Source organism: Scytonema hofmannii PCC 7110 (assembly GCF_000346485.2).
Taxonomy (GTDB): domain Bacteria; phylum Cyanobacteriota; class Cyanobacteriia; order Cyanobacteriales; family Nostocaceae; genus Scytonema; species Scytonema hofmannii.
On record NZ_KQ976354.1, the window covers coordinates 4,270,807 to 4,386,149 of the forward strand.

At 42.0% G+C, this 115,343-nt stretch carries 94 protein-coding genes, 1 tRNA gene and 3 pseudogenes (1 of these 98 running past the window's edge); 57 read left to right on the forward strand and 41 right to left on the reverse strand.

Translation table 11 applies throughout. The annotated features are described in order from the left end of the window. The first annotated feature begins 110 nt into the window (after positions 1-110). The 5 genes from WA1_RS17520 (at position 111) to WA1_RS17540 (ending at position 4,087) form a co-directional block, all read left to right on the forward strand. The gene (locus tag WA1_RS17520; RefSeq protein WP_017746230.1) at positions 111-857 is read left to right on the forward strand and encodes a Uma2 family endonuclease; all 747 of its coding nucleotides are present in this window, start codon (positions 111-113) and stop codon (positions 855-857) included. Positions 858-938: 81 nt separating this feature from the next. Further along, the gene (locus tag WA1_RS59890) at positions 939-1,181 is read left to right on the forward strand and encodes a hypothetical protein (RefSeq protein ID WP_017746231.1); all 243 of its coding nucleotides are present in this window, start codon (positions 939-941) and stop codon (positions 1,179-1,181) included. Between the two features lie 75 nt (positions 1,182-1,256). Then, a complete protein-coding gene (locus WA1_RS17530; protein WP_026134973.1) occupies positions 1,257-1,838 on the forward strand; it encodes a Uma2 family endonuclease in 582 nt (193 codons plus the stop codon). 632 nt (positions 1,839-2,470) lie between these two features. Further along, entirely contained in the window at positions 2,471-3,079 is a 609-nt protein-coding gene (locus WA1_RS17535; protein WP_017746234.1) for a molybdopterin-dependent oxidoreductase, read from the forward strand. A 642-nt stretch (positions 3,080-3,721) separates the two neighbouring features. Continuing rightward, on the forward strand, positions 3,722-4,087 hold the full coding sequence (locus WA1_RS17540) for a hypothetical protein (RefSeq protein WP_026134974.1): 366 nt from the start codon (positions 3,722-3,724) through the stop codon (positions 4,085-4,087). Between the two features lie 71 nt (positions 4,088-4,158). Here WA1_RS17540 and WA1_RS17545 read toward each other — a convergent pair whose 3' ends face one another. Together WA1_RS17545 and WA1_RS17550 are read right to left on the reverse strand one after the other, a co-directional pair. Further along, entirely contained in the window at positions 4,159-4,539 is a 381-nt protein-coding gene (locus WA1_RS17545; RefSeq protein ID WP_017746236.1) for a hypothetical protein, read from the reverse strand. A gap of 51 nt (positions 4,540-4,590) precedes the next feature. Beyond that, complete coding sequence (locus WA1_RS17550; protein ID WP_017746237.1) at positions 4,591-5,499, reverse strand: type I restriction endonuclease; 909 nt, start codon at positions 5,497-5,499, stop codon at positions 4,591-4,593. 497 nt (positions 5,500-5,996) lie between these two features. On the opposite strand from WA1_RS17550, the gene WA1_RS17560 reads away from it, so the two are divergent. Beyond that, positions 5,997-6,503: a thiol-disulfide oxidoreductase DCC family protein gene (locus tag WA1_RS17560; RefSeq protein WP_017746239.1), complete on the forward strand. Its 507-nt coding sequence runs from the start codon at positions 5,997-5,999 to the stop codon at positions 6,501-6,503. A gap of 77 nt (positions 6,504-6,580) precedes the next feature. Here the strand turns inward: WA1_RS17560 and WA1_RS17565 are convergent, their stop codons facing one another. Beyond that, positions 6,581-7,324 (reverse strand): class I SAM-dependent methyltransferase, encoded by a 744-nt coding sequence (locus WA1_RS17565; protein WP_017746240.1) that lies wholly within the window; start codon positions 7,322-7,324, stop codon positions 6,581-6,583. 265 nt (positions 7,325-7,589) lie between these two features. On the opposite strand from WA1_RS17565, the gene WA1_RS17570 reads away from it, so the two are divergent. After that, entirely contained in the window at positions 7,590-8,006 is a 417-nt protein-coding gene (locus WA1_RS17570; protein ID WP_026134976.1) for a GNAT family N-acetyltransferase, read from the forward strand. 205 nt (positions 8,007-8,211) lie between these two features. Then, complete coding sequence (gene rnhA, locus WA1_RS17575) at positions 8,212-9,120, forward strand: ribonuclease HI (protein ID WP_017746242.1); 909 nt, start codon at positions 8,212-8,214, stop codon at positions 9,118-9,120. 60 nt (positions 9,121-9,180) lie between these two features. On the opposite strand, the gene cruG is transcribed toward rnhA, so the two are convergent. Then, entirely contained in the window at positions 9,181-10,365 is a 1,185-nt protein-coding gene (cruG, locus tag WA1_RS17580) for a 2'-O-glycosyltransferase CruG (RefSeq protein WP_051077089.1), read from the reverse strand. 27 nt (positions 10,366-10,392) lie between these two features. After that, positions 10,393-11,307 carry a gamma-carotene 1'-hydroxylase CruF gene (gene cruF / locus WA1_RS17585; protein WP_017746244.1) on the reverse strand — a complete coding sequence of 305 codons (915 nt, stop codon included), beginning with the start codon at positions 11,305-11,307 and terminating at the stop codon, positions 10,393-10,395. 311 nt (positions 11,308-11,618) lie between these two features. On the opposite strand from cruF, the gene WA1_RS17590 reads away from it, so the two are divergent. Beyond that, positions 11,619-12,065, forward strand: coding sequence for a hypothetical protein (locus WA1_RS17590; RefSeq protein WP_017746245.1), 447 nt, complete (start codon positions 11,619-11,621; stop codon positions 12,063-12,065). A gap of 73 nt (positions 12,066-12,138) precedes the next feature. Here the strand turns inward: WA1_RS17590 and WA1_RS17595 are convergent, their stop codons facing one another. Next, a complete protein-coding gene (locus WA1_RS17595; RefSeq protein WP_017746246.1) occupies positions 12,139-13,113 on the reverse strand; it encodes a protochlorophyllide reductase in 975 nt (324 codons plus the stop codon). 463 nt (positions 13,114-13,576) lie between these two features. Here WA1_RS17595 and WA1_RS17605 point away from each other — a divergent pair, with 463 nt between their 5' ends. Further along, entirely contained in the window at positions 13,577-14,581 is a 1,005-nt protein-coding gene (locus WA1_RS17605; RefSeq protein ID WP_017746248.1) for a GGDEF domain-containing response regulator, read from the forward strand. Between the two features lie 713 nt (positions 14,582-15,294). On the opposite strand, the gene WA1_RS17610 is transcribed toward WA1_RS17605, so the two are convergent. After that, on the reverse strand, positions 15,295-17,664 hold the full coding sequence (locus WA1_RS17610) for a response regulator (RefSeq protein WP_017746249.1): 2,370 nt from the start codon (positions 17,662-17,664) through the stop codon (positions 15,295-15,297). A 795-nt stretch (positions 17,665-18,459) separates the two neighbouring features. On the opposite strand from WA1_RS17610, the gene WA1_RS17615 reads away from it, so the two are divergent. From WA1_RS17615 to WA1_RS17635, 5 genes are all read left to right on the forward strand, one after another. After that, entirely contained in the window at positions 18,460-25,101 is a 6,642-nt protein-coding gene (locus WA1_RS17615) for a HAMP domain-containing protein (protein WP_017746250.1), read from the forward strand. A gap of 94 nt (positions 25,102-25,195) precedes the next feature. Beyond that, positions 25,196-27,145, forward strand: a complete 1,950-nt coding sequence (locus WA1_RS17620) for a PAS domain S-box protein (RefSeq protein WP_017746251.1) — start codon at positions 25,196-25,198, stop codon at positions 27,143-27,145. Continuing rightward, complete coding sequence (locus WA1_RS17625) at positions 27,135-27,512, forward strand: response regulator (RefSeq protein ID WP_017746252.1); 378 nt, start codon at positions 27,135-27,137, stop codon at positions 27,510-27,512. Before WA1_RS17620 ends, WA1_RS17625 begins: the two co-directional genes overlap by 11 nt. A gap of 249 nt (positions 27,513-27,761) precedes the next feature. Then, positions 27,762-28,307, forward strand: a complete 546-nt coding sequence (locus WA1_RS17630; RefSeq protein WP_272819164.1) for a hypothetical protein — start codon at positions 27,762-27,764, stop codon at positions 28,305-28,307. Continuing rightward, positions 28,308-28,772 carry a type II toxin-antitoxin system VapC family toxin gene (locus tag WA1_RS17635; RefSeq protein ID WP_017746254.1) on the forward strand — a complete coding sequence of 155 codons (465 nt, stop codon included), beginning with the start codon at positions 28,308-28,310 and terminating at the stop codon, positions 28,770-28,772. Between the two features lie 159 nt (positions 28,773-28,931). Here the strand turns inward: WA1_RS17635 and ychF are convergent, their stop codons facing one another. Both ychF and WA1_RS17645 read right to left on the reverse strand, forming a co-directional pair. Continuing rightward, positions 28,932-30,023, reverse strand: a complete 1,092-nt coding sequence (gene ychF / locus WA1_RS17640; protein WP_017746255.1) for a redox-regulated ATPase YchF — start codon at positions 30,021-30,023, stop codon at positions 28,932-28,934. Positions 30,024-30,075: 52 nt separating this feature from the next. Further along, complete coding sequence (locus WA1_RS17645; RefSeq protein ID WP_017746256.1) at positions 30,076-30,279, reverse strand: hypothetical protein; 204 nt, start codon at positions 30,277-30,279, stop codon at positions 30,076-30,078. Positions 30,280-30,369: 90 nt separating this feature from the next. Here WA1_RS17645 and WA1_RS17650 point away from each other — a divergent pair, with 90 nt between their 5' ends. Continuing rightward, positions 30,370-31,872: an aminotransferase class I/II-fold pyridoxal phosphate-dependent enzyme gene (locus WA1_RS17650; RefSeq protein ID WP_017746257.1), complete on the forward strand. Its 1,503-nt coding sequence runs from the start codon at positions 30,370-30,372 to the stop codon at positions 31,870-31,872. Between the two features lie 402 nt (positions 31,873-32,274). On the opposite strand, the gene WA1_RS17655 is transcribed toward WA1_RS17650, so the two are convergent. The 4 genes and pseudogenes from WA1_RS17655 to WA1_RS17665 form a co-directional block, all read right to left on the reverse strand. Then, positions 32,275-32,484, reverse strand: a complete 210-nt coding sequence (locus WA1_RS17655) for a response regulator (RefSeq protein WP_017746259.1) — start codon at positions 32,482-32,484, stop codon at positions 32,275-32,277. Between the two features lie 67 nt (positions 32,485-32,551). Further along, positions 32,552-33,529 carry a DUF4351 domain-containing protein gene (locus WA1_RS17660; protein ID WP_017746260.1) on the reverse strand — a complete coding sequence of 326 codons (978 nt, stop codon included), beginning with the start codon at positions 33,527-33,529 and terminating at the stop codon, positions 32,552-32,554. Positions 33,530-33,556: 27 nt separating this feature from the next. Then, positions 33,557-33,673: pseudogene (locus WA1_RS59895) on the reverse strand (GNAT family N-acetyltransferase); the annotation flags it as partial. Between the two features lie 537 nt (positions 33,674-34,210). Beyond that, a complete protein-coding gene (locus WA1_RS17665) occupies positions 34,211-35,023 on the reverse strand; it encodes an SDR family NAD(P)-dependent oxidoreductase (RefSeq protein ID WP_017746261.1) in 813 nt (270 codons plus the stop codon). A gap of 1,120 nt (positions 35,024-36,143) precedes the next feature. Here WA1_RS17665 and dhaK point away from each other — a divergent pair. From dhaK to WA1_RS17705, 9 genes are all read left to right on the forward strand, one after another. Continuing rightward, the gene (gene dhaK / locus WA1_RS17670) at positions 36,144-37,217 is read left to right on the forward strand and encodes a dihydroxyacetone kinase subunit DhaK (protein ID WP_017746262.1); all 1,074 of its coding nucleotides are present in this window, start codon (positions 36,144-36,146) and stop codon (positions 37,215-37,217) included. Between the two features lie 1,133 nt (positions 37,218-38,350). Continuing rightward, positions 38,351-38,989 (forward strand): dihydroxyacetone kinase subunit DhaL, encoded by a 639-nt coding sequence (gene dhaL, locus WA1_RS17675; RefSeq protein WP_017746264.1) that lies wholly within the window; start codon positions 38,351-38,353, stop codon positions 38,987-38,989. A gap of 50 nt (positions 38,990-39,039) precedes the next feature. Continuing rightward, the gene (locus WA1_RS17680; protein ID WP_017746265.1) at positions 39,040-40,161 is read left to right on the forward strand and encodes a phosphotransferase enzyme family protein; all 1,122 of its coding nucleotides are present in this window, start codon (positions 39,040-39,042) and stop codon (positions 40,159-40,161) included. Continuing rightward, positions 40,145-42,895 (forward strand): PAS domain S-box protein, encoded by a 2,751-nt coding sequence (locus WA1_RS17685; RefSeq protein WP_017746266.1) that lies wholly within the window; start codon positions 40,145-40,147, stop codon positions 42,893-42,895. The genes WA1_RS17680 and WA1_RS17685 overlap by 17 nt, the downstream gene beginning before the upstream one ends. Before the next feature lie 66 nt (positions 42,896-42,961). Next, a complete protein-coding gene (locus tag WA1_RS17690) occupies positions 42,962-43,501 on the forward strand; it encodes a DOMON-like domain-containing protein (RefSeq protein WP_017746267.1) in 540 nt (179 codons plus the stop codon). Between the two features lie 76 nt (positions 43,502-43,577). Further along, a complete protein-coding gene (locus tag WA1_RS52855; protein ID WP_272819435.1) occupies positions 43,578-43,808 on the forward strand; it encodes an extracellular solute-binding protein in 231 nt (76 codons plus the stop codon). A gap of 374 nt (positions 43,809-44,182) precedes the next feature. Continuing rightward, the gene (clpB, locus tag WA1_RS17695; RefSeq protein ID WP_017746269.1) at positions 44,183-46,801 is read left to right on the forward strand and encodes an ATP-dependent chaperone ClpB; all 2,619 of its coding nucleotides are present in this window, start codon (positions 44,183-44,185) and stop codon (positions 46,799-46,801) included. Between the two features lie 272 nt (positions 46,802-47,073). Next, positions 47,074-47,415 carry a DUF433 domain-containing protein gene (locus WA1_RS17700; protein WP_017746271.1) on the forward strand — a complete coding sequence of 114 codons (342 nt, stop codon included), beginning with the start codon at positions 47,074-47,076 and terminating at the stop codon, positions 47,413-47,415. Between the two features lie 3 nt (positions 47,416-47,418). Continuing rightward, complete coding sequence (locus WA1_RS17705) at positions 47,419-47,757, forward strand: DUF5615 family PIN-like protein (RefSeq protein ID WP_017746272.1); 339 nt, start codon at positions 47,419-47,421, stop codon at positions 47,755-47,757. Positions 47,758-47,942: 185 nt separating this feature from the next. On the opposite strand, the gene WA1_RS17710 is transcribed toward WA1_RS17705, so the two are convergent. Next, complete coding sequence (locus tag WA1_RS17710) at positions 47,943-48,809, reverse strand: TOMM precursor leader peptide-binding protein (RefSeq protein WP_158516647.1); 867 nt, start codon at positions 48,807-48,809, stop codon at positions 47,943-47,945. Positions 48,810-49,346: 537 nt separating this feature from the next. On the opposite strand from WA1_RS17710, the gene WA1_RS17715 reads away from it, so the two are divergent. The 5 genes from WA1_RS17715 (at position 49,347) to WA1_RS17735 (ending at position 54,972) form a co-directional block, all read left to right on the forward strand. Then, positions 49,347-50,135 (forward strand): ADP-ribosylglycohydrolase family protein, encoded by a 789-nt coding sequence (locus tag WA1_RS17715; protein WP_017746274.1) that lies wholly within the window; start codon positions 49,347-49,349, stop codon positions 50,133-50,135. Positions 50,136-50,138: 3 nt separating this feature from the next. Next, positions 50,139-50,966 (forward strand): formate dehydrogenase accessory sulfurtransferase FdhD, encoded by an 828-nt coding sequence (fdhD, locus tag WA1_RS17720; protein ID WP_017746275.1) that lies wholly within the window; start codon positions 50,139-50,141, stop codon positions 50,964-50,966. Then, a complete protein-coding gene (locus WA1_RS17725) occupies positions 50,963-51,337 on the forward strand; it encodes a VOC family protein (protein ID WP_017746276.1) in 375 nt (124 codons plus the stop codon). The genes fdhD and WA1_RS17725 overlap by 4 nt, the downstream gene beginning before the upstream one ends. 240 nt (positions 51,338-51,577) lie before the next feature. Then, complete coding sequence (locus WA1_RS17730; protein ID WP_066612912.1) at positions 51,578-53,683, forward strand: M3 family metallopeptidase; 2,106 nt, start codon at positions 51,578-51,580, stop codon at positions 53,681-53,683. A gap of 437 nt (positions 53,684-54,120) precedes the next feature. Further along, positions 54,121-54,972 carry a universal stress protein gene (locus WA1_RS17735; protein WP_017746278.1) on the forward strand — a complete coding sequence of 284 codons (852 nt, stop codon included), beginning with the start codon at positions 54,121-54,123 and terminating at the stop codon, positions 54,970-54,972. A gap of 186 nt (positions 54,973-55,158) precedes the next feature. Here WA1_RS17735 and psbM read toward each other — a convergent pair whose 3' ends face one another. The 5 genes from psbM to WA1_RS17760 form a co-directional block, all read right to left on the reverse strand. After that, on the reverse strand, positions 55,159-55,272 hold the full coding sequence (gene psbM, locus WA1_RS17740) for a photosystem II reaction center protein PsbM (RefSeq protein ID WP_017746279.1): 114 nt from the start codon (positions 55,270-55,272) through the stop codon (positions 55,159-55,161). A gap of 147 nt (positions 55,273-55,419) precedes the next feature. Further along, positions 55,420-55,716 (reverse strand): 2Fe-2S iron-sulfur cluster-binding protein, encoded by a 297-nt coding sequence (locus tag WA1_RS17745; protein ID WP_017746280.1) that lies wholly within the window; start codon positions 55,714-55,716, stop codon positions 55,420-55,422. 164 nt (positions 55,717-55,880) lie between these two features. Beyond that, positions 55,881-56,018 carry a photosystem II reaction center protein K gene (locus WA1_RS17750; RefSeq protein ID WP_017746281.1) on the reverse strand — a complete coding sequence of 46 codons (138 nt, stop codon included), beginning with the start codon at positions 56,016-56,018 and terminating at the stop codon, positions 55,881-55,883. A 115-nt stretch (positions 56,019-56,133) separates the two neighbouring features. Continuing rightward, the gene (gene tgt / locus WA1_RS17755; protein WP_017746282.1) at positions 56,134-57,255 is read right to left on the reverse strand and encodes a tRNA guanosine(34) transglycosylase Tgt; all 1,122 of its coding nucleotides are present in this window, start codon (positions 57,253-57,255) and stop codon (positions 56,134-56,136) included. Between the two features lie 91 nt (positions 57,256-57,346). Beyond that, on the reverse strand, positions 57,347-57,799 hold the full coding sequence (locus tag WA1_RS17760; protein WP_017746283.1) for a hypothetical protein: 453 nt from the start codon (positions 57,797-57,799) through the stop codon (positions 57,347-57,349). Between the two features lie 422 nt (positions 57,800-58,221). Here WA1_RS17760 and cobS point away from each other — a divergent pair, with 422 nt between their 5' ends. Next, on the forward strand, positions 58,222-58,998 hold the full coding sequence (gene cobS / locus WA1_RS17765; protein WP_026134977.1) for an adenosylcobinamide-GDP ribazoletransferase: 777 nt from the start codon (positions 58,222-58,224) through the stop codon (positions 58,996-58,998). Positions 58,999-59,078: 80 nt separating this feature from the next. On the opposite strand, the gene WA1_RS17770 is transcribed toward cobS, so the two are convergent. The 4 genes from WA1_RS17770 to WA1_RS17785 all read right to left on the reverse strand — a co-directional run bounded on the left by WA1_RS17770 (position 59,079) and on the right by WA1_RS17785 (position 62,086). Further along, positions 59,079-59,549 carry a PPC domain-containing protein gene (locus tag WA1_RS17770; RefSeq protein WP_017746285.1) on the reverse strand — a complete coding sequence of 157 codons (471 nt, stop codon included), beginning with the start codon at positions 59,547-59,549 and terminating at the stop codon, positions 59,079-59,081. 77 nt (positions 59,550-59,626) lie between these two features. Then, a complete protein-coding gene (locus WA1_RS17775) occupies positions 59,627-60,322 on the reverse strand; it encodes a ComF family protein (RefSeq protein WP_017746286.1) in 696 nt (231 codons plus the stop codon). A gap of 94 nt (positions 60,323-60,416) precedes the next feature. Next, on the reverse strand, positions 60,417-61,328 hold the full coding sequence (locus tag WA1_RS17780; protein ID WP_033336041.1) for a sterol desaturase family protein: 912 nt from the start codon (positions 61,326-61,328) through the stop codon (positions 60,417-60,419). A gap of 89 nt (positions 61,329-61,417) precedes the next feature. Then, positions 61,418-62,086, reverse strand: coding sequence for a dienelactone hydrolase family protein (locus WA1_RS17785; protein ID WP_017746288.1), 669 nt, complete (start codon positions 62,084-62,086; stop codon positions 61,418-61,420). A gap of 535 nt (positions 62,087-62,621) precedes the next feature. Between WA1_RS17785 and WA1_RS17790 the strand changes: the two genes are divergently transcribed. From WA1_RS17790 to WA1_RS17800, 3 genes are all read left to right on the forward strand, one after another. Continuing rightward, positions 62,622-64,346: a tetratricopeptide repeat protein gene (locus WA1_RS17790; RefSeq protein WP_017746289.1), complete on the forward strand. Its 1,725-nt coding sequence runs from the start codon at positions 62,622-62,624 to the stop codon at positions 64,344-64,346. A 203-nt stretch (positions 64,347-64,549) separates the two neighbouring features. Then, entirely contained in the window at positions 64,550-64,843 is a 294-nt protein-coding gene (locus WA1_RS17795; protein ID WP_017746290.1) for a ribbon-helix-helix domain-containing protein, read from the forward strand. Then, complete coding sequence (locus tag WA1_RS17800) at positions 64,812-65,159, forward strand: type II toxin-antitoxin system RelE/ParE family toxin (protein ID WP_017746291.1); 348 nt, start codon at positions 64,812-64,814, stop codon at positions 65,157-65,159. The genes WA1_RS17795 and WA1_RS17800 overlap by 32 nt, the downstream gene beginning before the upstream one ends. Positions 65,160-65,215: 56 nt before the next feature. Here the strand turns inward: WA1_RS17800 and WA1_RS61705 are convergent. After that, a pseudogene (locus WA1_RS61705) lies at positions 65,216-65,497 on the reverse strand (ISH3 family transposase); the annotation flags it as partial. A 232-nt stretch (positions 65,498-65,729) separates the two neighbouring features. Between WA1_RS61705 and WA1_RS17805 the strand changes: the two are divergent. Then, complete coding sequence (locus tag WA1_RS17805; protein ID WP_017746294.1) at positions 65,730-66,425, forward strand: Mo-dependent nitrogenase C-terminal domain-containing protein; 696 nt, start codon at positions 65,730-65,732, stop codon at positions 66,423-66,425. Between the two features lie 139 nt (positions 66,426-66,564). Continuing rightward, a complete protein-coding gene (obgE, locus tag WA1_RS17810; protein ID WP_017746295.1) occupies positions 66,565-67,593 on the forward strand; it encodes a GTPase ObgE in 1,029 nt (342 codons plus the stop codon). A gap of 180 nt (positions 67,594-67,773) precedes the next feature. On the opposite strand, the gene WA1_RS17815 is transcribed toward obgE, so the two are convergent. Continuing rightward, entirely contained in the window at positions 67,774-73,860 is a 6,087-nt protein-coding gene (locus WA1_RS17815; RefSeq protein ID WP_017746296.1) for a hybrid sensor histidine kinase/response regulator, read from the reverse strand. A gap of 583 nt (positions 73,861-74,443) precedes the next feature. On the opposite strand from WA1_RS17815, the gene WA1_RS17820 reads away from it, so the two are divergent. Next, on the forward strand, positions 74,444-75,370 hold the full coding sequence (locus WA1_RS17820; RefSeq protein WP_017746297.1) for a pentapeptide repeat-containing protein: 927 nt from the start codon (positions 74,444-74,446) through the stop codon (positions 75,368-75,370). A 53-nt stretch (positions 75,371-75,423) separates the two neighbouring features. Here WA1_RS17820 and WA1_RS17825 read toward each other — a convergent pair whose 3' ends face one another. The 3 genes from WA1_RS17825 to WA1_RS17835 all read right to left on the reverse strand — a co-directional run bounded on the left by WA1_RS17825 (position 75,424) and on the right by WA1_RS17835 (position 79,176). Continuing rightward, complete coding sequence (locus tag WA1_RS17825; RefSeq protein ID WP_017746298.1) at positions 75,424-76,734, reverse strand: lysozyme; 1,311 nt, start codon at positions 76,732-76,734, stop codon at positions 75,424-75,426. A gap of 167 nt (positions 76,735-76,901) precedes the next feature. Further along, a complete protein-coding gene (locus tag WA1_RS17830) occupies positions 76,902-78,080 on the reverse strand; it encodes an AbrB family transcriptional regulator (protein WP_017746299.1) in 1,179 nt (392 codons plus the stop codon). 187 nt (positions 78,081-78,267) lie between these two features. Continuing rightward, the gene (locus WA1_RS17835; RefSeq protein ID WP_017746300.1) at positions 78,268-79,176 is read right to left on the reverse strand and encodes an isocitrate lyase/PEP mutase family protein; all 909 of its coding nucleotides are present in this window, start codon (positions 79,174-79,176) and stop codon (positions 78,268-78,270) included. Between the two features lie 164 nt (positions 79,177-79,340). On the opposite strand from WA1_RS17835, the gene WA1_RS17840 reads away from it, so the two are divergent. From WA1_RS17840 to WA1_RS17850, 3 genes are read left to right on the forward strand one after another with little or no spacing between them, the layout of a single operon-like run. Beyond that, on the forward strand, positions 79,341-80,954 hold the full coding sequence (locus tag WA1_RS17840) for a serine hydrolase (RefSeq protein ID WP_017746301.1): 1,614 nt from the start codon (positions 79,341-79,343) through the stop codon (positions 80,952-80,954). Positions 80,955-81,009: 55 nt separating this feature from the next. Next, entirely contained in the window at positions 81,010-81,387 is a 378-nt protein-coding gene (locus tag WA1_RS17845; protein ID WP_017746302.1) for a GIY-YIG nuclease family protein, read from the forward strand. 4 nt (positions 81,388-81,391) lie between these two features. Continuing rightward, positions 81,392-81,598 (forward strand): hypothetical protein, encoded by a 207-nt coding sequence (locus tag WA1_RS17850; RefSeq protein ID WP_017746303.1) that lies wholly within the window; start codon positions 81,392-81,394, stop codon positions 81,596-81,598. Between the two features lie 476 nt (positions 81,599-82,074). Here WA1_RS17850 and WA1_RS17855 read toward each other — a convergent pair. Then, a tRNA-Ser gene (locus tag WA1_RS17855) sits at positions 82,075-82,159 on the reverse strand. Between the two features lie 93 nt (positions 82,160-82,252). Between WA1_RS17855 and WA1_RS17860 the strand changes: the two genes are divergently transcribed. The 6 genes from WA1_RS17860 (at position 82,253) to WA1_RS17885 (ending at position 86,746) form a co-directional block, all read left to right on the forward strand. Further along, positions 82,253-82,621: a 2Fe-2S iron-sulfur cluster-binding protein gene (locus tag WA1_RS17860; RefSeq protein WP_017746304.1), complete on the forward strand. Its 369-nt coding sequence runs from the start codon at positions 82,253-82,255 to the stop codon at positions 82,619-82,621. After that, positions 82,611-83,177 (forward strand): thermonuclease family protein, encoded by a 567-nt coding sequence (locus WA1_RS17865; RefSeq protein ID WP_017746305.1) that lies wholly within the window; start codon positions 82,611-82,613, stop codon positions 83,175-83,177. Before WA1_RS17860 ends, WA1_RS17865 begins: the two co-directional genes overlap by 11 nt. A 155-nt stretch (positions 83,178-83,332) precedes the next feature. Further along, positions 83,333-84,148, forward strand: coding sequence for an inositol monophosphatase family protein (locus tag WA1_RS17870; RefSeq protein WP_017746306.1), 816 nt, complete (start codon positions 83,333-83,335; stop codon positions 84,146-84,148). Between the two features lie 86 nt (positions 84,149-84,234). After that, on the forward strand, positions 84,235-85,191 hold the full coding sequence (locus tag WA1_RS17875) for a J domain-containing protein (protein WP_017746307.1): 957 nt from the start codon (positions 84,235-84,237) through the stop codon (positions 85,189-85,191). After that, on the forward strand, positions 85,191-86,441 hold the full coding sequence (locus WA1_RS17880; protein WP_017746308.1) for an ATP phosphoribosyltransferase regulatory subunit: 1,251 nt from the start codon (positions 85,191-85,193) through the stop codon (positions 86,439-86,441). Before WA1_RS17875 ends, WA1_RS17880 begins: the two co-directional genes overlap by 1 nt. Positions 86,442-86,518: 77 nt before the next feature. Continuing rightward, on the forward strand, positions 86,519-86,746 hold the full coding sequence (locus tag WA1_RS17885) for an indolepyruvate ferredoxin oxidoreductase subunit alpha (RefSeq protein WP_017746309.1): 228 nt from the start codon (positions 86,519-86,521) through the stop codon (positions 86,744-86,746). Positions 86,747-86,829: 83 nt separating this feature from the next. On the opposite strand, the gene WA1_RS17890 is transcribed toward WA1_RS17885, so the two are convergent. The 6 genes from WA1_RS17890 to WA1_RS59910 all read right to left on the reverse strand — a co-directional run bounded on the left by WA1_RS17890 (position 86,830) and on the right by WA1_RS59910 (position 94,775). Next, entirely contained in the window at positions 86,830-88,083 is a 1,254-nt protein-coding gene (locus tag WA1_RS17890; RefSeq protein WP_017746310.1) for a cysteine desulfurase-like protein, read from the reverse strand. Between the two features lie 108 nt (positions 88,084-88,191). Beyond that, positions 88,192-88,875, reverse strand: a complete 684-nt coding sequence (locus WA1_RS17895) for a 2OG-Fe dioxygenase family protein (RefSeq protein ID WP_017746311.1) — start codon at positions 88,873-88,875, stop codon at positions 88,192-88,194. A 535-nt stretch (positions 88,876-89,410) separates the two neighbouring features. Beyond that, complete coding sequence (locus tag WA1_RS17900; RefSeq protein ID WP_017746312.1) at positions 89,411-90,160, reverse strand: DNA-methyltransferase; 750 nt, start codon at positions 90,158-90,160, stop codon at positions 89,411-89,413. Between the two features lie 63 nt (positions 90,161-90,223). Beyond that, positions 90,224-93,067 carry a tetratricopeptide repeat protein gene (locus WA1_RS17905; RefSeq protein WP_017746313.1) on the reverse strand — a complete coding sequence of 948 codons (2,844 nt, stop codon included), beginning with the start codon at positions 93,065-93,067 and terminating at the stop codon, positions 90,224-90,226. Between the two features lie 151 nt (positions 93,068-93,218). Then, entirely contained in the window at positions 93,219-94,271 is a 1,053-nt protein-coding gene (locus WA1_RS17910) for an Acg family FMN-binding oxidoreductase (RefSeq protein ID WP_017746314.1), read from the reverse strand. A 240-nt stretch (positions 94,272-94,511) separates the two neighbouring features. Then, positions 94,512-94,775, reverse strand: coding sequence for a glycine radical domain-containing protein (locus WA1_RS59910; protein WP_272819166.1), 264 nt, complete (start codon positions 94,773-94,775; stop codon positions 94,512-94,514). Positions 94,776-95,230: 455 nt separating this feature from the next. Between WA1_RS59910 and WA1_RS61710 the strand changes: the two genes are divergently transcribed. Both WA1_RS61710 and WA1_RS17925 read left to right on the forward strand, forming a co-directional pair. Beyond that, the gene (locus WA1_RS61710) at positions 95,231-95,590 is read left to right on the forward strand and encodes a hypothetical protein (RefSeq protein ID WP_419183619.1); all 360 of its coding nucleotides are present in this window, start codon (positions 95,231-95,233) and stop codon (positions 95,588-95,590) included. Between the two features lie 80 nt (positions 95,591-95,670). Continuing rightward, positions 95,671-97,698, forward strand: coding sequence for an FAD-dependent oxidoreductase (locus WA1_RS17925; RefSeq protein WP_026134984.1), 2,028 nt, complete (start codon positions 95,671-95,673; stop codon positions 97,696-97,698). A 77-nt stretch (positions 97,699-97,775) separates the two neighbouring features. Here the strand turns inward: WA1_RS17925 and WA1_RS17930 are convergent, their stop codons facing one another. Next, positions 97,776-98,540, reverse strand: coding sequence for a slipin family protein (locus WA1_RS17930; protein WP_017746317.1), 765 nt, complete (start codon positions 98,538-98,540; stop codon positions 97,776-97,778). A gap of 44 nt (positions 98,541-98,584) precedes the next feature. Beyond that, positions 98,585-99,319 carry a protein kinase family protein gene (locus WA1_RS17935; RefSeq protein ID WP_017746318.1) on the reverse strand — a complete coding sequence of 245 codons (735 nt, stop codon included), beginning with the start codon at positions 99,317-99,319 and terminating at the stop codon, positions 98,585-98,587. A 474-nt stretch (positions 99,320-99,793) separates the two neighbouring features. On the opposite strand from WA1_RS17935, the pseudogene WA1_RS55075 reads away from it, so the two are divergent. From WA1_RS55075 to WA1_RS17945, 3 genes and pseudogenes are all read left to right on the forward strand, one after another. Further along, positions 99,794-99,960: pseudogene (locus WA1_RS55075) on the forward strand (IS607 family transposase); the annotation flags it as partial. A gap of 365 nt (positions 99,961-100,325) precedes the next feature. Continuing rightward, positions 100,326-102,356, forward strand: coding sequence for a hybrid sensor histidine kinase/response regulator (locus tag WA1_RS17940; RefSeq protein ID WP_017746319.1), 2,031 nt, complete (start codon positions 100,326-100,328; stop codon positions 102,354-102,356). Between the two features lie 442 nt (positions 102,357-102,798). After that, positions 102,799-103,452, forward strand: a complete 654-nt coding sequence (locus WA1_RS17945; protein ID WP_066612914.1) for a PEP-CTERM sorting domain-containing protein — start codon at positions 102,799-102,801, stop codon at positions 103,450-103,452. A gap of 131 nt (positions 103,453-103,583) precedes the next feature. Here WA1_RS17945 and WA1_RS17950 read toward each other — a convergent pair whose 3' ends face one another. After that, positions 103,584-104,948, reverse strand: coding sequence for a glycoside hydrolase 100 family protein (locus tag WA1_RS17950; RefSeq protein ID WP_017746321.1), 1,365 nt, complete (start codon positions 104,946-104,948; stop codon positions 103,584-103,586). A 310-nt stretch (positions 104,949-105,258) separates the two neighbouring features. Further along, the gene (locus WA1_RS17955; RefSeq protein WP_017746322.1) at positions 105,259-106,461 is read right to left on the reverse strand and encodes a PQQ-dependent sugar dehydrogenase; all 1,203 of its coding nucleotides are present in this window, start codon (positions 106,459-106,461) and stop codon (positions 105,259-105,261) included. A 1,021-nt stretch (positions 106,462-107,482) separates the two neighbouring features. Between WA1_RS17955 and WA1_RS17960 the strand changes: the two genes are divergently transcribed. The 6 genes from WA1_RS17960 (at position 107,483) to WA1_RS17985 (ending at position 112,990) form a co-directional block, all read left to right on the forward strand. After that, positions 107,483-108,400 carry a hypothetical protein gene (locus tag WA1_RS17960; protein WP_017746324.1) on the forward strand — a complete coding sequence of 306 codons (918 nt, stop codon included), beginning with the start codon at positions 107,483-107,485 and terminating at the stop codon, positions 108,398-108,400. Continuing rightward, positions 108,397-108,687, forward strand: coding sequence for a hypothetical protein (locus WA1_RS59915; RefSeq protein WP_017746325.1), 291 nt, complete (start codon positions 108,397-108,399; stop codon positions 108,685-108,687). Before WA1_RS17960 ends, WA1_RS59915 begins: the two co-directional genes overlap by 4 nt. A gap of 11 nt (positions 108,688-108,698) precedes the next feature. Continuing rightward, positions 108,699-109,739, forward strand: a complete 1,041-nt coding sequence (locus WA1_RS17970) for a hypothetical protein (protein WP_026134987.1) — start codon at positions 108,699-108,701, stop codon at positions 109,737-109,739. A gap of 183 nt (positions 109,740-109,922) precedes the next feature. Then, a complete protein-coding gene (locus tag WA1_RS17975; protein WP_017746327.1) occupies positions 109,923-110,297 on the forward strand; it encodes a response regulator transcription factor in 375 nt (124 codons plus the stop codon). A gap of 39 nt (positions 110,298-110,336) precedes the next feature. Further along, positions 110,337-111,749: an ATP-binding protein gene (locus WA1_RS17980; RefSeq protein ID WP_017746328.1), complete on the forward strand. Its 1,413-nt coding sequence runs from the start codon at positions 110,337-110,339 to the stop codon at positions 111,747-111,749. Positions 111,750-111,868: 119 nt separating this feature from the next. Next, on the forward strand, positions 111,869-112,990 hold the full coding sequence (locus WA1_RS17985) for an AI-2E family transporter (protein WP_017746329.1): 1,122 nt from the start codon (positions 111,869-111,871) through the stop codon (positions 112,988-112,990). A 56-nt stretch (positions 112,991-113,046) separates the two neighbouring features. On the opposite strand, the gene WA1_RS17990 is transcribed toward WA1_RS17985, so the two are convergent. Both WA1_RS17990 and WA1_RS17995 read right to left on the reverse strand, forming a co-directional pair. After that, on the reverse strand, positions 113,047-114,276 hold the full coding sequence (locus tag WA1_RS17990) for an HhoA/HhoB/HtrA family serine endopeptidase (RefSeq protein WP_017746330.1): 1,230 nt from the start codon (positions 114,274-114,276) through the stop codon (positions 113,047-113,049). Positions 114,277-114,383: 107 nt separating this feature from the next. Next, positions 114,384-115,343, reverse strand: the 3' portion of a protein-coding gene (locus tag WA1_RS17995) for a serine/threonine-protein kinase (RefSeq protein ID WP_017746331.1). Its footprint extends 531 nt past the window's final position; only the last 960 of its 1,491 coding nucleotides appear in the window; its start codon lies beyond the right edge, outside the window; it ends in the stop codon at positions 114,384-114,386.

Consider the following 115,343-nt stretch of genomic DNA (forward strand, 5'->3'; position numbering starts at 1 on the left):
ACTCCCGTTTGGGAATGTTACAAACTGCCTGAAATTTCAAAGCATAAAATGCCACTCTCGCTGCTGAGTCCCTTATAATTGAGAAACTAAACGCCAGCGAGACAAAGACTATGTTGTCAAAGGATCTCAAAAATGCGTTACCAAGCACTGACGAATTGCCTTGTAGTGACGATACACCTGTGGATAACGAAGACCAGAACTTTTTGCCCAACGTTTTACTATTTTTACTCAACTCAATCTGGGCAAATCGCACAGATTGGTATTTTGGGGTAGATATGGCAGTTTATCACACTACAGGAGTCAGTCCCAAAGTACCCGTAGTGCCAGATGCGTTTTTAAGCGTGGGCGTAGAACGCAAAAAAGGTGGTAAGTCTCGCCGCTCTTACGCAGTTTGGGAAGAAAATTGGGTAGTTCCCATACTGACATTGGAAATGGTATCACACACACCAGGGGGCAAGTATGATGAAAAAATGGATATCTACACCAAATTGGGTGTGTTGTACTACGTGATTTATAATCCCGAATTTTGGCGACGCGACCGACAGCAACCTTTTGAAGTCTACAAGTTAGTAGATGGTGAGTATAAATTGCAGATAGGTGAACCCTACTGGATGAGTGAAATCGGTTTAGGGATTGGCAGATATCAGGGGATAGTTGCTGGCATTCCCCAAGAGTTATTGTTATGGTATAACGAAATGGGCAATCGCTATTTGACAGGTGAAGAACAAGCCCAGCAAGAACGACTGCGGGCTGAACAAGAACGACTACGGGCTGAACAAGAGCAACTACGGGCTGAACAATTAGCGCAGTATTTGCGCTCGCTCGGCTTTGACCCGGATAATTTACCTAGTGAGTGATGTGATGGTGGCAAGTCCGGTTGGCTGACTACCGTATTGAGGAGTGTAGTCATTTATTCAATTGATAAAAATGTGATTTAAATGACTATGAGCTTATCTACCATTAATGAAATGCACGATAGGCAAATTGCTGCAACTGCTCTAGTTTTGGTAAGTAAAGGTGAGATAGTGCAGTTAGTGACGTGTGACATCAAGCCAACCAAGACTTGCGATAGCGAATCCCCACTGCACATTCAAAGGGCGATAAGCTGGGTACAGCTTGCGCTTCGCGATCGCAACAAAGAAAACCAGGGCATTATGAGGGGATGCCGAAATACCTGGTAAAACAGAAATTTACTTTTGCCTTGTTCGGTAAATTAAGCTAAACTTGTATTAAAACTCATCATGGAACCAACCTTGATGGTACAAATTAAACATAGATTTCAAAGCTTTGAAGAATACCTATCTTATGATGATGGCTCAGATAAACTCTATGAGTTATTTAATGGAGAGTTAATCGAGATGCCTCCAGAATCAGGAACTAATGTTCAGATTGCAAATCGTCTTTTCCTCATTTTTGCGATGATTGTAGGGAGCGATCAAGTTCGAGGACATGGTTTAGAACTGGAAGTTAGAGGAGAACCCAGAAACCGTTATCCCGATTTGACAATTCTTCGTCAAGAGCATATTCAGCAGTTAGCAAAACGCAATACTATTCGCTTATCAATGCTACCTCCTCTACTGGTGATTGAAGTGGTTAGTCCAGGAGAATTGCAACGAGATAGAGATTTCATCGCCAAGCGATCGCAGTATCAAGATTGTGGTATTCCTGAATATTGGATTATCGACCCCGAAACTAAAACTATGTTAATCTTAGAACTTACTGACAAAACTTACATTGAGATAGGTAACTTTGCTGGTAGTAATTTAGTTGTATCTCCACAATTCAATCAACTAAATTTCAAAGTATCACAAATATTTGATACAGAAAATCAAGCTTAGAAATAATTAGTCTACCGAAGCGATCGCATAGATGAGGATTGCGGGCAAACGTCTTCACTTCTCCACTTCAGTTATTTTGATTGAGTGTAATAGCGTTACTTCTTGGTAACTAACTCTTAAACGGTCATTGCGCTAAGCATTTAAATTTTATATATTATTTATCAATGTTTATTACGTGTATTTTAATACATACTTATATTTTTCCATCAACTAGAATACCAACTTAGTTGGATAAAATCAATTTAACTACGTAATCAAACGCTGACTTTATCAAAACTTTCGTCACTACAATTCTCTCAAGAAACAGGGGAATGGGGAATAGGGAGTAGGTAGTAGGGGAAAGATGTTTCTTTCATTCGTAGCGGGTGGTGTGCCGCCCGTGGGGCTGCTCCTAACTATCTCCGATTCAAAATGGGCGTAGTCTGAGTCTGGTTGCGTTGCATACAGTAACTATTTACAAACAAGCCTGTGCAATGCTGCACAACTGATTGCGGATTGTGGTATAAACAAAGTTGGTAACAGTATAGAATCGGTAATAACTCCAACAGTGACTTCCTCTGTACTTGTTTCCAACTCAAAATTAACGGCAGCCAAACTGCCTCCTGCTTAAATTAATAGCTGAAACATATTTTATGCGTTTGACTCGCCGCATCGCAATTGTGTCCTTAACGCTGTCGATACTGGGGTTAGGACAGCCAACTTTCGCTGACTCTGTGTCAGAGGATTACTCAACTTCTGGACAACAAACAGAGTGTTCCGGTGGTCCCTCAGATCATTTCCGCTTGGGTGGTCAGGTTGTAAATCGGAGAACCTTCACCTTATCTGATATTCAGTCATTGCCATCAAAAGAAGTCACTGTCAGCTTTCTAACAGGGCAAGGTGAGGAAACCCATACCTATGTTGGAGTGCCTCTATGGCAACTGATTGAGAGTGCAGGGGGACTTAAACCAAATCCAGACCAAAGTGTAAAAAACAACTTCCTGCGGCAGTACATTGTTCTTGAAGCGACTGACTGTTACCAAGTGACCTTGGCAGTAGGCGAAATTCAACCAAACTTTGAAGCCAAAGACGTACTAATTGCATATGCAACAAACGACGATTCATCATTGGGTCCACAATTGCTAACAAATGAAGGATTTGTCCGTCTAGTAGTGCCTGGTGACTCAAGAGGGGGACGTTACATTACTAACATTAGACGTATTTATGTGCTCTCTGCTCCAGATTTTCGTTTTAAACCCTAATCGAGCGTTCAGAATGGCTACTCGTCAAGTTTCGGTGTAATTAATGAACAGTAATATCAATTCCTAACTCTCTACTAGATTCTAAGCTCTTGCAATATTCAGAAGTTTCTTTGGAGAAACCCTGATATACATTTGAATTTTTGTAAGTTTTTATAAATTACCAACAAAGTTGGAAAAAATCAAGTCAGTTATATTAAAGACTTACTGAGAATAAAGTTGGTTCAAAATCCTTTCCCAAATCAAGAACAAAGAGAAGGAGGCTGAACAAGCCAATGTTTGGCATACATTCAGTGCATAATGTCACTAAGCTTTACCAATAATTTTGGTAAAGTGCCGCGATTGATACAATTTTGGTCACTTATTTCAGCTTTTATGGTTACGGGGCAATTGTTATCTTCTGAATAAGGAGATATCAACCAATTTTGTAAAATAAAGGTGTGAATCACTATAAAATGACTATTTCAGGCTAAAAATTAAGAAAATAGTTTTTGGCGATTCTCCTTCTCTTGTCGGAGACGCTGCGCGAACGCACTCGTATTCTGAGTCCAAATGCGATCGCGAATGCAGCATACACATTCTGGGTCTTCCGTCAAATACTTCTACTGGACTGGCTCTCTAGTGACTCTAAAAAAGGCTTTTATTATGAATCCATCCTTCCTTTCTCCAGATGATATGCCTCCAGCCAAAGCAACCCTATTTGATCAAATGCTCTACAGACAGCTAGAAGAAACGACTAGCAAACGATTTTACCAAACCTGCGGTCCCATTACACGAGCTTTATTATCTAGTTGTCATTGGTATTTCCAGACGAATGCCGATACTTTAACATTACTGATTATTTGCTACGACGTAGAAAGCTACTGGCATATCTCCAATGCTATCCCTTCTCTCCTTAAAAGGTTAAAGTTGTTTTCTAACAAAGCCAAAATGCGTCTTTGTCCCCCAACCGAATTAGGGATACCTTGGGAAATCGAAGTCAATGAAATTTCAAATGATGGAAATAGTTAAGCCTATTCATAGACTTAACCACTCACCAACATTGTTACATTATATATAGTGCAAGATATGAACGATGTTACCTATTGAATGTTCGCTGATTCAGCTATAATCCATTGCAACTCCAACCACAACTGGGGATTATCCTGCTTGAGCCTTGATTTAGGATCTTGCAGCAAGCGTGATGCATTTAAACAGATAACCTCAGCAAGCCCAATATATTTTACGACTTGTCGAAATACAGAGATTTGCGCCCGAACAGATAAAAACACGTGATTTGGACAATAAATTACAATGTAAGGGACAAAATGTACGTGAGATTGTTCCCTGAAAGATTGTACGAGTTGCACAGAACAGTATTTGAGTAATCTCCCTACTTCTGGAAAAGATTGATTGACAATTGTGGTGAATTCTTCAATGAGTTCTTGCTCATACCAACCTGAGTTCGTAAGTGTAAATGCCATACTAAATATTTGGGTAAAGAATTGAAAGATCGTTAACTCGACTAATAACCACTAACCACTAACTTTTAGATGTGGCACTGTACAAAAAGGATAACGGAGCAATTGTTTATCGATGACAGCCCCATTTCTCTTAAACAGAATGAAGTGTTTGAGCAGTTCTGTAAATCTCCGCTTGTCAAAAATTCCTTGAATCAATATCTCTAATTCTGTTTCTCCTTGATGAGGAAAACTTTCTCCATCAATGGTTCGCCAAGGTTGAAACTCTTCCCAATGAGAAGTTAAAGTTCCAACTCTTGCTCGTTCTCCGCAAGCGATCGCCAGAATTTCATTGTAGACAAACAATCTATGATTTTGTTGTTTGTAAGATTGAAGTTCTTGATAAACTTGTTTGAACGTAGTATTTCTACTGCTGATGTCAGTACAAACAATGACTGCTAATGGCAATCCGTTGATGAAAACAATAACATCCCAACAGCGAGTCAAGCCCCTTTCAATTAGGTTAACAGAATAAGTCACTAACCAGTCATTGTTGAGTAAATTAAATGGATCGATGAGCCAAACTTTTTCAGAAACTGTTCGATTGTTGTTCTGATACGCAACGTCTATTCCCCCTGTCAAGTATTGATGAAAAATCTGGTTGCTTTCAAATAAGTCGCCACTCTGGATGCAAATGATTTGAGACATAGCTTCCTTAATTGCATCTGCTGAAACTGTGGGGTTAATCTGTTTTAGGGCTTTGTAGAGGCGATCGCGTAAAACTGTCTTAAAATGATTGCTTTGTTCTGCCCGATATCCTCCTACACTAATCTCCAAGTCTGGTTGGATAGTATATCCAATCACTTCAAACCATGTCAGCCAGTCTTGTAAGGCGACATGGGATTTTTTGTCGAAGCGTCGGCGCAATCTGCCAGAAAAATGCTTGGCTTTTACAGTTGCTACTTGTAACAATTTAAGATTCATCGGAAGGAGAAACTCAGTTTTTAGTTAATGCAGAGTGTCTACTTAAAGTTGAAGTCAACAGAAGAAAATTTTGGTTGGTATATCTCAACAGAAGATATAACCAGCCCCCTAACTATTATCAAAACTGAAGTAGCTTCACAAAACTGTATCAATCGTATCTTTTTACCAACTTTCCTGGTAAAACGATCTGGTTTGATTTTTAACCTTTATTTCCGCGCCCCCTGTACTAGCCTTATCCAAGAAACTTCCAAATAAAAAAATATCCAACTTTTTCTTGTGGTGCGGGCTTCTAGCCCGCCATTGATATAGAACGGGCGAGGACGCCCGTCCCACAAGATGGATAATTTATTTCTTGGACATCCCCAACTCATAAATCAATTGGTGTGGCGAACCTGGACAAGATGCGATCTTTTTGCTTCATAAATTTTTGCAATATAGTCTTAACTTTTCTTAAAATATTTATACGTGTTTTATAAAAATATCGATCAAAACTACCTATGTCACCGTCAAAAATCCAGTTTCCCGAATCTACTGAAGTCGTTTCAGCAACCTCTTCACCGTCATGGCAAATCAAGTTGTTGTACGACGGTGAGTGTCCGTTATGTCTGCGAGAGGTAAACTTTTTGAAAAAACGGGATGCAGGTCGAGGTTTAGTAGCGTTTGTGGATATTGCAGACGAGAACTATACTCCCGAAGCTCATGGTGGTATTGACTTTGAAACGGCGATGGGACGAATTCATGCTGTGCTTTCTGACGGTACAGTTATTAAAAATGTGGAAGTTTTTCGTCGGGTCTATGAGACTTTGGGAATGGGCTGGGTTTATTCTGCCACCAAATGGCCCATTATCGGACCTATTGTCGATGTACTTTATGGAATTTGGGCTGATTTGCGGCTTGCTCTTACCGGACGCCCAAATATAGCAACTATTGTTGCCGAACGTCAAAAGCGCATTGAAGGTAAGAGTCAGGGACGTTGTCGGTTAACTCAAGATAGTGATTGTTGATGCAAAAAAGTTATTTATTATGTTATGTAGGTTGGGGAACCACAAAAAGTGCGTAGGTTCCCCTTGGTGTTTCTCACTTATGCAGGTTTTCTCAAAACAAATAAATTACTATGCGCTAATGCAGGATTCTTTGTCAAAAAGTTATCCAAAATATTTATTGGTTTCCGCAATAAGCTTGGATAGTTATAGCCTATGACCGAGACGCACTCAAATCCGTGCTGTTCAAATAAATACACCCATTCATCGTTTACACTGACACGGAGATGCTTTATATCTACTGCCACATCTTTAGCATATTGAGAGGAAACAGAACCCATACCAGCAGGAACCTTACCAAAAAGCAAGCGAACTCGGCTCCACCACCAAGCCAAGTTAGGAATTGTAATTAATAAATATCCTCCAGGACATACGACACGCTTCAATTCTTCTAGGAACACATCGGTATCCATTAAGTGTTCAATCAAATCCCCTGCAACAACGGCATCGAAAAAGTTGTCTTCAACCGGACAAGGCGACACACCACTAATCCAAACATGAGCCACAATTCCTTTTTCACGTGCTTCTGTCAGTGGTTCTTCTGAAATATCAAAGCCGTGCATCTCTCTGATACCTGCTTGCTGTTGATAATACAAAGCTTGACCGCCTGTACGACAGCCAATATCAGCAACACGTTCTCGACTGGGTAGTTGACGAAGAGTTGAAATTATCAAACTCATTTTCTCCGATGCCCACTCGCACTGTCTCTGTTCCTCGTCTTCAGGCATTACTTGACTGTAGGCGATCGCATTAGCACCTAGTGCTAAGTTTTCATTTAGTTTCATGGCCAGAACCCCTCACTATTTTTTCCACAAAATATAAATATAAGATTGGGTGTTTTCTCTAAAAGTGCCTAAGCATTTTAATACAATCGAAAAAAAATATCGTTGATACGACTCCGATTGCCTTGGCATTGCTTCAAGGCTCTCTTTTTACCTTCAGATCGATCTTTTGGCGATTGCTAGAAATCATCTCATACCACTTTCTCCGCTAGTATTGAGTGTATAATAGCAAACAACAAAACAAATTTAAATGAACACAGATTCAGTGATGGCGTACCGAGTTGTTCCTCATTTAACTGAACATCAGATTTCAGAATTACTGGATTTGTACAAGCAAGAATTTTGGAGTCAGAAACGCGAGCGAGACGATGTTGTGAAAATGCTTGCAGCAACAGATATTGCGATCGCTTTAGTTGATGACAGTGACCAATTAATTGGGTTTACACGAGTTTTAACAGACTTCGTGTATAGAGCAATTATTTATGATGTTATTATCAAGTCAAATTACCGAAAAATGGGGCTTGGTTCTCAATTGCTCAATGCTGTTGTCAACCATCCCAAATTAGCCTCAGTCGAGCAAATTGCTCTTTACTGTCTCCCAGAAATCATTCCTTTCTACGAAAAGTGGGGTTTTACAGCTAATACAGGTGGTATTCAACTGATGTATCGTACCAGTAATCAGTGACCAGTGACCAGTGACCAGTGACCAGTAGCTACTAACCACTAACCACTAACCACTAACAACTAACCACTAACAACTAACAACTAACCACTAACCACTAACAGATAAACAGAGTTAGTGATTATGCTAACCTTAATTATCCTTTATATTTTCAGAAAATCTCTTTCTTGGCGTTCTTGGCGTCTTGGCGGTTATATAATTATTACTTATGTCTTCACTTGTTAAAATCGAAAGCATATACACAGATGGTGCTTGTACGGGTAATCCCGGACCTGGAGGTTGGGGCGTCGTCGTTTATTTCAGTGATGGTTCTATTCACGAAATGGGTGACGCGTACCCTCAAACCACAAACAACAGGATGGAAATGCAAGCAGCAATAGCCGCCCTTGAATTTCTGAAAGAATCAGAACAAACTCAGCCAATCACCCTTTACACTGATAGCGAATATCTCATTAATAGCGTTACGAAATGGATTAAAGGCTGGAAAAACAAGGGCTGGAAGAAGTCAGACGGCAAACCCGTTCTCAACCAAGATCTTTTGGAAACTCTAGATCAACTCAATAACTCGAAGGTTAAATGGGAGTACGTTCGGGGTCATGCAGGTAATATTGGTAACGAACGCTGTGATGCGATCGCCCGTGCTTATGCAAACGGTAGAACCCCCTCCTTAAAACACATGACCTTCTCTCACAAATACGAAAAAAGTGAGGTTGCAACCACAGCATCTGATTTTGAGTCAAACTCTACAATAATTAACAAAAAGAAACAAGAAATCAGGACGCTTGAAACCAATATAACCAATCCTATGGAACCACAAACCTCCCATACTAGCTCTGTATCTGAAGAAGTACCGCGAGAAATGAGGGTTACGCAACTCCGTAACTTAGTGGAAACTCTTCGCATTGCAGACGAAATAGCAGAAAAAGGCTACTTAATCACGAGTTCCGAACTTGCAGACCTGATGGATGTGCATGCAAGTGCAGTCACCAGCCGTGGCGATGAATGGCGCTGGCGGAATTGGATTGTCTCGCGGGTACGGCGTGAAGGTAATCAGATTCTTTGGGAACTAGAACGGGGCGATAAGGTGGAGAGTGAAGAGGAAGGGAGTAGGGAGTAGGGAGTAGGGAGTAGGGAAATTTGGAATTTTCACCACTCACCACTCACCACTCACCACTCCCTACCCATACTTCCTTCCCCTCCATTCTCTGGGGGTGCGAAGTGCAGATAAAAAGATTCGCAGCACTGCTATTGGATCGGCAAAGGGGGAAAGCCAAAATAACCAACCGCCTTTTGCTTGTGCTCGGTCATAGGAAGGTGCGATCGCAAAAAGCAGTGCAAAGCGAATCACCAGTAGGAAGAGATTGAGTCCTAGGAGGAGGGGAGAGGGGGAGGGGGAGAGGGGGAGAGGGGGGGAGAAGGAGAAAAGGATAAGGTAAGTGAGTAAGACCATCAGGGGTAGAGCTTGGACTGAGGTGAGTAGCCATAAATCTCCCCAAAGTTGAGCGCGAGAGGAAGCATCTTTAAGATCGAGGCTTCGCCCCCACTCTTTCCACGTTTCTAGTGCTCCCTCATACATCCGAACCTTTAAAACCTTTGCTCCATCCAAAAAACCTACCTTGTATCCAGAGGCGGCTATATTCCTTGCCAAAGTGACATCATCGCAAAATGAATGACCTGCACTGGTATAGCCTCCCACAGCAGCTAAAACAGAGCGACGGCATAAAAAGCATTGCCCATTTGCCATCACGCGTTCTGGTTGTTCTGAGTTAACGCCAGCTGGGTTAAATCTATAAAGCAGAGTCATCAAGAGCGCTGGTTGCAGCCAACACTCCCCTGGGTACTTAAGAATAAACTGAGGCGATAGAGAAACCAAGTCATATCCTTGAGAGTCTGCTGTCTTGACTAAGGAAGCCACTAAACCAGGTGAGGGCTGAGTATCAGCATCCATACCAAGAAACCACTCACTTGCTTCTGAGCTTTGCAAAAATCCGTTGTGTAGCGCCCAGGGACGCCCCACCCAACCGGGGGGGAGGGGATCGTCTGTCATGAGGCGAAAGCGGGGGTCTTTTTGCTGTGCTGCTTTTACTAAGTCGGGAGTGCCATCACTCGATCTGCTATCGACAACAATCGTTTCCCGAACTTCATAACTTTGCCGACTTAAGCCAGTTAGTAGAGGACTAATACGACTGACTTCGTTTAATGTGGGAATTACGATGCTCACACACCCCAAAATTTCCGGCGTGGGATTTTGGGGTGTAATTGGGGGTTGACGGCTTGGTCCTCTAAGGAGGCGCGACAGCAATATGGCTGTCGCTGGTAGTTGGATGACCAACAAAAAAAGTGAGATAGCATTCGCTATCATCCCAGTATCAATCACAGTTTGTAAAATTTACTTGACAGCAACCTTAACATTTGCTGTTGAAACTTCAGCCGTGGCTGTGGGAGATGTAACTGTGAGATTGTGAATCGCAGTTGCAGACAACCAAAGTACAACAGCAGGAGCAACCCCAAGTCCAAATCCCAAGGAAACTGGTATAAAATACCCAGCACCCAAACTGAGTCCGGCAGCAAAGATAAAGTTGCTCAAGTATACAATAATTGGCACAGTGAGTTGTGATCGCTCTAATTTAACGGGTGTGTTTCTCCACAACAGCGCCGCTACACTCATAAACAAGGCACTTGTGCCGAACCAACCAGCATAGTTTTGATAAGGTGTCCCAAAGAACGCGCCTGGTTGTTCCCAATACCAGAAAGGAAAGGCGGTTTGGCTCATAGCAGGTTCCAAGGCAAAATCCCAACTGGTAAACAGTAAAGCCCCAAGAAGTACTGCAGCAATTTGACGACCTAAAGAGGGTTTTTCGGCTACTTTCAAACCTGTACGAGCGAGAAGGTAGGCTGACAAACCCACATAGAACCAAGATAAAGGAATTGTAAACGGCACAAGCCCCGCAATTTTATATCCCAATCCGCTTAGGTAACTATAGTATCCAAAAGGAAACCCTGTACTGGTTCCCAATAATTCACTCCCTACTGATATCAGGAGAGATGGAACCATAAATAACAGCCAAGTGCGCCATCCCAGGACTCGTGAGGCAAAAATTGAGACAGCTATTGTCCCAAAAATAATGTCTACCACACCACCATCAGCCATACTTAACTGCATAGCTGTCTGTCCAACTCCCCCTCCCAAGTTCAGAATAACTTCAGCATGAGGTATGACTAGTAGAATACCAATCAATCCAAAAACTTTCGCTAAAATATGACCGATCAGGCATATACGCTCAGTGATAACCAGTTGTTTCATGATAATTCCCTTACAAGATGTGATGTGCAGCTACGCATTCTGCTAATAGTTTACAAATGTTTAATAAAATATTTAATACTTTATATAGCACTTCTGGGTAACCTTGCTTTGCTTTCTTTTAGAGAGCATAATCTCCTATTGATTGAAGGAAGAATAAATTATGACGATAAACCTATAGTTTAACTGAATCGGCGTAAGTCCCCCAAATCGGTGGTGGGATATCAGCCAAATGACCACAATGACATCCCTAACCCTTCGTTACCGATGCGATCGGTTATTTTGAGAGAATGCTCGCGCTAAAAATCTAACCCATGTCATTTTTGAAAAGACTTCCTTGGGTTTCCCTCTCTCTTCTGTTGCTAACCTATGCCACCTATGGCTGGTTGATCTCCAAAGCAAAAGCACCCTTGCTTGTATGGCTGCTTGCTGTTACAGCTTCTCTTCTTCTTGTGGGAGGTTTAACCAGTCCCTTAAATAGAGTTGCGGGCTACTCCTTTGTTCTATTCAAGTCCAATCTCAGGTCTTTTACCATGACCGTTTTGGCATCTCTCTTATTCTTTGTCATGGTTGCCTGGTTTCGGGTATTTTTAGATACTTTGGTGATTTTTGCTGCTTCTATCTTGGCAAGAATAGACTTTCAAACATCTAGTTTCAGTCGGAGACAAACCTTTTGGATTTTATCTACTATATCTCTCATAGGTTTGGGCTTGGGTGCGATCGCTCAAAGATTGTTGGTGTCAACCGTACACTTACATTAGGGCTAGGGGCTAAGTTGGTCGAGATCCCCGACAACTCAGGCGAAGTCGGGGATCTCGCAAGTCCTGAGTCCCGTTAAACCTTTACGCCCAATCCAACCAACTTTTCACTCAGTTCCCACAAGCGCTGCGCTTTGTCTTCATCGCTTGCTTCCGAAGAAACCTCTTGAACAAAGGACTTGCCATCTTTCTTTTGTCGATTTCCCCAACTCCAATAAGCGCCCGATTGGTTGTATGCAGGGGAGGTTACTACTTCCGCAACCCTCTTACCAGCTTCCTCTTCAGATACAAAACCGCCAGTGATATTCTTCTGGAAAACTGGGAAAAGTTTCTGAAATAAGGGATAGTGGTCTCGGAACAGCGCTGATGTTGCAACGCATCCAGGATAGAGAGAACTGAAGGTGATGCCGTGTGACTTATGATAGCGCCGATGCAATTCTCTCATGGTCAAGATGTTGCAAACCTTGCTGTCTTTGTAAGCCTTGACAGAGTTAAACTTTTTACCGTCAATCATTGAAATTGGCTCTTTAAATCCCTCTGCAAAACCCTTGAGATCCCCTAAGTCCGGACGTGGGGGAATCTTTCCTCCCAACTCTTTGGGATTGTGTGTTACAGTTCCCAAAATCACCAACCTTGGTTCCGAAACTGGAGAATTTTTTAAATCTTCTAAGAAAAGGTTACACAAGAGGAAATGCCCCAGGTGATTTGTCGCAACGCTCAATTCATAACCTTCTGGGCTTCGCTTTGGTTCCTTTAACAAAGGCATATATATTGCCGCGTTGCATACCAATGCATCTAAAGACCTCCCCGTGTTCCGAAAGTTCTTCACAAACTGCCGAACACTTTCTAAAGAGGCTAAATCCAAATGCGCGATCGCATAGCTATCTTGAGACATACCTACAGATTGGGCAGCTTTTTCCGCCTTGGAGCAATCCCGGCAAGCCATCACCACATGCCATTGCCCGGATTGGGAAAGAACTTTTGCAGCTTGCAAACCGATTCCGGAGGAGGCACCCGTAATTATGACCGTTGACTTCCGATGTTGTTCCATTTTCTTCCGACTTCTTTAAACGATCTCCATGATTTCACATAAATTTATGGTGACGCGAAGTGAGTATCATTTATGAACGAATGTAATGATTCTTTACCGAAGAAAGACAGAGGGCAGAAGGAAAGATTGTAAATAGGAATCATAAATGATTTCTGACAAAATCAAATAGGATAGCTATATTTAAAAATGTTACTACATAACAAAACTTCAAAATTTCTTCAAAAATTTAGACTAAGCTTTCATGACATAGATTATGGTTTATCTCTGTATTTGGCTCGTAGTTGCGCTTTAGCGCTAAAGCACAACTACAAACTCATTATTTTTATAGTTTTTCAGGTTATGATAATGAACTATCTATCTAAAATCCCTCAATTTATACTTTCTTACTTATTAAAAAAAGTGAAAAAAGGGTAACGTAAATTCAGCTATTGACAGTCATTATAAAAACACAAAAGGTAACACAATGAGAACAAATTCTTTAAAAGACCCATTTCTTATTCTTATCGTTGATGATGATTCTTTTATTCGGACGCAACTTCGATTGTGCTTGGAAAAAGAAGGGTATTGGGTAACCGAAGCCAAAAATGGAGAAGATGCGATCGCACTCTGTCAAACTCTGCGTCCTGATGCGGTGCTTCTTGATGCCATGATGACTGGAATTGACGGTTTTGAGTGTTGTTCTCAGTTACGAACAATTCCTCATTGGCAGCACGTTCCTATTTTAATGATTACAGGGCTTGAAGATCAAGCGTCAGTTGACCGTGCTTTTGAAGCAGGTGCTACTGATTATGTCAACAAACCTATTCATTGGGCTGTTTTGCGCCAACGGGTGAAAAAAGCCCTCGAGCAATCTCAGCTTCATCAAAAGCTAGAAATGGCTAACCAAGAATTGCAACGATCTGCGACTACTGACGAATTAACACAAGTCGCTAATCGTCGTCACTTTGAAGAGCATTTGAAACTGGTGTGGCGGAGTATGATGCGAGAACGGTTACCCATATCTCTCATTCTGTGCGATATTGATTTTTTCAAGTTCTATAATGATACTTACGGTCATCAAACAGGCGATAAGTGCCTTTACAAAGTTGCTCAAGCTATTAGAAATGAAGCAAAGCGTTCTACCGATCTAGTCGCCCGTTATGGGGGGGAAGAATTTGCTGTCATACTACCTAATACAAGTGCTGCTGGTTCTGCTTGTGTTGCGGCAACAATTTGTTCTGCTATCCGAACATTAAATATTCCCCATATCAATTCAAAAGTGAGCGATTGTGTTACCATTAGTGCCGGAGTTTCTACAGAAATTCCCAGCGCCCACTCCAGTTATGAAGAACTGATTGCTATGGCTGATAAGTCACTCTATCAGGCGAAAGCAGATGGACGAAACTGCTTTAGACATTATAATCAGCAATTTTTAGTCATCAAACGTTCCCATTATTTTTCAAACAATCAACATTCTTCTGCTAAATGATCGAACTTATTGCAGGAAACATATTTAGACCTTCGATATGGTACGATGGAGAGCGATCTCATTTAGGAAATTAGAACCCCGATTTCTTAAAGAAACCGGGGTTCTGACACCTCAATTATTGTAATCCCTTGCAGTATTGCTAAGTTTTAAAAGTTTTGGGCGAATATAATTCGCGACGATACAAACGCTCGTCCGCCTGCGCGGACTAACGAGAAATTCAGGTTTTGAAACCCACGTAGGTGGGTTTCGCTTGTATAGTCGCGATTACGAACATCGCTAGAACTAGTAGAAATTTCGCGACGATACAAACGCTCGTCCGCCTGCGCGGACTAACGAGAAATTCAGGTTTTGAAACCCACGTAGGTGGGTTTCGCTTGTATAGCCGCGATTACGAACATCGCCAAGGCTGTATCAATTTCGCGACGATACAAACGCTCGTCCGCCTGCGCGGACTAACGAGAAATTCAGGTTTTGAAACCCACGTAGGTGGGTTTCGCTTGTATAGCCGCGATTACGAACATCGCCAAGGCTGTATCAATTTCGCGACGATACAAACGCTCGTCCGCCTGTACGGACTAACAAGAAATTCAGGTTTTGAAACCCACGTAGGTGGGTTTCGCTTGTATAGCCGCGATTACGAACATCGCCAAGGCTGTATTAATTGAGACTATACAAGCATCCTCTAAGACAGGCGAGACGCCTGTGCTACGCCACTAACTAACCAATTGTGAAGATAAAATTTGATTTCGTCCTGCTACCTTTGCCTTGTACAACTGAGTATCAGCAACTTGATAAAGTTCTTCCAAGTTAGTACCATCACAAGGGTACTCAGCAATACCCGCACTAAAGGTGACCTGAAACTTTCGCTCTTTAGTATCAGTAAACTCATGCTGACGAAAAGTGTCTAGGAATCTTGTCATTCGAGCAATACACTGTTGTTGGTTGATACCATACAAACCAATAGCAAACTCCTCTCCACCCCAACGAGCTACGGTATCTTCATCGCGAAAACAGCGCTTTAGTAATTCTGCCAACTGCTTCAGGACTTTATCTCCTGTATCGTGTCCGTAACAATCGTTGATAGATTTAAAGTGGTCTAAGTCTAAAAGTATAAAACACAAAGATTGTTTTTGGCGGTTTGCCAACCGTAGTAGGTGATTAAAATCTTGCACAGATTTACGACGATTGGTAAGACCCGTGAGCGTATCTATATCTGCTAAACTTTGTAAAATTTTGCTTCGCTCTAGTCGATTTAGTATACGGGCAATTAATTCTGATTCGATAATTGGTTTGTTTACGTAGTCATCAGCACCGGATGTAAAAACTCGTTGTAATGTGTCTGCATCATTATGTGCAGACAAAAACAGTATGGGTAGCTGACTCCAACGAGGATCGGCGCGTACAACTTGGCATAGATCTATGCCGCTAAAATTTGGCATTTCCCAATCTAAAATTAGCAAATCGGGAGCAAACTGTTCTAATGTATGCCAAAATTCTTGAGGATCGTCTAGCAGCGCTAATTGAAATCCCCAAGGTGACAGTAGTGTTCGTAAAAAGTCAAGAATTTGAGGATCGTCGTCTACAATCAGCAGCTTTGCTTCTGGAGTGTTCGATTGTTGCAACACTTGCATGACTGCATCCATGACTTCTGAGGGTGACACGGGTTTTTGCAGAAAACCTCTTCCTCCTAGTTTTGCCGCTTGAACTCGATCGCTAAAACTCTCACTTGCTGTAAACACCAGCACGGGTACAGGCGATTTGACAGCAGAAAGTTCTACTAACAGTTCAAACCCATTTTCTGAACAATTAGAAAAACTCAGATCTAACAAAATAATGTCTGGTTGAGTGTGGGCTAAAATTTCTCTAGCATGGGCTAAAGTCGTTGCTGTCTCTGTTTGTATTCCCCGAATCTTGGCTTCTGAGGTCAAAGCTGAGGCGAGTCCCTCATCATCATCGACAATTAAGAGGTGTACTGGTTGGTTTGCGATCGCTAGATTCGGGCTAGAGTATAGGTTATCCTTAGGTTGAATATCGACTGGTGATTGGCTTAATTCTTGCCACAACTTTTGAACCAGTCGAGAAAGATGCTTCACCTCAGCCTGCGTTGGTGTTTCCAAAGTTTTCAATGTTTGTTCAATTTCACGGCATATATGCGTCGCTTCTGTAAAGCCAAAACTACCTAACGATCCCGCTAAAGTGTGTGCTTCCCGCAGGGCGGCTTGTTGCGATACTTCACTGAGAGTGTCTGTTTTTAAAGCTGCAACAGCCTGCTCGATAGTTTTAACACGCAAGCAGTACTTTTCCTGATGCTTTTCCCATATAGCTTTTAATCTTGACTCGATAGAATGGGAACTGACTTCGTTGAGTGCAGTGTTGGCTGTTTTCTGACTCTCCTGCGGTTGCTGCGTTTTCATATTGCTCGTCAAACGATAGCCCATCCCGTGAACTGTCTCAATCAAATCAACGGCTCCTGCTTGCTTGAGTTTTTGCCGTAAACTCTTAATGTGCGCTCTAATGGCATTTGTAGAAGGAGCATCTTCAAATGACCACAAATGGTCGAGAAGGGCATTTTGGCTAAAGACTCGCTGCTTGTTAGTTAAAAAAAGTTGTAATAAAGCGTACTCTTTCGGTGTCAGATGCAATCGTTGCCCATCATATGTTACGTTGCAGTCATTAGGCTCCAAGCACAGTTTTCCCCAATGTAGAGCAGCCAAAGAGGTTGAATCTCCCCGACGAACCGCCGCCCGTATCCGAGCCAACAATTCATCAAGTTGGTAGGGCTTCATCAAGTAATCATCTGCCCCAGCATCTAACCCCGCAACCTGAAGAGTACTGCTATCTTGGGCTGTTAATAGTAGAATTGGTGTGCGATCGCCCTTTGCTCGTAGTTTTTGACAAAACGTAATGCCATCAAGTTTGGGTAGCACCACATCCAATAAAATTAAGTTATACGCAAATGCTTCTGCTAATTCCCAAGCAGTTTCACCATCAGCAGCACAATCAACTGAATATTGCTTACTTTCCAGCGTTTCTTTTAATATTTGGGCGGCAGCCGCATCATCTTCTACAAGCAAAATTTTCACAACGGCTATCTATCCTTAGTAGTGTTGAGTGGAATTTTTAAAATAAATAATTATCATTTACAGGAAAAGAAGAAACTTTTGGTAAGTCTCGAATTTATCTGTTTTAACATATTCTGAACTTTTATCTTTAAGGGAGCTAGATCCCCGATTTCTTAAAGAAGTCAGGGTTCTGACCTAAGCCCACATTTTTATACTGAGATATATACATAAATCTTTTATAAACTTCCCATAAAGTTGTGTTTTAGAATTAACAAACAACTATTGTTCTACCAAATCAAGTTCTTGCCGTCACTTGTGGTAAACCCTGATTTTTCATGGGGAACACCCTGGTTTGTAGTTGCGCTGTCTTCGCATGCATCGCAACTACGAACAGAATTAGCGAGATTTTACACTTCGTTATATAGTTACCTTTTTTCTTGCTGACCTACTTAGACTGATAATATTTACTTTTTGTAAACTCCTCAACCTATTCACAAAATATTCACAACTAGGGGATAGCGTGATAATGAAATTCTCTAAATATACAGATGTGCCTTAGTGCGTCTTGTACATCTAACATCTTGACTCATGCACGATACATTTATCTGCAATTGAGTACAAGTCACATTACTTATATTTACGTACATAAATTTTTTCATGTTTACAAATATCAGTAAAAACCCCGATCTAACTAATGAATATTGAAGATTTTTGCCTAGTAGAGATAGATAGCATAATTTACCCGACTTGAAACAGTGCAAAACTTGTAACTCCCAATCCAAAATCCACAATCCAAAATCCAAAATCACAAAAAGTATGGCAACCGCACAATTAACCGATTCTACAGACGATCTAAATATTAGAGAACTCATAAAAGTCCTAACAGCAGTGAAAAAGGGTGACTTTTCCGTGCGAATGCCTATCGACAAAACGGGTTTAGCAGGAAAAGCAGCTGATACTTTGAATGACATTATCGATCTACTGCAAAAGACGGTTAGGGAATTTGAGCGGATTAGTACAGTCGTTGGCAAAGAAGGAAAACTCTCCCAACGAGCTTCCTTAGGTGGTGCTGGTGGTGCGTGGACAGCCTGTGTTGAGTACGTAAATACACTCATGTCAGACTTAGTCCAACCTATGGCGGAAACGTCTCGCGTGATTCGGGCGGTTGCTAACGGTGACCTTTCCCAAACTATAGCGCTGGAAATTGATGGCAGCCCTCTCAAGGGAGAATTCCTGCAAACAGGTCAAATAGTTAACACCATGGTGGCGCAACTGAATTCCTTTGCTTCTGAAGTCATTCGAGTTGCTAGGGAGGTGGGAACGGAGGGCAAACTTGGCGGACAAGCAGAAGTTAAGGGGGTTGCTGGAACTTGGAAAGATTTAACGGATAACGTCAACTTGATGGCGGGTAACCTGACTGCACAAGTTCGCAATATTGCAGAAGTGACGAAAGCTGTGGCAAACGGTGACCTTTCTAAGAAAATTACTGTTGATGTGAAAGGGGAAATTTTAGAGCTAAAAGACACTGTGAACGTAATGGTGGATCAGCTCAATTCCTTTGCATCAGAGGTGACGCGGGTAGCCCGTGAAGTGGGTTCTGAAGGGAAGTTGGGCGTACAAGCTGAGGTGCGGGGGGTTGCCGGTACTTGGAAGGATTTGACTGACAGCGTAAACTCAATGGCAGGAAATTTGACGGCGCAAGTCCGTAATATTGCTGAGGTTTCTACTGCGATCGCCAATGGTGACCTCTCAAAACAAATTACTGTGGATGTCAAGGGTGAAATTTTAGAGCTAAAAAACACTATCAATACAATGGTGGATCAACTCTCGTCTTTTGCCTCTGAGGTGACGCGGGTTGCTCGTGAAGTGGGTTCCGAAGGGAAGCTAGGCGTACAAGCTGAGGTGCGGGGAGTTGCCGGAACTTGGAAGGATTTGACGGATAGCGTGAACTCAATGGCGGGGAATTTAACAGGTCAGGTACGTAATATTGCGGAAGTGGCAACTGCGATCGCAAATGGCGACCTGTCGAAAAAGATTACTGTTGATGTCAAAGGGGAAATCTTAGAACTAAAAAACACCATGAATATCATGGTGGATCAGTTGTCTTCTTTTGCCTCTGAGGTAACGCGGGTGGCAAGAGAAGTGGGGTCTGAAGGGAAACTGGGCGTACAAGCAGAAGTTCCTGGTGTTGCAGGGACGTGGAAGGATTTGACGGATAGTGTTAATTCCATGGCAGGGAATTTAACGGGTCAGGTACGTAATATTGCGGAAGTGGCAACGGCGATCGCAAATGGTGACCTCTCGAAGAAAATTACCGTTCAGGTAAAAGGGGAAATCTTAGAACTAAAAAACACCATGAACATCATGGTGGATCAGTTATCTTCTTTTGCCTCTGAGGTGACGCGGGTAGCCCGTGAAGTCGGTTCTGAAGGGAAACTGGGGGGTCAAGCAGATGTGCGAGGTGTTGCCGGAACTTGGAAAGATTTGACAGATTCAGTAAACTTCATGGCAGGAAGTTTAACAGCGCAAGTCCGTAACATTGCGGAAGTGACAACGGCTGTAGCCAATGGCGACCTCTCCAAGAAAATCACGGTGGATGTGAAAGGCGAAATTTTGGAGTTAAAAAACACCATCAATACAATGGTGGATCAGCTGAACTCCTTTGCTTCTGAAGTCACTAGGGTGGCGCGAGAGGTGGGAACGGAAGGGAAACTCGGCGTACAAGCTTTAGTTCCGGGTGTTGCAGGGACGTGGAAGGATTTAACAGATTCGGTGAATTCAATGGCTGGTAATCTGACAGCCCAGGTAAGAAACATTGCGGAAGTTGCTACAGCCATTGCCAATGGAGACTTGTCGAAAAAAATCACGGTTGATGTGAAAGGGGAAATTTTGGAGTTAAAAAACACCATGAACATCATGGTGGATCAACTTTCCTCCTTTGCATCAGAGGTGACGCGGGTGGCGCGGGAAGTGGGTTCGGAAGGCAAACTTGGTGTCCAAGCAGATGTGCGGGGTGTAGCGGGAACCTGGAAGGACTTGACCGACAGCGTGAATTTCATGGCGGGAAGTTTAACAGCACAGGTACGAAATATTGCTGCAGTCACAACAGCTGTAGCGAATGGCGACCTCTCGAAGAAAATTACTGTGGATGTTAAGGGCGAAATTTTGGAGTTGAAAAACACCGTCAACACAATGGTGGATCAGCTGAACTCCTTTGCATCAGAGGTAACAAGGGTAGCCCGTGAAGTAGGAACTGAGGGGAAACTCGGCGTGCAAGCCCAAGTCCAAGGTGTAGCGGGAACTTGGAAGGATTTGACCGATTCTGTGAATTCCATGGCAGGAAGTTTAACATCCCAAGTCCGTAATATTGCGGATGTGACAACGGCAGTTGCCAATGGTGACCTCTCCAAGAAGATTACCGTAGATGTGAAAGGTGAGATTTTGGAACTGAAAAACACGATCAATACGATGGTGGACCAGTTAAACTCCTTTGCATCAGAAGTGACAAGGGTTGCTCGTGAAGTGGGAACGGAAGGTAAACTGGGTGTCCAAGCTTATGTCAGAGGTGTAGCAGGAACTTGGAAGGATTTGACCGATAACGTCAACTTGATGGCGGGGAACCTGACAGCACAAGTCCGGAACATTGCAGAAGTGACGAAGGCGGTGGCAAATGGTGACCTCTCGAAGAAGATTACCGTGGATGTCAAAGGTGAGATTTTGGATTTGAAAGACACCATCAATACAATGGTGGATCAGCTTTCTTCTTTTGCATCAGAGGTGACACGGGTAGCCCGTGAAGTGGGTAGTGAAGGGAAACTCGGCGGTCAGGCGCAAGTTGCAGGGGTCGCGGGTACTTGGAAAGATTTGACCGAGTCTGTGAACTCAATGGCTGGTAACTTAACAGCACAAGTGCGGGGAATTGCCAAAATTGTGACAGCTGTTGCGAATGGTGACTTGAAACGCAAGTTGATGTTAGAGGCAAAAGGGGAGATTGAAACCCTTGCTGACACCATTAACGAAATGATTGATACCCTTGCAACCTTTGCCGACCAGGTTACCACAGTAGCGCGAGAAGTCGGGATTGAAGGGAAATTGGGAGGTCAGGCAAAAGTACCGGGGGCTGCGGGTACGTGGAGAGATTTGACAGATAACGTAAACGAACTGGCTGCTACTCTCACAACTCAGTTACGTGCGATCGCTGAAGTGGCTATTGCTGTGACGAAAGGGGATCTAACTCGTTCAATTGCTGTGGAAGCACAAGGTGAGGTAGCAATCCTGAAGGACAACATCAACCAAATGATTTCTAATTTGCGGGAAACGACGCAGAAAAACACCGAACAAGACTGGTTGAAAACTAATTTAGCCAAGTTTACCCGCATGCTTCAGGGACAGCGAGACTTGGAGACAGTTTCCCGACTGATTCTCTCAGAACTCGCTCCATTGGTGGGAGCTGCTCACGGCGTATTCTATCTGATGGATATAGTAGAACAGCATATGCCGTTGTTGAAATTGCTCAGTACTTTTGCTTACCAGGAACGCAAGCATTTGTCACACCAGTTCCGCTTGGGTGAAGGGTTGGTGGGACAATGTGCAATAGAAAAACAACGGATTCTGCTGATTGATGTACCGGATAACTATGTCAAGATTAACTCTGGGCTTGGAGAAGCGACTCCGTTGAATGTTGTTGTCTTACCCGTACTTTTTGAAGGACAGGTAACGGCGGTGATTGAACTCGCTTCCTTCCGACGCTTTAGTGAGATTCATTTAACTTTCTTAGACCAACTGACAGAAAGTATTGCCATCGTCTTGAATACGATCGCAGCTAGCATGCGGACTGAGGAGTTGCTCAAGCAGTCGCAATCTTTAGCAGAAGAACTGCAGAGTCAGCAAAACGAACTGAGAGAAACTAACCAGCGATTGGAACAACAAGCGAAATCCCTACAAGCGTCTGAAGAACTGTTAAAGCAGCAGCAGGAACAGTTGAAGGGAAATAATGAAGAACTAGAAGAAAAAGCCCGCTTGTTAGCACTGCAAAACAGCGAAGTGGAATACAAAAATGCTGAGATTGAACAAGCAAGACAATCTATTGAAGAAAAAGCTTCGCAACTCGCACTGACTTCCAAGTATAAATCTGAATTTTTAGCGAATATGTCCCATGAGTTGCGAACACCGCTAAACAGCTTGCTGCTTTTAGCCAGATTGCTGACTCAAAATGCTAATGGTAATTTGAATGAAAAACAAATTGAATATGCTGAAACAATTTATTCAGCAGGAAATGAATTGCTAGCGTTAATTAATGACATCCTTGATTTGGCAAAAATCGAGTCTGGTACGATGGCAATTCAAATCGACCAGATGCTGTTCGCCGACTTGCACAATTATCTCGAACGCACTTTCCACCAAATTGCTACAGATAAAGGATTAGCTTTTAGTATCGAATTTTCTCCTTCTTTACCTCGTGCCATCTATACTGATGTCAAACGCTTACAACAAATCCTCAAAAATCTCCTTTCTAATGCTTTTAAGTTTACACAACAAGGAGAAGTCTGTTTCTGGGTGGAACCGGCTATTTCTGGGTGGAATAATAGCTTGGAGTCTTTGAATAATGCCGATCTGGTGTTGGCTTTTGTTGTCAGCGATACAGGGATTGGTATTGCTCCAGACAAGCAGAAAGTGATTTTTGAAGCGTTTCAGCAAGCAGATGGAACAACCAGCCGCAAATATGGTGGGACTGGTTTGGGCTTGTCCATTAGTCGAGAAATCGCGAGTCTGTTAGGTGGAGAAATTACTCTCGTCAGTCAGTTGGGTGAGGGTAGCACTTTTACACTTCACATACCGCAAACTTATTTAGGAGGCGATCGCTACAGTACGAGTGTCTCGTCTGCTCCCATATTTAGACCTTCAATATCAAATAACTTGAGAAAAAGGTTGCTGAATAACGCCTTGAATCAAGAGTCAAGTGTCACGGAAAAAATCGCAACTCCCTCGCCATCCCAAAACCCTGTTGTGAAAAAAACAGAAGAACAACCTCCCAAACAACATTCTCAAATTCAACCTTCTCACTTCCAAACAGGGATTGTCTCCAAACCAAACTTCAACCAAAAACTTACTCCCACAACTCAAAACTCTCAGATAGAACCAACAACTTCCACGTCATCTTCTGTCATAAAATCTATTATTCCTGAAGTCGTTTGTCCCCTCCAAACCTCAGTTTTGATTGATGACCGAGGCAATATTAAGGCGGGCGATCGCGTGCTTCTCATTGTGGATGATGATATTAAATTTGCTCATATCCTCTTAGATATGGCACGAGAGAAAGGTTTTAAGGGGATCGTTGCCTTGCAAGGTGAAATAGGTTGGCAATTGGCACAAGAATACGTACCAGATGCAATTCTCTTAGACATTTGTTTGCCAGTTACAAATGGCTGGGTAATTCTTGACCGTCTAAAGCACGAACTGAAAACACGGCACATTCCCGTACATATCATGACAGTTGCTGGTGAAGAATACCAACGCGGTTTAAAACAAGGAGCGCTATCATATTTACAAAAGCCTGTTACTAACGAGCAACTCGCTCAAACATTGGATAGTATCAAAGATTTTATTGAGCGCAAGAAAAAAACCTTGCTAGCCCTGGTGGACGATATGGAAGCTCGCAAAATTGTCGAGCTACTCAATAATGATGATACCGTTGTCGAGGTAGTCCATTCTTTAGCAGCAGCACTGCAAACACTACTCAAAAAGCGATGTGATTGTCTTGTTATTAATTGGGCATTGCCAGATACCAGCAATTTTGAACTCCTTGAGGAACTAGATCGGCAGATGAGAGGTTATCTAGCTCCAGGCTTGGTATTTTTGCCAATTATTATCTACAGCGAGCGGGATTTGACGCCAAAAGAAGAGAGCATCATGAAATCTTTAGAAGCAACGATCTTGATGAAAGACGAACAGATTTTGATGCGTCTTTTTGAGAGAACAACTCTCTTCTTGCATTTAGCCCAAACAAATCTCTCTAAATCCAAGCGCCATATGTTAGAGGCATGCTATCAAATTTGTCCCGAACTGGCTGGCAAGAAAGTACTCATCGTGGATGATGATGTACGTAATGTTTTTGCCCTCACCAATACGTTAGAAACATATCACGTCCAAGTCCTGTTTGCAGAAAACGGTAAGGAAGGAATTACCCTCATCCAAAACACACCAGAAATTGATATTGTTTTAATGGATGTGATGATGCCAGAGATGGACGGATATGAAACAATACGCACAATTCGCTCTTTTAATCAGTTTCAATCTTTACCAATCATTGCACTGACAGCGAAAGCCATGCCAGGGGATCGCGAAAAGTGTCTTGCATCTGGCGCATCTGACTACATTACAAAACCAGTGGACATTCAGCAATTACTCTCGCTCATGCGCGTCTTATTGGATGAATATAATTCATCTCATGTGCCATAGCACTCTCTTGCTTCCAGGCTTGATGCAAGATCCCCGACTTCTTTAAGAAGTCGGGGATCTGACCAACCTAACAGAACAAATAAGGAAAAAATTTATGTATACCGAACAGAAAGTCAACATTCTTCTTGTTGACGATCGCCCAGAAAATCTACTAGCTCTCGTGGCAACACTAGAGACTTTAGAACAGAATTTAGTCACAGCCACATCGGGAGAAGAAGCATTGAAGTACATTCTCCAAATGGATTTTGCTGTTATCCTACTTGATGTCCATATGCCCGGTCTCAACGGATTTGAAACAGCAGAAATTATTAGAACCCGTCAAAGAAACCAAAATACCCCTATTATTTTTTTAACGGCTTATAGTAGAAGCGAAAACTTCATTTTTCAAGGTTATTCAGTTGGGGCAGTAGATTATATGCTCAAACCAATTGTACCAGAAATATTAATATCCAAGGTAGTCGTTTTTATTGAATTGTTTAAGAAAACGGCTGAGATCAAACAACAAGCAGAAAGACTTGCAGATAGTAACAAATTTCTGCAAAAACAAATTAAAGAACATCAGCAGACTGAGAAATTGCTGCGGAAAAGAGAGGGAGAATTTGCAGCTATCTTTCGAGCCATACCAGATGTCATTATTTTCGTTAATAAGGATGGGCTGATTACTATAGCAAACCCTGCAGTCAGCACTGTATTTGGTTATGAACCCGAAGAACTTATTGGTAAAAAATATCAATTTTTATGTCACAAATCAGAAGAAGAAATTTCATGTTGTAAAATTCAATGTTTTCAAAGAAAATTTCAAAACAATATAGAAAATTATTATCGAAAAAATGGTGAAAAATTCATTGGAGAAACAATTAATACTTTTGTCGATGATAGCGAAGGAAATATTATAGGTTTTTTACATATTATTCGTGATATTACAGAACGCAAACAAGCAGAAGAGAAAATAGCCAACCTTTACCATCAAAATCAACTCATTTTGCAATCAGCGGGTGAAGGAATTTATGGAATAAATCGAGATGGGAAAACAATATTTATTAATCCAGCCGCATCAAAAATGCTCGGCTATCAAGTGGAAGAACTTATCGAACAACCAATAGACATAATTCTAAATCATACAAAATATAATAACAAAAGTCCCATTTACCAATCATTGAAAAATGGGACAGTTCAAAATGTAACAAAGGAAGAGTTTTTACGAAAAGATGGCTCTAGTTTTCCCGTTGAATATGTCAGCACACCCATTATTGAAAATGACGAAACTGCTGGAGCCGTGATTACCTTTAAAGACATTACTGAAAGAAATATGATAGAACGAATGAAAGACGAATTTATTTCCGTTGTCAGTCACGAAATTCGCACACCTTTAACCTCAATTCAAGGTTCTTTAAGTTTGCTATTAAGTGGTAAGCTGAATGTTCAGTCTGACAAAGGTAAGCGAGTCATTCAAATTGCGGCAGATGGCTCGGAGCGTTTGATAAGCTTGGTGAATGATATTCTCGATTTAGAGCGTTTGACATCAGGCGCAATCAATTGGGTTAAACAGCGCTGTCATGCAGGTCAGTTAATGCTCAAAGCCACAGAAATGATGCAAACAATGGCAAATAATGCTGGCATCACTCTATCAGTTTTTCCTCAAAATATTGAACTAGATGCGGCTGGCGAGCGTATTATTCAAGTGCTTACAAACCTACTGAGTAATGCCATCAAATTTTCAGAGAAAGGTTCAATCGTTGAGTTGACTGTAGAATCCTATCCGATTGCCACATCAAGTCATTGTAATTATGTATTATTCAAAGTTAAAGACCAAGGAAGGGGCATTCCTGCTAACAAATTAGAATGTATTTTTGAGCGATTTCAGCAAGTTGATGCTTCCGACTCTCGTGCAAAAGGAGGAACGGGTTTGGGGCTAGCGATTTGTCGCAATATTATACGCGAACACAACGGCAAGATTTGGGTTGAAAGCACTGAAGGAAAAGGCAGTATTTTTTACTTTACAGTACCTGGGCTAAAAGCAGAGGATAAAAAAGATGACAACTAAGACAATTTTGGTAATTGATGACGAAGAAGGTGTGCGAGAACTCGTTCAAGTCTGTTTAGAAACTATAGGAGGTTGGGATGTTTTCACAGCCCCTCGCGGTAAAGAAGGATTAGCGATAGCTGAAACTAAACAACCTGATGCAATTCTTTTAGATGTGATGATGCCTGATATGGATGGTCCTACAACTTTAAAAAAATTACAGGCAAACGAGTTAACAAACCACATTCCAACTATTTTTCTAACAGCAAAAGCCATGATTAGCGAACAACAGCAGTTCCGCAACTTGGGTGTAGCTGGAATCATTACTAAGCCCTTCGATGCTCTTGATTTAATCGAGCGGATTCGAGAGATTCTTTTGTGGGAATAGGGAATAGGGAATGGGGAATGGGGAACTCGGGGCCCCCTCTGGGGATAAGGGGCAATGGGGAATGGGGATAGAGAGTTACTCCCTTTCCACCCAAAGATTACCTATTTAAATGAACCGCAAAGACGCAAAGAGCGCGTTCGCGAACGCGAGTGCGTGTGCGTTATAGGCTACAGAGCATCCGCAATCACCACAAATTTATGGCTATGATGAGTTTAAGATAACATAGAAGAGAAGTGTACGAATTGTGATATGATGCCCAAGACATCAGAGTTTGACGCGATTAATCAGCAATTAGATGCCCTTTCTTTGCAGGAATTGCAAGCTGTTAGGGTAAAAGTTGACGTATTAATTACAGAAAAATTATCACAAGCTGAGCAAGACAATTGGGAAAGCATCCAAAAAAGTGCTCTCCTTGCGATAGAAGATATAGAGATTTTAAGAGCACTTGCTGACGAAGGGCAAAAAAGTCTAGAGATTTTAAAAGATTTTGCCTTCAAAAGACTACTTGCTTCACGGCAGCCACACCTTTCCGAAGTCCTGAAAACTTTTAGGGAATATACAGTTGTTGCTAAACAACGAACGGATTTGCGGGAAGAATATCGGCTTTTATTCGCGTCTAATATTGAACAGATAGTAGACGAAGAGAAGTCCAAGTCCTCTTTGGAAGAAGATGATTCTTTAGAAAGAATTATAGAGCTTGTTGACGAATGGATGTCTGATGACTCTGGGTACGACGAAACGGTACTTCCTGAGATTAAGGCAGGGCTTAACCAGAATCGGTTGGTTGAAAAATAGATGAAAAGAGCCGTACTACTGGATTCGCACCCACTAAGCGAAGTAACACACCCAAAAGGAGATCCGAGAGTTAAACAATGGTTACATTCCTTGCAAGAATCTGGCATTGTTATACGAGTACCAGAAATAGTTGACTACGAACTTAGGCGTGAACTGATTAGGGGAAAGAAACAGAAAAGTATTGAGCGTCTTGATAAGCTTAGTCAATTCCTTATTCCGTTGACTAATGAAACGATGCGACAGGCAGCTGAACTATGGGCAGAACTACGAAACCAAGGGAAACCAACAGCAAGTAAAGATAGTTTGGATATAGATGTAATTCTTGCGTCTCAAGCTATTCTTCAATTGCCGAATTTCGATGAAGTCACCATTATAACAACCAACGTTAAGCACATATCATGTTTTGTGAAACCAAGGTTGATTGTAGTAGATTGGGCGCAAACTTTAAACGGTATCGTGTCTTAAAAAATTAAATAAGAAGTTTACCTGGAACCAAACTAGACGATTGTATGAATTAGGCTTGGATCTGCCCCTAAGTCATTCCCAGGCAGAGCCTGGGAACGAGGTTACGGTCACTGGTCACTGGTCACTGGTCACTGGTCATTGGTCACTGGCCACTATAACTTATACGTTAAAACGGAACAACAGAACATCGCCTTCTTGAACGATGTACTCTTTTCCTTCACTGCGAACTAAACCTTTCTCCTTCGCACCACTCATCGAATTAGATGCCACCAAATCATTATAAGCAACTGTTTCTGCACGAATAAATCCGCGTTCAAAATCACTGTGAATGACACCTGCGGCTTGCGGTGCTGACATCCCGGCTGTAATAGTCCAAGCACGAGTTTCTTTTTCCCCAGTCGTGAAATAAGTCCGCAAACCTAACAGAGTATAGGTAGCACGAATTAACGATTTTAAACCACCTTCTTCTACTCCTAAAGATGACAAAAATTCCGCTCTTTCTTCTTCTGGTAACTCAACCAACTCTGATTCCACCTGAGCAGAAACAACCACAACTTGTGCATTTTCTTGGGCTGCAACTTGCCGCACTCTTTCTACATATTCATTACCTGTGGCAAGGTCATCTTCCGACACGTTAGCAGCATAAATAATGGGTTTTGCAGTCAGTAATTCCAGTGGTTTAACTATTTCAGCTTCTTCTTCAGTTAAACTCACCTGTCGCGCTGATTTCCCTTCATTTAATGCAGCGGCTATTTTTTCCAACAATGCTAATTCAATTTGTCCTTCTTTGCTAGATCGGGCTTGTTTGCGGGTGCGTTCTATCCGCCGCTCAACTTGAGCTAAATCAGCTAACCCAAGTTCCAGACTGATAATTTCAATGTCCCGTACTGGATCGACTGAACCAGCAACGTGGATAATGTCGTCATTCTCAAAACAACGTACCACGTGAACGATCGCATCCACTTCTCGAATGTGAGACAAAAATTGGTTACCCAGCCCCTCGCCCTGGCTAGCACCTTTAACCAAACCGGCAATATCGACAAACTCTACACGCGCCGGAACGATTTGTTTTGAGGAGGAAATTTTTGATAAAACATCTAACCGTTCATCTGGTACAGCAACAACGCCGACATTCGGTTCAATGGTACAAAAGGGAAAATTGGCTGCTTCTGCTTTAGCATTAGCAACCACGGCATTAAATAAAGTCGATTTTCCAACGTTAGGGAGTCCGACAATTCCGGCTCGTAGCATTTTGGATTTTGGATTTTAGATTTTGGATTCTAGATTATAGTAGCTTAGCTGCTCATACAGGACCGGGAACTGTTTGAGGAATTGGTCCCGGTACTGGCTGAGGAATAGGCGCGGGTACTGGTTCCGGTACGGGTGCGGGTACTGGTTCCGGTGCGGGGCTGGGTACTGGTTCCGGGACTGGTCCTGGTATTGGCTGGGGTACTGGGTCGGGAGTCAGGGGAACATTTGGTAAGAGTCCGGGATCGGGATAAATCATATTGTACCTGCTGAAATTATTATCTATCATTCCCAACCTAGATAACATTAGATGCTAACGACATCTTCCTAAAAACATATCTGCCCAGCTATGCTCGATCAAAATCAAACACCCCTGCTAGACACTTTAAAAGCTTGTGCAGAACGTCCTCATGCTCCCTTTTACACGCCAGGACACAAGCGGGGACAAGGAATTTCTCCATCATTGACTCATGTTTTCGGTCAATCTGTCTTTCGTGCTGATTTGCCAGAACTCGCAGAACTCGATAATCTTTTTTCACCCAGTGGTGTTATCCATCAAGCACAACAACTGGCTGCAGAAGCATTTGGTGCTTCACAAACTTGGTTTCTGGTGAATGGCTCTACTTGCGGTATTGAAGCAGCAATTTTGGCTACCTGTGGAGCCGGAGATAAAATTATATTACCTCGCAACGTTCATTCTTCTGCGATCGCAGGCTTAATTCTCTCTGGTGCAATCCCCATTTTCGTTTATCCAGAATACGACGCCGTTTTAGATATTGCCCACAGCATCACCCCCAACGCCGTACAAACAGCACTAGAACAGCATCCAGACGCTAAGGCGGTGTTTATGGTATACCCCACATACTACGGTGTTTGTGGAGATGTGAGAGCGATCGCATCCCTTGCCCATCAACATAACATTCCCCTACTTGTAGATGAAGCCCATGGCGCACACTTTGCCTTTCATCCCCAACTTCCCACACCAGCCCTAGCAGCTGGTGCAGATTTAACAGTGCAATCCATACATAAAGTCCTCGGTGCAATGACACAAGCATCCATGCTGCACATTCAGGGTAACAGGATAGATCCTGACCGAGTGAGCAAAGCTTTGCAACTCGTGCAGTCCACCAGCCCCAGTTATATACTGTTAGCCTCTCTTGATGCAGCACGTCAACAAATGGCACTGCATGGCAAACAGTTAATGTCCCATACATTAGAACTAGCAGAAAATGCCAGAAGCCGTATCAGTCAAATTCCTGGATTGTCAGTTTTAGAAATTTCTACCAACCCTCCTCTTCAAGGAGCGAACGCCTTAGACAAAACACGCTTAACCGTCACCGTTTCTGATTTAGGTTTAACTGGCTTTGAAGCAGAAGAAATTCTTAATGACAAGTTAGGGGTTACTGCTGAATTTTCCTCCCTGCAACATCTGACATTTATTATTAGTTTGGGAAACACCCAAGAAGATATAGAGAAATTAGTGCAAGCCTTCACAACCCTTGCTAGAAAAAGAGGGAGTAGGGAGTGGGGAGTAGGGAGTGGCGATCGGAGTTTTTCTGTGTCATCTGAATGGAAATACTTTGATAACTCTTTGTGTCTTTCACCCCGTGAAGCTTTCTTTGCAGCAACAGAAACTTTACCATTAGAAGAAACAACAGAACGCATTTGTGCCGAAATTGTTTGTCCTTATCCTCCAGGAATTCCCGTTCTCATGCCAGGAGAAATTATTACCAAATCAGCTTTAGATTATCTTCAATACATTCAACTCACAGGCGGTTTTATTAGTGGGTGTGCAGATAGCAGTTTCCACAAATTGAAGGTAGTTAAAATTATATATAGCAATCCGATTTGATTTGTGAAAATTCACAGTGTCTGAATTTCGGACTTCTCAAAAAAGTCTGGGTTCTAATTTTGCAAGAAGTCTAATAATTCCGTTAAATATCTGAGTTCGGCGTATTTGCGATGTTAGTCAATAAATCACTGGATTATTTCCCGATATGCAGAAAAGTGACAAGGTAAATTGCGGTGCTGTTTGACACCTTCCCGCTAGAAGATTACCAAAAATGTATTATGTAAATTATCCAAAATCACAGTATCTTATTTCACACCCTGTTTAACACAGTCACTAGCAAGTAAAGCACATTTATTAGATACATCTTCAGTTTTTGATTTTTCTGTTAATTTTAAATATTCTTCACCTGTTACAGCATCCACTGAAATCATTCCATTTAATTTATGTCTACGTCCTTTTTTGTTACTTGTGTTCCCAAAGAGCGATCGCTTCCAACCCATGACTCGCCTGTTCTACCTCAAAACCTAAAGGTGACAGTAGTTGCATCATCAGTTGGCGATTTTCCCAGCGATCGTCTACTACCAGAATTCGATAGCGCGGTTGGTTGGCTTCTAAGGCAATAACGCGACGCTTTGGTTGTATGTTATCAATCCGAAAGCTTGGAAAAAACATCAACTTGGATTGTAGAGCTATTGAGTCTTGGGAGTCTAGCTTCAGTAGAACTTCCCAACAACTTACCTTATGCTGTGCGATTGGCGTCTAACCAGTCGAGCAAGTCTTCCATGGCTGTAAAATCTAACAAAGCTTCGCCTAGTGATTCTAATTGTGTAACTGAAAGGGTTTGAACGCTGTCGATGAGTGCTTGTGGTAATTCCCCTACTCGTCTTCGTAGTTGCCGTAGAATAAGCTTTTGTTCGCCTTCAAGCTCTCCTTCAATCTTGCCTTCGCTCTTTCCGCGCTCGTAGCCAATGCGCTCACCTGTGGTAATGTAACTCATCCGACGCTCCTGCTCAAATTGCTTAAATTCCTGCCAAAACTCTGCTTCTAATCCATCTGGTAATATCATAATCCAATCAATAAATCTGTAGAGGTTCCGAATCTTTTTCTCTTGCCATCCCAAGTCATACAACCGTCTTATCAAGCTAAATTTCCAACTTTTCCTTTCCTGGGGCTTTTTCGTTGTTTGTTGCATTTTTAAGTGTGCCATCACCACTGTGGCAAATGGATTGTCACTCGCTTCTAACTCTGCCCAACGGTTTTGGTAATCCAGAAGCTTGACAATACCAAATTCAAATTTCAGCCGAGTGTTAGGGTAGCGAAAACTATACCGATTTGGTCGCCATTCGGGGTCGGCATCGCACAAAATGGCTAAACTGATAGCAGGTTTGCCGAAGCGGTCGAAGATCCGCAAGTTGTAGGAAAACATTCTTTGTGCAAAGTCATCTTCCGGGCTAGCTTGAACTTCTACGTGTATCAACAACCACATTTCCTCTCCTTGCAGTTGCCAGACTTTCACCAACTTATCTGCATATCGTCTACCAACTTCGGCGTCGCGTGCAATTTGCTGAAATTCCTTGTCTAAAAATTCGTAAGGGCGCGTCCAGTCAATTAATGCGGCTGTTTGCGGGAAGAAAAATTGCATTGCTTGCGGAAAGTAGGCTTCTAAAATTTCTTTCCATGGTGAATCATTATCAGCTCTTTTTCTTTCAGAGGTCATAATTGAATTTGGTCTGGTCTTTATTTTCTAGTTCGCATTTAAAACTTTGCGAAACACAATCTTATCAGCACCCGTCGTGTAGAAGTCTCGAATGCAAGCTTCTTCTTCATAACCACATTTTGCGTAAAACGAACGCGTGCGATCGCGAAGCGCAAGCTGTACCCAGCTTATCGCGCTATAAAAGCTCGAAATTCAGCGTGTAATCTAAACTATAGCAGTTCTCACTTGTAGATTAGTACAAATTTATCTGCGTGCATCTGCGTGCATCTGCGGTTCCATAACTTTTTATATTCCAGGTTTACTCATGTTCGTCAACCCAAGGTTGTGTCAGATCTAACAACATGTCACCAATGCTCAAGGTAAAACGATAAGCGTCTTAGTACCTTTAGAGGTTTGGGAAGATCTCCTGAAATCGTGTTTCGCTCTTGCAAACGAGCTTGGGCAAGTTGATGAAGCAGAGCCTAACGAGCAAATTCTGGCAGATTTGAAGGATTCTCTTCGCCAAGTGAAAGCAGGGCAAACGTTTCCAATCGCTGAATTATATGAACAACATCCTTTGTAAGGGCGCAATGCCTTGCGCCCCTACACTTGGGTTGAAAAGCTCAATCTATACCCGTGGGAAGTATAGAAGTCCCTAAGACGCCAAGAATTTCTTGGCGTCAAGTAAATGAGCTTCTATCCTTACCTAGCATTCCTCCATCTCTGATAGCGCAGTTGTTTTTCTGGAGAAAGCGGAGAAGCCATTTGTAAAACCTTTTCCAGCAACCAAGGTGCAAGACGATCGCACCACACAGCAATATGACTTTGCCAGCCCACCAAGATTTCAGGTGAATCTCTTTGTAGCCCTCTAACAAGTGCTTGAGCTACCTGTTGGGGAGTCATAGGTATAACCCACCGAAACCACTCTAAATCTCTCACCATATCGGTGTCAGTTAAAGAAGGTAACAACGCAGCAACTCGAATATTGTATGGTGCTAGCTCACCTCGCAAAGCTTGAGTGAAGCCTAGAATTGCAAATTTTGTCGCTGAATAGGTTGCCATAGTTGGTGCAGCAACTTTACCCATCAAACTAGAAACATTAACAATAGTTCCCGAACGTTGTACAGCCATACGTCGGGCAACTAGACGAGTCATGGTATACATACCAACTAGATTCACAGATATTTCTGCTTGCACGTTTAACAATCGAGAGTTGAGGAAGGGTGTTTGATGGGCTACTCCAGCACAATTGACAAGCACGTCAATAGGCCCGTAATTCCGCCAAGCTTGAGCGATCGCAACATTCACTTCCACCACTTGAGACAAATCTAAAGCCATAGCATATGCTTTCACACCAAGCATCTCTATTTCAGAAGCCACTTCAGCCAATCGAGTCACATCTCTAGCCACCAATAACAGACATTTGACTCCTTGCTTTGCAAATTCAATCGCGATCGCTCGCCCAATGCCTCGTGAAGCTCCAGTAATCAGAACTGTTTTGCCTTGAATATTCATAGTTAAATCCTACAAAGTTAAAATCTCACTCTCGTTAGTACACACTTTGCGAGTTGAAGAATTTTGTCAAAGAATGCACTTGTCGTAGAGAGAGATAGGAAATACTTGCAATTGAGGGAAAAGTTACACACAACCGCTAATAGCAAGAAACTTAGGAAAAATCTTGCTATTAGCGCATTCAAGAGACTTCAGATACGTATCTAGCCAGCTATCATGGGAAAATCCCTTCTTCCCCTACTCCCTGCTCCTCACTCCCCACTGCCTTTTTCAAGCTAGACCGATCGTAAACTCATAATTCTTTAACTTGCACGGTCTTAGTAAGGCTAACTCTTGTGGGTGGGCGTCCTCGCCCGCTCTCTCCGCTAACTCTTGTGGAACGGGCGTCCTCGCCCGCTCTTTCCGGAATGAACGGGCGGAGACGCCCGTTCCACAAGATCATAAATACTGTGGTTCGTGTACTTAACGACTGCTATGAAAACCGCTTCTAAAAGTCTAGACAAAACTACCAACAAGTGGATAAATCTGTCCAGACCCAACTCTACGGTGTAAGTTTGCTCGATTAGAAGTGCATTGCTGCTTGGTTCCATTGCCTCGTGACTCAGGTTCCTTGACCACTAATCCCCAGTTAGAGATACTGAATACTCAGTACAAGACTTAAAAATATTTGATTGTTTGTAGCTAATTCGTAGGATGGGCTTTTTGATCTTCACGACCAACTAGGCATCACTAACTCGTATTAGCAAGACGCATATCAAGCATAGCAAAACCTCCCTAAAATTGTGTAGTTCTGAGTAGATTTTGCTAGGAATTAAGTTACAAATTCTAACCCCTTTGCTACAAAATTGCATCTCAAACAGAACATTTTTCAGACAATTCTGCGAGAAAGAATAACTGTAAAACCACGATTGACATAGAGCATAAATAACACCTCTGCTAAATACGAGTATTTACCAGAATTAACTACATAGGGATAAGGTAGCAAAGGGATCAATTATCAGCAACATTTCTTAACAAGAATTTTTTACTGTTACACAACTTAATAAATTTCTCATAAATCACCAAAGAGCAACAGTGATTTATTCTGGGTTGTAGCAACCTCTAAATAAAGAATGACTAAACCATGAAAAAACTTATTAATAAACCTGAAGATTTTGTCCGCGAAAGTTTAGAAGGAATGGCTGCAGCACATCCCGATTTCATCAAAGTTGACTATGACCCTACTGTTGTCTACAGAGTAGATGCACCCGTAACAGGAAAAGTCGCAATTATTTCTGGTGGAGGTAGCGGTCACGAACCAATGCACGCAGGGTTTGTCGGTTTGGGAATGTTAGATGCTGCTTGTCCTGGGGAGGTTTTTACTTCTCCTACCCCCGACCAAATGTTGGCAGCTGCTAAGAAAGTCGATGGAGGGGCTGGTATCGTTTATATCGTTAAAAACTACAGTGGCGATATCATGAATTTTGAGATGGCAACGGAATTAGCCCGCAGTGAAGGTATCCGAGTGCTCAATATTCTTATAGATGATGATGTCGCAGTTAAAGATAGCTTATATACTCAGGGACGCCGAGGCGTGGGGACAACTGTATTGGCAGAAAAAATTGTTGGTGCGGCAGCACAACAAGGATACGATCTACAGAAAGTTGTAGATTTGTGTCGCCAAGTGAATTTGAATGGTCGTAGTATGGGGATCGCACTGAGTTCTTGCACCGTTCCTGCTAAAGGGACACCGACTTTTGAACTGGGCGATCGCGAAATAGAAATGGGTATTGGCATCCATGGCGAACCGGGAAGAGAACGCAGAGCTTTTGTATCTGTGGATGAGATAACGGAAATGCTGGCGCTCTCTATTATTGAGGACACGCCTTACAGCCGTACAGTACGGGAATGGGATGAAGAGAAAGGTGAATGGGTAGATGTAGAACTCATCGATCCCAGTTTTCAAAACGGGGATCGCATTCTAGCGTTTGTGAACGGGATGGGTGGTACTCCCCTGAGCGAACTGTACCTTGTTTACCGCAAACTCGCGGAAATCTGCAAGAAAAAGGGATTGCATATTGTACGCAACCTGATTGGACCTTATATCACTTCTTTAGAGATGCAAGGTTGTTCTATTACCTTACTAAAGATAGATGATGAAATGGTTCGGTTATGGGACGCACCTGTAAAAACCCCAAGTTTGCGGTGGGGAGTTTGAGCTATATGACATACGCTCTTACTTAGTTAAATTTTGTAAAACAATATTTCAATTTATTACCAATATTTCAGAGAAAAATTTAATGTGGTATAAATTTTATTAGGTAAGACCAAGAAAAGCACTTAGTAAAAGGGGTAAAGAGTCTTATTCATGGCAACTCTACCGCAATTAGGTCATATTCTAATAGGTGCTTAATCTACCAAGCTTTTACAGCAGTTTTCACCTAAATGAACCACATCGTTGGTAGGGGCGCAATGCCTTGCGCCCCTACGGCTATGGTCTATTTACCTGAAAATGGCTATAAGTTTACGTGAGGAGAGGGGTTTGGGGTGAGGTCTGATGAGTGCTTCGTCGAACTCACGTTCAGTACTGTCGGTAGGGCTATGCTACACAAAAGCCTTATGTGATGGGCTTTAGCTTTACCTAGGTATATTTCAAAAATCAAATAGGAATCCTAAATATATATTCCGCTAGTTAACTGTTATTAGCTGTATATTTTCTTTCGCAACAGGTATAATTATATGAAAACCATACCAGTATTTAAGTTTCGGAGTTTTAGTGGCAAGTCCATCTATCACTTCTTGGGCTTATTCAGCTTTACTATTGTGCTTACCAGTCCTAGTGTAGCTACCGCCTCTACAGTTTTACCTAAAGTAGCATTAAGCATAAGTGGGATATTAATGCAGGTATTCTCATATTTTCCTAGATTAGTTTTACCTTTCTTTGTGATTTTTACTATAATCTCTGTTCTCGTAAAAGATTTTGGATTATCTTTATTGATAACTTTTTTTTTACTTCCGATACTTTTTATTTTTCACCATATTTTTCACCCTATACTGGTTAGATAACTTAGTATCATCAGAACAGGACTTACGCAAAAATTGCTAGAAACCTTGATTTATCGAACCGCCAAGACGCCAAGAGCGCCAAGAATCCGTAGAGCGTGCGTAAGTCCTACAGAAGTTTAGTTCCGTCAACAGTGTGACATTGTGTAATTATTTTGTTACAAAAATCTACGTGTTTAATTCAAAATCGTAAATTAAAGCCTACTATAAAAGCCCGTAGGGTTTCCTAAAAGATTTAAGATAATTAATATTTGATTTTGTGCGGGGCTTTGTGGGTACAGATAGGTTATGGTAACAAAAGAGCAGATTTTCAAGTGGTTGCAGCACTTTACTAACGAGATAGAAAAGAATAAGGATTATTTGACAGAATTAGATGCGGCAATTGGTGATGCCGACCATGGTATTAACATGGATCGTGGATTTAAAAAAGTGATGAGTCAGTTGCCCACTGTAGCAAATAAGGATATCGGTAGTCTTTTGAAGACCGTTAGCATGACTCTCATTTCGTCAGTTGGGGGTGCGAGTGGACCCCTTTATGGCACTCTCTTTTTAAGAGCAAGTACAGCTGTTGCTGGCAAAGAAGAACTGAGTGAGGGGGATTTGCTGGCAATGTTACAAGCGGGTTTAGATGGTGTTGTTCAAAGAGGTAAGGCGCAACTGGGAGACAAAACAATGCTGGATGTCCTCTCTCCATCTGTCGCTGCTTTTCAAAACGCTATAGGTGAGGGTAAGAATTCTATCCAAGCAATGCAGGAAGCTGTCGCCGCAGGTGAACGGGGAATGCACGACACAACTCCCATGCTGGCTAAAAAGGGACGGGCTAGTTATTTAGGAGAGCGAAGTGTGGGACATCAAGACCCAGGTGCTACTTCATCTTACTTAATGTTAAAGAGTTTATTAGAAGTGCTGCAAAGTTGTGGAGCATAAAGTAAAAGTTAACAGCTATAACTGTTCAGTAGCACTGATTAAACCCCAACATGACCGCAAAACGAGATACAGATAATTTAACTGCTATTGCCGAGCGATTCGCTTTGAAAGGAAGGGTGATGAGTGTTCAAGCGTTTGGCAGTGGTAATATCAATGATACATTTCTGGTAACTCTAGATTCTCAAGAGGAAAAGCACTTTGTCTTGCAACGCATCAACACGCAGGTGTTTCGTCAACCAGAACTGATTATGCAGAATATGCGTACTTTTACAGAGCATATTCGCAATCGCTTAAAACGTACCCCCCTCAATCGTCGTTGGGAAATGCCACGAGTACTGGTAACAAAAGATGTACGTGATTACTGGAGGGATGCCAACGGCTCATTTTGGCGGGCGATTAGCTTTATTGAAGGTACGCAGTCTTTTGATACCATGCAAAATGTGCAACAAGCAGAAGAAATCGGCTATGCCTTGGGTATGTTTCACAACCTCATCAGCGACTTGCCCCCTGAAAAACTTGCTGATACCCTAGAAGGGTTCCACATTACCCCCCTCTATCTTCAACACTATCACCAGGTTTTAGCAAAAACTAATCCTCAGAAATCACCGGAAGTTCAATATTGCTTGCAGTTTGTTAGCGATCGCCAACTTTGGGCAGAGGTTCTAGAAAAGGCTAAAGCGACAGGTGAGTTACCATTGCGTCTCATACACGGCGATCCCAAAATCAATAATGTGATGTTTGATACCGATACTCAACAAGCTGCCAGCGTGATTGACCTAGACACCGTTAAGCCCGGTCTCGTGCATTACGACATTGGAGACTGCTTGCGCTCTGGGTGCAATCCGGCTGGAGAAGAAACTGAGAAATGGGAAAGCGTTTATTTCGATACAGATTTATGTCAGGGAATTCTCCAAGGATATCTCTCTGTAGCCAAAGAATTTCTGCTTGAAAAAGATTATATCTATATATACGACGCAATTCGTCTCATTTCTTTTGAGTTAGGGTTAAGATTTTTTGCTGACTATTTAGCAGGAAATATTTACTTTAAAGTCAAGCATTCAGAACACAATCTAACTAGAGCACTTGTCCAATTTAAACTGACTGAGAGTATTGAAACTCGGGAAACAACGATTCGTAAAATCATTCAGGATATTAATGAGTATTTTCGTTAAGCCCTTCTTACAGAATGGAGCGAAAGTAATAGCAGCGTTTGTTGCTAGTGTTGGTTACCTTGTCCTGATTGACTGGATTTTGGACATCAACGTTTTGAAGAGTATGCTGATGCTAACAGCAATCTGTTTTGCTTTTGTCGGCAACGCCTTATGGCTGAGTAAACTCAACAGACAACAGACAGCAGTCAACGAACATTTGAGCTATGCTACCCCACAAGATGTAAACGATCGCAAATTAGCCGAACTCAACGAGCAATTCCTCAACGAACTCGATTTGCGGTTGCGACAACTTAGTAATGCGGATGCAATGGTGTGGGAAGCAGTAAGCCGTCTGGGCGAGTATCTCAAGGTCGATCGCTGTGTGTGGCACGAAGTGAATTTGCAAGAAGATGTATCGATCGTCAAGCAAGACTGGCGGCGTCAAGAGGATATTCCGAGCGTTGTTGGAGTTTATCGCTTGTCAGAATTCCTTCTGCCAGATATGGTAAAGCATTACCACGCAGGTCAACCTGCTGTCGCCTCAGACGTAGCGATCTATACCTACACCGCCCCTTTCGCAAATAATTATGCCCAAAGAGACATTCGTGCCTTTGTTGGAGTTCCCTGCATCCATGAAGGACGTTGGGTGGCAGTTCTTGCCATCAATGCCAGGACTGTTCGAGAGTGGCAACCCCATGAAGTGGCACTGCTCCAAAACACGGTTTCTCGCCTCTGGTCGCTCGTTGAGCAAACACGAGCCATACAAGCCTTGCGGGAGAGTGAGGAACGATTGCACTCTGCTTTGCTGAATGCTCCCTTGCCAATCATGCTTCACACCGAAGATGGTGAGGTATTGCAGATTAATCATGTCTGGACAGAGATTACAGGCTATCACCTTGAAGACATTCCCACGCTTGAAGTGTGGACAGAAAAAGCTTACGGCGATCGTAAAGACGAAGTGCGCTCTGCAATTCAAAGTCAGTATCCCCTCACCCAGCGAACGGCTATGGGAGAATATGCCCTTACAACCCGCACAGGCGCGACTCGCATTTGGGATTTCCATACTGCTCCGCTTCATATATTGCCTGATGGCAGAAAGTTGGTAATTGTAACAGCGATCGATGTGACGGAACGGAAGCAAGCCGAGAAAGAAATTCTGAATTTGAATCAGGAACTCCAGCGACAGTTGGCAGAGTCTCAAACGCTATTAGAAGTCATTCCAATCGGTGTTGGCATCGCTGAAGACCCCCAGTGTCAAAAAATTCGGATCAACTCAGCATTTGCTCAAATGTTAGCCATTCCTCCAACTGCAAATGCTTCTTTAAGTGCGCCAGAAGGCGAGCGACCAAAAAACTTTAAGGTCTATTATAATAACCAGGAAGTTCCTCCAGAGGAGCTGCCCTTACAGCGTGCAGCCGCTCGCGGGATTGAAGTTCGGGATTTAGAGGTTGATGTGGTTTGGAATGATGGCACAACCCTAACGCTGTTAGAGTATGCTGCTCCGCTTTTTGATGAGCGCGGACAAGTTAGAGGAAGTATCGGCGCGTTTTGGAATATCACCGAGCGCAAGCAGGCAGAGGTGGCATTACAGCAAACGCTTAAAGACTTGGCGGACTTTAAGTTTGCTCTCGATTGCTCCTCGATTGTTGCCATTACTGATACTGAAGGAACCATTACCTACGTGAACGACAAATTCTGTGAGCTTTCACAGTACTCACCAGAAGAATTGATTGGACAAGACCATCGTATTGTTAACTCCGGCTATCACTCTGAAGAATTTTTTCAGCATCTGTGGGCAACTATTACTCGCGGACAGGTATGGCAAGGAGAAATTAAAAATCGCGCCAAGGATGGTACTTTCTACTGGGTTGCCACCACTATCGTGCCGTTTCTAGATGTCGCAGGGAAACCGTATCAGTACATCGCTGTTCGTTCCGACATCACAACCCGTAAAGTGGCAGAAGTTGAGCTTCAACAACTGAATATCACCCTAGAACAACGGGTTGAAGAACGCACAGCCCAACTTCAGGAAGTCAATAAGGACTTGGAAGCCTTCTCCTACACGGTAGCGCATGACCTGCGGGCACCGTTACGAGGAATTCAAGGGTTTGCTCAAGCTCTAGCTGAAGATTATGGCGATCGCTTAGATGAAACAGCTCGAGAATATATTCAACAGATTTTTCGTGGCACTGAGATTATGAGCGAGTTAGTTCACGATTTGTTAGCATACAGCCGCCTCAGTCGCGAGAAGATTAAGCTAGCTCCAGTGCGATTGACTCAAGTTATAGCAGACGCTCAGGCACAATTAGCAAAAGATTTACGCGATCGCCAAGCTCACATTGCGATCGCTGAAAACTTGCCCCGTGTTATCGGGCATTACCCGATTTTAGTACAAATTATTGTTAATTTATTATCAAATGCAATTAAATTTGTTGCTCCGGGCATTCAACCGCACATTCGAGTTTGGGCAGAAACGAGAGAAACAGGCGAAGATTCCCCTCCATCACCGCAACAGGTGCGTCTGTGGATTGAAGACAACGGAATTGGTATTGAACCTAATTATCAGGAGCAAATTTTTGGAGTTTTTGAGCGGTTGCATAGCACGGAAACTTACCCAGGAACAGGAATTGGATTAGCCATAGTGCGAAAAGGGGCAGAACGGTTGGGAGGACGAGCAGGTGTAGAGTCGGCTCCCCGTCAAGGAAGTCGATTTTGGATTGAGTTGCAAGGGTTATCCGTGACCAGTGACCGGTGACCAGTGACCAGTGACCAGTGACCAGTGACCAGTGAGTAGTTTTCAACTTTCCGACGAGGTTTTTAGATGCAAGAGCAAACATTTTTCCTACAACCTTTTTCTTACAGTGAGTCGCTAAGCGGACTGAAAATCAAAGGCAATGTGGCCCAATATGAAAATCAATTTACTATTCAATATGCACTTCTTGGCAATTTAACAGAAATCGAGATTGCAGCCCCATCAGACGAACCAGCACGCAAGCACGAACTTTGGCAAAACACCTGCTTTGAGTTTTTTCTTGGGGTTGAGAATAGCGATCGCTATTGGGAATTTAATCTCTCCCCTTCTGGGGATTGGAATGTGTACCGCTTTGATGCTTACCGTCACGGAATGCAGGAGGAAACTGCCTTTACAACACTGCCATTTAGCATTCAGTATTTATCAGATGGTTTGGCGCTTGTCCTCAATGTCGATTTGGATTTAATTATCTTAACAGATTTAGCTCTGAGGGTTGGTATTTCTACCGTTATTAAACATAAAGATGGTTCTGTCACCTACTGGGCATTGACGCACCAAGGAGCTGAAGCGGACTTTCACCGTCGGGACAGTTTCACAATTGAATTTTAGCTTTTTAGTCTATGCACAAGATAAGAAATTTGTACAGTGCGTAAGTTCAGGTTAAGAAATATTATCAGAAACATAAATTCTCTGCCAACAGCGCTATGAATCAGTTTATCCCAAAGCCACATTTACTTCAAATATGCGGGCGATTTTGCCGAAAGCACCTTGGGTGAGTGCAGATGAAAAGGCGGCGGCGGAAAAGTTTATAGCTGATTTGCGATCGCCTGAAATTCAAAAAATTGCTACAGATTTGGGTTTACGACCAGGTACACCAGGAGCCTCCTTGGGAACTAATATCTTGATTTTCCGTTAGTCCGCGCAGGCGGACTTGGTTTGTATAGTAGCGAATTGTATTCGCCCAAAACTTTTCAAACATCCTGCTGTAAATTCCGGCGTTGCATATTTGCGGGATGGTTATATTTTCTCTGTCAGTTGAAAAAATTAATTCTTGGCGCTCTTGGCGTCTTGGCGGTTCATTCTTCATCCCCATTTTATGCAACGCCTAAATTCCTAGTTCGCTAAAGTTATGGGTGGTAATACGACTATGTTCGGACGTGAAGTCCGATCTAGCGACTAACCCTCCTCTTCCTACAATAATTCTATAAGAACAAACTATATTTTTGTTCTATCTGCGCTCTGAGCAAGTTTAAATGCAAGCCTAGAGTCATTCTTTCCTGGAAAAAGCCTATGCAACCAACTAATCCAAACCAATTTACAGAAAAAGCTTGGGAAGCGATCGCGCATACTCCAGATATTGCCAAACAGTATCAACAACAGCAGATAGAAAGCGAACACCTGATGAAAGCACTGTTGGACTTGGAAGGACTCGCCAACGGTGTTTTCACAAAAGCTAGTGTGAATTTGCAAAAACTGCGCGATCGCACCGAACAATTCATTCAACGTCAGCCTAAAGTCTCTGGTAGCAGCAGTTCAGTTTACTTGGGACGCAGCTTGGATACGCTTCTTGACCGAGCCGATGGATATCGTAAGGAGTTCCAAGACGATTATATCTCTATCGAGCACCTATTACTGGGTTATGCTAAAGATGACCGCTTTGGTAAAGGGTTATTCCAAGAATTTGGATTGGACGAAGGAAAAGTTAAAAATATTGTTAAACAAATTCGTGGGAATCAGAAAGTGACCGACCAAAATCCAGAAGGGAAATACCAATCACTGGAAAAATATGGGCGCGATCTTACAGAAGCAGCCCGTCAGGGTAAACTTGACCCTGTAATCGGACGGGATGATGAAATTCGCCGCACCATCCAAATTTTATCACGTCGTACCAAAAACAACCCTGTCCTGATTGGGGAGCCGGGTGTTGGGAAAACAGCGATCGCCGAAGGATTGGCACAGCGTATAATAGCTGGTGATGTTCCCCAGTCCTTAAAAGACCGCAAACTCATTGCTTTAGACATGGGTGCTTTGATTGCGGGAGCAAAATTCCGAGGTGAATTTGAAGAACGTCTCAAAGCAGTTTTAAAAGAAGTTACCGAGTCAAACGGCAATATAGTTCTATTTATTGATGAAATTCACACAGTTGTCGGTGCTGGCGCAAGCCAAGGCGCGATGGATGCTGGTAACTTGTTAAAGCCAATGTTGGCGCGGGGTGAACTGCGCTGTATTGGTGCAACAACTTTGGACGAATACCGTAAATATATTGAAAAAGACGCTGCGTTGGAAAGACGCTTCCAACAGGTTTATGTAGATCAGCCTACCGTGGAAGATACGATTTCTATTTTGCGCGGTTTGAAAGAACGGTATGAAGTTCACCACGGGGTGAAAATTTCCGATAGTTCTTTAGTCGCAGCAGCAACCTTGTCCAGTCGTTATATTAGCGATCGCTTTTTACCAGATAAAGCCATTGATTTGGTAGACGAAGCCGCAGCCAGACTAAAGATGGAGATTACCTCCAAACCTGAAGAACTAGACGAAATTGACCGCAAGATTCTGCAATTAGAAATGGAAAAGCTATCACTGCAAAAAGAAAGTGATGCAGCTTCCAAGGAACGTTTGGAAAGATTGGAAAAAGAACTTGCGGATTTTAAAGAAGAACAAAGAGAGTTGAAGACTCAATGGCAATCGGAAAAAGATGTGATTGCAAAAATTCAGTCTGTGAAAGAGGAGATCGATCGCGTCAACCTGGAAATTCAACAAGCAGAACGCAATTACGACCTCAACCGTGCTGCTGAGTTAAAATACGGTAAACTGACTAGTTTGCATCGCGATTTGGAAGCAGCAGAAACGGAACTGGCTCACGCACAACGCACTGGAAAATCTCTGTTGCGCGAGGAAGTCACCGAATCTGACATTGCAGAAGTGATTTCTAAGTGGACGGGAATTCCGATCAGCAAGTTGGTGGAATCTGAGAAAGAAAAGCTGTTGCATTTAGAAGATGAACTGCATCACCGTATTGTAGGACAAGAAGAAGCAGTAACAGCAGTCGCAGATGCCATTCAACGTTCTCGTGCTGGGCTTGCAGATCCCAATCGTCCCATTGCTAGCTTTATTTTCCTCGGTCCGACAGGTGTTGGTAAAACCGAACTAGCGAAAGCACTTGCGGCTTACTTGTTTGATACTGAAGAAGCGCTAGTTAGGATTGATATGTCCGAGTACATGGAGAAACACGCTGTTTCTCGCCTGATCGGTGCGCCTCCAGGATATGTGGGTTATGAAGAAGGCGGACAACTCAGCGAAGCAATTCGCCGTCGTCCTTACGCAGTGATTTTGTTTGACGAAATCGAAAAAGCTCATCCAGATGTCTTTAACATCTTCCTGCAAATTCTCGATGATGGTCGCGTGACTGATGCTCAAGGTCATAAGGTAGACTTTAAGAACTGTATCATTATCATGACGAGTAACATCGGTTCGCAGTACATCTTAGATGTCGCAGGTGATGACTCGCGCTATGATGAAATGCGCCACCGGGTTATGGAAGCAATGCGAAATAGCTTCCGTCCTGAGTTCCTCAACCGCATTGATGAAATTATTTTCTTCCATGCATTGCAGAAGGAACAATTGCGTCGAATCGTGCAGTTGCAAGTGGATAGATTGCGTCATAGATTGGGCGATCGCAAGATGTCGCTCCGACTCTCGGAAGCTGCTCTTGACTTTTTAGTTGATGTGGGGTACGATCCGGTTTTTGGAGCACGTCCCCTGAAGCGAGCCATTCAACGGGAGTTAGAAACTCAGATTGCCAAGACTATCTTGCGTGGTGAGTTTAATGATGGCGATACCGTCTTTGTGGATATCGAGAATGAACGTCTATCCTTTAAGCGGGTTCCGGTAGAGTTGTTTACGAGTTAGTTAATTAATAATCTCACGCAAAGACGCAAAGGCGCTAAGTGTTGAAGCGTCTTTGCGTCTTTGTGTATAACAAAGCATTTGGAGTGGCATTATGTCTGAAATCAACGCTAAAGTCTTGCAAATGCAGTCTTGATTTTGGGTTTCTGTTTTTGCCATTTTTGTCACTATTTTTTTCCAAAATGGTAAAAATGATTTAAAAAATTAGATAAATTTTTGTAATTATATTTTATAATAGAGATTATAGTCATAAATAATTCTATTTTTAGCTTGACATGACGCTGAAAGAATTAGAGCCTCAACTGCTGGCACTTTCTGACCAAGAAAAAGCTCAAGTCATTCAACTCTTATCCCAAGGCAAAATTACTCTAGGGCGCGGTATAGAAAAAACACCGGGTGTTTGCGGTGGTAGAGCCTGCATTGCTGGAACTCGGATCGCTGTTTGGGGACTTGTTGAAGCTAGTCGTATTGGATACAGTGAAGCTGACTTACTTATAAGCTATTCATCAGTTTCTGCTAGCGATCTTGCAAATGCTTGGGCATATGCTAAAGCCTTCCCAGACGAAATTGAGACAGATATTCGAGAAAATGATGAAGTAATGAATGAGGTTCTGTAGCGCATGGCGCGTCTTTATGCTGACGAACAATACCCATTACCAGTTGTTGAATTTCTACGGGCTTTAGGACACGATGTTTTGACCGTTCAAGAAGCAGGCAAAGCAAATCAGCGAATTCCTGACTCAGAGATTTTAACTTTCGCAACCAGTGACAAACGTGCCGTTATTACAGAAAACCGTAAAGATTTCTTTCGGTTGCACCGCGTACAGCCAAATCATGCTGGAATTATCGCATGTACAAACGACCGTGATTGGGAAGCGTTGGCTAATCGAATTCACAATGCAATTATAGCAGAAGAATGTTTACAAGGCAAATTGATTCGCGTCGTGCGTCCTACATAGTTACGCTCCTTATTTCACGTTTATGCTAAGTTCAAGAAATTTCCAACTAACTTACAGCAAAATCTGTATAATGCCTTAGATAAGGTGCTTGATAACCAAGAACAATATCTTTTGCGGGTTCCGGTAGAGTTGTTTACGAGTTAGATAGGATTGAAAAACAACGTAGAGACTAGCCATGCTAGTCTTTACAAAGTATGATTTCCCTCTCCACAGACCGAACATTCCAAAATTTTATCTAGAAGTTGATGTTGCATAGATAGAGATGCCAAATTGAAAGCAATTAGCTTGCCTGCTAACTGTTGATGCTCTCCCCAAATAATCCATTTCGCTGTTTCCATCGCGATCAAATTCAATCCTAGCTGAAAGCTAACTGGAAGAACTGCAAAAGAAGAGAGTAATGATGGTGACATTCCTTGCCTGAGTATAGTTTCAGCTTCGCGCTTATTTCGCAAAGCTTGAGCAAGACATTCCCAACAACCAGTTTGCCCCGGAACAAACAGAGGTCCCAACCAAATCTCCGTACCAACGGGCTTAGCAAGCAGCCAAGGTTTTCTTGTTTCTTCTGCTTCTCGATTAAATTCGTCTAAACCCAATTGCAAGTAGTTATCAGTCAGAACAACTGTAAACTCTCCACCCTCTCCTACTCCAATGGAAAGTGATTCCAACGCCAGGATAAATCTCTCAACTCCCAAGCTCCCAAAGCTGATTACCGAAACCCTACTATCTTGCAGTTTGCGAAGAGCAGTTTCAGATTCTACACCCAAAGCATTCCAGAACGCCGCAACTTGTGGCGGGAGAGTCACGGAAGTTTCGGAAAGATAGCCTTCGGTGTTCAAACGAACTAAGGCATTCTGAACTTCAAACAGGGAAACTTCTTCGTTTAAGTGCTGAACTATCTCGTGGACAGTATAACGACCATTTAAAAACGGAGCGAGAAGGACGTATAAACGACCACCAAGAGCGCATTGTCCTTGCTCGCTAAGTAGGTACACAAGATCGGGTTCTACCACTCTAACGTGGTAATGAGGTTTAAACATTGGTTTATAAAACATAATATTATCTAAATTTAGGTAATGGACATATAACATTAAATACTGTATATGTTTTTTTACAAAAATAGAGTTTCTAGAATAATTTTTTAAGCAACGGATACTATTTCTCTGTAAAAATGTGCTTAAGCTCAAAATAAATTCCACTTTCTTGTCGTTTTTCTATTTTGGAATAGGTTAAACCTAATTGAAAGTAAGCGATCGCTAAATCGCATTTGGCTCCTATTTTATTCAAAAGTTCGATAGCTTCTAAATGATTGACAATTGCTAATTCAAATTCTGCTTGTTGGGGAGCATCTTAATTTGGCACAAGCCTGCAAGAATAGTATTCTCTTGCTATACAAGCCAAGTCCGCAAGGCAAGGACTTCATATTAAGTCCACGTAGGTGGACTTTGTTTGTATAGCCGCGATTTTTAATCGCTAGGTGTTTTTTCCTTGCGTGTAGTGTTTGGGAATTCTTTTAACTTCTATCTAAGGATAGATTTAGCTCTAAACAATCTATCCTTAGATAGAGGTTGAAAGGTTATGGAATGAGTAAAATGCTAGGTGCGATCGCAGGTGATATGATTGGTTCAGTTTATGAAGCTAGTAATATAAAAACGAAGGATTTTCCTCTATTTAAAAGTGAGTGCCGTTTTACGGATGACACGGTACTGACAGTTGCGGTTGCTGATACTATCTTGAATGGGGACTCATCCGTTGGCAGTAGCAGATACATCGATAAATTTAAGTCTTACTACCGTCGTTACCCCTTGGCTGGTTATGGGGGAACCTTTAAAGTGTGGGCGGGATCGAGCAGCAGAGAACCATACAACAGTTGGGGTAACGGTTCGGCAATGCGAGTGAGTTCTATTGGATTTGCTTTTAACGATCTAGATACTGTCTTACAAGAAGCGCAGCATAGTGCAGAGGTAACCCACAACCATCCGGAAGGGATTAAAGGTGCTCAAGCAACAGCGACTGCCATCTTTCAAGCACGGATGGGTTATGATAAAAGCTCTATCAAGTCTTATATAGAAACTCATTTTGGATACGATCTCGGTCAAAGTCTTGACCAAATAAGACCGAACTACCGCTTCGATGTTTCTTGTCAAGGTTCTGTTCCCCAAGCCATCATCGCCTTTTTAGAATCCACTGATTTTGAGGATGCTATCCGTAATGCTATCTCTATTGGTGGTGATAGTGATACCATTGCTTGCATTACAGGTGGTATTGCCCAAGCTTTTTATGGTGGTGTACCAAAAGAAATCTCTGAATGGACGTTCAATCGTCTGGATGAACATTTACGCAGTGTTACCCAACAGTTTATTTCCCAGTACCGTTTATAAACAATGCCAACTCGAAGCAAAACTAAAGCCACTGTTTGGCTTATAGAAAACGGTAAAGTGCGATCGCGGTCCGATGAACTTGCGACCGAAGAACCTTTGGAAATTCGCCTTGCATTTCCACGTCAAACAGTTGCGGTAACAATGCGAACACCTGGAGCAGATTTTGAACTAGCTGCTGGATTTCTTTACAGCGAGGGAGTCATTAGCTGTAGAGAAGATATCCAACGCATAAGTTACTGCTTAGATAACTTGGTAGATGGAGAACAACGCTACAACATTGTCAACATTACCCTTCGAGAAGGACTGAATCCCGATCTACAGCCCCTACAAAGGCATTTTTATACAACCAGTGCTTGTGGAGTTTGTGGTAAGGCTAGTCTTGAAGCCTTGCGCTTGCGAAATTACCCACCTATTCCCGCAGGACTAACGGTTACACCTGACATTATTTACACATTACCAAATAAACTGAGAGCAGCCCAAAGCGTATTTGATGCAACAGGCGGTTTGCATGCAGCTGCTTTGTTCGATACTCAAGGACAACTGCTAACCATACATGAAGATGTTGGACGCCACAATGCATTAGATAAGTTAATAGGTTCAGCCTTACTGAATGGGCAATTGCCTTTAAACGATCGTATTGTCATGGTAAGCGGACGCTCTAGTTTTGAAATTTTACAAAAGTCCACAGCTGCTGGAGTTCCTATTGTCTGTTCTGTTTCTGCTCCTAGCAGCTTAGCTGTGTCAATAGCAAAGGAATTTGGAATCGCTTTAATCGGATTTTTGCGAGGCGAAAAGTTCAATGTATATACTGGGTTGGAAAGGATAGGATGAGGGCTATTCAATTTACTGACGCATTTGTTACTCTGGCAACTGTTCATCTTGAAGCTGTTGTTAAGTTTTATACCCAATTTCTAGGTATAGACCCAACAAGTATGATTCCAAATGTTTATGCTGAATTTCACCTTCAGGGATTGAAATTAGGTATTTTTAAACTAAAAAATACGCAGTCCTCTGAATTTGAAAACTCCGAGAAAAGTAAGATGAGCTTGTGTTTGGAGGTGCAAAATTTAGAAAAGGCGATCGCACACTTGACTGCATTAGGCTATCCTCCAACAGGAGAGATAAAAACAGCTTCTCATGGTAGTGAAATATACGCTTATGACCCTGATAACAATCGGTTAATTCTGCACCAATCTAGTTAATAATTTTGTACTAGTTCAGTCCTCATCGGCCACTGTTGCGATCGTTGGGACAAGCGATCGCAGAAAACTTTGCTCGGAGCCACGCTTAGGTCATAAAAGCACTTGCAGTTCCAAGAGGTATGGTTTTTATCACTTCTAATTGCAAGAAACCCGCAATAGTATTCTTCAATCGCTACATTAGAAGATAAAAGAAAGAAAAGTCGCTTTTTGGTTTTATTTACCGGGTACTCTTACACAATCATGAGTGAAGCAGTTATTATTTCCAATAACCCCTTACTAAAAGGTTCTGGCTTACCTCCTTTTGCACAAATACAACCAGAGCAGGTTGTACCAGCATTTAACCAACTTTTAGCAGAACTAGACCAAGAACTCGTTACATTAGAAGCTGGTGTTGAACCTACATGGAGTGGTTTAGTACAACCTCTAGAAAATCTCACAGAACGCTTGTACTGGAGTTGGGGTATTGTCAATCATCTTATGGGTGTAAAAGATAGCCCCAAATTGCGCGAAGCGTTTGAAACTGTACAGCCACAGGTGATACAGTTCTCTAACAAGCTCAGCCAAAGCCAACCAATTTACACCGCTTTCAAAGCATTCCGCGCCAGTGATACTTGGGCAACTTTAGATGCAGCCCAACAGCGCATTGTAGAATCTGCCATTCGAGATGCAGAACTTGCAGGTGTTGGCTTGCAAGGAGAAGATAGAGAGCGTTTTAACGCTATTCAGATGGAGTTGGCAGAAATATCTACCAAATTTTCTAACCATCTACTAGATGCAACTAAAGCTTTTAGCTTAACTTTAACAACTCAAGAAGAAATTGAGGGGTTACCCCCCAGTTTACTGAGCTTAGCCGCACAAGCTGCACGATCTGCAAGAGCAGAAAACGCTACAACGGAAAATGGCCCTTGGCGTATTACTTTGGATAGTCCGAGTTACATTCCTGTTATGCAACACAGTATCCGACGAGACTTAAGGGAAAAGCTTTATAAAGCTTTTATTGCCCGTGCTTCGTCAGGAGAGTTGGATAATAACCCGCTTATTGAACGCATTTTGGAATTGCGTCAAGAGCTAGCAGAGTTACTGGGTTATGAGACATACGCTGAATTAAGCCTAGCGAGTAAAATGGCTCCTAATGTCAAAGCAGTGGAGTCCCTGTTGGAAGAATTGCGTTCCCGCAGTTATGATGCTGCTTTTAAAGAATTGGATGAACTCAAAGCTTTTGCTGCATCCAAAGGAGCACCAGAAGCAGAGGATTTGTGGCAATGGGACATTCCTTTTTGGGCTGAACGTCAGCGAGAAGAAAAATTTGCCTTCACTGCTGAAGAGTTACGCCCCTACTTCCCCTTACCTCAAGTTCTCGATGGCTTATTTGGATTGGTGAACCGATTATTTGGTGTCACTGTTACCCCTGCAGATGGTCAAGCCCCCGTTTGGCATGAAGATGTACGATACTTCCAAATTGCTGATGAAGCAGGTCATCCTATTGCTTACTTTTACTTAGATCCTTACAGCCGTCCTGCAGAAAAACGTGGCGGTGCTTGGATGGATGTTTGTATTAACCGTGGCAAAATCTTGGAAAATGGAGTCACAACCATTCGTTTACCCGTGGCTTATTTGGTTTGCAACCAAACTCCCCCTGTGGATGGTAAGCCCAGCTTAATGACTTTTGAGGAAGTTGAAACTCTCTTCCACGAGTTTGGTCATGGTTTGCATCTGATGCTAACGAAGGTGGATTATCCTGCAGCTGCAGGTATCAACAATGTTGAGTGGGATGCAGTGGAATTACCCAGCCAGTTTATGGAAAACTGGTGTTACGACAAACCAACTTTGTTTGGTATGGCAAAGCACTATGAGACAAGTGAACTTCTGCCAGAACATTATTACCAAAAGCTGTTAGCAGCAAAAAATTACATGACTGGTACTGGTATGTTACGACAAATCCATATCAGTCTGGTTGACATAGAACTGCATCACCGCTATCGTCCGGGTGGTACGGAAACTCCTAAGGATGTGCGATCGCGTTTAGCTAAAACCACAACCGTTCTACCTCCACTACCAGAGGATGCCTTCTTATGTGCTTTTGGACACGTATTTGCTGGAGGATATGCGGCAGGTTATTACAGCTATAAATGGGCTGAGGTTCTTAGTGCAGACGCTTTTGCTGCATTTGAAGAAGCCGGTCTTGATAATGACCCAGCCATAAAAGCAACAGGAAGGCGTTATCGAAATACAGTGTTGGCGCTTGGTGGTAGCCAGCATCCCATGGAGGTATTTAAGTCCTTCCGGGGTCGCGAACCCAGTACCGAACCATTACTCAAGCATAATGGTCTGGCTGTTGCAGCTTAAGAAACTGTAAAAAATCAATTACCCCATCTTAAATCTTGTGGGACGGGCATCCCTGCCCGTCCTTGTAATTTATGACTTATCCAAACAGCACTTGAGTGCTGCAAAATTCTTTAAATTTTGTAAAAAATTAGAAGTAAAATTCATCTATTATTGCCAGTATTCTTTGTATTACTTAACTTTGTTCTAATTAAAAAGAGTAAACATAGATTACAACTAATAAATTTAATAACCATTCATTAAGTTCATGGGTCAGAATTAATAGTAAGCTTAAATCATCAAAAACCCAGTTAACCCTTTCAAGAACTGGGTACTAATAACCTGAATAGTTAGTTGTTAGTTGTTACTCGTTAGTCGTTAATTGTTCTAGCAACCAATAACCACTAACCACTAACCATCAGCCAGTAAATTAGGTAACCTGAACCCCAAGAAGATCTAAGATGATAGAAAAAATTTTGCTAGCTGTCTCTGGATTAGGCCACGCCGAAGAGATGCTCAAAACCTTAAAGGATGTGCCATCAATTCAACGAGCAAAAGTAACCGTTTTGCACGTTGTGCCAGATCGAGCCTCTGCTGAAAACATGACAGCTAAATGGGAAGAAGGAGGCAAAATTTTAGCGAATGCTATTCAGTATTTGAGCCTAGATCCCAGTCGGGTTTCCTCTATTTTACGTCAAGGCGATCCCAAAACTGTAGTTTGTCAGGTCGCCGATGAAATTGAAGCTGACTTGATTATCATGGGTTCGCGAGGACTTAAGCGCCTCCAATCTATTTTGTCAAACTCCGTCAGTCAGTATGTTTTCCAACTCTCTTCTCGCCCCATGTTGTTAGTTAAAGATGACGTTTATGTCAAAAGAATTAACCGCATTATGGTGGCAATGGATAACTCAGATGCAGCAAAGCGTTGCTTGACTTTAGCTGTATTCCTCCTACGAGATATTAAGGGGGGAGAGTTGATTCTAGCTAATATTAATACAGATTTGCGTGGCAAACCATCTGAAACATATGAAATTAGTTCAGAACACAATTCCGTTTTAGCCGCTGCAGCAGCAGAAGCTAAAAAATATGGTATACCCGTTCGTTGTGTAATAAGTAGTGGTAAACCAGGTGAAGAAATTTGTCGTTTGGCAGATGAATGGAAAGTAGATTTACTACTTCTTGGTTCTCCGGATCGCCGTCCTACTATTGCTAAGAGTTTAGTAGATATAGACAGGCTTTTGGGTGCATCTTTGTCTGATTACGTTCGAGTTAATGCAAACTGTCCAGTTTTGCTAGCACGAACAGTAGCTTAAGTAAAGCTGAACAATCGGTGGTTGATAAATAAAACCCCTACACTACAAATGTAGGGGCTTTATTTGATGTCCAAAAAAGGTATCAAGCTGTCACGCCTGTAATTTACATATAGCAAACAACTAGGCAGCTGGCTAGCTACGTTTCTCTTAATGTTGAATTTTGAATCTTGAATTTTGAACTGCTTTCTAATCTTTTTTACCTTCGCGGCTAGCAGTTTGAATGTAAAGAATTATTAAAAAGACGGCGGGAACGAGAACGAACAGAATGCTCGCTACGAACCCTAGATCGTTAACTTGCATGGGAAGACAGCCTCTCTTCGATATCTAGGTAACACTTTTAGGATACCATTCCATGGTTGAAAGAAGCATGAAGTACAAAGGGTCAAGAATAAAGTAGGAAAAACAGTTCGACTCTACTTCCGTGTAGCTTACTTTATACTTCATCCTTTAAGGCTTTGTTACCACACTGACTGCACCATGTACCAGAGTTTGACAAGCAAGACGGCAATTTTCTGGCTTTTTTTTCAATAATTTGTTTTCTGCGTCGGTACGGGGCGATAAATTTTCCATTCCTTCAACAATCTCTACCACACAGCAGCCACATTGACCGTATCCTCCACAATTCATCATTTTGCCAAAAAGTTTGTATACGTCAACATTGTTTTGCAAAGCTCTTTCTCGTAGATTCGCGCCATTGGCTGCTACGACTTCTTTGTTTTCTGTCACAAATGTGATGTTACCCATTTCTGATACCCACTTTATGCTTTAAATTTATTACCTACTATCTTAATCTATTACAATTTATTAATAAATATAAACTTTGTTGACCAATATTGAGTCAAGAAAAACCCGACTGCCGAAAAGCGTCGGGTTTGCGGAGTATTGAGCCTATATTTAGGTCAATGGATTTACCTAAAACCAATAGCGGCTTGCCAAACAAAAGCCAGCAATAAGAAGAACAAAGGGATGATTGGCAGAACGTCTACCAGAGGATCGAGAACTTGATAAGCTTCGGGTAATTTTGCTAACAACAATGCTGCTTCCATATTTATTAAATCCACCTATCCAACACAGCTTTCAGAATTGAGAAGTATCTTAACATGTGTTAGTGGTCATTTGTCATTTGTCATTGGTCACTGGTCACTGGTCACTGGTCACTGGTCACTGGTCACTGGTTCCCTCTTCCAGCCATGAAGCAAAATCGATCGCAAACCTATCGTCTAGTATTGCTTCTCGGATCTTTTGAGTAAAGCGAATCAACTCAGTGATATTGTGAATACTTAACAAGGTGTACGCTAATATCTCTTGCGCTCTCACTAAATGAGAGATGTATGCACGGCTAAAGTTCCGACAAGTGTAGCAAGGACAAGTTTCATCTATTGGTGTAAAATCTTCACGAAACTTTGCATTTTTTAAATTCCAACGATCGCCTTGTACCATTGCTGTACCGTGTCTCGCCCAACGAGTGGGAATGACGCAGTCGAATAAATCAACTCCGGATGCGATCGCAATTGCGATTTCTCGGTAGGTACCCACTCCCATTAAGTAGCGGGGTTTTTCTGGTGGGAGTAGAGGCGCAGTTGCTTTGACTACATGAGAAATCAGTTCTGGTGGTTCACCCACGCTGACACCACCAATAGCGTATCCAGGTAAATCTAACTCTGCCAGAGACAAAGCTGCTTGAGAACGCAAATCAAGATATACACCTCCCTGTACAATACCAAACAGGGCTTGGTCTTGACATTGATGGGCGGTTACACAACGTTCCAGCCAACGGTAAGTCCTTTGTGTGGAAGCTTCTACCTCTTGGTACGTCGCTGGATAAGGCGGACACTCATCGAATGCCATAATGACATCCGCGCCCAAAGTATTTTGAATTTCAATAGAACGTTCTGGAGTTAAGTTAATAATTTGACCATCATGGGGTGAGCGAAAAGTTACTCCTTCTTCACTAATTTTCCGCATTTCGCTCAAACTGAAAACTTGGAAACCACCAGAATCTGTCAGAATTGGACCATTCCAGCCCATAAATTTATGCAGCCCTCCACCTCCTGCTACAATTGCCTCACCAGGTTGGAGGTGTAAATGATAAGTATTGCACAAAACCATCTGCGCTCCAGTTTCTTCTAGTTGAGATGGAGTCATAGTTTTGACATTTGCCAGAGTCCCCACAGGCATAAATCGTGGAGTTTCTACTATACCGTGAGGGGTAGAAAAAATTCCAACCCGCGCCTTCGTCTGGCTACAGTAAGCAAGACGTTGAAAAGAAAATTGTGCAGTCAAGAGAGAATTTGCTAATTGCTAATGGCTAATAGCTAATAGTAGCATTCGGGAACCAGTGACCAGTGACCAGTGACCAGTGACCAGTGACCAATTAAAACAAATCACAGTTATCATCATCAATTTCTGCATCCCACTGAGCCGAGAAAACTTGCTCCATCATGGCTTCTAAAGCACTGATGTGAAAACAACGTTCTTGTCTCTCGTCTAAAGGAGTTGAAAGGGGAATCAGTCGCAAACACATTCCTTCTTGGGTAAGGTCAAAATAGGTTTCTTTTTCCGGAGACAGTTTTAATTCCAAGTAATCAAAACTATGAACATTAAGATAAAGCGCACGGTTGGCTACTAAGGTAGACCGTTGCGGATTGGCAAACACCTCCATGACATCTCCCTCCCCCTCGCTCTGTAATTTTCCCTCATGAGTGTGGATGTAGCGAACGCGACCTAAGTCTGCAAGTAATCGCCACATATCTTGTTTATTAACAACCACGCCTGTATCAATAATGCACGGAGCTGGTATCTTGGTATCGGGTAGATGGTTACTCATAAATTAAACAATTTTTGGAGCCCGGATGAGTTCAACATAGCTATACAGTCATTGTTACAGCTTTGCTGAATCCCTACATTTTAATAAATATCTTCATTTGTAGGACGATTAATTGAAAAGCTGCAATCAATTAATTTGTAGGCGACAGTACTACAGAACTGTCCTCACTAACTTTTAAGACTGCCAAAGCTAATTCAGCTAGTGTTGGTTTATACAAAATAAAAAACCAGCACTGAAAATAGCATAACAAAATTTTTTCAATAAGTTCCCGACACTGATAAATCTTATTTAAAGCTTTAAAAAAGTATGAAAGATAAACTGATTAATATTTGGTGCTAAAAAGCTACTAAAATATGCAGGTTCCTTAGAAAAATTTGTAGAAATACCCATCCGACCTATGAACTTTATCCTTCACCCTTTAAATGGCTTATAAGCATCAGTGGTGGAAACAACATCTGTTAAATATGGCAGCTTCTATAGTCTTCTATACAAGTATTCCCATGCCATATCTGGAAGGATTAGACTTTCGGTATGTAGCGCAGTACGCGACCTTGGTAGGGTTGATGATTGGGAGCATTTTGGGAATATTAGATATTGGAATGAATTATTTAGGTGTGCCAATACTTACTCGTAGCGCTTTGCTCGTCAGTATTTGGATTGCTATGACTGGGGGATTGCACTTAGATGGAGCAATGGATACAGCTGATGGTTTGGCCGTGGGAGATCCCAAGCGGCGACTTGAGGTGATGGCAGATAGTGCAACGGGTGCATTTGGCGCAATGGCAGCTGTTGTTGTGGTGGTTCTTAAAATAGCTGCTTTAACAGATTTAGAGAAAAATCGTTGGTTGACTTTAATGGCAGTTTGTGCGTGGGGACGTTGGGGTCAACAAGTGGCAATTGTCCGGTATCCTTACCTGAAACCAACTGGGAAGGGGGCATTTCATAAACAAGCTATTCGTTCTTATAAAGATTTGTTACCAGGATTGTTCTTAGTCGTGAGTTTAAGTGGATTAGAGATATTACTGAATAAACAGCGTCTGTTATTTGCTCTAGCAATGGCAATTGCAGGAATTGCGATCGCCATTCTTACGGGTGCTTGGTTTAACCGTAAGTTAGGCGGACATACAGGAGACACTTACGGTGCAGTTGTTGAGTGGACAGAAGCGTTATTGTTATGTGTGTTAGTTGTTAGTAGTTAGTGGTTAGTGGTTAGTGGTTAGTGGTCACTGGTCACTGTTCACTGGTCACTGGTCACTGGTCACTGGTCACTGGTCAACAACTAACTCCCTTTAACAGGTTGCAGTCGTGTTACCTTTAGTTTAAAAGCTCCAATCCCAGTTTCTCCGAATGACCGAACGCGAATGATGTAACTTCCTGCCTCTGAAACTCGGGTAAAAAGCAGAGAGTTGCTGCTACCATCAGGACCGTCATCATTTTCTGCTACAGTAGTACCATCAGGTGCTAGCAGTGTAATGATAGCATCGAAGCTCTCAGAGACTAAATCAATGGCTAGATTATCTCCCTTACTCAACTTCACCATGTAATCGCGAGCATATCCGCCTTGACCTGTAGGAATGTCCTTATCAGAGAGCATATCGGAAATTTCATTACTCAAAGGTAAAGGAATCGGACTATACAACTTATTTGCTGGTTGAGCAAAAGCTGCTGTTGTACTGAAACCAATTACCACCACTGTGACACTCGCGATCGCGAGTTTTCCCAACCCCACTGCAAAAGCCTTACTTATCATCCGGAGACTCTTCCATGAAAACAGCGCCGTTTGGTTAATTATAGTTTTCCTTGCGAGAAATTGCCCATGTATGATTTTTATCTGGCATTGTAACTGGGGTTGTTTTGGTTGAAGGTAATAGCAGTTGCTACCATCCCTAAAACACCAATTCCAGCTTGATGGAATGTTTGCGTAGCAGATTTGGCAGTAGCACCAGTGGTGTAAATGTCATCAATCAACAGCACGGGCGCTTTTGAGGTGCGGCGAAAATCTTGTCCTACGCGGAGAGCTTTAGCTAAGTTCTTTTTTCTCTCAGACACAGATAAACCATACTGTGCTTCAGTCTCTTCTACTCTCTCTAATCCGTTTACTTTTAATTGTAATCCAGTTGTTTCGCAAAAGCTTTGGGCTATGAGTGCAGCTTGGTTGAACCCTCGCTTTTTTTGCTTCTTGGGGTGGAGTGGAATTGGCACAACTATACATTTTGTATCCCATGCAGGGCTACTTGATAGCCATGTGTTGCCCAAATATTGACCTAAAGGGCGAGCAATTTCAGGATGGTTTTTATATTTCATGGCAGCGATCGCTAATTTAAGAGTACCACCATAACTTCCCCAAGCGAAAACTGGCAGGGGTTGGTTCCAAAAAACACCAGGATTGGGCAAACAAGATCGTTGTAGTTGCTGAGTACAGTTTTGGCAAACTTCTTGGGAAGTAGAACGTTGACATAGAGGACAGTTAGATTTCAGGAAAATCTGTAATAAACTTTGAAAATTTCTCCCCCAAAATTGCATATTTTAAATCTTGGAATTATGACTGGTCAATTACAATATAAACATCCTATTTCATGTGTGTAAATTCTGAAATATACGTAGTAGCCTTTTGGTACTACTCTGTTTTCAGCGACAAATTTGGTGTAATTGATGTGTTGCTAAAATCTACCATTTGAGTTAAACCTTCACCCAAAATGGCGGGATTCCTTTCCACGAGTTTGTTGTCAGGTTTGCGCCAATAGTCGCGCTGTTTTTGAAAGGGTGCGAGCAAAATATGCTGTAGCTTGTTATCATCAGGAGACGAATAAGCCGGAATCCCAATCTCAATCTCTGACTGAGGAATGTTCAGCCGCAGCGTCTGATGCAGTTTATCCCACCACGGAAAAATAACAGAATAGTTAGAATTGGTTTCGTCTTGAACTTGGGAGTGATGAATACCGTGCATGCGGGGCGTTACCAAAATCGTATTTAACCACCGTTCAGTCCAAATAGGAAGACGAATATTGCTATGGTGAAACAGGGTGTTTGCTTGATAAACTAATTCGTAGAGAACGTAAGTTCCCAGCGAAATACCAGTTAAGGCTATCTGAAAAACGCGAAGTCCGGCTGATAGAACAATTTCTACAACATGAAAGCGAAAACCTGTAGAAATATCTAAATCCGGATCGATGTGATGTACATTGTGAAAGCGCCACAGAAATAGAAATCTGTGATTAGCTCTGTGCCAATAGTAGTAAGTTAAATCCATCAATAAAAAAGCGATGACGCTTTTGATAGCTGTAGGTAGTGCTACAAGATGAACTAATCCAAAGGACTGCTGGTGAGTCCACTGCACCATAAATTTAGCGGTAGGTTGGACAACAGTCGCATTTGCGGCAAAAGCCAAAGCAATAACACAGGAGTTGATAAACAGCCTCTTTATCAGTGAATGCTTCTGCAACCGCAGGGGAAACATTCTTTCCAGCAGAAACAGGATAACGAAGACTGCTGTGACGATCGCATAAACATAACTTAGTAATGTTAACATTTTTGTCAACCAGTCTTAGATTAAGAATTTTGATTTGTCATCACACCACCGGAGTAAATTTCCTTCTTTTGATTGTGCTTGTTACCGAGTTAATCTAAATATTGCTCAAACCACTCACTCGATAACCGTGCAACCACCTCTAGTGTTCCCGGTTCTTCAAAAAGATGCGTTGCTTCGGAAACGATTGCTAACTTCTTTTCTACTTGTAGTTGTTCCAACGCTTCTTGATTCATGCGAATAACTGGCGTATCTCTTTCACCTACAATTAATAGTGTTGGTGCTTGAACATTTGACAGCGATGCTTCTGCTAAGTCAGGTCTTCCACCACGGGAAACAATAGCACAAATCCCTTTCGGGCGTTGTGCAGCTGCAACCAAAGCTGCTGCTGCACCAGTACTAGCACCAAAGTAACCAACTTTCGTTTTGTAAATCTCTAGATTTTGGGCTAGCCATTCTGTAATCTCAATGAGACGTTCAGCTAATAAGTTAATATTAAAGCGCAATTGTCCTGTTTGATTGTCTATTTCTTCTTCGTGTTGGGTCAGCAGGTCAATCAGTAGGGTAGCAAACCCTGCTTTATTTAATTCTTCGGCAACAGAGCGATTGCTAGAACTGTGCCTACTACTACCACTGCCATGAGCAAATAGTACAACTCCACGAGCATTTTCAGGTATCCTCAAATCACCTTCTAGGTTAATTAGACCTGATGCAACTTGAATTGAACGTTCTTCAACCTGCGATTCTAATGTTCTATCCATAAACCTTTTACTAAAAGTTTTTCAAAATTGCTCTTAAATTTATGCTTTCACGAGCCTTGACCAAGTTTCATCCATCTTCAGTATGGAGCATCTTTTAACAGATTTTTCTATTTGTATCAATAATTATTAACAGCGATCGCTTAAGTAGCCGTTATAAACTGCGTACACCAGCAGATATAAAAATTTCTCTTCCCCCATTCCCCACTCCCTACTCCCTACTCCCTATTTTTAATTTCCCAAGGAAGGATAAACAAAGTTTTCAATAAAGCTGCTGTCAAACCAGAGGCGATCGCAGTCGTAAGAACATGACACGTTTTTTCTACAAACCTAATGATGAGTTTAATATAGTTTCGGAAGGGATGCACAATCTGTGGAGAAAGTAAAAAAACCGACGACCTTCACCGTAGAATTGCCCGGAAATGGTGTTCAAAGCTGTGAATATTTATATTGCTGAGCACTGAAATTAGTGAAAAGCAAACTGTGTCCTAAAATAAGCATGTAATCTATCAAACTAGCTACTAGCAATTTACTCAAGATGAACCCAAAACCGCCTCTACCCAGTAACGAAATCGCTAGACTGTATGCACTGCGTCAGTATCAAATCCTTGATACCCCTTCGGAGAAAGGATTTGATGATTTCACCTTCTTGGCTGCACAAGTTTGTCGTACTCCAATAGCTTTGATCAGCTTATTGGATGGAAATCGGCAGTGGTTCAAATCCAAGATAGGTGTAACAATATCTGAAACGGAACGAGATGTAGCCTTCTGTGCCTACTCAATTTTGCAACAACAACCACTAGTTGTTAGAAATGCGTTGCTAGATGCTAGATTTGCGAAAAATCCCCTCGTCACCGCAGACCCTAACATTCGGTTTTATGCTGGTGCTCCTTTAATTACGTCGGAAGGATTTGGACTTGGAACACTTTGCGTTATAGACTTCGTACCACGGGATTTAACTCTCGAACAGGTGGAAGCACTGCGATTGTTGAGCCATCAAGTTGTAGCACAATTAGAGTTACGGCGGAATGCGATCTCTTTGTCACGGACTCTCACTCAACGACAGCACGCAGCCGCACAACTTCGTCAGCAGCAGGAGTTCATTGAAATATTTTACCAACGGGGAGAGGAAAAAGCAAAAAAAGGAGACTATCAAGGGGCGATCGCTGAGTTTAACCAGTTTTTGCGTCTAAATCCTAGAGGTTTTAAAGCATATTATGGTCGAGGTCTTGCCCGCCAAAAGTTGGGAGATAACAAAGGCGCGATCGCAGACTTGGATTTGTATTTGCAGTTTCATCCCCATGATAGTGAAGCTCATTATCATCGAGGACTGCTGCGTTTAGAGTTAGGAGATTATCAAGGAGCAATTGCTGATTATAGCCATGTTATGCAAAGCACTCCTGACAATTTTGCTATGGAGAATTTTGGCTCTATCAATTCTGAATCTACAGGTAAACAACTACTGCCTTACAATCATACTCCATCTTTAGGGAGTAATTCTAACAATTTTGAAACCGATCTTAATATTATCCCAGATAATAATTTTTCTCAAATTGAACTTTCTCAGATTGATAATTCCAGTAGTATCACTGCAAGCTCTCCTCATTCTTTATTGCCTAATTATAACGATAACGAAATTTACCTGACATCCAGGCATACCCAATATGAAATTCAAGATTACGTCCAACCTTTGGATATCAACCCCGAACTCGGTCAACAATCTATAAGTCCGGGTAACACTCGCTTTGAAATTGATGATTACAAAGGGGCTGTTGATGATTACACGCAGTATTTAGAAAGTAGTGCTAACGATCCCGATATTTACCTCAAGCAAGCAAATTCTCGCTTTAAGCTTAAAGATTACAAAGGTGCTATTGAAGATTATACCCAATTTATCAAGAGCGCACCTAATGATGCTAAGGCCTACTTTAATAGGGGAAATTGCCGTTATGAGATGGAAGATTATAAAGGGGCAGTTGAAGATTACAATCTCTCTGTAGCACTCAATCCTAATGATGCAGAAGCTTATATTAACCGGGCAAATGCTCGGTCTAAGCTTCAAGATTACAGTGGTGCAATTGAGGATTACACCAACTTTTTGCAAATGAATCCTGATGATGCTAAGGCTTATATTAGTCGAGGTAATGCTCGGTCTAAACTGAAAGATTACAGCGGTGCAATTGAAGACTACAAAAAGGTATGGTCGAGACCAATTGTTCAACGCTCTTCGTTGCCCAGTGCCGATAATTTACATAATTCTTAAGAGGGAACAGGGAAATCCCCTAATTTTAATTATGGGGATTTCAATAATGACTCACTTTTTTCTTTCTCTGATTCCCAGACGCTCTCGATCCGGTGGCTCCGCCTGGGAATGCCTTTATTGGAGGCTCTGCTATCTCAATTAGTAAAGACTAGGATTTTTTTGTATAATAAAGAGGATAGTCTATCAGCACCTGAAGCTTGCCAATGCGTATAGACCTTACCCCTGAACTTGAAGCAATTGTCCACCGACAAATCGCTCTTGGTTACAGCAGTGTAGATGACGTTATCCATGAAGCGTTACTTTTAATTGATGAAAGCAACAAACTCAAATCCGAGCAGTTACGAGCAGAACTGGAAAAAGGTGAGCAGAGTGGTTACCCCATTCCTTACTCCTCCGAGTTGCTCGACCAGATAGAACAGGAAACCCTGGCGGAATTAGCGGCAGGAAATATGGAGATCGATCCAAATGTCTGGCCAGAATCCAAAACTACTGCTTGAACTTCGCCCGCAAGCCCGTTCTGATATCAAAGATATATTAAAATATACAACCCAGCGATGGGGCGCTCAGCAGCGTAGCAGGTACAAAAAGCTGATTGAGCGTTGCCTGGATAGCATCGCTGCCAATCCTCTGCCCAGAAGCAAGAAAGAAGATGCCATCGCGGATTATTACCGCCGTCATGTCGATGGTAAAGGACGGCATTTCGTGTATTACCGATTGCTTGAGGACAGAGTGCTGGTAGTCAGAATCTTGCATGACAGTATGGATGTTGATCGCCATCTTGAAGATGAGGCGGAAACTGAGATGGAAGAGTAGTATGAACAATGCACAGCCCAAACTTGATGCAGAAACCAAACAGATTCTCTTTGATTTCAAGGAAGATAAATACCTTGAACAACTTGATATTTACGCTCAACAGCCTGACGTAAAAATGCCAACATTTGTTTAAGTCCAAAAACCTTACGATAAATTAATCGACAACCTCGTCTTTTCTGGCTAATTTTAAGCCAGAGAATATTCACCCAAATATTAACAAGAAGAAAAGATATACCAAGAAATAGCAATCTTAAAACAGGATTTTTATTATTCGTTATAATTCGACAAATATTTTTAAGTCTATAACTACTTTCAATACCAAATCTTTTTCGATAATTTGATTGAAATCAGCGTATGTTGTGCGAGAAAAATCTGCCAACTTTCCCTGTTGATATAGGAAAGCGACTTCATGTTCTCTACCAAAATGAAACATTATTTAACTTTAATTGTCATATTTCTTAATTAATTTCAATAATCTTTAAAATGAATTTAACTGCAAGACTCCCCCACCCCCTACTCCCATACTCCTCAAGTTACGATCAACTCAGAATTGCTTGAGGGTTTGAGTTTATGACAAATGCTGTAAAATCTCCATACACCAACGAACAGATAGCCGCTTGGCTGCGTGGCTTGCTAACTATCGCTTGGGCAGATGGGGACTTTGACGCTCAAGAACAAGAACTAATTGCTAACATCACTAAGGATGAACTCGCTCCTAGTATTAAGGTAGAATCCTACGATCCCATAGAACCAGAAGAATTATCCACAATTCTGGGGAAAGGAACTCCAGCCGCAGAAAACTTTCTCCGCACAGCTGTTATGGTCGCGATCGCAGATGGAACATATTCTTCCAGCGAAGACTACATTTTGCACCAGTTCTGCAAAGTTCTGGAAGAGCCAGAAGATATGTTAGAAGCACTGCGTCACACTTTGGAACACTCTTACCAGGTGTCAGCAACTACCCCAACGACTCCAGTTTCTCTACAACCCGCACTTACAAAACACCAAGTTGACGCACTCCATCCTCTGCGCGAATGGCTAGACAAGTTAGATATTCAAGACCCAAGAGTTGCTCGTTTTCTATGTAAAATGATACCATCACAATGCCCTTTTGAGCGGGATGTGACTCTTTTTGGACGTAAGATGGTTCACATTCCACCGTTGTGTAAACTTAATCCACTTTACGAGCAACTAGTAGGCTTACGTTTCCGTGCTCTCTCCTATCTTGCAGATGACTGCGGTGAAGATGTTTCACCATATATTTAGTTAATGGTTAGTAGTTAGTGGTTAGTAGCTATTAACCACTAACCAGTGAGCAGTGAGCAGTGAGCAGTGACCATTAACAACTAACAACTAACAACTATCAACTATCAACTATCAACTATCAACTATCAACTAACTAATTATGAAATTTATCGATCAAGCAGAAATTGAAGTAGAAGCAGGGAAGGGAGGGGATGGTATAGTCGCCTTCCGAAGAGAAAAGTATGTACCCGCAGGCGGTCCCTCTGGTGGTAATGGGGGAAAAGGCGGTTCGATATATTTAGTTGCTGTGGAAAACCTGCAAACTTTGTTGGACTTTCGATACGAGCACCGTTTTAAAGCAGAAAATGGTTCTCGTGGAGGACCAAATAACCGAACAGGAGCCAATGGAAAAGATTTAACAATTGAACTTCCGGTAGGAACTATTATCTATGAGGCAGAAACTGATGAAATACTGGGGGATTTAGTCCAACCAGGGCAATGTTTAGTAATTGCAGCAGGCGGTAAAGGCGGATTGGGAAACCAACATTTTTTAAGCAACCGCAATCGCGCCCCGGAATATGCTCTCCCTGGGTTACCAGGGGAAACAAAGTTACTCCGTTTAGAGTTGAAACTTTTGGCAGAGGTAGGCATTATTGGATTGCCAAATGCTGGAAAATCAACTTTGATTTCAGCTTTATCAGCAGCACGTCCTAAAATTGCTGATTATCCCTTCACAACCTTAGTGCCGAATTTGGGAGTTGTGCGAAAACCTACTGGTGATGGCACGGTTTTTGCGGATATCCCAGGGTTAATTGAGGGTGCATCTCAAGGTGCGGGGCTTGGACACGATTTTTTGCGTCACATCGAACGTACTCGCATACTGCTACATCTAATTGACGCCACAAGTGATGATGCGATCGCGGACTACAATATAATTCAGCAAGAGTTACAAGCCTACGGAAGGGGTTTAACAGAACGCCCGCAAGTTTTAGCGCTCAATAAAATTGATGCTGTTGATAGAGAAACAAAGGATTTGGATGCTCTAGCCGAGCAACTCAATCACCTGTCTCATTCTCCTGTCTTCCTCATTTCAGCCGTAACTGGAGTTGGATTGCAACCTTTGTTACAGCAGGTTTGGTCAATTCTTGACCAGATTAATGCTGTGGAGGTAGAGGAAATGTCTGTTTAAGCTCTAGATTGAAAAAGGGAGTGGGGAGTAGGGAGTAGGGGAGAAGGAATTTTCATGCTTGGTTGTGGGATTTTCTCATCATTAGCTGACTTGAAAATAGGGCATTGGGCATAGTAAGAAATAATTTATTGCCCCTTGCTCATTTTTATATGTCCTGGTACGCAGTGCATTGATGGCTACTTAATATTTTTTCAGAAATTCGAGTATTTGTTTGCTTTTAAAAGCTTCAACAAGTTGGCGCAAATGGGTAGCAAAAGGTACGAATTGTTCATCCAATTTCTCTAATTCTGCGGCTCGTTTAGCAATGTTTTTGAGATCGCCTCTCATTGCTAAATCCAGCAAAATTGCCAGTTCTTCTGCTGGTGGAGGTACAAGGGAGTAGGTAACAGCTATCGGGGAATGAGGAGTAGGCAGTTTTACATTGTTACCAATTTCTTCATAAACCCATTCCAACGCCAAGTGAATCCGTAATTTTTCTAAAAGCTCAGCTTTGTTAATCGGTTTGGGAAGAAAATCATCGCAACCAACTTCTTGACTTTGCTGTCGATCGAATTCAAAAACGCTAGCCGATACAGCTATCACCACCATATGTTTAAAGTTTGGTAACATCTTGAGGCGACGGGTAGCTTCAAAGCCATCCATCACAGTCATAACTAAGTCCATAAAAATGAGATCTGGCTCAAATTCCCGTGCTTTATTAATACCATCTAAACCATTTGTTGCTTCTGCAACTTCAAACCCTAAAGGTTGTAGTAAATTCACCAAAACAGAGCGATTTGCCCATTTATCATCTACAACCAACACTTTTCGTTTAGAGCCTAAAAAACCAACAATATTGAGCTTCTGGAAACTTTTGACACCAGATTGAAGGATAACTTCAGGTATCTCCAAATCAAGCCAAAAAACACTGCCTTTACCTAAGGTACTTTTTACCTTCAGTTCACCACCCATCATTTGAACCAATTGACGGCTGATTGCCAAACCCAAGCCCGTTCCTTCAGTCTTGCGACTATCCTCACCTACCTGCTTAAATGGCAAAAATATTTCTTCTAATTGCTCTGGTGGAATGCCAATACCTGTGTCTTCGACTTGAAAGCGAATTTTAGGGATTGAGCATTGGACATTGGGAATGGTTAATTGCCCTATTCCCCATTCTCTATTCCCTATTTCCTCCACTGTGAAAGTTATACTACCTTTTTCTGTAAACTTAACAGCATTGCTAAGCAAATTCATCAAAACCTGACGCAATCGTTTTTCATCGGCTCGAATAACTTCTGGTAGGGGAGAAGGCGTTTGGTAAATTAATGAAATTTCCTTTTGTTCGGTACGGAGGCGGTAAAGTTGAATAATACTTTCAAGGAATTCTGGAAAATTAAACTCTTTGGGATAAAGTTCCATTTCCCGCGCTTCAATTTTGGAGAGATCTAAAATATCACTAATGAGTGTCAGTAGGTGTTCGCCACATTGATGGATAATGTTTATACCCTTTTTTTGCTTATCTGTTAAAGTTTTATCTTTCTGAAAGATCTGAGCGTAACCTAATATACCATTGAGTGGGGTGCGGAGTTCATGGCTCATGTTCGCTAGAAATTCGCTTTTGGCTTGGTTAGCGGCTGCAGCTACTTCTTCTGCTCGTTGACGTTCGCGAATTTCTTGTTGGAGTTGCAAATTTTTAGCTTGTAGCTCCAACGTGCGCTCTTGTACTTTTGCTTCTAGAGTTCGGTTGGAATCCTCTAAATCGTTATAAAGACGCGCATTTTCAATTGAGATTGCTGCTTGAGAGGATAAAAGTTGTAAAACTTCCAAACGCTCTGGTGTAAATGCTCCAGTGGTCAAGTTATTTTCTAAATAAAGAATGCCAATGAGTTTACCTTGATTAACAATTGGCGTACATAAAATGGATTTTGGTTGGTAGATGATGATGTAACGATCCGTTGCAAAGACTTTTTCAAGGGTGGCATCATTTAAAACAACATTCTCATGAGTTCGATGCACGTAATTGATGACAGATATTGGTAGCTGCTGACTGGAATTTACAGGTATTGATTGCTGCAACGCTATCTCATCTTGACCGCCTCTTCTCGAAGCTTCTATAAATAAGTGCCCTGCTTTTTCTAAAATAAAAAAGCCTGTTTCTGCACCAGCATTTTCAATAACGATTTGCATCAACTTAGCAAGCAGCTTATCTAAGACAATCTCGCTGGAAAGAGCAAGAGATGCTTTCATGACTGCGGCTAAATCGAAAGCTCCTTGACTGCTGGTAGTTGTAGAATTAATTGTCCGTTCGACCTCTAGAATTCTGTTTTTTTGCTTTGAAATCTGAGATAAAATCTGAGGATATTTTGCTTCTAAATCTCTAACTTTTGCCGTTGCTCCCCAACACATATATCCATAATAAGCATCAGTTAGATAGGTCTGTGCTACTTTTTCTCTTCCACACTCAAAATAAAATTTTGCTGCCAGTTCATTAGAGAGTGCTTCTTCCTGAATATATCCCTGTTCCTTAGCCCCAGTAATGGCTCGGTCATAAAACTCTGTCGCTTGCCAATATTGACCCAAAACCCTTGCTTTTTCTGCCTCCACGAGCTCGTACTTATGCTGAAAGTTCATTGGAGCATAGGTTGCCCATTTCTGCATTTTTTCCTGGTTATTTATTACCCTACTCAAAAGCTGTTCTTGTTGTGAATGCGATACTGATGGATATACGGCGAGTTGTGCTAAAGAATCGTAGAAATGGAACATTGGCACAATTAACCATCCTATAACTCCATCTAAATACTGTTCGGCTTTGATGGCATTTTCTACAGCTTGAGAAAATTCTCCAAGTAAATAACAGAGAATTAATTTATTGAGCAACACATGGTGAACTAACGTGCGCTCGTTAAATTGAATGTGAAGTGGTAAAAATTGGTCTTCATTGTAAGCATCACCAATTAAATGGCAAGGATTTTCAGTCAATCCTATTAAGTTTAAAACTGCTTGATGAAACATTTGATGTAACTTTAAGGCAGATTCTTGATTAACTAGAGCGATCGCTTGACCATATCTAGCCATGTCCTGTTCGAGGCTTTTTAACTCCGAACCACTCCAATATGAATATTGGCAATAATTACTTGCCGAATATCCACTATGTATCAAATCTCCATATTCCAATCCACTAGAGTAAGCATCTTCTAGCAGTGGTAAGGTTTTCCTAACATGATGTTTCCAAGGAAGTATGAACGTTGAAACTTTAAATAAGATTTGACTTCTTACCTCGCAAGGCTCTAATTTTTTTAACAGAGCTAATGCTAGTTGACCAAATTTATAAGCAGTATCAATATCTTGTAATAAGCCACTGAAAACCACTCCGTAATCGGCAAACCCACTAGCTGATAAAGGAGTATTTCCATTTTGAATAGATAACTTTACTTGCTTGCAAGCCATCAAAATAAATAATGCAGGTGCAAATTGATAGGCAGCAGGAACTAAACTTGCTATGAGTCGAAAGGCTGCTAGCTTATTTGCATCTCTCATGGACGGCAAATTAATTAAATCTTCTATTTCTCTATCAGCCAAAGACGTTGCTATTTCCTCGAACGCTTGCTGAATGTCCATTGGAGTAGGTGATTCAGTTAGTTTTACTCCCAGGTTTTCCAAAGATTGGAGACCTATCTTCACCGCTTCCAGGAGTTTTCTTTGTACTGCACAAGCTTTGATTTGTAACTCATAAACTTTCACTTTGTCCAGTTGTGTTTTAGCTTGTTGCAGCACCACCTCAGTCAATTGCTCCATGTACTCAAAATCACCACCAAGAAATGCCGCTTCTGCTGCTTCTTGATATAAACTCAATGCTAGTTTATATCGTTGCTGCCAACTAGAAGCAGGCAATAACCCCAACCCCATCTTTAAATAACGGATAGCTGAGTCATAAGCCGTCGCTGTTTTCGCTTTCTGACCGGCTATAAGATTAAGTTCGGCTAGTTCATATTTTTGTGGCTCTAAGGTCAGTAAGTCAGTACCGTAATTAAGTTGATTGACTAAAGCAAAGATATGTTCTCTTCGTTCTTCAAGCGTAGTATTTTGTAGTAGCAATTCACCAATTTTTAAGTGAGTTTCCTTTTTATGTGAATCAGCAATCAGAGAATAAGCTGCTTGTTGGACGCGATCGTGTAAAAACTTGTAGGCGATTGGGAATTCGGGATTAGTCATTGGTGATTCGGAAGATTCTTGCCCTATCCCCAGTCCCCAGTCTCCAGCCCCTATTCTTTCCGAATCAAAGACAAGGGGGATTTTATAGGATTGACTTAAGGGCAAAACTAAACCCGCCTGTAGAGATTCCCATAAATCTTTTGCTGTTTCTGACAAAGATTTTTGATTAACAATACTCAGAATCTCTAGAGTAAACTTATCCCCAATACAAGCAGCTAACTTTAAGACATTCTGGGTTGTTGATGACAGTTTTTGAATCTGATTGACCATCAAATCAACGACATTATCTGTGATATCAATGTCTTTAAGCTGCTCGATATCCCATTGCCAACAGCCTTCACTAAAGTTAAACGTCAACAGATTTTCATGATATAGGGATTTGAGCAAATGAATTAAAAAGAAGGGATTTCCCTGAGTTTTTTTAAACAATAACTCAGCTAGTGGTTGTGATTTTTCCTGGTCAGTGCGGAGAGTTTCGCTGATTAAGTGTTTGACATGAGAAATCAGCAAAGGCTGAAGGACAATATTGTTGACGACTACACCACGGGATTGAATTCCCTCTAAAGTTAATATCAAAGGATGCGCTTCATGAACTTCATTATCTCGATAGGCTCCAATCAGTAAGAGATATTGGCTATCTAAGTTGCTTATTAGCATCTGAATTAACTTTAAAGAAGCTAGATCTGCCCATTGTAAGTCATCCAAAAACAGCACTAGTGGATGATCCCTTTGACAAAAAACATGAATGAATTGTTGAAATACCCTATTAAATCGGTGTTCTGATTCGGTTAGTCCTAATTGAGGAACCTCTGGCTGACAACCAATAATCCATTCTATTTCGGGAATGACATCAATAATAATCTGACCGTTAGAACCAAGAGCATTTAAAATTTTCGCTCTCCAAATAGCTATTTTTTCATAACTTTCTGTTAAAATTTGTCGCATGAGTTCTTGAAAAGCTTGAGTCAACGAAATATAAGGAATATTTCGCTTGAATTGGTCAAACTTACCAGAAATAAAATATCCTCGTTGGCAGACAATTGCTTGATGAACTTCATTCACTAAAGAAGTTTTGCCAATTCCTGAATAACCGCTGACTAACATCATTTCAGTTGCACCAACGCTGACTCGCTTAAAAGCATCTATTAAAGTAGCAACTTCTTGTTCGCGACCATAAAGTTTTTGAGAAATCAGAAATTGACTATGTAAATCAAGCTGAGCGATAATAAACTCTTCAATTTTCCCTGTTGCTTGTAATTTTCTCAAACATTGTTCTAAGTCAGCTTTTAGTCCCAAAGCACTTTGATATCTCTCTTCAGCAGTCTTAGCTAATAACTTCATGACAATATCAGAAATTGCTTGGGGAATCTCTGGATTCATTTTGCAAATAGGTATTGGCGTTCTAGCAATATGGCAATGAACTAATTCCAAAGGATCTTTAGCTTGGAATGGTAGTTGTCCTGTTAATAATTCATAGAAAGTGACACCTAGAGAGTAAAAGTCAGTTCGATAGTCAATGGAGCGGTTCATCCTTCCAGTTTGTTCTGGTGACATATAAGCCAGAGTGCCTTCCAGCAGATGAGAATTGCTGATAGTCAAATTTTCTGTTGATAGGAAAGATGAAATACTAAAATCTATAATTTGAACTTGACCTGTTTTTATATTAATGAGAATATTATAGGGTTGAATATTTTTGTGAAGAATATTATTTTGATGTAGCTGAGCCAGAGTTGATGCTAATTGAATTGCAATTTGCAAAAAACTACTTAGCTCAATGTTTTTTATCTTAATAATTTTTTTTAAAGGTTCTCCCCCAAAATCTGACAAAATGAGTGCCAGACCATTTTTGTGATTGACCTCAGCCAAGGGTTTAACAATTCCATGTATATCGAGGTGTTGGAGGATTTTATATTCGTGTCTTAATTGAGCGAGTTGTTCTATGGTTGGATACACCGCTTTGAGAGTTTTAATCATCACTGAAGTTGGCGCTGTTTTCCTTAAAGCACGATAAACCAAGGTATTGGTATCTTCATAAAGGACTTCCATAAATTGGCATTCAGCAATAGTGAGATTCATTTTTTCTTCCTGACTTGTGCAAGTGAATATCAGACAATGCTTTCTCACAAAAAAATCTTATCGGAGGTCAGCAAACTTTTGCAGTCCCTAAATTGACGAGTTCTGTCAATTTAGTAAAGTAACTTTATTTTAGGGGCTTCTAAATAAAAAAATCTCCCACAAGATAGATAATTTATTTCCTGGAAGTCCCTTAAAGGAGCAGAATTACAACATTTTTGACTTAAGTTAAGTGATGTCAGTCCCTAGCTCGTGTGATTTTAGTCACACGAGCTAGCTCTAGATGATGATAACCTTTCCAAAATGGCGGAAAAATTTGAGAGTACTACGTGATTTCTTTTTGGGCATAAGTAGTTAACTGCATCTACCGCCCATTTTCTCCTGGATAAAGAAAAAACGACTGCCCGTGATTCAAACAGGAAAGGAGAAAACATGAAATTTCTATATGTACCGACTCCAATATCATTGCAACTGAAGCGTAACAAAGTAGGACAGTTTTTTTCCTAGTGAAAATAATACTCGGCACTTCAATAAGGAATATACTAATTTAGTTGTGCTGATTATCATCTTTTCTAAATAAATTTAGATGACTAATGAACGATATCTTGCAATGCTCAAGCAAGGAGTAGAAGTTTGGAATAAGTGGCTGCAGGAAAATCCTACAGTAAAACCAAACCTCAGTAGAGCAGACCTCAGTGGACAAAGCCTCAGAAGAGCAAACCTAAGTGGGGCTGACCTCAGAAGAGCAAACCTAAGTGGGGCTGACCTCAGAAGGGCAGACCTCCGAGAAGTTAACCTTACAGAAGCAAACCTCACAGAAGCAGACCTCAGTGGGGCAGACTTCAGTGGGGCAAAACTCAGATGGGCCGACCTCAGTGGGGCAAAACTCAGCGGGGCAAACCTCAGTGGACAAAACCTTAGGAGAGCAGACCTCAGTGGACAAATCCTCAGAAGAGCAGACCTCAGAGAGGCAGACCTCAGTGGACAAAACCTCAGAAGAGCAAACCTAAGTGGGGCTAACCTGAGTGGGGCTAACCTGAGTGGGACAGACCTTAGTTGGACAGACTTGAGTGGGACAGACCTTAGTTGGACAGACTTGAGTCGGGCTAACCTGAGTGGGGTAGACCTGAGTGGGGCTAACCTGAATGGGGCTAACCTGAGTGGAAAAAACCTCAGAAGCGCAGACCTGATTAGGGCCGATTTGAGTGGGGCTAATCTAAGTGGGGCAGACCTCACTCGGGCAGATCTGAGTGGGGCTAACCTGAGTGGGGCTAATCTGAGTGGAGCAGACCTTGGTAAGGCAGACCTCACTAGAATCCAAGCATTAGGAACAAATTTCACTGCAGCAATTTTTACAGGAGCTTGTATAGAAGACTGGAATATTAACAGCACTACAAACCTTACTAATGTAATTTGTAACTATATTTACCTTTACCAGAATCAAACACAACGTCTTCCTAGTAGTGGGAACTTCAAGTCGGGAGAGTTTTCCAAGCTGGTTTACAAATCCTGAGAAATTCTAGACTATCAAAAATGTAGAGACGCGCCATGGCACGTCTCTACTTGCTATGGTCTCATCATTGCCAAAGAAACGCGATCGCTAATTTGGGCGATCGTCATTGCTTTGCGGTAAGCTTCTTCTACGCTGACTCCCTGCCAAACTAACCCTTCTGCATATCGGCGACGCTTTAGACCCAGTTCTACACGGGTTCCAGGATTGCGATAAAGGGATAAGATTTCGGGCAGTTTTTCCCACTGCTTGTTTTTGAGGATGCGACGAATAGAATCAAAATCGCCCTCGGTCATAAATTTGCTACCCAAGTTATAACCAAAGCAGAGCAATGCTCCTTTTTGGTTTTCAGTCATCTGTTCCCAAAAAGGAACGCTTTGTTCTAAGTCTCTCATGTACCGATCGCTTAACTGATCGATCAATAATTTGTCTGCTCGCTCTTGAATGATGCGATCGCCAAGTTGCCACTTCGAGCCGTCTTCTTTGATGGTGCATCCCCAGCCAATTGTGATGGGTTCATTGCCTGAGAGTGGATCGGGATATGCCTCAAGGAAGCAGCTTTCAAACTTTTTTATAAGTTCTACTCCTGCGCGAGGGAGTTTGTTTGAGACTGGAAGGACTGCGTACACGGAGGGACAACTACCAAGGTTCCAATCTACATATAAGTATCTTGGGTCAGTGTCGCGCAACCATGCAACGACCTTTTTCATGTCGCCCAACTCGTAAGTGACCGGACATCCAACAGAACCTGGGTTTCCCTGGTTGGCATTATGGTCGTTATGGATAACGATTTCAGATCGTTCTGTGGTACCGGGTTCATCATAAGTTAAAGGAACGCTAACGGGGCCAATACCCTCGCCGTGACTGGCATTCCAGTTATCTTTACCACCTGCCCAAAAAAGATTTTCTATTCTCCAACGTCCTTCAGGTAGGGGTTCTCCGCTACCTGAAATGCTGTCTACTCCCTTACGAAAGTACTGCTTGGAAGGCGCACCAGAACGCATATTTATTTCATCAACTACTTGACCATTTTGAAAGTACTGGAGTTTGAGGACTTGGCAGCCAAACTGGTCTTTCGCCTGAGTTCGGGTTAATCTCAAGTAGTTTAATCCTGATAAGGGTTGGGGGGCGGTGCTGGTTTTCTGGAGTTTCAGTAATGCTGTGGCTGTGCTCGGTCCGAGGTATTCAGGGTCTTGCAAGTACGATGCTTTCTTAAAGTCAGCGAACGCCTGCTTTGTGACTGCGTCAGCAATGCCATTGATGGTGACTTTGTAACCTCCATCACTCAAACATTGCTGCACTTCTGTTATCAGTTCTTTGGGGAGTTGGGTGAGCTTTAAATTAGTAGAGTAGGTCGCTAAATCCATGTTGTCTTGTTACCCTGATGCAATATTATTTCTAGCATCATGAATTGCGGTATTGTTTGACATCCGTAGGTATCGGGAATTTTACATAAGGATTTTATGAGGAAGTGACCAGTGAACAGTGACCAGTGACCAGTGACCAGTGACCACTAACAACTAACCACTAACCACTAACCACTAACTAATTTATTATCAAGCCGTTCAAACAGATAAAGCCAGACGGGAAGGGAACTGTTAATTGCAACCAATCGTACCAGATGACCTCCAGTGACAATTTCGACATTATGATGTAGAGCTAAGGCAACTAGAATCATTTCTGCCGAACCACCAGGTGCAGTTACTAAAAGACAAGTCAACCAATCCCAAGAAGTTAACTGCATGGCAAGAATGGTGGCTGCAATGCCAGTTAGTAAGGTCATTGCTACAGACACAAAGGCATAAGCTATAGTCTTTTTGCCTAACGTTGGTTTGTCACCCCAGTACTCACCAATAGTAATTCCTAACAGCATTTGTCCTACTATATTTACCATTGGTGGTAAAGCGTAATCGATACTACTCCCAAATAATGTAAGGATTGGATTAAAGGCTACCCCAGCTACTATTGCACCAAAAAATTCACCTGCAGGCATTTTGCATAAGATGGCAATATAAACTCCCAAAATGCCAAACAAGAGGGATGCTAATAATAATCCTAATTGTGATGGTTCAAGGTTGAGCAAAGTCGCAGAAACCGGAAATGTTTGTGAAGAGATTTGATTTCCAGATAATATCCTGGCAATTAAGGGGAGCAAAAAAACTACGGTAGTCACGCGAATTGCTTGAACCATTGCCACCAGAGGAACGTTGCGGTTATAGTCTGCTGCGATCGCTGACATCATACCAACACCACCTGGTACTGTAGCTAATAGCGCTGTTAATAAATTTGTTTTACTTAAACGAGAATAGACATAACCAATAAATATACCACAGAACAGCAAGAAAAAGGTAAGAAAAGCAAACACGGGAATACTAGAGACAACATTGGTTAAATGACCGTGAGAGATAGAAAAGCCAACGTTTAGCCCTACAAGTGCCATCCCAGTCTTTCTAGCTACCCTGTTGGGTTTTGGGGTATTCTTATAAAGAATGCGATCTGTCTGAAGTACTATAGCCCCAGAGATGATGCCGCCAAAAATCCAGGCGACTCCACCAATGTGGAATTTTGCCAAGAGTATACCAAGGGGTAATGCCAAAAGCATTTCCAAAACCAGAATGATGAGTTGCTTCCCAGGTATTTGCTGTTTGGTAAGAACGCTTTGTGTTTCAGAACTAATTTGCTGGCGATCGGCTACAGTTAAACTTTGATTCATTTATTTACGTTTTTTAAATTAAAATAACAAACTATTTACCCAAACTAGCGCGATCGCAACTCTTTTTATTGGGGAGTGGGGAGTAGGGAGTGGGGAGTGGGGATTGGAGAATAGGGATTTTGGATTTTGGATTGCTCTTGCTCCTTTGTCCCCAACTCTCTACTCTCTACTCCCTACTCCCCACTCCCTACTCCCCCAAAAACTGCTGTTCCAGTTGACGGTATTTAGGGATACCAATAAGTTCTTGAAAATCTTTGAAGCTAACCATGTCTTGAAAATTAGCAGTAGTACCCTGTTCTTTTAACTGATGAAAACAAGCGGTCATAACTTTTGTGACTGCCAGTAAAGCAGAAACAGGAAAAAACACAATCTTAAAGCCCATTTGCTGTAACTCAGAAGCAGAAAGCTGAGGAGTTTTGCCACCTTCTAAAATATTTGCGACCAATGGCACACCAGGAAAAGCTGAAGCTATGCTTTGCAGTTCCTCAACAGATTGAGGTGCTTCTACAAACAATGCATCTGCCCCAGCATCAATATAAGCACGACCTCGATGAATTGCCTCCTCCAAACCCAGAGGGGCGCGAGCATCAGTACGAGCAATAATAACCAATCCACTGTCGCCACGTGCTTGAACTGCTGCTTGAATTTTCCCTGCGTGTTCATTCATGGGAACAACACGCTTTCCCTCAAAGTGACCGCATTTTTTGGGCCACTCTTGATCTTCCAAAATCACTCCAGCAATTCCCTGTTGTACGGCATCTTTGACTGTCCTAATAACGTTTAAAGCGTTGCCATAGCCAGTATCCATATCAGCAATCAGAGGAATAGTGACTGACTGAGCAATCCGTCCCACGGTATATAGGGCTTCGGTAGCAGTGAGAAAACCATAGTCAGGCAAACCAAGTGTAGAAGCTGCAATACCAAAGCCGCTAGTTGCTAAGACTTCAAAACCTACTTGTTCGGCAAGCTTTGCTCCCAAACAATCATAAACGCCAGGAATCACCAAGATTTCAGGACGTTCTAGTAATTGTCGCAGTTGATTTGTAGAAGATGAGTACTTAGCGCTCAATGGCATAAAGTTGCAACCTGGCAGCATCAAAAGTTTGCCGAGATATTTTAGCATATGACTAAATTTTTACCAGAAAGTGTGTTATCTTCACTAAATTCTGGTATTATCCATCACACTATCTGTCATCGCTGTTTCCCTCTAACCTCTAACCCCTAACCCCTTTGTAAATCATAAAAATCAAGGTGTAGCTAGTGAGTCAGCAAACAAAAACGAAATGGGATAAACGCAACCAACAAGTTGCCGCACCACCCGCAGAAGTAAGGCGTATGCGTAAAGTAACTGACCCCAGACGTCAGAGCAACGTTCAATCTCACAAACAGGCAGTATACTCTCAAAACAGACAAGGGTATCCATCCGCACCTTTGAGAAGAAGAGTTTCACAGCCACACCCTAAAACTCCAAGCTACAGGCAAGAGGAGTTAAGCAGCAGATCCTCTGTGCTTGAAGTTCCGTATTCACAGGAAAACAATTTAGCGTACAGACAAGGGGGACAAAGGAGCAGATCCGCAGTTCTCGAAGTTCCGTATCCACAGCCACCATATCCACAAGGCAAAAATTCCAACTACAGAAGGAGAAGACGCCGATATAAAGGTTCTCTCAAAAGTCTTTTAATTTTAAGATTGGTGGCTTTGACGGTGATTGCGACTGGATTGGCAATCATGGGTTTTGGGTTGTATACCTTATTGGGAGGGTTATATGCTCTGATACACAAACCAGTGCAAGAACAACCTATACAACAAGCAACCTCACAGCCAACTCCGCAACCTACTTCTCTATATTTTGTCCCACCGCCCTCCCCTAACTGGTCTGCAACAGATTCCCGACCCATTCCCTTCCGTCAACCGGGACATGAAAATGTAGGAGTTATTTATAATCTCCGAACACCTCCTGAATTTAAGCAGAATCAGGAGTTACAAACAATTGTTAACAATGTTGTTAATTTAGCAGCAGATCGAGGTTTTCCGACAAAGTCTTTATCAATTACTTTAATAGATGCCAAAACTGGTGAAATAGCTGGTTACCAGCAAGAGACATTAAAATATCCTGCTAGTGTAGCGAAGATGTTTTGGATGGTGTTTCTCTACGCACAAATAACCAACGGTGTTTGGTCAGATGAAGCAGATTTTTATCCTTATATTGCTAGGATGATTCAGGAGTCTGATAACGAAGCAGCTAGTTTTATAGTTGATAAAATAAGCGATACGGAATTTGAAGGCAGGCTTGACGCTGAAGAATTTGAAATATGGCGGAAGAAACGCGAGCAGGTCACTCACTTTTTTGAGCAAGCAGGCTATGAAGGTATTAATCTGACTCACAAGACATATCCTATCGCTTCCCTTAAATTGTTAGGACCAAAAGGAAGTGAAGTACGTATAAGAAAGAATCCTGATAATCCGAAAGATCCTTTTCGCAATGAAATCACAACGTTTCATTCTGCAAGACTTATTTATGAAATGTGTTATCTTCAGCAAGCTATTTCACCAGAAGTTAGCCAAAAAATGTGTGGTTGGTTAAAAAGAGATTTGAATCCTGAGGTTTGGAAGAACCAGCAGCAAGGATTTAACCCGATTGTCGGTTTTTTAGGTCAATCGTTAGCAGATGCAGGCGTTAATTTTTATTCTAAAGCCGGTTGGACGAGTGGTACCCGCCAAGAGGCAGCATTAGTAGCAACACCGGATGGGAAAACTATTTATATTTTGGCGATCGGTGCTGACGATTCTATGTATGCTAAAGACTGGCAAATTTATCCAAAAATGTCTCGTTTTGTTTACGAACAAATGGTTGCACGTCAACCACAAATGTAAGGAAATAGGGAATAGGGAATAGGAATGGGGAATAGGGGTTAGGAAAGGGGAATTCATGCCGATAAACGACTCTGAACTGCAAAAGATGGCTCGGGAAATTCTTGATGCCATCTCCTTCACTCCCTTTGAGCAATGCCTTCCCTTGAGCCGCGAGTTTGGCAAAATTCCTGCTCGTCCTGGAATCTATGCAATCAGGCACAAAACCGATGGTTTGCTTTACATTGGCAAAACCAAGAGTCTACGGAGTCGTTTCATTGGTGGGCATAAAGCTTTTTTGTGGGCGTGGCTCGACAAATATAACTCGGAAGAGGTTCGTATTGCTGTGCAGCCAATTTCTTACTGGGAAAACCCTGCGCTATTATTAGAGCTAGAAGCTATTATCTTGAGAAGCGCCGAACCTCCCTATAATGTCCAGATCCCAAGCGAACAGTAAAGCTATGCAAGCAAAACTTTTGGAGCAACTTTCTTCCTCTGATGCCGAAGTCATCTTGGAACGCTTACCTGAACGAATTAAAGCTGCCCTAATTGCTCGTGCCACTGAAATTGAGTATCCAGTTGAAGCAGTTATTGAGATGGCGATCTCCAGTTTCCTCGACACAGAGGCATTAGGTTTTGCAGATTGTAAACCAGGACGCGGACAATAAAACCGTAACGCATTGCCAGCGTTTGAGTGGAGGGCGAAATTTTTACGCGACCCCAAAGATCCACGTAATCGTCTATTTTATGAATTTGTGCGGGTAGTAGCAGATTACGTGGATCGGACTGAGCTAGTCTCACAAGATAACCTAAAGCACTAAGAATTTTTTGTTTCGCTTCATCCATGTACCGATTTTCAGCGTCCATAGACTATCCGTCTACGCACGATGTGTCACATTGCAAGATATTATCTAAATATTTAGAAAAAATATGACAATGAGTAAGGTAAGTAAGCAATGAATTTTACAAAAATAAAATTTATAGGCGTGAATGTGGGTTGGAAGTCGAACCAAGAGGACTGTGTTGCTATGTATTAACGGCAGCAACCATATCTTGATACTTTGCAAAAAGACTTCAACCAATTGCCATCACTTCAGCTATTACAGGAGAATCACAAATTCCTGAAACCCACGTATTATAGAGACGGAGAGGGTGGGATTCGAACCCACGTTGAGTTGCCCCAAACAGCATTTCCAGTGCTGCGCCTTGAACCGCTCGGCCACCTCTCCAAGTTTTCACAATTTCCCAATAGTACAACCAAGTCTATTTAAAAGCAATAGGTTTCCTCTAAAATAATCCAAAATCTCAAATCTAAAATTCAGATGTCCCAAACTTACACTGTAAGAGTTCACGATCGCGCTAAAGGCATTGTTCGCATATTGCAAGTTCCTGACGATCGCTACATCCTGCATACGGCTGAAAAACAAGGCGTGGAACTGCCGTTTTCTTGTCGAAATGGGGCTTGTACCACTTGTGCTGTTAGGGTACTGTCGGGAGAAATTTACCAACCAGAGGCAGTTGGGCTGTCCCCAGAATTAAGAAAGAAAGGTTATGCTCTGTTATGTGTCAGTTACGCCCGTTCCGATTTAGAGGTAGAAACACAGGACGAAGATGAAGTTTATGAACTACAGTTTGGACGCTATTTTGCTAGGGGGAGAGTTCGGAAGGGTTTACCATTAGATGAAGAGTGAAATTAGCCTCACGCAAAGACGCAAAGACGCAAAAGTATTTAGAATTACAACTTTACTGTGTTTATTACTACTGGTAGCTTGTCAACCACAAAAAAAGGTGGAAGATCCGAACCGAATGCTGGTGAAGGTAGCACAGGTTGTGAGCGGGCAAACTATAGAAGTGGTAGGTATAGGCGAACAACCGAGTTTAATTACTCAAGTACGGTTGCTGAATATCGATGCACCCGATTTGCAGCAACGTCCTTGGGGTGATGCTGCAAAACAACGCCTAGAAGCGCTAATTGGAGGCGAACAATCTGTCATGCTGGAGTTTGATGTGGAAGTGAAAGACTCTTTTGGCAGGACTTTGGCTTATGCTTGGAAGGATCGGGTTTTGTTGAACGAACAGTTACTGAAAGAAGGACACGGGCTGTTTGCACCGCGATCGCCCAACAATAAATACGATCGCCGCTTAGAACGTGCTCAACAATGGGCGAGACTCATTGGGGAAGGCATTTGGAACCCGCAAAAACCCATGCGTCTCACTCCTGGTGAATTTCGGCGTCAGTATCGTTAGAGAATAGTTATTAGTTAGTGGTGAGTGGTTAGTGGTTAACAACCAACAACTAACTATTGTACGGGCGCAAGGCATTGCGTCCCTACTAATCACCAACTAACTATATGTACGGGCGCAAGGCATTGCGCTAATCACTAACAACTAACAACCAAAGCATGAATAACTTACAAACCTTCTTAGACATTGCTACGGAAGCAGCCCTTGCTGCGGGTGCAGTATTGGAAGGTTATTTAGGGAAGATAGAAGATGCTGTTGTTGAAAAAGGGCGACCTGGGGATTTAGTGACGGCGGCTGATAAAGCTTCAGAGGTTGTTATTCTAGATATTGTGCGGCGTCACTTTCCAGAGCATTCAATTTTAGCTGAGGAATCCGGAAAACTGGGCAATCAAGATAATGAATTTCTTTGGGCGATCGATCCTCTAGACGGTACAACCAACTTTGCCCACCAATACCCCTTCTTTGCTGTTTCTATTGGGCTGTTGATTCGTGGCATACCACAAGTTGGTGTCATTTACGATCCTTTCCATGATGAATTATTCCGTGCGGCGCAGGGTTTGGGTGCGACGCGCAACCGCCGCCCAATTCAAGTTTCAAATACGTCGGAATTAAGTAAGAGTTTGCTAGTTACGGGATTTGCTTACGACCGCCGTGAAACTTCAGACAATAACTACGCAGAATTTTGTCACCTGACCCATCTTACCCAAGGAGTTCGGCGCAGTGGTTCGGCATCTCTAGATTTGGCTCACGTTGCTTGCGGGCGTATCGATGGCTACTGGGAACGAGGGATTGCACCGTGGGATATTGCTGCTGGTGTGATTTTATTAAGAGAAGCTGGGGGGAAGGTAACTGCATATGACGGTAGCCCCTTAGATATAGTATCTGGAAGGATTCTTGCCACTAATAGTTATATTCACGAGAGTCTGAGTCAAGAACTTATACAAGTTCCATCGCTACCTACGTGGAGTCGATAAGCTTGTTAATTTTATAGCCATTTCTCAGAAGCAAAGTAAACTAGAGAAATCCTATAAACCCTATTGGTACAGCACCTGTTATATATATGTCATTCAAGATAGAACGCGGTCTTTTTAGATATGATTTTATCGATCATCACGCAATTCTTTGTGTGAGTGTTGACGCGGATGTCAAGGATATTCGCAAACGCTACCTCAAAATCGCTCGCCGCCTTCACCCTGATAGCTGTGAGGCACAGAGCAGTGCTGAAAAGCATCTCGCTGGTGAATTGTTGTCTAAGCTGGTGAACCCATCTTATGAAAAACTCTCTCAAGATAAAAATAGAGCAGAGTACCTTTTAGTAATGTCGCAAATGGGTAAGCGCTTGGTTCAAGAATCGGCTTCTGTGGAACTCACAACAGATTTAGCTAAGCAGCTAGCTAGTACCCCTAATTTTGAACAAATTTATAAAAATGCGATCGCTAAAATTGCTGAAACTCAGTATGATTCTTTACAGAAAGTACAACAGATCATAGGCTTAGTGAGCGAGTTAAATTTGGTTTACTTAATGCGGACATCTGGTAAAACATTTGCCGCCTCACAGCCAAGTGCTCCACCCAAAGCCCAAACACCTCCCTCAACAAACAACGCATCTGTACCCCCACCTCCACCTTCTCCACCCAAAGAAGATTCAGCAGCCACTCATTATATCCGTCGCGCTCAAGAATTGATGGCAAAGAATCAACTGGCACAAGCTAGGGTAGAATTACAAGATGCCCTAAAGCTAGAGCCAAGTAATAGTCGTTGTCATAGCTCGATCGGGTTAGTGTATTTGAAGCAAAATCAAATCACGATGGCAAAGGTTCATTTTGACCGCGCCCTACAATTAGACCCTAAAGACCAAACAGCGTCGGATGGGAAACGCAAAATTGAACAGATGACTGGTCAAAAACCCACTCATGGAACGAAGCCTACAGCAACGTCTCATCATGGGGCTAAACAACCAGATAAATCTGGGGGTGGCGGTTTGTTTGGTGGTTTGTTTGGTGGGAAGAAGAAATAATGGTGTATCAACCGCCTGCGGGAGCTAGGGATTTATTACCCCTCGATGTGGCTCAAAAACGCTGGATTGAAGAGAGGCTACAACAAGTTTTTCACCGTTGGGGGTATCACCAAATTATTACCTCAACGTTAGAACGTATGGATACGCTTATGGCGGGGGGAGCAATTCAACGCTCAACGGTGATTCAACTGCAAAATGCCGAAGATGAAGATTTGGGGCTGCGTCCAGAACTTACAGCTTCTATTGCTCGCACATCTGTGACACGCATGGCGGGTGTAACCTACCCCCAGCGCCTGTACTACAAGGCCAATGTTTTCCAACGCACGCGAGAGTTGAAGCACAACCGCCAACAGGAATTTTATCAAGCTGGCGTGGAATTACTTGGAAGCGGAGGATTGCTTGCAGATGCAGATATTTTGCTGTTGCTAGCAAATTGTTTGGAAGCTCTGGGTTTACAACGGTGGCACTTAATTCTAGGCGAGGCAGAAATTACTCGATCGCTCATAAAGGCTTTTCCCCCAAATTTACAAGGGAAAGTACGGAGTGCGATCGCTCACCTAGATCGCATTACAATAGACTCCTTGCCTCTAACCGACGAACTCAAAGAACGTGCCAGAATCATGCTGGATTTGCGAGGTAATCCTGCTGATGTCTTGCAAAAAGCGAGCAATTTGGGTTTAGATGAGCCTTTACAAGCGGCAGTAAATAACCTGAAAGCATTAGTAGAATTACTATATAATTCAGTAAAAATACATACGAATTCCTCTCAAGGGACAGGGATGGAAATCATCCTTGACCTAAGCTTAATTCAAACCTTGGATTACTACACAGGTATTGTATTTGAGGTAGTTGGCGATACAGATGGGCAAGCAAGGGTTGTGGGGCGAGGCGGTCGCTACGATAATCTTTTAGAGCTTTATCATCCACAAGGAGAAAATATACCTGGAATTGGTTTTGCATTTCTCCTAGAAGATTTACAACAAGTTCTCCTATCTGGCGGTCAATTACCACAAACAACGCCACCGATTAATTGGTTGGTGGTACCAGAAGATAAGAGTGCATATACTGCGGCTTTCTCTTACGCCAAAAAACTCCGAGATTCCACCCATTTAGTCAGGGTGGAAATAGATTTGGGAGGACGGAATGCAGACGAAATTCGAGAATATGCACGCGATCGTAGTATTGTCCAGATTGCTTGGATCAAAGCTGATGGTTCTACAATGATTGAATCAGTGACCAGTGACCAGTGACCAGTGTCTTCTATAAAATGTTAGCTCGATATACTGGATTAGATACAGCAATTTTAATCCAATTATAAAGGGGAACTATGCCGCACACTATTGTTACTGACGTTTGTGAAGGCGTCGCAGATTGCGTAGATGCTTGTCCGGTAGCTTGCATTCATCCCGGTCCTGGCAAGAATCTCAAGGGAACTGATTGGTATTGGATTGACTATGCCACTTGTATCGATTGTGGCATCTGCATTCAAGTTTGCCCTGTAGAAGGGGCGATTGTTCCAGAAGAACGACCAGATTTGCAAAAAACTCCTTCTTAAGTATTTCTACGGTTGAACAACCCCGCCTTGGCTGCGCCAAAAGGCGGGGATTCTTCGACTGCGTAGCATCAGTTTGTGCAAAATCATCCAGTTGCCAAGGTACTGTTCTTAAGTACTGCCAACAAACGATGAATTTCTTCAACAGTGTTGTAGTGTATTAGCCCAAGCCGCAGAAGTCCTCCGCTTGATTCGACGCCTAATTTCTCAGTTAGACCAAGTGCGTAAAAGTTGCCGTTCCAGGTAAAAATACCGCGATCGCCTAAAGCTCTAGCAACTGTCTGAGGAGTGTGTTTAGCTAATCGAATTCCAAAAGTTGGTGTTCGCCAATCAAAGTTGGTTGGATTGGTAATACCATAGAGAGTTACACCGGGAGTTTGTAGCAACCCTGAAACCAACTTGTGGCTGAGTTCTTTTTCATACTGCTTAATTCCCAGCATGGCGGCAACTAGGGCTTGTCGCCGATTTTCAACACTAGGTAAAACCTGGTGACCTATTTCAGCTAAGTAGTCAATTGCTGCTACCATCCCTGCAAGCCCTTCAAAGTTTTGAGTCCCAGTTTCCCAACGTGAGGGAATTTCTTCTGGGGCGGGTTGTACTTTGTAAGGGTGCAGGCGAGTCAGATGTTCGCGTTTCGCATACATCACACCCACATGGGGCCCAAAGAATTTATAGGCGGAACAAGTGAGAAAGTCGCAGTCGAGCGATCGCACGTCTACTAAACCGTGAGGTACGTAGTGAACGGCATCTACAAAAACCATTGCTCCAACAGCACGAGCGAGTTTTACGACTTCTGCAATGTTGTTGATTGTACCTACGGCATTGGATGCATACCCCACTGCTATTAGTCGCGTCCGTTCGTTGATTTGCTGCTTGAGATGGTTCATGTCTAGGGTACAGTCTTCTACATTGATATCAACTGTACGAATAACAGCACCTTGTTCGGAAAGTGCGTACCAAGGAGAGACATTGGCATAGTGGTCAAGTTTGGTAACGATGATTTCATCACCGGGTTGTAGTTTTCGACCAATGGCTCGACTTATTGTAAAAGTAAGTGTGGTCATGTTAGGACCAAAGACGACTTCGTCAGCATCACAGCCTAACAGATCGGCGACTGCTGTACGTGCTGATACCACAAGTGCATCTGTCCTCTCACTTGTTACAAAAGCTCCATGAGTGTTTGCATTTGACTTCATCAAGTATTCTGCGATCGCATTGACTACAGAGCTTGGGACTTGAGTACCACCAGGTCCATCAAAAAAAATCACAGGTTGACCATCGATCTCTTGGGAGAGAGCAGGAAAGCGATCGCGTATCCACTTTAAATCTAGGTCAACCATAGTCGAACACTCCTTTTTTATTGCTTAATGGGGCTGCAAGCTCCCCGACTTCTTGAAGAAGTCGGGGAGCTGAGCAAACTTACTTATCAAAATTAATCTGATGGACTACTAGCCCCCTTTATTATCCTCAGGATTTAACCCCGGACAAGTTATCACAAACACATCCCTCACCCCATTTTCCGCAGAGAGTGCTTTGATAGTAGTCGTAAAGTGGAATAAGTTGCGATCGCTAAACACGAGCAATTCTCCAGGATTGAGAATTTTGGTAAAAATTGGGTTGTCGCTCTTAGATTTATAGAGATGAGTTTCGCCTCCTTCAATTCCCTCTCTATTCACAGCAAAAATCCCGATCATATCAACTCCGTCCCTGTGAATTCCTTCAGGTGCTGGGTTTCCCATTTTCTCTGGGTAGGCAACGGTTCTAATTTGATGAACTGCAACTTCTGTATAAGTTGAGCAAATTTTGCAGAACTCAAAAAATTCCAGAATAATTCTTTGAAAGTCCTTAATGTGTATAAGTTCATCCTCAATTTCTGCAAACTCTCTGACGACATTACCTAGCAAAGGATTGTATTTTTTTGCCTGATATAAAGCTCTATGAGGTAATTTGATTAAACCCTCTTCTACAACCTTGAAATGAGATAAGCGCCTAAAGCGGTAATTATCTTTTATATATGGATCTACAGGCAGATTGTTATAAAACTGCTTTATGTTATACACGTTGACAGCAGCAACGCTTTCCAAAGCATAGCTAGTGATGCAATCAAAAACATCTTTTCTTAATTCTAACATATGATTATCCTTCTTGGCTCAATTTTAAGTAGCCAAGTTAACACTTAAAGAATTAGGGTTGGCTCTATAGTCAGACCCAAAGTCAAAAAATTCAGTCAAAATTCATACGCTTTCGCTACCAATAAAAAATTTCCGTAGAGCAAATGGTTATGAGTGATGCTCGACTTTTACTGGCGGCTAGACGGCTCAAACTGTCGTTTCACTTGGATAAAGTTAAAGTTTCTTAACTTTTGAATCCAGATACTGTTTAAGTTTATTTAACTTTGTTCTTTGTCCTCTTTTTTTCGGTGCTCTTTTCATACACCTTTATCCTTAATTATAGGCAAGAAAAAATTGACTTGCAATAGCGGTCTGAATAATGTTCATAAAGTCTTTATCTTGGAAAAATTCAGTGAAATCTCTGATCCCCGCTAATTTTAGTAAAATTATATATCTTTTATTTTAGGGAGAGCCTTCTCAGAAAAACCGTTCTTTACAATATTAATGTAATCAAATATTTTGCAACTAATACCGTTCTTTGTAAAACTGCTATATTTTATTCTAATGCTTCTAAAGCAGCTTTCTTCTCGGTAGGCGTGAGGGAAGTAGATAATTCAATCTGTCTCTTGTAACGAACACCAGAAACACCGGTTGCAGAAACAACCACACCATTTACTACTTTTGCTTCGCGGGGTTTAGATCTTATCGCATCAGCATTGTAGTAGTAACCTTTTGCCTGCTTAACGAAATGAAAAACGTTCTCATGAACATTTCCTAGCCGATCTTTGCTGTTGCTCATGCCTCCTTTAAGCTTGTTCCATATGACATCATTACGCAGGAGCCAGCCTTGCTTATCGATCAGATCGAATGCTACGCGCCACGGAATGCCAACCAAGCTTTTGCCGTCATAGGTGTCGCCTAGATTCAGCCAGAAAGAGCCTTCTGGTTTCAAAACACGCTTTAGTTCTAGGAAAACAGCGGAAAGATGTTTTACGTAGTCCTGGTAATTATCTTCTAAGCCAATGCCGCCGTTCTCGTACTCCCGTTTTCCCCAATAGGGGGGCGAAGTCATGGCAAAGTCAATACAAGCATCTGGTAAATCGCGCAGAATCACGAAAGCATCGCCATGTAACAATAATGGGTGAAGTTCTGCACTCGTTTTATAGCTTATAAATGCTTGCTTGCAGCACTCTGAAATGATAGCGTCTGGTGGCACTATACAAGATTTGGGTCGCTGTATATCTCCCGAACCACTGCTTTGCAGGGGAATGTTATCAAGAGGAAAGGTTTGGGATAGCTCAGGCAATTTAAATATTCGTTTTGTTTGCTATTAAGTGATTTTAGCACAGTTTGTATCACAGAATAAGTTTTACTGCGTAAATGCTTCAAACCCTATCAACTCTTGGAAACGCTTATCAGACGCAATATCATCAAAATCTATGTCACTGGCTGCTTGTTCCTTAAAGTTAGGATTGAGGTTAATAGCTTTTTGCAAATTTTCTACAGATGATTTAACCTGCCTCTGCATCGCAAAACAGATAGCTTTGTTATAGTAGGCATTGGCATAATCCGGTTTAATTTCTAGTGCCTTATCAAAGCTTCCAATTGCTTCATCATCTCGCCCAAGCATCACCAGGGAGTAACCTCGGTTATTCCAAGCTTTATGAGAGTCAGGCTTAAATTTGATAGCTTTATCAAAACAATCGACTGCTTCCTCATCTTGTTCCAACTCTTGCAAAGCAAGACCCCGGTTTAACCAAGCCACTCCATCATCAGGTTTAACTCGCGTAGCTTTTTTAAAAGCAGTCAAAGCTTCCTTGTGTTTTCCTAAGTATCCCAGTGCTACGCCTACATCAACCCATGCTTGATGGTAATCGGGCTTAAGTTTCAAAGCTTGCTCGTAAGAATCAATTGCATCTCTATACTGTTTTAATCTTCCTAAAGTCATACCTCGGTTTAACCAAGCAACAGGGTTGTTTGGTTGGATCTCAATTGCTTGGTTGTAAGCAGCAAATGCATCTTCATAGTTCTTTTGGGCAAAAAGAACCTCTCCCTGTTTAATATAATTTTCTGCCAGAGAATCCAGTTGAGTGTCAGCAGATGCTGGAACTATTTCAATCAAGCGATCGCCAACAGGTTCTGAACTAACTTCAGGAATAACTTCGCTACTCACCTCTTGCGGTTGTTGCAATATCTTCTGTATTTCTTTCTTAACTACAGAGGTTGCAGGTTCTACGATTGGTTGAGAAGCCACATCAGATATCTGTTCTAGAAGTTCATCTTTTCTTTGTTGGGCATCTCTCTGTAATTCCGAAAGTTGAGAAACAAATTCTGATTCCAATTTTTCTAGCTTTTCCAGAGCGATCGCTTTTTCTTGTTGAGCGTCTTTCTGTAGTTCAGAGAATTGAGAAGAAAATTCATTTCCTGATTTTTCTAAATCTTCAAGGATAATTTGTTGTCGCCGTTGAGCATCTACCCGCAACTTAGAGAGTTGTGAGGCAAATTCCGTTCTCAATTGCTTTAAACTTTCAATAACTTTATCTTTTTGTTGTTTTATGTCAGACTCAAATCCAGATGCATAGAATTTCAGTTGATCTTCCAACTCTATCAAACTGTCATTAGTTGCATCTTTTTGGTCTTGAGCACCAACTTTTAATTCAGAAAGTTGAGAAGCAAATTCTGTTTGTAATTGCTCCAAATTTTCCAGGACTTGATTCCTGCCTTTTTCGGCATCTGAATGCAATCCAGAAAGTTGGGAAGTAAACTCTGACTGAGATTTTGCCAAATCTTCAAGGGCAATATCTTTTTGCTGTTGTACTCCTAACTTTAGCTCAACCAATTGAGAAGCAAATTCTGTTTGTAATTGCTCCAAATTTTCCAGAACTTGATTCCTGCGTTGTTCTGCATTTGAATGCAATCCGGAGATTTCAGAGGCAAACTCCGACTGAGATTTTGCCAAATCTTTAAGGGCAATATCTTTTTGCTGTTGTATTCCTAACTTGAGAGCAACCAATTGAGAAGCAAATTCTGTTTGTAATTGCTCCAAATTTTCCAGGACTTGATTCCTGCGTTGTTCTGCATTTGAATGCAATCCGGAGATTTCAGAGGCAAACTCCGACTGAGATTTTGCCAAATCTTCAAGGGCAATATCTTTTTGCTGTTGTATTCCTAACTTTAGCTCAACCAATTGAGAAGCAAATTCTGTTTGTAATTGCTCCAAATTTTCCAAGACTCGATTCCTGCGTTTTTCGGCCTCTGAATGCAATCCAGAAATTTGAAAAGTAAACTCTGACTGAGATTTTGCCAAATCTTCAAGGGCAATATCTTTTTGCTGCTGTATTCCTAACTTTAGCTCAACCAATTGAGAAGCAAATTCTGTTTGTAATTGCTCCAAATTTTCCAGAACTTGATTCCTGCGTTTTTCGGTCTCTGAATGCAATCCAGAAAGTTGGGAAGTAAACTCTGACTGATATTTTACCAAATCTTCAAGGGCAATATCTCTTTCCTGTTGTACTCCCGATTTCATTTCAACAAGTTGAGAAGTCAGTTCAGATTCCAATTGCCCTAAATTATTCAGAGTCAGGTTTCTTTTCTGTTGAGCTTGAGATTCAAACTCAGATAAGTAAGAAGCAAACTCAGATTCTAGAGTTTGTACCTCTTGTTGGGATTTTTGTATTAAGACTGTTAGTTCCGCTAATATCTGCTCTTTAGATTGAGATACCTCAAATGGAACTTTGGATAGACTTTCTTGTTCTATTTTAATTTTTTGTTGCAGAGTTTCTGCTTCCTTTTCTAGTTCAGAGGAAATGGTTTTAATTTCATATATAAGTTTTTGTGATTCCTGCTTTACAGTGACTAGCTGTTTTTCTAATTCTTCGAGTCCCTCTAACCGTTCCATCGCTTTGTCCACAATCGCACGGATTGCCGCTCGTCTCAATAGCAGGAGTGAAGCAATCACTGTGACTGGAACAAGAGTCAGTATACCAAGCCAAACATTTAGTAGTATAGTTGTACGTACAAAGGAGCGTTGTTCCTCTGACCATTGTCCCCCTTGTCCCTGATTTTGGCTCAAGACTAAAGGTGCGGGCGCTACTTCTGAGGAGGAAGATGGTGCTTTCTGAGCACTAGCGATACCAACGGACAATAGAGCAGGTGAAAAGACAATAGCGCTTCTCAACAGTAAAGTGAAGATAATTGGATTTTTGCTCTTCATAAAAACATTCTCTTTCCGTTGGTAAGTTGTCAAGCAACACACTTATCCAATTTAGCAGTCTTGACCCTATCATTGGGAGATGTTTAGACTGAAAAATAAGGCGAGCGCTAAATAAACTTGAGCTAAGAACAGTACAGACCCGGCTTTACCACTACTCATAGCGAAGCACTTCACTGACTACCCGTCGGGGTGTTGATTTGACTTCAGTACCATAACCAAAACGCAGCAAGATTTGGGGATAACCCGATGTATTAAGAAGATTTCTAAGTTGGGGACGCAGTTCGGGAACTTGTATGGGTTGGTTTAAGAAGGATGCAGAAACACCGACTGCTTGCCCTAGCAGTAAAAGTCTTTGTAAAGCCTGTCCCGCACTCAGCCAACTTGCAGTCGTTTCTTCTTTTGTACCCAACACCGTAAATACTGGTGAACCAGCAGCTAATTCCCGTTCTTTCGCTGCTTGTCCCTTGCCAATATCAAAGGTACGGTTGGTATGAGCTGTCATAGGGGTAGCAAAATCTAGAAGTTCTCCAATGCTTTGAGCATAGGCGGGCATACCATCATGAGTTGCATTGCGGCTTGAATGTATCCATGCTGCTAACTCCCGACGAAAATGTAGATTTGCTAATTGAATGCGATCGCCTTCTGTAATAAGGTCCGCTAACGCATTACGAAGGTTTTGCTCTTGAATAAGATGAAGCCATGCACCTTCTTCAAGTACTGACTTCTGCATAATAGAGAGCAAAGTTTCCGGGATAGGTTTATTTTGAAAAGCCAATCTGTTTGTATGTCGTTGCTTAATGGTCGCAAACAGCAAAAACTCTTCTTCTGTTTGCTCTTTACGACTCCCCAACCAGATATGAGCCAATAAATCTGGATCTTCTGGATTGGGAAAAGTTTTGACGACATCAATGTAACCAAAGTGCCTAATGGCTAACCTTAAGTTATACAGCGCCGCACCGCAACTCATAGTCAACTCCCTGTCTTGGGGGTCAATCACGGGCAAAGCACGAGTTCTGTCAGCATAAAGCTCAATGGTTTCGTGTGCAATTTTAAATAACCAGGGTTGAGCATTATATTGCGATGGAGCCAGAACGGCGTAGTGAAGTAGAAAATCTAGCTGTTGTGAGGGGCTACCGCGTTTGGGAAAATCTATCTCTGAAACGTTCCAGGGGCTTAAAGGTTCAGACGATACTATCTTTGACATAACTTTTTACTTAATAAATTTTTATAAATTTTAAAATTATTTAATAAAAAAATAATTATTGATAACTATATAATACACAATTAAAAAATGCGTATAAGTAGGATTTACTATTTGTTATAATTACAAAGTTTTAAGCCACGGAAGAATTGGTGGGTTATAAGTAGGAGTTATGAATTTCTCAGAAGCAATTTAAGCTACTACAAAGATTACATCCGTTCGTAGAATGTAGGTTTAATCATATCAAGCTGCTGTTCTCGCGACAGCTTGAGATAATTGGCCGCATACCCGGACATACGAATCGTTAATTGTAGATACAATTTGGTTGCTTACTAGTTTATGGATCTGGATATCTTCTGTTTTGCCCACCGCAGACGGTACAAACGAGAAGGTGTTAGAAATTCCGTCTTGACTGTGTTGGTAAGGTAGTTTGGCAACGAATGCCAGAGATGCTTTAGGAAAGCGCCTCTGTAGGAGGCTCGCATCCTTGATATCGTATCCGTACATAGGGTTATTTCTTGGAGCAAAAGGTTCTCCAGCTTTTCTTCCGTCTGGGGTATTGCCTGTCTTCTTGCCATAAACCACATGAGAGGTAATAGTCAGTACAGACTGGGTGGGAACAGCATTCCGGTAGGTTTTTTTCTTGCGGACTTCAGTTTATGAATTTGGTAACCAAGTGAACCGCAATACTATCTACACGGACATCATTAATTCCCGCATTTGGGATAATCTCCCTCTATTTAATAATTTACTGCCAAACCGACTTTATTTTTCAATACTTTTACTTTAGCGTATTTGAACGCAGAAAGTGAATCAACTACCACAGATAATTTGGCAATACTACACGCCATGGTATGGAGGACATCCCGCTCATGCAGTGCCTCCAAGCCTCATCAGAATATTTATTCATGTATGTAATAGATGACATTTAGAGTGTTGACATTTTTAATCCAGCAGACACAATTCCTGATTTTATTCCAGTCATTGGCACTGCAGATGATGTTTTTAGTGGTGCTTTAATGGCGTCGGGGTCATTACTAATTGTCTTCGGAGCAAAACGCAAGGGAGATATTAATACTATTGTAAAACAGATGAAAGAAGGCAAAATTGATGAAACAGGACGATGTAGTTATACAAATATTATCTGCATAAAGAACATTTTTAGGGTGATAGCGTCTTCAACTACTGATATAGTACCTAGCATTAGCAACACTGTCTCAACTAGTCAAACCAAGACCCTTGCTGACTGCTTAATGAGTCAGGTAACTGAATGGTCGAATCAAACCTTGAGAAACCTGCATTCGCAGGTTTTGTTTGTCTAATTGCATACAAAGAGTTGCTAAGACGCTTAAAAAAATACTTTCAAAGCTGGTAAATGGAGTTGAACGGAATCTTATTGAATATGAAGCGCCAACACGCATCGCTCATTTCTCTTACTCTCATCTCAACTTTTATTACACCATACTCGGCGATCGCCGCACCGCCAAGAAACCCGGACAAAACCGTCAATTGTGACATCCTGGTTGTGGGTGGTGGGCTTTCTGGTGCTGCTACCGCATATGAAGGGCTACTAGCAGGCAGAACAGTATGCCTTACCGAACTGACTGATTGGTTGGGAGGACAAATTTCTTCTCAAGGAACTTCTGCTTTAGACGAACGCCCAACCCAACGAGCAAAACAATATTACTCTCGTGGTTACTTGGAATTACGCCAGCGCATTGAGCGTCAGTATAAAGGAGACCTCAATCCCGGTGATTGCTGGGTGAGTGATTCTTGCTATTTACCTCGTGACGGTCATGAAATCTTAAGCGCTATGCTTAAGGATGCTGAAAAGAAGGGTCGAGGGAAGTTGCAATGGTTTCCCAACACGGTTATTAAAGATTTGGAATATAGCAGTGATGGTAAGCTGATTAACGCTGCGATCGCTATCCAACATCAGCCAGCCACCGGAGCACCGCCCCTAAACACATTCCCGTTATCTCAAACTATCGAAGACGCCTATACCTACGAAAACTCTTCTCGGTTTGCGAAAAACATCATTCGCCTTGTTCCCAAACCAACCAAAGCCAAAGGAAATACGAATGCACCAAACTGGTATGTCGTAGACGCTTCGGAAACAGGGGAAATTATTGCGATCGCTGATGTTCCTTACCGACTGGGTATTGATGCTCGTTCTTATTTGGAACCTTCTTCTTCCAGTGCCACCAATGACTCCTACTGTACCCAAGGCTTCACTTACACTTTTGCAATGGAGGCTACCGAGCAACCGCAAAACCAGACAATGCCCCCATTCTATCAACAGTACGCACCATACTACAGTTATGAACTAAAACGACTGGCAAGCTTTCCACTAGTATTTACATACCGTCGCATTTGGAGTCCCAGAGACGGGGAACAGATGGAATTTGGAGGAGTCAAGTTTTCTGCACCCGCCCCAGAAGACATTTCCATGCAAAACTGGACTTGGGGTAACGATTACCGTCCGGGAACTTCTGTAGACAACCTTATTTACACCCGCCAGCAGTTACAAGCCTCCGGACAGTTGAAACCTGGGGGTTGGATGGGTGGACTACGAACGGATGCTTTACGTAAAGGTGAAGAAATTTCTCAAGGTTATTACTATTGGTTGGTCGCAGGAACAACTGATTCCCAATTAGGTGATGGAGTCAAGCAGTTATATCCCAATAACCGCTATCTATCTGGGTTAAATTCTCCAATGGGAACAGCACACGGCTTATCAAAACATCCTTATATGCGAGAAGGAAGGCGCATCCTTGGACGCCCCAGTTGGGGACAACCCCAAGGCTTTACGATTTGGGAAATAGATATTTCCCGTCGCAACTACGACGACGAGTACTACCGCAAGACACTACCAGCAGACGAATATCGCCGTTTAAAAGCCGCACTCGCAGGATTGGAAGCAACAGCAGTTCTTTCCGGACAGCAAAAACCCGATAACGTAGCCCGACGGACTCGTTCTACCATTTTCCCTGATGCTGTAGGTATCGGTCATTACGCTATTGACTTCCATCCCTGTATGACACAAAGCCCTCCAGAAGCACCGGGAAATACAGAACGTGCAGGAGAAAGACGTGGTGCAGGACAAGCTTATCCCTTTCAAATTGCTTTAAGAGCCATGATTCCTCAAAAAATTGACAATTTGTTAGTTGGTGGTAAAAGCATTGCTACCAGTCATATTGCCGCCGCCGCCTACAGGGTACACTCCTTTGAATGGTCTGCTGGTGCTGCAGCCGGAACAACAGCCGCTTTTGCCCTAAAAAATGGCATTGCACCGTACCAACTGGTTGACGAATTACCCAAACCAGAACCGCAATTGCAAATTCTAAAACAGTTGTTGGAGAAAAACGGTAATCCCACTGCTTTCCCAGATACCTCAATTTTCAACCAAAATTGGGAAGATTGGAAGTAGTTGGTTGTTGGTTGTTAGTTGTTGGTTGTTAGTTGTTGGTTGCTCTCCACTAACCACTAACCACTAACCACTAACCACTAACCTTTATCCTTAATTGATTCTGACAATTTTTGCGCTAAGACTATCAAATCAGACGGTATCATTATCAAAGTTGTTGTGTTATTTTCGGCTCCAATTTCTGTGAGCATTTGTAATCGTCGCAATTCCAAAGCGGCAGGATTTTGTATAATCAGTTGAGAAGCTTCTGCTAACTTAATCGAAGCTTCCTGTTCTGCTGACGCTTTAATTATACGAGCGCGTTTTTCTCGAATAGCTTCTGCTTCTTTTGCCATTGCTCTTTGCATTGCCAGGGGAATTTCTACATCTTTGGTTTCTACTCTTTCAATGACAATTCCCCAAGGTTCCGTGATTTCGTCTACGATTTCTTGAACTTTAGTATTAATTTTATCTCTATTTTGCAACACATCATCTAAGATGTTTTGCCCTACAACATTACGTAAAGTCGTTAGGGCAGTTTGATAGACAGCCATTTGATAATTCTCAACCTGATTGATAGCTCGATCGGGTTTGAGAATTCGGTAGTAGAGAACAGCATTAACTTTAATTGTGACACTGTCAGCAGTCACAGTTTCTTGAGGTTCTATATCTACTGTTTTGGTACGAATATCTATTTGAGTTTTTTGATCTACGATAGGAATAATCCAATATATTCCCGGACCTCTAACACCGCTAATTCTACCTAAGCGAAAGATAACCCCACGCTGATATTCCTTATCTAACTTACATCCTGATAGTGTTAGAAATATTAAGAAAGCAAAGAAGGCACCTGTTAACGCTTCCATATGTCTTGCCAAGTGAATAATGTTGAATTGAAGAAAAAGTCAAACTACTTCCGTCGTTTGCTAACTTGTAACTTGAATGAAAATAAGCGACGAAAGAATCGGTAACTCTTGCGAACAATATCTAGAGCAAAGTAGGGAATTCGTAACCGAAGCGGGCAAAGAAGAGGACGGTACAGCCAGTAGTAAGCTTTCTTCAAGTCATTCCACTTGGAACAGGTTTCTTCATGAAGGAAGTCTGAAATGTCTACGACAAGTCCCTTTCCTTCATGCATCATCACATTGCGCCCGTGAACATCATGAGGGTAAAGACCTCGCTTGCGAGCATAGTCTAAAGCTTTGTCAATATCCCGTATAACCTGTACTGGAATCTGCAAGCCAAGGTGCATACAGTCATAGAGGGTGACCCCATACAGCCGCTTTAGAACTAACAAGCCGTCTTTGGCATAAAAACACTTGGAAAAAGCAGGATGGGAACCCAAACGGCGGTAAACTTCTACCTCCTCCTCAAAGCCCGGACGTCCGGGTGCATAAATTTTGACAACTTGATTCGGGTAGTCAGGGTGATAGACGACAGCCGCGTAATTTCCTGCCCCAAGAAGTTGCCAAGGATGGGGGATAGACTGGACTTTCACTGGATCGTGAGGATCTACACTCTCAATCTGCAAGTTGGGGAGTAATTCCTGGTGGATACTCTCAATGAGGTGTTCTATTTGCGATCTATCTGCACTGGATTCGTGAAGGGGGTCGGGATACCCCTGCGATAAAGATTCATCAATCATTGGGATTCCTCAGTAGAGGGATACTTCGCAGGAACTATAAAGTAGTGTTCGGAATAAGCACTTTAATGCTTCCATAAGGGAAGACAGTTTTTACTATAAGTTTTTTAAAGTTGCTTTGGCTAACGAGTAGTCAGTACAAAATTTTTTTAATCTTAAGACTAATTAACGTTAGCACCTACAGCTCCCAATACGGTTCGGTTAACGTAATTGGCGACCAGAGAAACCCGGTAACTTCTGCGAAACCGGGTTTTTGACAGCGTGCTTATCCGAACCGTATTGCTACAGCTCCTACCATTAAAATTCCCAATTCAACAAATAATTTAACATAGGGGTTAGGGACTGGGGACTGGGAAAGCGGGAGATATTACTCCCCATCGACTTAACCTCAATTACCAATATAAAGTTGTTCAATCCAAGCAATCATATCAGCCTCAGAACCTGAGTAAAAATGCTTACCTGCCATAGGGTTGGTAACTCATCATCAACAAGACTTCGGAAGAAGTCACATTTGAGCAAGAACTAGTTCAAGACATGATTGAACTTATTACAGTGTTCTCAGCACGTTTGTATGGTTCTCGTAGTAAGAGAAAAACAAGAAATTGATTGATGGCATGACTCAAGTTATAAATGAGATAACATAATATGGCGACTCTCACGTATGTTAAAGGATTACCGACACCAGCAGAAGAACTGAATGCAATTAGAATGACCGAGTTTGAGATGTCGTAAGTTCTTGAATGAATCTTTGCCAACCTCTCTGCAACCATGATCGCAAGAACAGGGAGTGAGGAGTAGACATTTCTGAAAAACAATGTAGAGACGACCCATGGCACGTCTTTACAAATTATAGAATTCTCACCAAAAATCCTGAATGGAATTGGAGCGGGCGATCGGCACAAGAGTCGGCAAAAATAAAAATTCACCAACCCTGAAAGCAGGACATGTATGCCCGGTTGTTATGATGAGGTAAGCAAAAAAGCAATTCATTAAGTCATAAAAGCACAACATGGCTAGTAACCAGCAATTTATTCCTCAAGGGGAAAGCGATCGCCTGCATGTTTTGCGACGTTATAAGATTTTGGATACACCTCCTGATGGCGCATTTGACCGCATTACTTCGATAGCTGCTAGACTTTTTAAAGTGCCAATCGCTATTGTAAGCTTAGTGGATAGCGATCGCATTTGGTTCAAGTCCCGTTATGGTTTGGATGTAGAACAGATAGAGCGTTCGCCCGGTCTGTGTGCATCAGCAATTCTTTCAAATGATGTCTATACAATTGTAGATGCTAGCAAAGATGTGCGTTCCTTAACAAATCCCCTAGTTGCGGGCGAAATGGGCTTGCGTTTTTATGCAGCTGCGCCACTCACAACCCATGACGGTTATAACTTAGGCACATTATGTGTTATTGACAAACAACCTCACTCTATTTCGGAAGAAGAGAAGTCTATTTTGACCGATTTAGCAGGAGTTGTTATGGATGAGATAGAACTGCGACTAGCAGCCCGCAATGTAGCGCAGTTAAATATCGAACTCGCCCAAGCTAAAGAAGCCGCAGAAGTGGCAAACAAAGCTAAAAGCCTCTTTATCGCTAATATGAGCCATGAGTTGCGATCGCCTTTAAATGCAATTCTTGGCTTTTCTCGTTTGATACAGCGCAGTCAAAATTTATCTGTAGAAAATCTAGAAAATGCTAGCATCATCATTCGCAGTGGAGAACACTTGCTATCGTTGATTAATCAAGTATTAGATTTCTCTAAACTCGAAGCTGGGCGTGCAACTCTGAATCAAAATAACTTCGATCTTTGCTGCTTATTAGATGAGTTGGAAGATATGTTCCAACATAAGGCTAGAGAAAAAGGGCTGGAGTTAGTTAGCACTTATACGAATGATGTTCCAAGATACATACGAACTGATGAAATTAAGTTACGCCAAGTGCTTATTAACCTGATAAGTAATGCAATCAAATTTACAAATCAAGGTAGGGTGTTGGTGAAAGTGGGATTAGAGACGCGGGGACACGAAAAAACAGTGAACTTCCTCCCCTTTCCCCGTTCCCCCCTCTCCCCCTCCTTTTCTTCCCAGCCCCGAATAACCTTTGAAGTCGAAGATACAGGTGCTGGGATTGCTGCTGAAGAGTTAGACAACCTCTTTGAAGCTTTCGTTCAAACAACAACAGGCAAAGAATCTCATGAGGGTACGGGTTTGGGTTTAGCTATAACACGCAAGTTCGTGCATCTTTTAGGAGGTGAAATCAACGTTTGTAGTGAAGTGGGAGTGGGTACAACCTTTAAATTTGTCATTCCAGTGAGTGCAGCTGATGCTCCCGACATTATTGACAATAAACAACCATCACGCACTGTTGTATCACTAGAAAAAAACCAATCACAATACCGTATTTTGATTGTTGATGACAAATCCCTAAATCGTCAACTGCTGAGAAAATTGCTTCATCCTATGGGTTTTGAACTTGAGGAAGCCAGCAATGGTCAAGAAGCTATTGAGATTTGGGAAAAATGGCAACCGCATTGCATATTTATGGATATGCGGATGCCTGTTATGGATGGATACCAAGCCATACAACACATCAAATCAACCCTCAAAGGTCGAGCTACAATGATTGTTGCCCTAACTGCTAGTGCTGTAGAGGAAGAGAAAGCTATTGCTCTCTCTATCGGTTGCGATGACTTTATCCGCAAACCATTCCGAGAATCAGAAATTTTTGGAGCGTTACAAAAACATCTCGGAGTCCGATTTATTTCTGAAGAACAAATGCCAAAGTCCGAGAGCGATCGCATTCAAGCTAAAAACTTCAACCAAACAGATATCGCAAATCTGACACAAGAAATTGCTGCTTTACCTCCAGATTTGATCGGTCAATTCTATCTAGCAACTCTCAATCTTGATACAGATGTAATACTAAGTCTTATTGCTCAAGTCCGCCAAACAAATGAGCCACTAGCGAATATTTTAGAGGATTTAGCTCATAATTTCCAGTACCAGCAGATTTTAACATTAATGCTACCAACTGTAGTCTAATTATGCCGTTTTCCTGTGGTACGGGCGTCCTCGCCCGTTTGTTCTGGAGAGTATTGGCTAGTATTTTGTCGAAGTTTTCGGAAAATACTAAAAGCGGCTTCGGCTTAAAAAGTAAAAAACAAATTATTTTTTATAGTAAAAATACTTAAAGTATTTTCTCTTGAATCAAGTTATAAATAAGACTCAAGATTTTGGTAAGTATAAACCTTGAAAAAATAAAAATATCTATAAGACTGTCAAGAAAGGAATTATGGCTTCTTTACATTTTTACCAATACAGAGATTTTTTGTAAAAATGTGATAAAAATTTAACACTATTCTGGAAAAAGCTAAATGAATGAAGTAGTATAAGTTACAGATTCGGTGCAGTTGACAAAAACAATATTTTGACAATTGTTTCACTACCCGCAGTTATTTCATTTAAAAACCAGGCAATTTAAGCCATGAAGAAAAACACTTGTTCTACATTACTAGGTTCTGTTTTGTTCGCCACTGGAGTTACAGTTGCGCTCATGGCTGCACCACCAAAAGCCGCACCAGCAAGTAACCAAACCACAGCTATTTGCAACGTTAATAATGTCTCACTTGGCGGTATTAATGCTACAGCTTGTAAAGGACCTTTCGATGGTAATGACACTGGAGCACAAGGCACCTTGCTTAGCGATCTAAATAATGGTTTGTTTAAAAACAGTTTGTCTTCTGACTACACTTATAACTGGGCTTTAGCTGGTAAATCAGATGAGTCAAATAATTTCTTGACAGCAGCTAATAATTTCAGTTCTGGCGCATGGAGTCTAAAACAACCACTAAGCAGTGATACATTTGTGCTGAGCCTTAAAACCAGTACAGCATATAGTGCCTATTTGTTCACAGGTATTAATTACACAAATTTGCAAGGATTCTTTAACACTGTCGGTGTTGCCTTAGCAGGAAATGGAAATCAAGGTAAGGCTTTATCTCACGCTTCGCTGTTTGTAGCGACTAAGAAACACAACGAACAACCACCTGTTAAGAAAGTTCCAGAACCCGGTACTTTGCTCGGTCTTGGTTTGACAGCAACGGGAATGGTTGTTAGTCGTCGTCGCAAGTCAAATTAGCCTCTGAGGGTTTTCCAAAAAATAAATTCTCCATCTTGTGGGGCGGGCGTCCTCGCCTGCCTTCCGAGTGGTGACGGCTCGTGTCGCCCGTACCACAAAAGATATTTGAAGACTTTTTTATTTGGAAGTCCCTAACTCTCAAAGCTTAGTAAATCCACATACTGAGGATTGTTAATCAACGCTTTTGCAACTAAAAAACCTGCAATAGTCCACGTTTGGTATTTTCTAGCTTCTTTACCAATTAATCGACCATTTTTACCATCGTAATACTCAGGCCAAGAATCTTCAATTAAACGTTTCTCAGCCAGTGCTATAGCTTTGCGACCTAGTTCTAAGCGATTTGTTTTTTGAGATGTTGCAGCTAGCAACCAGAGTAAAACAGGCCAATTTCCACCATTGTGATATGACCAAGGGGTATTTTTTGGATCGCATCCCGTTACAATTTGCCACTCCATACCCTCAAGTGCAGGGAAGCAGATTTTCATCGGCATATACCCCACTAAATCGTTCCAGCGTTGCTCAATTAAATTCATAATGCTTTGAGATTCTTGAACGCTGGCAAGAGAAGTGATAACTGCCATTAAGTTACCCACAGTAAAAAAACGAAAATCCATACGGCCAGGGCCAAGGTTACCTGCAAGATAACCTCCACTGTCAGGCAGCCATTCTGTCAGCCAATGAGGAATTGAATCAGCATATATATTGAATCTATTAGCAACTTCTTTGCCAAACTCATCGCCTTTGTACCGATAAATTTCATTTAAGCGCTTGAGATCGATCCAATAGTATTCTCGAAGATGATAAGTCAGACTTGCTAAGCGTTTGTGAACGCTATTATAAAGGCTGCAGCTATCATCATTTCTTAAAAGCAGCTCGCCAGCCGCACGTAAGGCTGTATAAAATAAAACTTGAATTTCAAGCGGATGTTCATAAACACCCATACGACGGTCAATCATAAAAGAGCCATCGGGAACCAACATCGTTGGATACATGGCAAACCGATGAACAAGGCACATTTGTAGAATTAATTTGATTCCTTTTTGAAAGTGTTTTTGGTGAAAAAGTGAAATATCACCTGTCGCTTTTACATATGCCCGAAGTAAAATAAGCCACCACAAGCAAGAATCAACAGGCGGTACTTTGGCGATCGCGTGTTCTCCAAAATCAGCCGTTAAATACTGCCTACCATCCTCTGATTCTACTTTAAAACTAGCTGGCATAAGTCCCGGTCCCGGTTTAAAGGAGTCTATCTGTGGTTCCTGACTCTGCAAACTAAGAGTTTCTGTCAAAAAGTTACGTACAATTTCAGGTTTACCTTTAATGAGAAAAGCGAGTGCTGATAAGACAAAATCTCGAACAAAGCATTGGTCGTAGTTCAACGCATTTGAACCTGGTTCGATAGCTGCTACTGTTCCAATCGGACGACCTTGATAATAAATAATTGATTTTTCAAGCAATTGCCATGCTTCTGCTTCTATATCGTGTTTTGCTCTCATTAATTAAGTACCCCCAACATACTTCTGTAGTAGTACGTCTTCCCTAATTTGTTGCATGAGCACTCTTTGACGTGGGGATTGCCCAACCGCCGGAGAGCAAAAATTTATGCACCATTTTAAACAGACGCATTAGTAGTTTGTGTTAGTCCCACCTAACACGCCGCACCCAGTATAAATATTGTTTAATAAAATATATGGTGCGTTATGCTTAGCTCTAACGCACCCTACATACAGTAATAATTTTCCTAATCTAAAGGGAATAATTTGTTGTATTAGATCCCCGATTTCTTTGAGAAGTCGGGGATCTGTGCTAACGCCCTTTACCTGTATATGACACTCGGTAGATAACTCCATTTGTGTCATCTGTAAATAACAGTGACCCATCAGGTGCGATCGCCAAACCCACTGGTCTACCAAACTGAGTTAATGCCTCTTCGTTCAAAAACCCAGTGATAAAATCCTCAAATTCCACTGGCTTGCCATCTACATAACGCACTCGTACAATTTTATAACCAGAGGGCGGGTTGCGATTCCAGGAACCGCGCATAGTCACAAAAGCATCGTTACGATATTCTTCTGGAAACTGAGACGCCTTGTAGAATAACATTGCTAAGGGCGCACTGTGAGCCGTGTAGGTAAGCACGGGCGGTTGTGTATTGGCACAGTATTCTTCCTTCGTCGTACCAGTGGGGTTTGCGCTCAAGTATACATCCGGACGGCGATCTGCATAACAAAAAGGCCAGCCGTAGTTTATATCCTCTTCCAGAAGATTTAATTCTTCCGGCGGTTGTTCGTTACCACGCCAATCGGAGCCATGATCCATGCCCCACAGTTGCCCTGTTTCCGGATGCCAATCAAAGCCAATGGTGTTTCGCAAACCTTTGGCATAGATCGTTCGCATACTACCATCAGGTTGCGATCGCAGGATAGTCGCGCTTTCAGGATTTGTCTCATTACAAGCGTTACAAGTACTACCTACAGTGATGTAGAGCATTCCGTCAGGACCAAACGCGAGAGTGCGGTTGGGGTGTTGCCCTGCGTCTGGTAAATCGTTAATCAACTGCTGTATTTCGCCTATTGCCCCTCCTGAGTTCACATCTGCGGCATAGAGATCTTTATCTGTGACAAAGTAAAGACGATTTTGGTAAATTGTGATGCCGTTGATGTATTCGTAACCGGATGCAACGGTTAGTGTTTCGTCGGCGTACCCATCACCATTAGAATCACGTAGTGCTAGTATATCACCTTGTTGGCGGCGAGTAACGTAGATGGTACCATCAGGGGCTACTGCTAGCATCCGGGGATTACCTAAATCTTTGGCAAATATATTAATGCGAAATCCTGTAGGCAACTCGATCTGTTGCAAAAGCGATTCGTCAAATTTCAGTTGTTCGGGTGTGACTAAATAGCCCTCAACTTGCTCGATTCTTTGTTCCTGCGTTTGTTGTGCGTTACCAGTAAGAGTTATGCTCAGCACTAAAGCACAACCGATGAATAAGCTTTTAGCTATCACAGCATTTTCCTTAAATTTGCTAGGAAAAACTCAGGACTTACGCAAAAATTGCTAGAAACCTTGATTTATCGAACCGCCAAGACGCCAAGAGCGCCAAGAATTCGTAGAGCGTGCGTAAGTCCTAAAACTAACTGATGGAAGGCAAAAGGATAAAACACAAAGTATAAAACTGGTTTATCCTTCATTGAAGTTAATTGTCAGAAAGTAGTTTAAAACTAATTAAGCGATCGCCACATCTTTCTAACGAAGTAGCGATATATACCTTATATTTGTTTGAAGCCTGTTTATTTCTTTTAGTAACTAACCCTCTAGATAGACTTAGGAGTATCGGTCACTGGTCACTGGTCACTGGTCACTGGTCACTGGTCACTGGTCACTGGTCACTGGTCAATTAGCTACACCTATCTAGGGTCTGTTTTTTTATTGAATCAACATATCTCTAACCAATACGAGAAGTAAAGTTCCGGAACTTAGAGTGCAAACTTGTTAAAAAGAATTAACACAGATGAAATCTTTTTTTGTCTATAAGTGGCGGCTTAGGGTGCATGAGCACAGTTAACAGAGGGTGCTGCTTAACACCAGAAGCTAATAAAGCAACAGTAGAATTTGTCGTTTTTACAGAGGCTGAACTTGGAATGAGCAAACTGGGAATTTGTAATGCTTTAATTGAAATAATACACAAACGTACATTTTTGAGTTGTTAAAGCCCCGTGTTATCGCATAGTATTGATACTTACGCTCTCTTCAAGCCCTCTAAAAACCCACAGAAAGTCATGTTGTACAAAGGTTTTATTTTCAATAGTAGACTCGTACTCTAGTACTCCCACAACTGAAGTATGTCTCTTGTTTAAAAGACGACTCATGGGTTGAGCTGAAGAACGGCTCTCTTGTTTTAAGAACCAACAAGCTGTACTGGCATTTTTTTAAATACTTTTAAGTATAGCCAGCTATAGTAAATTTGTCTGAGTCTTTTATTATTGCAGAATAGATTTAATACACACATTAAGGAGGTGAAACCAAGATGGTGGAGAAAACTGAAAACAAAGTAGGAGGTTGGTATCTTGTTAAAGACGTTACAGAACGGCAGCTAGGTGTTATGTTTGAAGTAGCTGTATGTCTTGGTTGTCTCCCGCCTAATATTGGGAATCAAGGTTCTATTCAAACCTTAGTTGACATCATGACCTTGCAGTTACTGATAAATATTGATAAGGTTATTTATAAAGTCTTGTCTATCCCCATTAAAATTGGTGACAAAAAGCATTTCAAGCGCACCCGCAGTGAGTTAAACCAGTTTTACAAGAGCGTGGTAGTCAAAGCTCTGAAAACTGTACTCAAGCGCTTTGACCAAGTGTCCGTTGCTTTTAACGTGGCTCACACCTCGCAAACTGATTCAGACCTGGATCTGCTTCTGGGAAAGCGTGACAGGAATCGATTTTACCAATTTTGGAGAGGTGTATTTGGCGTCATACGCAATGCTGGATGGAATGTTAGGCTTCAAGGAAGTGGTTCACACACCTTCTCTACAAAACACCTTAGAGTGTTTTGGACTTTAACCAAACGTACCGTCAAGTATCTAGTAGACGTTGTTTTAGATCGGTTGCAAGTACTTATAAAAAGTACTAACCTCATCAAAGACAGTGGGAAGAGGGAAGAAAGCCTTCTTCAAAGTTTAGACAAGCTTTCTACTGGGTGCGCTTTCCTGCAGGGGTTTTATCCAGACCCAGCCCTAACAAGCAGTAGCAGTAACTGGTCTGCTTTTTGCAGTGACTGGTCTGTTGCATCAAAAAGGGTCACTGCGTTAAGCGTCTGTCTCATTAACTGGGAAATACAGCACGCTTCCAATAATCCTGGATTTGTGTGTATCCACCACAACCCAACCAACAATTGCCAAAACTTGTCACTAAAAATGTCAAGAAAGCAATTTACCCTGCCTGAATGATTATATTGATAGGACAAAACTCACCACTCACAACTATGACCAGCAGCAAAGTAATCAACGTTAGAGAATACACTGTTAGAGCACACAAACGATTGATTCACATACGCGTTTTCAACTTTGTTTGCAAAGAGTGCGGTACATCAACGAAGCGCGAGACTTTTGGACCTCGTCCTTTGTACTGCGAACAATGCCGCCCTCCTCAAGCACCTAAAAAATCGCTAATGAAGCCCTCCAATAAAGCTAAACCCAGACCAATGACTTACAAATCTGATACTGAATTAGGTTGAGATGAAACTATATGATGACAAAACCACACTTAGAAGCACCTCCACAAGCTTTGATTGAACCACTGCTCGAATTAAGAGACTACTATGCAGCTCTTGTGGAAGAGTACGAACGTTTGAGTACGCAGGCGCGATCGCAATTGACTCACGTAGAAGCGATCTTGTCGAATTATTCACTACCGCCTGTAGTTGATAACCAAACAGCGATAGTTGAAACACTCTCGTTTCCTCCCACTCCTTCCCAAGAAGTCTCTCACTTACAACAAGTACCGGATAAAGTCTCTAACTTTAAACCAGAAGAATTTATCCAGCTTGAGTTGAAAGACAATGGCAAGCAAGAGATCGGTGTGAACGAAGTTGCCACACAAAATGCCAACGGTGCAATTGCAGCAGCACCTACGGTCATATTCTCACCACAACGGATATTGTTAGAGAATGACGATCGCACGCTTCCAGGCTCAGATGTTCCCATGCAACCTCAGTTTCACGGATTGCCTCGATTGGAAGCAATTGAAAGCATTCTGCGAGAAAATATGGGGACTGTTTGTCACATAGATTTCATCGTGCGAACGCTCTATGGAGATTTGGAGTCAAGTGTATTCAAAGTAGTCAAGAGTAGGGTGCAATCCTCACTGACACACGGTAAAGAAAAAGGTTACTGGTCAGCTGTTCCAGAGGAACCCGGTTGTTACACTCTCGATATAAGTTTGGTAACCCCACAAAATGGGAAAGCCAAATCCAAAGCTGTTAAACCTAAAAAGAAGAAACCCTTTTTGCTCCCCAAGGCAAGACGAGTGCCAATGTTGGCAGAATTTGAAGGTAAGTTTCTTATTGACGCCATCTGCATACTATTGCAAAGACATTCAGGGAGAATTTTCAGCGTAGGTGATGTCATTACAGGCTTGTATGGAGAGTTAAATGCCGAACAATTAAGGGAGATAAAAACTGCTGTCCATAATGAACTTTCTAGAGGTCACCGAATTGGTAGGTTCTCTAGAGTTCCTGACAAGCTTGGTTATTACACTTGGGATTTAAACAAGATTAAAACTAAGTAGGTGTCTGGGGATTTGTCATTTGTCATTTGTCATTTGTCATTTCCCCTTATCTTGCTTGTCCCCAGCCGCTATCGACTAAAAATTCTTATCTAAAGTTGAATCAATTTGTATCTTAGGATAGTTGTGTCAAAAAATAGACTTTATGATAGTAGAATATGGAGCTATACAAAATATAAAAGCAAAATGCCTCATGTCTTATTAGTTGATGATGAAGAACCTTTAAGGGAAAGCCTTTCCTACAGTTTGCGGAAAGAAGGCTATACTGTAGAAACGGCAGCAGATGGTCACAATGCTATCAAACAGTTTCACAAGCAAGTGCCAGATGTGATCCTTTTAGATATAATGCTGCCAGAAGTTGATGGTATGGAAGTTTGCTGGCGAATTCGAGCATTTTCGGACGTGCCAATTGTTATGCTGACTGCTAAAGACCAAGACTTTGACAAAGTGCGGGGTCTAGAGGCAGGTGCAGATGACTACGTGACAAAACCCTTTAACACTCGCGAACTGCTAGCGCGTATAAAAGCTGTCCTGCGTCGTCGTTCTGAAAAACAGTCCTAGTCTACCTAATGCTTTCTGATTGAATTGGGAATTTTGTAGATGGGCTGGATACCTCAAATTAAAAAAAATTCCATTCATACTAAACTGCTGGCAACATACCTATTGCTAACTGCTTTAGCAACGTCCCTGATGGGAGCGTATATTCTCTGGTCTTTCCATGCTTACTTTAATAAAGCAAGGCAAACGGATTTGGAGACTTGGAGTACTGCTATTGGTGAAAGTGTTGCTGATGCATTAGAAACAAATGACTTCAAGCGAGCTGCAGTTATTGTTCAACGTTATGGTGCAGCTGAAAACATAACTATACGAGTTTTAGATAGTAAAGGTAGACTTCTTGCCTCATCTAGCCCAGACTTAGATCGACAAATACCAAGCTGGTTGGAAGTGCCTGGGATGAAAGAAGCCTTACAAGGTCAGGCACAGCGAGGTTTAGCAAAAGGTCTTTTAACTAACGATGATCGATTGTTCATTGCCCGACCGATTAGGCGTAAAGGTCAAATTTTGGGCGCATTGAGGATGTCAGTCACTTTACGACAGTTTCAAAGGCAATTTGCCACAATCATAAGCACGATCGTGGGAACTCTCATTTTTACACTTATCCTGTGTACTTTGATTAGTGAGGCATTAGCGCGTAGTTTGTCCCGCCCTATTGAAACAATGAGAAATTTTGCAATTCAATTGGGTACCGGGCATTTTGGGGGTAAACTTCAGATTCGTCAGAGTAACGAGTTAGATCAACTCGCACTAGAACTTAACCGCATGAGCGAACGTTTAGCTTCTCTGGATCAAGAACGCAGAGTGTTTCTCGCAAACGTATCTCATGAACTCCGTACACCAATTAGCAATGTCTTGGTGACTGTTGAAGCCCTTCGCAGTGGTGCTGCTTCAGATCCTGGAGTTCGCGATCGCTTCTTTCAAAATGTAGAAGACGAAATCAAACGGTTATCACGGTTGATTGACGATCTCCTAAATTTGGGACGACTGGAAGCAGGGGTGACAGTCTTAGAACAGCAAACAGTACATTTGCATCATTTAATTGACCGTGCTATGAGGGCTATGGAATCCCGAATCAAAAATTTGCAAATCTCAACACAAGTTAATGTCACAGATATGCAAATACAGGGCGACTCGGAGCGTCTGTTGCAAGCTTTTCTCAATATTTTGGATAATGCCATCAAACACTCATCCCCTAATTCCCAAATTTCTATAGCTGGGTACAAAGAAGGCAAGCAAGCAGTTGTGACAATTCGCGATCGCGGACAGGGGATTAAAGAAAGCGACCTCCCACATATTTTCGAGCAATTTTATACTGCCGATCGCTCGCGTCAAGGTAAGGGAGTTGGATTGGGCTTAGCGATCGCCAAGCGTATCATAGAAGCCCACGGTGGTAGCATTACAGCGAGTAGTAAGTTTGGTGAGGGAGCAAGCTTTAATATTCATTTGCCTTTATGAAGTAAGTCGGCACAATAAAAATACCACTTGAGAGGCTTTTTTGAAATCAAAGACATAGCTAATTTGGAAGCATAAAATTCAGCAAGATTGCTGGAATAGCAAAAACTGGAGGCAGAGTTGTGCGTTTTGGGCAATGGATAGGGTTGTTTGCCCTTGTCATATCTCTTTATATTTTGTGGCAAATCAGGCAAGTTGTTTTAGTTGTCTTTGCATCTGTTGTTTTGGCAACAGTTTTAAACCAACTTGTGCTATTTTTACAAAAATTTCGGATGAAAAGAGGTATTGCGATCGCGATATCATTTAGTCTTTTACTGATGATTATAGCAAGTTTTTTAGCATTGATTGCGCCACAAATTGTTGACCAACTGCAACAATTCACTGACTTTGCACCTAATGCCTTAGAAAGAATGCGAACTTGGAATAACTGGTTGCAAAACGCTATTCCAGATCAATTATTAGAAAATATTCGCGGTCTTAGAACTCTGACTCAAGGTTTACAAACTTGGTTAAATCAGCTAGTTAACAACTTTTTTGCCCTATTAAGTAGGTCGCTAAATATAGTTTTAACTTTACTGCTGTTCTTAGTATTGACCATTATGCTACTGACAGATCCAGCGCCATACCGACAGGGCTTTATCCTGTTGTTTCCTGCATTTTATCGGCGTCGGGTTAGTGAAATTCTTTCTGAATGTGAAACATCTTTAGTAGGTTGGATAAAAGGTACACTTCTGACGATGTGCCTAATTGCTTGCTTGAGCTATGTTGGTTTGTTAATTTTAGGAGTGCGTCTCCCCTTAGTTAATGCACTTTTAGCAGGATTACTAGAGTTTATTCCGAATGTTGGACCAACATTGAGTTTGATTCCACCTCTACTGTTAGCACTGCTTGATGCACCTTGGAAAGCAGCTGCCGTGGTAGCACTATACTTTGGAATTCAGCAGGTTGAAAGCTTGGTAATTGTGCCCTTGGTTATGAGAACTCAGGTCTCTCTATTACCTGTAGTAACCATATTATCTGTAGTGATTTTCGCCCAATTTTTTGGATTTTTAGGGCTATTTCTTGCTATACCTCTAGTCATTGTCTTTCAAATTTGTATAAAAGAAATTTTGGTTAAGGATATACTTAACAATTGGCAAGGAGAGATGAAAAGTAAACGCCAATTAAAAAACGATGATAATGATAGCGCCAACAGAACTCTCAAAGGTAGTGCTGTTGGCGCAGGATCGGATAGCAAAGAGTGATGCTATTGATGAATTACACAACGAACCGCGTAGGGATTGTAAAGCCTTGCGCCTTACTAACCACCTTGAGGCGTGGGAAGCGGTCCCGGTTGTACTGAGACTTGTAAACTTTTACCATTGCGTTGCAGTTCTATTTGCATGGTGCTACCAACGCCAGTTTTCTCTACTATCTGCTGTAATGCATCAGTTGTAGTCACAGGTTGATTATTAATTTCTTGAATGACATCCCCTGGACGCAACCCTGCTCTATCAGCTGGAGAACCAGGAACAACACGAACAATGAGAATACCCCGATCTGCTTGCACTTGAATATTCGCATTCGGGCTATTGTTAATTCGTTGCTTGAGTTCAGGTGTAATCTGTGTCATCTGAATACCCAAATAAGGGTGTTCAACTTTGCCTTTAGTAATTAATTCCTGAGCTATGCGTTGAGCTGTATCAATGGGAATAGCAAAGCCGATGCCTTGAGCACCGCTAATAATAGCTGTGTTAACGCCAATGACCTGACCCCGTGCATTAAGCAGGGGTCCACCTGAGTTTCCCGGATTAATTGCTGCATCAGTTTGAATATATCCAATACGTCTGTCAGATGCACCGATATCGCTTGCAGAACGGTCTGTTGCGCTGACCACACCCACTGTAACGGTTTCTTGCAAACCCAGGGGATTACCAATTGCGATCGCCCACTGTCCTGGTTGTACTTGTTGAGAATTTCCTAATTCTACAATAGGTAAATTATTATTGGGAACTTGAACAACTGCAATATCCGTCACGTTGTCTTGCCCCAACACTTTACCTTGTACGGTGCGACCATCGGAAAAGGATACTGTCACTGTATCCGCATTATTAACAACGTGAGCATTGGTAAGAATTTGACCGTTAGAATTAATGATAAAACCAGAGCCAACACCGCGAACAACTCTCTCTTGTGGCTGTGTTGGTACTCGGTCTCCAAAAAATCTCTGAAAGAAAGGGTCATTTAATGCTTCCGGTACTTGGCTTCTGACAGTTCTCTCAGTGTTTATTTGCACCACTGCTGGTTCTACCTTATTGACAACTGCGACAACAAAATTGGTATCCTCGGCTGTTGGTACGAGCGGGCGATTATTGGAATTTCCTGTCTCTTGAACTGCTTGAACAGATTCTTTCAAAGGTTGAATTCTTTGAGAAGTGACTGTTGAGCAACCACTCAAAAATGCTATTCCTACTCCTACAAATGGTAACAATAAGTAGTTAGCTAATTTTTTCTTAAAGAAGCGATTGGTATTTAGATGTATTCTTTCCATATGACTTATCTATTTTAGATAACTTTAAATTGATAGGGCTATTCTTATAAGAATTATTATGTTTTTCTGACATATTGACCTCTGTCATAAGAAAGCTTTTGCCCTACCTACTGACAAGTATTCTTTGTCCGACTCTTCCATATCCAACCTGGTTCGGGAGCGCTGAGTTCGATCCAACCACCTTCTTCTTTTCCAGTGACTGTCACTCTAGTACCTGCTTTAATGACCTTTCCTGTTCTTCTGCGCCCGGAAACAGAGCGTACATTTGATGCACGAGTGGTAATAAAACAGTTATTGAATTGATTCTGTTGGGAAATTTTGTCTGGAACTGTACTTTTCTGTGTATTTGTACCGCCTGCCTTTTGTGTTTCTTGAATTGTTTTCTCTTGTGTAGTTGAGGCCGATTTTTGTTGAGGAGGATTTGCAGAAATCACACTCAGCGCAACTAAAGCAATCACAGCACCTCCGCCAACAAGCAATTGTATTTGACGAGGAGATTTAATAGGAAAACCTTTGTGAGACGAGGAAGTGTTGGATGCGGGTAGATTGGCATCAGGTATTAGCACCGTACTTTGTGTACCTGGCACTTGAGAACTAGGAGTGGTTGGTAGTTGTGTCGTATCGGGAGTTTTTGTATTCTCTGCTGGATGATAGCAAGGTTTTGCCAATTCTTGTAGCGATCGCACCATTTTAGTTGCGGACGCGTATCCTTCTCGTAGATAGTTTTGCAGTACGTATTTAACAGCAACAGCGACAGCCGCTCGGGTGCGAGGATGGGTGAAGGAGGTGAGTGCTTCCAAAGTATCACTTGCAGATTCATAGCGATACTTGTAGTATTGGCGCACCATTTTTGTTAAAAGATCTGCTAATGGATCGCTGACTTGAGCATACTGCCGCCAAATAATCTCTCCGGTTTTAGCATCTGTAGCAAACTGTTTGGGGTTCAAGCCTGTCAAAGCTTGGATAGCGATCGCACCAAGCGCATAGATATCACTGTTGGGTCGAGGTCTTCCCTGTGCCTGTTCGCTTGGCATATAACCAGGAGTTCCTATAGGAATTGTCTCATT

What these genes read in the sequence shown, in the direction of transcription:
- WA1_RS17520 (WP_017746230.1), top strand. Translation starts at nt 111, where the DNA reads ATGTTGTCAAAGGATCTCAAAAATGCGTTACCAAGCACTGACGAATTG.
- WA1_RS59890 (WP_017746231.1), top strand. Translation starts at nt 939, where the DNA reads ATGACTATGAGCTTATCTACCATTAATGAAATGCACGATAGGCAAATT.
- WA1_RS17530 (WP_026134973.1), top strand. Translation starts at nt 1,257, where the DNA reads ATGGTACAAATTAAACATAGATTTCAAAGCTTTGAAGAATACCTATCT.
- WA1_RS17535 (WP_017746234.1), top strand. Translation starts at nt 2,471, where the DNA reads ATGCGTTTGACTCGCCGCATCGCAATTGTGTCCTTAACGCTGTCGATA.
- WA1_RS17540 (WP_026134974.1), top strand. Translation starts at nt 3,722, where the DNA reads ATGAATCCATCCTTCCTTTCTCCAGATGATATGCCTCCAGCCAAAGCA.
- WA1_RS17545 (WP_017746236.1), bottom strand. Translation starts at nt 4,539, where the DNA reads ATGGCATTTACACTTACGAACTCAGGTTGGTATGAGCAAGAACTCATT.
- WA1_RS17550 (WP_017746237.1), bottom strand. Translation starts at nt 5,499, where the DNA reads ATGAATCTTAAATTGTTACAAGTAGCAACTGTAAAAGCCAAGCATTTT.
- WA1_RS17560 (WP_017746239.1), top strand. Translation starts at nt 5,997, where the DNA reads ATGTCACCGTCAAAAATCCAGTTTCCCGAATCTACTGAAGTCGTTTCA.
- WA1_RS17565 (WP_017746240.1), bottom strand. Translation starts at nt 7,324, where the DNA reads ATGAAACTAAATGAAAACTTAGCACTAGGTGCTAATGCGATCGCCTAC.
- WA1_RS17570 (WP_026134976.1), top strand. Translation starts at nt 7,590, where the DNA reads ATGGCGTACCGAGTTGTTCCTCATTTAACTGAACATCAGATTTCAGAA.
- rnhA (WP_017746242.1), top strand. Translation starts at nt 8,212, where the DNA reads ATGTCTTCACTTGTTAAAATCGAAAGCATATACACAGATGGTGCTTGT.
- cruG (WP_051077089.1), bottom strand. Translation starts at nt 10,365, where the DNA reads ATGATAGCGAATGCTATCTCACTTTTTTTGTTGGTCATCCAACTACCA.
- cruF (WP_017746244.1), bottom strand. Translation starts at nt 11,307, where the DNA reads ATGAAACAACTGGTTATCACTGAGCGTATATGCCTGATCGGTCATATT.
- WA1_RS17590 (WP_017746245.1), top strand. Translation starts at nt 11,619, where the DNA reads ATGTCATTTTTGAAAAGACTTCCTTGGGTTTCCCTCTCTCTTCTGTTG.
- WA1_RS17595 (WP_017746246.1), bottom strand. Translation starts at nt 13,113, where the DNA reads ATGGAACAACATCGGAAGTCAACGGTCATAATTACGGGTGCCTCCTCC.
- WA1_RS17605 (WP_017746248.1), top strand. Translation starts at nt 13,577, where the DNA reads ATGAGAACAAATTCTTTAAAAGACCCATTTCTTATTCTTATCGTTGAT.
- WA1_RS17615 (WP_017746250.1), top strand. Translation starts at nt 18,460, where the DNA reads ATGGCAACCGCACAATTAACCGATTCTACAGACGATCTAAATATTAGA.
- WA1_RS17620 (WP_017746251.1), top strand. Translation starts at nt 25,196, where the DNA reads ATGTATACCGAACAGAAAGTCAACATTCTTCTTGTTGACGATCGCCCA.
- WA1_RS17625 (WP_017746252.1), top strand. Translation starts at nt 27,135, where the DNA reads ATGACAACTAAGACAATTTTGGTAATTGATGACGAAGAAGGTGTGCGA.
- WA1_RS17630 (WP_272819164.1), top strand. Translation starts at nt 27,762, where the DNA reads ATGATGCCCAAGACATCAGAGTTTGACGCGATTAATCAGCAATTAGAT.
- WA1_RS17635 (WP_017746254.1), top strand. Translation starts at nt 28,308, where the DNA reads ATGAAAAGAGCCGTACTACTGGATTCGCACCCACTAAGCGAAGTAACA.
- ychF (WP_017746255.1), bottom strand. Translation starts at nt 30,023, where the DNA reads ATGCTACGAGCCGGAATTGTCGGACTCCCTAACGTTGGAAAATCGACT.
- WA1_RS17645 (WP_017746256.1), bottom strand. Translation starts at nt 30,279, where the DNA reads ATGATTTATCCCGATCCCGGACTCTTACCAAATGTTCCCCTGACTCCC.
- WA1_RS17650 (WP_017746257.1), top strand. Translation starts at nt 30,370, where the DNA reads ATGCTCGATCAAAATCAAACACCCCTGCTAGACACTTTAAAAGCTTGT.
- WA1_RS17655 (WP_017746259.1), bottom strand. Translation starts at nt 32,484, where the DNA reads ATGTTTTTTCCAAGCTTTCGGATTGATAACATACAACCAAAGCGTCGC.
- WA1_RS17660 (WP_017746260.1), bottom strand. Translation starts at nt 33,529, where the DNA reads ATGACCTCTGAAAGAAAAAGAGCTGATAATGATTCACCATGGAAAGAA.
- WA1_RS17665 (WP_017746261.1), bottom strand. Translation starts at nt 35,023, where the DNA reads ATGAATATTCAAGGCAAAACAGTTCTGATTACTGGAGCTTCACGAGGC.
- dhaK (WP_017746262.1), top strand. Translation starts at nt 36,144, where the DNA reads ATGAAAAAACTTATTAATAAACCTGAAGATTTTGTCCGCGAAAGTTTA.
- dhaL (WP_017746264.1), top strand. Translation starts at nt 38,351, where the DNA reads ATGGTAACAAAAGAGCAGATTTTCAAGTGGTTGCAGCACTTTACTAAC.
- WA1_RS17680 (WP_017746265.1), top strand. Translation starts at nt 39,040, where the DNA reads ATGACCGCAAAACGAGATACAGATAATTTAACTGCTATTGCCGAGCGA.
- WA1_RS17685 (WP_017746266.1), top strand. Translation starts at nt 40,145, where the DNA reads ATGAGTATTTTCGTTAAGCCCTTCTTACAGAATGGAGCGAAAGTAATA.
- WA1_RS17690 (WP_017746267.1), top strand. Translation starts at nt 42,962, where the DNA reads ATGCAAGAGCAAACATTTTTCCTACAACCTTTTTCTTACAGTGAGTCG.
- clpB (WP_017746269.1), top strand. Translation starts at nt 44,183, where the DNA reads ATGCAACCAACTAATCCAAACCAATTTACAGAAAAAGCTTGGGAAGCG.
- WA1_RS17700 (WP_017746271.1), top strand. Translation starts at nt 47,074, where the DNA reads ATGACGCTGAAAGAATTAGAGCCTCAACTGCTGGCACTTTCTGACCAA.
- WA1_RS17705 (WP_017746272.1), top strand. Translation starts at nt 47,419, where the DNA reads ATGGCGCGTCTTTATGCTGACGAACAATACCCATTACCAGTTGTTGAA.
- WA1_RS17710 (WP_158516647.1), bottom strand. Translation starts at nt 48,809, where the DNA reads ATGTTTTATAAACCAATGTTTAAACCTCATTACCACGTTAGAGTGGTA.
- WA1_RS17715 (WP_017746274.1), top strand. Translation starts at nt 49,347, where the DNA reads ATGCTAGGTGCGATCGCAGGTGATATGATTGGTTCAGTTTATGAAGCT.
- fdhD (WP_017746275.1), top strand. Translation starts at nt 50,139, where the DNA reads ATGCCAACTCGAAGCAAAACTAAAGCCACTGTTTGGCTTATAGAAAAC.
- WA1_RS17725 (WP_017746276.1), top strand. Translation starts at nt 50,963, where the DNA reads ATGAGGGCTATTCAATTTACTGACGCATTTGTTACTCTGGCAACTGTT.
- WA1_RS17730 (WP_066612912.1), top strand. Translation starts at nt 51,578, where the DNA reads ATGAGTGAAGCAGTTATTATTTCCAATAACCCCTTACTAAAAGGTTCT.
- WA1_RS17735 (WP_017746278.1), top strand. Translation starts at nt 54,121, where the DNA reads ATGATAGAAAAAATTTTGCTAGCTGTCTCTGGATTAGGCCACGCCGAA.
- psbM (WP_017746279.1), bottom strand. Translation starts at nt 55,272, where the DNA reads ATGCAAGTTAACGATCTAGGGTTCGTAGCGAGCATTCTGTTCGTTCTC.
- WA1_RS17745 (WP_017746280.1), bottom strand. Translation starts at nt 55,716, where the DNA reads ATGGGTAACATCACATTTGTGACAGAAAACAAAGAAGTCGTAGCAGCC.
- WA1_RS17750 (WP_017746281.1), bottom strand. Translation starts at nt 56,018, where the DNA reads ATGGAAGCAGCATTGTTGTTAGCAAAATTACCCGAAGCTTATCAAGTT.
- WA1_RS17760 (WP_017746283.1), bottom strand. Translation starts at nt 57,799, where the DNA reads ATGAGTAACCATCTACCCGATACCAAGATACCAGCTCCGTGCATTATT.
- cobS (WP_026134977.1), top strand. Translation starts at nt 58,222, where the DNA reads ATGGCTTATAAGCATCAGTGGTGGAAACAACATCTGTTAAATATGGCA.
- WA1_RS17770 (WP_017746285.1), bottom strand. Translation starts at nt 59,549, where the DNA reads ATGATAAGTAAGGCTTTTGCAGTGGGGTTGGGAAAACTCGCGATCGCG.
- WA1_RS17775 (WP_017746286.1), bottom strand. Translation starts at nt 60,322, where the DNA reads ATGCAATTTTGGGGGAGAAATTTTCAAAGTTTATTACAGATTTTCCTG.
- WA1_RS17780 (WP_033336041.1), bottom strand. Translation starts at nt 61,328, where the DNA reads ATGTTAACATTACTAAGTTATGTTTATGCGATCGTCACAGCAGTCTTC.
- WA1_RS17785 (WP_017746288.1), bottom strand. Translation starts at nt 62,086, where the DNA reads ATGGATAGAACATTAGAATCGCAGGTTGAAGAACGTTCAATTCAAGTT.
- WA1_RS17790 (WP_017746289.1), top strand. Translation starts at nt 62,622, where the DNA reads ATGAACCCAAAACCGCCTCTACCCAGTAACGAAATCGCTAGACTGTAT.
- WA1_RS17795 (WP_017746290.1), top strand. Translation starts at nt 64,550, where the DNA reads ATGCGTATAGACCTTACCCCTGAACTTGAAGCAATTGTCCACCGACAA.
- WA1_RS17800 (WP_017746291.1), top strand. Translation starts at nt 64,812, where the DNA reads ATGTCTGGCCAGAATCCAAAACTACTGCTTGAACTTCGCCCGCAAGCC.
- WA1_RS17805 (WP_017746294.1), top strand. Translation starts at nt 65,730, where the DNA reads ATGACAAATGCTGTAAAATCTCCATACACCAACGAACAGATAGCCGCT.
- obgE (WP_017746295.1), top strand. Translation starts at nt 66,565, where the DNA reads ATGAAATTTATCGATCAAGCAGAAATTGAAGTAGAAGCAGGGAAGGGA.
- WA1_RS17815 (WP_017746296.1), bottom strand. Translation starts at nt 73,860, where the DNA reads ATGAATCTCACTATTGCTGAATGCCAATTTATGGAAGTCCTTTATGAA.
- WA1_RS17820 (WP_017746297.1), top strand. Translation starts at nt 74,444, where the DNA reads ATGACTAATGAACGATATCTTGCAATGCTCAAGCAAGGAGTAGAAGTT.
- WA1_RS17825 (WP_017746298.1), bottom strand. Translation starts at nt 76,734, where the DNA reads ATGGATTTAGCGACCTACTCTACTAATTTAAAGCTCACCCAACTCCCC.
- WA1_RS17830 (WP_017746299.1), bottom strand. Translation starts at nt 78,080, where the DNA reads ATGAATCAAAGTTTAACTGTAGCCGATCGCCAGCAAATTAGTTCTGAA.
- WA1_RS17835 (WP_017746300.1), bottom strand. Translation starts at nt 79,176, where the DNA reads ATGCTGCCAGGTTGCAACTTTATGCCATTGAGCGCTAAGTACTCATCT.
- WA1_RS17845 (WP_017746302.1), top strand. Translation starts at nt 81,010, where the DNA reads ATGCCGATAAACGACTCTGAACTGCAAAAGATGGCTCGGGAAATTCTT.
- WA1_RS17850 (WP_017746303.1), top strand. Translation starts at nt 81,392, where the DNA reads ATGCAAGCAAAACTTTTGGAGCAACTTTCTTCCTCTGATGCCGAAGTC.
- WA1_RS17860 (WP_017746304.1), top strand. Translation starts at nt 82,253, where the DNA reads ATGTCCCAAACTTACACTGTAAGAGTTCACGATCGCGCTAAAGGCATT.
- WA1_RS17865 (WP_017746305.1), top strand. Translation starts at nt 82,611, where the DNA reads ATGAAGAGTGAAATTAGCCTCACGCAAAGACGCAAAGACGCAAAAGTA.
- WA1_RS17870 (WP_017746306.1), top strand. Translation starts at nt 83,333, where the DNA reads ATGAATAACTTACAAACCTTCTTAGACATTGCTACGGAAGCAGCCCTT.
- WA1_RS17875 (WP_017746307.1), top strand. Translation starts at nt 84,235, where the DNA reads ATGTCATTCAAGATAGAACGCGGTCTTTTTAGATATGATTTTATCGAT.
- WA1_RS17880 (WP_017746308.1), top strand. Translation starts at nt 85,191, where the DNA reads ATGGTGTATCAACCGCCTGCGGGAGCTAGGGATTTATTACCCCTCGAT.
- WA1_RS17885 (WP_017746309.1), top strand. Translation starts at nt 86,519, where the DNA reads ATGCCGCACACTATTGTTACTGACGTTTGTGAAGGCGTCGCAGATTGC.
- WA1_RS17890 (WP_017746310.1), bottom strand. Translation starts at nt 88,083, where the DNA reads ATGGTTGACCTAGATTTAAAGTGGATACGCGATCGCTTTCCTGCTCTC.
- WA1_RS17895 (WP_017746311.1), bottom strand. Translation starts at nt 88,875, where the DNA reads ATGTTAGAATTAAGAAAAGATGTTTTTGATTGCATCACTAGCTATGCT.
- WA1_RS17905 (WP_017746313.1), bottom strand. Translation starts at nt 93,067, where the DNA reads ATGAAGAGCAAAAATCCAATTATCTTCACTTTACTGTTGAGAAGCGCT.
- WA1_RS17910 (WP_017746314.1), bottom strand. Translation starts at nt 94,271, where the DNA reads ATGTCAAAGATAGTATCGTCTGAACCTTTAAGCCCCTGGAACGTTTCA.
- WA1_RS59910 (WP_272819166.1), bottom strand. Translation starts at nt 94,775, where the DNA reads ATGTACGGATACGATATCAAGGATGCGAGCCTCCTACAGAGGCGCTTT.
- WA1_RS17925 (WP_026134984.1), top strand. Translation starts at nt 95,671, where the DNA reads ATGAAGCGCCAACACGCATCGCTCATTTCTCTTACTCTCATCTCAACT.
- WA1_RS17930 (WP_017746317.1), bottom strand. Translation starts at nt 98,540, where the DNA reads ATGGAAGCGTTAACAGGTGCCTTCTTTGCTTTCTTAATATTTCTAACA.
- WA1_RS17935 (WP_017746318.1), bottom strand. Translation starts at nt 99,319, where the DNA reads ATGATTGATGAATCTTTATCGCAGGGGTATCCCGACCCCCTTCACGAA.
- WA1_RS17940 (WP_017746319.1), top strand. Translation starts at nt 100,326, where the DNA reads ATGGCTAGTAACCAGCAATTTATTCCTCAAGGGGAAAGCGATCGCCTG.
- WA1_RS17945 (WP_066612914.1), top strand. Translation starts at nt 102,799, where the DNA reads ATGAAGAAAAACACTTGTTCTACATTACTAGGTTCTGTTTTGTTCGCC.
- WA1_RS17950 (WP_017746321.1), bottom strand. Translation starts at nt 104,948, where the DNA reads ATGAGAGCAAAACACGATATAGAAGCAGAAGCATGGCAATTGCTTGAA.
- WA1_RS17960 (WP_017746324.1), top strand. Translation starts at nt 107,483, where the DNA reads ATGGTGGAGAAAACTGAAAACAAAGTAGGAGGTTGGTATCTTGTTAAA.
- WA1_RS59915 (WP_017746325.1), top strand. Translation starts at nt 108,397, where the DNA reads ATGATTATATTGATAGGACAAAACTCACCACTCACAACTATGACCAGC.
- WA1_RS17970 (WP_026134987.1), top strand. Translation starts at nt 108,699, where the DNA reads ATGATGACAAAACCACACTTAGAAGCACCTCCACAAGCTTTGATTGAA.
- WA1_RS17975 (WP_017746327.1), top strand. Translation starts at nt 109,923, where the DNA reads ATGCCTCATGTCTTATTAGTTGATGATGAAGAACCTTTAAGGGAAAGC.
- WA1_RS17980 (WP_017746328.1), top strand. Translation starts at nt 110,337, where the DNA reads ATGGGCTGGATACCTCAAATTAAAAAAAATTCCATTCATACTAAACTG.
- WA1_RS17990 (WP_017746330.1), bottom strand. Translation starts at nt 114,276, where the DNA reads ATGGAAAGAATACATCTAAATACCAATCGCTTCTTTAAGAAAAAATTA.